The sequence below is a fragment of the Pseudomonas sp. HR96 genome (assembly GCF_034059295.1).
Taxonomy (GTDB): Bacteria; Pseudomonadota; Gammaproteobacteria; order Pseudomonadales; family Pseudomonadaceae; genus Aquipseudomonas.
Genome location: NZ_CP139141.1, coordinates 1631151 through 1745796 on the forward strand (window position 1 = coordinate 1631151; position 114646 = coordinate 1745796).

The following is a 114646-nucleotide window of genomic DNA, read 5'->3' on the forward strand; positions in this document are numbered from 1 at the left end:
CGCACTCACCGCCCTGGCCCCCACCGCCATGGCTGCCGACGCGCTGACCGGCGCGGTGCAGAAGCAACCCCTGAACGTCTCGGCCATCGTCATGTTCGTGGTGTTCGTGGCCTTTACCTTGTGCATCACCTATTGGGCGTCCAAGCGCAACAAGTCGGCCTCCGACTACTACGCGGCAGGCGGGCGCATCACCGGCTTTCAGAACGGCCTGGCGATCGCCGGCGACTACATGTCGGCGGCGTCCTTCCTGGGCATCTCGGCGCTGGTGTACGCCTCCGGCTATGACGGCCTGATCTACTCCATCGGTTTTCTGGTGGGCTGGCCGATCATCCTGTTCCTGATCGCCGAGCGCCTGCGCAACCTGGGCAAGTACACCTTCGCCGACGTGGCGTCCTACCGCCTCAAACAGAAGGAAATCCGCACCTTGTCGGCCTGCGGCTCGCTGGTGGTGGTGGCCTTCTACCTGATTGCGCAGATGGTCGGTGCCGGCAAGTTGATCCAGCTGCTGTTCGGCCTGGACTACTACGTGGCGGTGATCCTGGTCGGCATCCTGATGTGCCTGTACGTGCTGTTCGGCGGCATGCTGGCGACCACCTGGGTGCAGATCATCAAGGCGGTGATGCTGCTGTCCGGTGCCACCTTCATGGCCATCATGGTAATGAAGCACGTCAATTTCGACTTCAACATGCTGTTCTCCGAAGCCATCAAGGTCCACCCCAAGGGCGAGGCCATCATGAGCCCTGGCGGCCTGGTGAAGGATCCGGTGTCGGCGTTCTCCCTGGGCCTGGCGCTGATGTTCGGCACCGCCGGCTTGCCGCACATCCTGATGCGCTTCTTCACCGTTGGCGACGCCAAGGAAGCCCGCAAGTCGGTCCTGTACGCCACCGGCTTCATCGGCTACTTCTACATTCTGACCTTCATCATCGGCTTTGGCGCCATCCTGCTGGTCAGCACCAACCCGGCGTTCAAGGACGCGGCCGGCGCCTTGCTGGGCGGCAACAACATGGCGGCGGTGCACCTGGCCAACGCAGTGGGCGGCAGCATCTTCCTGGGCTTCATTTCGGCCGTGGCCTTCGCCACCATCCTCGCGGTGGTCGCCGGGCTGACCCTGGCCGGCGCCTCGGCGGTGTCCCATGACCTGTACGCCAGCGTGATCAAGAAGGGCAAGGCCAACGAGCGCGACGAAATCCGCGTGTCGAAGATCACCACCATCGCCCTTGGCGTGCTGGCGATCGGCCTGGGCATCCTGTTCGAGAACCAGAACATCGCCTTCATGGTGGGCCTGGCGTTCTCCATCGCGGCCAGCTGCAACTTCCCGGTGCTGCTGCTCTCGATGTACTGGCAGAAACTTACCACCCGCGGCGCGATGATCGGCGGCTGGCTGGGGCTGGTCAGTGCAGTCGGGCTGATGATCCTCGGCCCGACCATCTGGGTCACTATCCTGCATCACGAGAAGGCGATCTTCCCGTATGAATACCCGGCGCTGTTCTCCATGATCATTGCCTTCGTCGGCATCTGGTTCTTCTCGATCACCGACAAGTCGACGGCTGCGGACAACGAGCGGGCGCTGTTCTTCCCCCAGTTCGTGCGCTCGCAGACCGGGTTGGGCGCGAGTGGCGCCGTGGCACACTAAATGAAATGAAACCGCAGTAACGACAAACCCCGCCTAGGCGGGGTTTGTCGTTACTGCGATAGCCGCTACAGCATCGGGTTATATCTTCCCGAGCAGTACCAGGATCAGCAGAATGATCAAGACTGTACCGATGATGCCCGATGGCCCGTAGCCCCAGCTTCTGGAGTGCGGGAACACTGGCAGGCCGCCGACCAGCAGCAGGATCAGAACAATGATAAGTATGGTGCCCATGGCGATTTCCTTATTTGCACTTTTGAAGTTGTTGGCCAGTCAGGAAAGTCTTGACCGCTTACCAACTCCGACTGTGCCGGGGCTGGAAAGATTCCGTTGATCGCAAACTTTGTTGCGCGCCTGTGATGAGCGTCGCTTGTTTGTGCTCTCGGCTCGGCTTGAGCACGGGCGGTGGCTGAGGGCGGGGTATGCCTGGGCCATTCAGCGAGGTTATGAAGCTTTTCGCCAGGCCCTGGCTGGCTAGACTGCGAGCATTCCAAAGAAGGATGTTGCTATGCACAATCGCATGATGATCACTGGCGCAGGCTCAGGCCTGGGCCGCGCCCTGGCCTTGCGCTGGGCCCGCGAAGGCTGGCGCCTGGCGTTGTCCGACATTGCCGAGGAGGGCCTGGCCGAAACCTTGCGCCTGGTACGCGAGGCCGGCGGCGACGGATTCAGCCAACGCTGCGACGTGCGTGACTACAGCCAGCTGACCGCCCTGGCCCAGGCCTGCGAAGAGCGCCTGGGCGGCATCGATATAGTGGTCAACAACGCCGGCGTGGCCTCGGGCGGCTTTTTCGAGGAGTTGTCGCTGGAAGATTGGGACTGGCAGATCGCGATCAACCTGATGGGCGTGGTCAAAGGCTGCAAGGCTTTTCTGCCGCTGCTGCAGCAAGGGGGCGGGCGGCTGATCAACATCGCTTCCATGGCCGCGTTGATGCAGGGCCCGGGCATGAGCAACTACAACGTGGCCAAGGCCGGGGTCGTGGCCTTGTCCGAGAGCCTGCTGGTGGAGCTGGCCGGGTCCGGTGTGACGGTGCACGTGGTGTGTCCTTCGTTCTTCCAGACCAACCTGCTGGACTCGTTCCGCGGCCCGACGCCGGCGATGAAGGCCCAGGTGGGCAAACTGCTGGAGAGTTCACCGATCAGCGCCGACGACATCGCCGGCTACATTTACACTCAGGTCGGCGCTGGCGAGTTCATGATCCTGCCCCACGAGCAGGGGCGTCAGGCCTGGCAGCTCAAGCAGCAGCACCCCCAGGCGCTGTACGACGAAATGGCCGGGATGGCAGCGAAGATGCGCGCCAAGGCCCGACAGACCGGGCATTGATCCCGTATCCTCAGGCTTTGTTCCTGTGGAGGCCGGCATGCTCAATTACCTGTGGTTCCTGCTCGCGGCGGTCTTCGAGATCGCCGGTTGCTACGCCTTCTATCTCTGGCTGCGGCTGGGCAAAAGCGTGCTCTGGCTGTTGCCGGCGCTGCTCAGCCTGAGCCTGTTCGGGATGTTGCTGACCCGTGTCGAGGCGGCCTACGCCGGCCGGGCCTACGCCGCGTACGGCGGCATCTACATCCTCACCTCGCTGGCTTGGCTGGGCCTGGTCGAGCGGGTTCGCCCTGGCGCTTCCGATTGGCTGGGCGCACTGTTCTGCTTGGTCGGGGCGAGCATCATCCTGTGGGGGCCGAAGTTGCACAGCGCCTGAGCCGGACCGCAGTGCAAAAGCGTTCAAACCGGTTCGACAAGGTGCAGAAGCGTCCCAGTGGCCAGGGCTTTGTGGGAAATTTCTGTAGGAAGAGGTGCCAGGGGTTGTAGTCCATCTCGCTTTTTGCGCCCCTGTATTGTGCCGGGGCAACAGCGCCGCGCAGGCTGTGACTTCACACCTTATGGCTTGGAGTTACAGACATGTTGGTACTGACCCGAGAAGTTGGAGAACTCATCTGCATTGGCGATGATATCTGGATCAAGGTCCTGGAGGTGCGCGGCGGCAGCGTGCGCCTGGGCATCCGCGCGCCGGCGCATATCGAGGTGCACCGCAGTGAAGTGATGGAGCGCATTCAGGCCAAGCGCGAATTGCTCAATCAAAAAGCTCAGGTGGGATGTCGTGCTTGAGCATGAGCGTGCATTGCTGGCTTTCTGGATCGAAGACGATGAACGCCTGGCCCTTGTTCAAGGCCTGGCGTACGCGCTGAACCCGGGTTTCGAGCGGTGTTTCATCACCGTTGTCGGTACCGTCGCGGGTCACGAAGTCTTCGATCAGGCCGGTCAGGGTCTCGGGATGTAGCTGGTCTTGGGGGATAAGCATGCTGGGTCTCGGCGCTGGGGGCGCGATGGTAGCACTTCTGAATTCAAGGCTTGTATACAAGCCGCGATATCGCCACAGCGGCCCGGCGGCCCCGCAAGGCCGCCGGGCGGTTTCAACAAGCGTTTATTTGTGCCCGACCAGGGTGTCCACCGGCGGCACCCGGGTGTCGCTCTCCATCTGTGCATCGTGCTCGATCTGATGGCTGAAGCGCTCGAGCGAACTGTTGGTCGGTTTGGCGTCGCTGGCGAAGACCGGCGGGCTGAGGATGTAGGCCACCAGTATGCGGCTCAGGGCGCTCAGGCTGTCGATGTGGGTGCGCTCGTAGCCGTGGGTCGCATCGCAACCGAACGCCAGCAGGGCGATACGGATGTCGTGCCCGGCGGTGATCGCCGAATGGGCGTCGCTGAAATAGTAGCGAAACAGGTCGCGCCGCACCGGCAGCTCATTTTCCTCGCCAAGGCGCAGCAAGTGTCGCGACAAGTGATAGTCATAGGGCCCGCCGGAGTCGAGCATGGCCACGCTCACGGCGTGCTCGCTCGAATGCTGGCCGGGGGCGACCGGCGCAATGTCGATGCCGACGAACTCGCTGACGTCGAAGGGCAGGGCTGCTGCCGCGCCGGACCCGGTTTCCTCGGTGATGGTGAACAGCGGATGGCAATCGATCAGCGGCTCCACACCGCTTTCGACGATGGCCTTGAGTGACGCCAGCAGCGCCGCGACGCCAGCCTTGTCGTCCAGGTGGCGGGCACTGATGTGGCCGCTGTCGGTGAATTCAGGCAGGGGGTCGAAGGCCACGTAGTCACCGATGTTCACGCCAAGCGATTCGCAGTCGGCACGGGTCGCGCAATAGGCGTCCAGGCGCAGCTCGACGTGGTCCCAGCTCACCGGCAGCTGGTCGATGGCCGTATTGAAGGCGTGCCCGGAGGCCATGAGCGGCAGCACACTGCCACGGATCACCCCATTGTCGGTGAACACGCTGACCCGGCTGCCCTCGGCAAAGCGGCTCGACCAGCAGCCGACCGGCGCCAGGGTCAGCCGGCCGTTGTCCTGCACCGCGCGCACGCTGGCGCCGATAGTGTCCAGGTGCGCCGACACGGCGCGGTCTGGCGAGGCCTTCTGGCCCTTGAGGGTGGCGCGAATGGTGCCGCGCCGGGTCAGCTCGAAGGGGATGCCGATTTCTTCAAGGCGCTCGGCGACGTAGCGCACGATGGTGTCGGTAAAACCCGTGGGGCTGGGAATGGCGAGCATTTCCAGGAGGACTTTCTGCAGGTACTGCATATCCGGTTCGGGAATTTTGCGAGTCATGGAAACTCCTGATTGGATAAAGAAGAGGCCAGGCCACCCATGGCGGTGGCCTGGCGCAAGGTCAGCGGGGCGCCTTGCCGTTGGCAAAGGCCTGGCTGTGCGGGAACAGCAGGTCGATGAAGCGCTGCGCGGTCGGGCGCGGCTCATGGTTGGCCAGGCCGGCGCGCTCGTTGGCTTCGATGAACACGTACTCCGGCTGGTCTGCTGCCGGCACCAGCAGATCAAGGCCGACCATGGGGATGTCCAGCGCGCGGGCGGCGCGCACCGCCGCCTCGGCCAAGGTCGGGTGAAGGATGTCGGTGACGTCTTCCAGGTGACCGCCAGTGTGCAGGTTGGCGGTCTTGCGCACGGCCAGGGTCTGGCCCGCCGGCAGGACGGTGTCGTAGTCGACCCCGGCAGCCTGCAAAGTGCGCAGGGTTTCGTGATCCATCGGAATCCGGCTCTCGCCCCCGGTGGCCGCCTGGCGCCGCTTGCTTTGCACCTCGATCAGCGCGCTGACGCTGTTGTGGCCGTCGCCGACGATCTGCGCCGGGCGGCGGATGGCCGCCGCCACCACCTCGAAGCCGATCACCACGATGCGCAAGTCGGCGCCTTCGTGAAAGCTTTCCAGCAGCACCCGGCTGTCGAAGAGCAAGGCCTGCTCGATGGCGGCCTGCACTTCGTCCAGGGTGCCGAGGTCGACGGCCACGCCGTGGCCCTGTTCACCATCCAACGGTTTGACCACGATACGCCCGTGTTCTTCGAGGAACGCTTCGTTGTCATCGGCGCTGCCGGCCAGTTGCTGGGCAGGCAGCTGCAAGCCGGCGGCCTTGAGCACCTTGTGGGTCAGGCTCTTGTCCTGGCACAGGGTCATGGCCACGGCGCTGGTCAGGTCGCTCAGCGACTCGCGGCAACGCACCTTGCGCCCGCCGTGGCTGAGGGTGAACAGGCCGGCCTCGGCGTCGTCGACCTGCACGTCGATGCCGCGGCGGTAGGCTTCGTCGACGATGATACGGGCATAGGGATTGAGATCCGCTTCCGGCCCGGGGCCGAGGAACAATGGCTGGTTGATGCCGTTCTTGCGCTTGATGGCAAAGGTCGGCAGGTTGCGAAAGCCGAGCTTGGCGTAGAGGTTCTTGGCCAGGCGGTTGTCATGCAGCACCGACAGGTCGAGGTAGGCCAGGCCGCGGCTCATGAAATGCTCAACCAGGTGACGCACCAGCACTTCGCCGACGCCGGGTCGAGTACAGCGGGGGTCGACCGCCAGGCACCAGAGACTACTGCCGTGTTCCGGGTCGTCGAACGCCTTGCGGTGGTTGAGGCCCATCACGCTGCCAATCACCTGCCCGCTGTCTTCATCCTCGGCCAGCCAGTACACCGGGCCGCCCTGGTGGCGCGGGGTCAGCAGGCTGGGGTCGATAGGCAGCATGCGGCGCTTGAGGTAGAGCTGGTTGATTGCTTCCCAATCGGCCTCGTTCTGCGCGCGGCGGATGCGAAAGCCGCGAAACACGCGCTGCGCCGGGCGATAGTCGCTGAACCACAGCCGCAGGGTGTCGGAGGGGTCGAGAAACAACTGCTGTGGCGACTGCGCCAGCACTTGTTGCGGCGCAGCCACGTACAGGGCGATGTCGCGCTCGCCGGGCTGCTCCTGGAGCAACTCGGCGGCCAGGCTCTCCGGGGTCGGATAGGTATGGCCGATCAGCAGCCGGCCCCAGCCGCAATGCAGCAGGCGCGGCCGTTGTTCCAGCGCGCTGCCATCCTCGGCCAGGCGCGCCTGCAGGCGTTCGTAGGAGGGCGTCTGGCCGCGCAGCAGGCGCTGGTTGAGGGCTGAAGCATTGGCTTTCATCGGTCAGATTCCTTGTTCGCTGAGCCACAGGTTCAGCGCTGCCAGTTGCCATAGCTTGGAGCCGCGCAGCGGGGTCAATTGCCCCTGCGGATCGGTCAGCAGGCGGTCGAGCATGATCGGGTTGAACAGGCCGCGGTCCTGGCTGGGGTCCAGCAGCAGGTCACGCACCCAGTCAAGGGTGTCGCCCTGCAGGTGCTTGAGGCCGGGGACCGGGAAGTAGCCCTTCTTGCGGTCGATGACCTCGCTGGGGATGACCCGCCGCGCCGCTTCCTTGAGCACCTGCTTGCCGCCGTCGGGCAGCTTGAACTTGCCCGGCACTCGTGCCGACAATTCCACCAGGCGGTAGTCGAGGAACGGCGTACGCGCTTCCAGGCCCCAGGCCATGGTCATGTTGTCGACTCGTTTGACCGGGTCGTCGACCAGCATCACCGTGCTGTCCAGGCGCAGCGCCTTGTCCACGGCAGCATCGGCGCCTGGCATGGCGAAATGCTCGCGAACGAAATCGCCGGCCGCATCATGCTGGGTCAGCCAGCGCGGTTGCACGGTGGCGGCGTAGTCGTCGTAGCTGCGGTCGAAGAACGCCGAGCGATAGGCCGCATAGGGATCGCTGGCGCCGTCCACCTGCGGGTACCAGTGGTAGCCGGCGAACAGTTCGTCGGCGCCCTGGCCGCTCTGCACCACCTTGCAGTGCTTGGCCACTTCGCGTGACAGCAGATAGAAGGCGATACAGTCGTGGCTGACCATCGGCTCGCTCATGGCGCGGAAGGCCGCTGGCAGTTGCTCGATGATTTCGCGCTCATCGATGCGCAGCTGGTGGTGCCGCGTGCCGTAATGTTTGGCGATCAGATCGGAATACTGGAACTCGTCGCCCCGTTCCCCGCCGGCGTCCTGGAAGCCAATGGAGAAGGTCGACAGGTTCTCTACCCCGGTCTCGCGCAGCAGGCCCACGAGCATGCTCGAATCGACGCCGCCCGATAGCAGCACGCCGACGTCCACGGCTGCGCGCTGGCGGATCGAGACCGCATCGCGGGTGCTTTGCAGCACGCGGTCGACCCAGTCTTCGAGCGTCAGGTTGGCCTCATCGGCGTTCGGCCCGTAGGGCAGGGTCCACCAGGTTTTCTGCTCGGTGTGGCCGTTGGCGTCGATGCGCATCCAGCTGGCCGGCGGCAGCTTTTCGATGTTGGCCAGCAACGTGCGCGGGGCCGGCACCACGGCGTGGAAGTTCAGGTAGTGGTTGAGCGCGATCGGGTCGAGCACCGGGTCGATGTCGCCGCCCTTGAGCAGCGCCGGCAACGACGAGGCGAAGCGCAGGCGGCTGGCGTTGCGCGACAGGTACAGCGGTTTGACGCCCAGGCGATCGCGGGCGATGAACAGACGCTGGCTGTCGCGCTCCCAGATGGCAAAGGCGAACATGCCGTTGAGCTTGGGCAGCAGTGCTTCGCCCCAGGCGTGATAACCCTTGAGGAGCACTTCGGTGTCGCCACCCGAATAAAAGCTGTAACCCAGCGCTTCGAGTTCGGCGCGCAGTTCGGGGAAGTTGTAGATGGCGCCGTTGAACGCCAGGGACAGGCCCAGCTGGGCGTCGATCATGGGCTGCGCCGAGCCGTCGGACAGGTCCATGATCTTCAGGCGCCGGTGGCCCAGGGCAATCGGCCCCAGGCTATGGAAACCCCAGGCGTCCGGGCCGCGTGGGGCCAGGTCGTGGGTGATCCGTTCTACCGCGCCAAGGTCGGCCGGGCGGTTGTCGAAACGTAGTTCTCCTGCTAATCCACACATGGTTGGGTCAATCCGTTCTTTGTTGCCTGTTGCGGACCGGATGGAGGGCTCTGACTTTCACCGGTCCCTTCGGGCGCGAATGCTTGATCAGAGTGCGCCGCTGCGAGTGGTCTGGGTATTTCGAGTACCTTGACGAGCGTATCGTTCAACCCGAGCTGCCCGGTGCGGTCGGCGACTGAAAATTTTTTTTCATCGTGCAGTGCCGGGGAAATATTCAGTTACCCGACGCCGCAGGGGTTTAGCTAAGGTGAGTTAGGGTTTGATATTGCCCATTATGAAAACCCATGGGAATTCGCTCGCATGACGGGAAAGGGACTGTGCGATGCATCGCAAGAAGCGCCAGAGGGCACATTGATTCCGTGCGTGCTATCGGAGCGTGAACGTCAAGTGTTGAGCCTGACAGCCAGTGGCAAGACGGCTGCGCAGGTAGGGCAGGTGCTTTACCTGTCCGAACGGACCGTCAACTTTCACGTCGCCAACGCTGTGGCCAAACTGGCGGCAGCGAACAAGACCGAAGCGGTGGCGATCGCGGTGCGTTCGGGCTGGATTTAGCGGCTGCGCCACTGCAGATAGGAATCGGCCCTCCCTCAGTACCCGGTCATCTCCAGATAGCCCTCACCCTCCTGACTGCCGACGAAGCGGATCGGGCCCTCCCAGTAAGGCGTCGCCAGGCCCATCCAGGCGCGCTCGTTGAGGGGCTGGGTGCGGATGTCGAGGCCTTTGCCAGGGATTTTCACCGACCAGGCAGTGGGCACCTGATGGCCATCGATGTTGCTGAACATCAGCGGCTGCAGTTCGATATCGCCGGCCTGCAAGGCCTGGGTGCGGCCGTCGGCCTCGATCCAGTTGCCGCTCAGGTAGGGGCGGCCATCGGCGTGGCGCAGGCGAAACAGCATCAGCTGCCGGCCACCTTGCAGGTGCAGCGAGAACCAGTCCCAGCCCTGCTGGTTGGCGGCCATGTACTGGCTGCTCCACTCGCGGTCCAGCCAGGCGCTGCCTTCGACGTCCAGAGTGCGGCCGTCAATGGTCAATTGGCCGCGGGCTTGCAGGAACGGCTGACTGTAGTACCACGAAGCTTGGCCCTGATCGGACTTGCGGCTGTAGCCTTGCTCGCCCTGCAGTACCAGTGGACGTTCGCTGTGCAGCTGCAGGTCGTAGGCAAAATGCGCGTCACGGGCCTGCACTCGCAGTTGCTGCAGCGGATCGCCCGCGCGGGCGGTGCTGGCCAGGGTCCAGTCGTCGATCCAGGCGTGCCAGGGCTCGCCGGCCACGCCGGCCTGGCCGACGCCGCCACGGCCCAGGCGCTGGGCGGCGTATTGCTGGGTGGCGGTGGTCAAGCCGGCGTGGCCGAGCCAGAGGTTGGCGTTGTTCCAGCCGGGGCCGTCGGCGGCCGGCGCCAAGGCGCTGCGAAACAGCGTCCACTGCACGCCGTAGTGGTTGCCCTGGGCGTCGTGCAGGTTGGCGGTGACGTACCACCATTCGATGCGGTAGTCGGGGTGGGCGTAGTGGTCACGCGGGAACACCAGTGCGGCGCCTGGGCTGACGCTGGCGAACGCCTGTTGCGCGCCGCCCAGCCCGGCAAACCCGCTGGTGGCCCCTTTGGACGGCGCCGGCGCCGGGTCGCAGGCGCTCAATAGCAGGGCTACGGCCATGGCCATTGCGGTCAGCTTATTTCTCATCGATCAAGACCCTCAACAAGTCGGCGGGCCGGCTGCGCAGCAGGCGCCACAGCGGCCAGGCCGACGCCAGAGCGGTGGCCAGCGCGGCCAGCCCGAGCAGCTGCAGCAGTTGCGCCGGGAAGACCTGCAGCGGCAGGCGCCAGCCGAACGCCTGGACGTTGATCACCGCCACCAGGCACCAGGCCAGCAGTATGCCCAGGGGCACCGACAAGGCCAGGGTCAGCAGCGCCAGCAGCCAGGTCTGGCCCAGGTTGATCCACAGCAGATGGCGCCGTCGCACGCCCATGGCCCAGAGCGGCGCCAGTTGGCCCAGGCGTCCCTGGCTCTGGGTCAGCAGGCTGATGAACAAGGCCACGCCGGCCACACCCAGGGTCAGGCTGTCGAGGGCGCCGGTGGCGGCGAAGGTGCGCTCGAATACCTGGCCGGCCCATTGTTTCAGCTGGCTCTGATCGACGATGCGGCCTTCGTCGAGGCTGAATTGGCCGAGCAGACGCTGGCGCAACCCGGGCACGTCGGTGGCAGCCATGCGCACCGCCAGCCGGCTGACGGCGAGGGTCGGCCAGTGGCGCTGCATGGCCGCTGCGGCCACCAGCACGTGCCCGCGCGGGTTGCCATAATCGGCGTAGATAGCGATCACCTGCGGCTGCCAGGGGCCTCGCTCGCTGGGCAGGCTGAGGCGGTCGCCCAGCTTGAGGTGCAGATGACGGGCCAGTTGCTCGCTGAGCATCAGGCTGTCGCCGTCGAACAGGCGGTCCCAGGGCTGACTGTCCAACGCTTGCAGCAGCGGCCAATGCTCGCGATACGTGGGGTCGTCGAGCACTCCGGCGATGTCGGCCGGCCAACCCTGAACCCGGCTGTCGCGCTCCAGGGCGGGCAGCACGCGCTGCACCCCGGGCTGCTGCTGCAACCAGCTCTGCAGCGCCGCGCTCTGGGCGCTGTCGACCGGGCGCAGGTACAGCTCGGCGGTCAGACGCTGTTCCAGCCAATGGCCGAAGGTCTGGCGAAAGCCCTCGATCATGCTGCCGGCACCAATATTGGTGGCCAGAGCCAGCAGCAGCGCCATCAGCGCCAGGCTGATGCCCGGCAACTGCTGACGGCTGTCGGCGATGAACCATTGCGCCAATGGGCCCAAGCGCAGCTTGCCCAGCGCCTGCAACAGCAGCCCCAGCAGCACCGGCAGCCCGGCGGCGGCCGCCAGCAGCAGGCTGCCGAGCAGGACGAAGCCGCTGGCCAGGCTGTCACCGCACAGCCCGGCGCCGGCCGCTGTAAACAATGCCAGCAGCGCCACCATTGCCTGACGCCGCAGGAAGGCCCGATGGGCTCCATGCCAGGCTTCGTTGTCGGCCAGCGCCAGCACCGGCAGGCGCGCGGCGCGCCACAGGCTGCTGGCCCCGGCCAGCAGCGCGCCGAGCAGGCTCAGGCCCAGGCCGCTGAGCCACCAGCCACGGCTCAGGGTCAACGCCCCGGCGACCTGGGCGCCATACAGGCCGCGCAGGCTGGCGGCGACGTCGGGCAACAACCAGCTGGCCAGCAGGTAGCCGCTGGCGACTCCTGCGACACCGCCCAGCAGGGCCAGCGCCAGCAGCTCGAAGGTCAGCACGCCGACCAGCCCGCGCGCACTGACCCCGCAGGCGCGCAGTGTGCGCAGCAGCGGCCGGCGTTGTTCCAGGGCCAGGCCGATGGCGGCGTGGACGATGAACAGGCCGACGACGAAGGCCAGCATGCCGAGGGCCGCCAGGTTCAGGTGGAAGCTTTCGGTCAGGCGCGCCATGTCGGCATTTTCGCCCTGGGCCTGCCACTGCAGTTGGCTGGCCAGCGCTGCGGGCAGCTCGGCGTGATAGCCAGCCGGCAAGGTCAGCCGCGAGATCAGTTGCGGGGCTTGCAGCAGGCGCTGCGCCGCGCCGATGTCCATCAGCAGCAGGCCCGGTGCCATGCCGTCGCGCGGTTGTAGCGGCGGCAGGGGCTGACCATCACGGCTCAACGGTTGCTCGCCGGGATGCCAGCCCCATTCGCGCAGGGTCTGCGCCGCGATCCAGGTGCGCCCTGGCGTGCCGATGAAGGCGGTCAGCTCGTCGAGGTCGGGCACGCTGCCGGCCAGGGACGCGTTGGCCGGCAGGGTCAGCGGCTCGATGCCGAGCACGTCCAGCGAGCGCTGCGGGTCGGCCCCGGCCAGTTGCATGCGGCCTTGCAGGGCCGGTGATACAGGCCAGCCGAGGCGCCGCAGTTGCACGAAGGTGTCCTGGCTCAGCCGCCCGCCCACGCGGGCCACCAAGGTAGGCAGTGGCTGGCCGCCGATCAACTGGCTGGCCTGGGCGTAGCTTTGCCGCGCCTGGCCGTTGAGCGCCAGCACGCCGATGAACAGCGCCGTGGCCAGCCACAGGCCGGTGAACACGCTGATGAACTGCACCGGGTGCTTGCGCCAGTGGCTGAGCAGCGCGCGCAGGCTCCAGTAGAGTACGCTCACTGGACGATGCGCCCGGCATGCAGGCGCACGGTGCGCTGCAGCTGGCTGGCCACCAGGGGGCTGTGGGTGACCATCAGCAGGGTGCTGGCGCTGTCGCGCTGCAGCTCCAGGAGTAACCTGAGCACCGTGGCGCTGCTGCCTTCGTCCAGGTTGCCGGTGGGTTCATCGGCCAGCAGCAGGCGTGGCTTGGCGGCCAGGGCGCGGCCCAGGGCGACCCGTTGCTGCTGCCCGCCCGAGAGCTGTTCGGGATAGCGCTGCAGCAGCTCGCCGAGGCCCAGGCGCTCGACCAGCTGCGCCTGCCACGCAGCATCGAAACGCTGCGCCAGGCGCGCCTGGAAGGCCAGGTTGTCGGCCACGGTGAGGCTGCCCACCAGATGAAACTGCTGGAAGATCAGGCCGACCTCGCGGCGTCGCCAGTCGGCCAATTGTGCCTCGCCCAACTGCTCGAGCCGGCGGCCGGCCACCTGCAGGCTGCCGCTGTCGAAGCGGTCGAGCCCGGCCACCAGATGCAGCAGGGTGCTTTTGCCGCTGCCCGATTCGCCCATCAGCGCCAGGCTGGCGCCGGCTTCCAGGCTCAGGTCCACGCCCTGGAGGATGTTCAACGGCCCTTGGGGCGTTGCGTAGTGCTTGTGCAGATTCTCGATCAACAGCATCGGGCAGCCTTTTGGCGGTGGACGGATCACTGCTGGCGAATCAGCCGGCGCAGCGCGAAGCGGTTGGGATGGCAGGCCAGGGCAACCTCGAGGGGCACCGGCAAGGGTTCGTGGTCGAGCCAGGCGGCAATCAGTTCGCCGGCCAGCGGTGTGGTGATGAGGCCCCGCGAGCCGTGGCCGCTGTTCACGTAGAGGCCGTCGAGCCAGGGGCAGGGCGCCGCAGGCATCTGCCGGGCGTCCTTGGCCAGGGCGGCATAGCGTGTGGCGAAGGCCTCGGCGTCGGCCAGCGGGCCGACGATGGGCAGGTAGTCCGGGCTGGTGCAGCGAAACGCGGCGCGCCCTGGCAGCTCGGCCTGGCGGTCCGGATCCGGATCCGGATCCGGGTCCAGGTCCAGGCGCTGGCACAGGTCGGTCGAGATCTCCGCCAGCAGCGCCAGGTTGCTGGCCTGCTCGGCGGCGGTCGGGGTCAGGTCGGTGCTGTGAAAATCGAAGCTGGCGCCCAGTGTGTGCTCGCCGTTGCGGGCCGGCGCCACATAGCCTTCGGCGCACACCACCGTGCGCAGGGCGCTGCTGGCGGCAGTCTGCGCCAAGCAGGTGATCTGCCCGCGAATGCGTTTGAGCGGCAGCTGCGCGGTCACCGGCAGGCGGGTGACGTCGGCGGCGCCGCACAGCACCACGGTGGCGGCACTGGCCAGCAGTTGCTGTTCATCCCAGGCCTGCCACTGGTCGCCCTCGCGGCGCAGTCGCAAGAGGTGGCGATGGGGCAGCAGGGTGATCAGCGGGTGCGCCGCCAGTTGCTGGCATAGCGCCTTGGGGTGCACCCAGCCGCCCTCGGGGTAGAACAGCCCGCCTTGGGCCAGGCCGACACCGGCCAGGGTCTGGGCCTCGGCGCGGTCGACAGGCCGCAGCAGGTTGCCGGGGAAGGCATCGGCCAGCTTGCGCTGGCGCGCCTGTTCCTTGTCGTCGAAGGCCAGCTGCAACACCCCGCAGGCGTCCCAGGCGCTGCCCCGGGGCAGCTCCTCGAGCAGCCGGCGAGTATGGCCGAAGCCGCTGAGGATCAACCGCGATAGGGTCGTGCCGTGGGCCGAAAGCTTGAGGTAGAGCACCCCTTGGGGGTTGCCCGAGGCCTCTTCGGCCAGTTCGCCGTGGCGCTCCAGGAGGCTCACCCGCCAGCCGCGGGCAGCCAGGCTGGCGGCTGTGGCGCAACCGGCCAGGCCGGCGCCGACCACCAGCGCGTGACGTTCGCCGCAGGGCGCGGGCGGCCGGGCGAACCAGGGAGGTGTCGGTTTTGCGCCGGGGGCGTCGGTGGGCACGCCCAGGAATTCCCCGCGCAGGACCTCCCATTTATGGCCGATGCCGGGCACTCGCTTCATCTTGAACCCCGCCGCCGACAGGCTGCGACGCACCCAGCCGGTGCTGGTGAAGGTGCCCAGGGTCGCGCCGGGCGCCGACAGCCGGGCCAGTTCGGCGAACAGCTCGGGGGTCCACATCTGCGGGTTCTTGGCCGGGGCAAAGCCGTCGAGGAACCAGGCGTCGACCTGACCGTCGAGCTGTGGCAACTGTTCCAGCACATCGCCGATCAGCAGGGTGAGGCTGACGCGCCCGGCGGCCAGCGTGAGGCGCTGGAAGCCCTGGTGAATGGCCACATACTGTTGCAGCAGGCGCTCGGCCTGGGACGCCAGTTGTGGGAACAGCGCCAGCGCCCGGGTCAAATCTTCGCGGCTGAGCGGGTATTTTTCCACGCTGATGAAGTGCAGCCGCGCCGCTGCTGGCGCGTGAGCCTCGAACAGCTGCCAGGCGCAGAGAAAATTCAGCCCCGTGCCAAAGCCGGTCTCGCCGATGACCAAGGTCTGGTTTGCGGCCAGTTCGGCGAAACGCGACACCAGGCGGTTCTGTTCGATGAACACGTGCCGGGTTTCGGCGAGGCTGCCGTCCAGGGCGAAGTACACGTCGTCGAACACGCGTGAGCGTGGGCGACCCTGTTCGTCCCAGTCGAGCTGGGCGTGAAGGGGCGGTTGATTCATGGGGCGCTGATGTCTCGAGCTGGCGTCGCGGGCTGGGCAGGCATTCTAGCGGATCCTGATGGCAGACGGCTCGCGGGGCGATCTGGCGCTTGCGCGAACACAGCAAATGCATCGAAAATGTTACGAAATTGGTGCTGGCATAACAGAAGTATCGCGTAAGATTGTAAGCAATCTATATCGCTGTCCATCCGAAAGCAGGTTTCGAGAGCGCCCATGTTTGACCCTTTGGCCCTTTGCCTGGCCGGCGGCCTGGTCATCGGCCTGGTACATCGCCGTTTCTTCAGCGAGCAGGCTCGCAGCCGCCGCGCCCACAAGTTGATACAAAAACTGCCACGCATCGAGCGGGGTGCGGCGCGGTTCGCCCTGCAGTATCCCGAATATCAATACGGTCGCGGCAGCTATGGCCTACCGGTGGTGCATGACCACAAGCAAGGCGCCACCCTGAAGATCGGCGCCTTCTGCTCCATTGGCGGGCGCGTGCAGATTCTGCTCGGCGGCCACCACCGCACCGACTGGGTCACCACTTATCCGCTGTCCTATTACCTGCCGCAGATCGCCCACACCGGGCGGTACGACTACACCCGTGGCGACGTGGTGATCGGCAACGACGTGTGGCTGTGCGACGGCTGCACCATCCTTTCCGGGGTGACGGTCGGCGATGGCGCCGTCGTGGCGGCCAACGCCCACGTGTTTCGTGATGTGCCGCCCTACGCCATCGTCGGCGGCAACCCGGCCGGCATCATCGGCTACCGCTTCCCCGAGGCCATTCGCGAGGAGCTGCTGGCCATTGCCTGGTGGAGCTGGTCCGACGAGCAGATCATCGCCGCTGGCGACAAGCTGTGCAGCGACAACATCCAGGATTTCATCGACTACGCCCGCGGCAACGGCAGCGCCGCCGGCCGGGCGAGCGGGGCGACCATCCTGGGCTACCCGGAGAAGTCGCCCCGTGCCAGCGAGTCGGCGGCCCGCAGCCGAGCCAAGAACGGTCGGTTCTAGGCGCGCTGCGGGCCACTAGGCAAGGCGACATTCGAGAACTAACCGGGCTGCCGTCGGTCGGTTAGAAGGCGTCACGCTCTCTCATCGCCTGAGGATCCCGCCCTATGTTCGAATCCGCCGAAATCGGTCACGCCGTCGACAAGGACAGCTACCACTCCCAGCTCCCGGCTTTGCGCGAGGCCTTGCTGGAGGCGCAGTACGAACTGCAGCAACAGGCGCGGTTCCCGGTCATCATCCTGATCAACGGCATCGAAGGCGCTGGCAAGGGCGAGACCGTCAAGCTGCTCAACGAATGGATGGACCCGCGTCTGATCGAGGTGCGCACTTTCGACGAGCAGACTGACGAGGAGCTGGCCCGGCCCCCCGCCTGGCGCTACTGGCGCCAGCTGCCGGCCAAGGGCCGCATGGGGGTTTTCTTCGGCAACTGGTACAGCCAGATGATCCAGGACCGGGTGCACGGTCGCTTCAAGGACGAGGTGCTGGATCAGGCCATCAATGAAGCCGAACGCCTGGAACAGATGCTCTGCGACGAAGGCGCGCTGATTTTCAAGTTCTGGTTTCACCTGTCCCGCAAGCAGATGAAAAAACGCCTGGAAGCGCTCAAGGACGATCCATTGCACAGCTGGCGCATCAGCCCGCTGGACTGGCAGCAGTCCAAGACCTACAAGCGTTTCGTGCGCTTCGGCGAGCGGGTGTTGCGCCGCACCAGCCGCGACTACGCACCCTGGCACGTAATCGAAGGCGTCGACCCGCATTACCGCAGCCTGGCCGTCGGCAACATTCTGCTCGAAGGCCTGCAGGCCGCCTTGAAGAAGCCGGTGGTGCCGGTGCATCAAGCCATGGCGCCGCTGGGTGAGAGTATCGACCAGCGCAGTCTGCTCGGCAGCCTGGACCTGAGCAAATCATTGGAAAAGGACGACTACGAGCAACAGTTGGCGGCCGAGCAGGCGCGGTTTTCACGGTTGATGCGCGACAAGCGCATGCGCCGCCATGCCCTGGTCGCCGCCTTCGAAGGCAACGATGCGGCAGGCAAGGGCGGCGCGATCAAGCGCGTGGCGGCGGCGCTGGACCCGCGTCAGTACCACATTGTGCCGATCGCCGCGCCGACCCAGGACGAGTTGGCCCAGCCTTATCTCTGGCGGTTCTGGCGGCAGATCCCGGCGCGCGGGCAATTCACCGTATTTGACCGCTCCTGGTACGGGCGGGTGCTGGTGGAACGGGTGGAGGGCTTTGCCAGCCAGGCCGACTGGATGCGCGCCTATGGCGAGATCAACGACTTCGAGGAGCAGTTGCAGCGCGCCGGCGTCATCGTGGTGAAGTTCTGGCTGTCGATCGACAAGCAGACTCAGCTGGAACGGTTCAAGGCGCGGGAGAAGATCCCATTCAAGCGCTACAAGATCACCGACGACGACTGGCGCAATCGCGACAAGTGGGACCTGTACCGCGACGCAGTGAACGATATGGTCGACCGCACCAGCACTGAAGTGGCGCCCTGGACCCTGGTCGAGGCGAACGACAAGCGCTATGCGCGGATCAAGGTGCTCAAGACTTTGGGGGATGCATTGGAAGAAGCGTTTCGCCGCAGTGACAAGCACAGGTAGGTAGCGGCGAGGCGCGCACCCACAGGATGCTGGCAAATAGGGGGCGGACGGGCGCTGCCGGCCGCCCCCCGCAAATCAATGCTGACGCTGACGCAGATGCTCGGACAGCTTTTCGACGTATTCCATGCTGCCACGCTCAGCTTCCGCACGGCTGGCAAAGGGGCCCTCGAGGGTGTTCTCGCGGGTACTGAAATAGTAGGCGCCGTTGATCAGGCTGAACCGGTTGGCCCGGAAATGGGTAGACGGGACAGGATCTTGCGCACGTTTGCCATACATAGTCTGGGGTCTCCTCAATGAATGCCCTGAGGGGCCGTTCAAGTTTTGGCGATCAAAGTTTAGCCGGTACCGCCAGCCTGGGCCGTGGCTCCAGACCGGCGGTAGTGTGCCATCAATTGACGCGCCGGGGCATGTCTTATAGCCCTCAGCCGTGCCTGCCCGATTCCAGCATGTTCTCCGGGCGCACCCATTCGTCGAACTGCGCGTCGGTCAGATAACCCAGCTGCAGTGCCGATTCGCGCAGCGTCAGGCCCTCGGCATAGGCTTTCTTGGCGATTTCGGCGGCCTTGTCATAGCCGATGTGGGGGTTCAGCGCGGTGACCAGCATCAGACCGCGTTCAAGGTGGGCGGCCATCTGCTCGGCGTCAGGTTCCAGACCTGCCACGCAGTGCTGCTGGAAGTTGCTGCAACCGTCGGCCAGCAGGCGGATGGACTGCAACAGGTTATGGATGATCACCGGCTTGTAGACGTTGAGTTGCAGGTGCCCCTGGCTCGCAGCAAAGCCGATGGTGACGTCGTTGCCCAGTACCTGGCAGGCCAGCATTGACAAGGCCTCGCATTGCGTCGGGTTGACCTTGCCGGGCATGATCGAGCTGCCCGGCTCGTTGGCGGGCAGCTTGACCTCGGCCAGGCCCGCGCGCGGCCCGGAGCCGAGCAGGCGCAGGTCGTTGGCGATCTTCATCAGCGCCACCGCCAAGGTTTTCAAGGCGCCGGACAGCGCGGTCAGCGGCTCATGCCCGGCCAGCGCAGCGAACTTGTTCGGCGCGGTGACGAAAGGCAGGCCCGACAGCGCCGCCAGCTCGGCGGCTACCGCTTCGGAGAAGCCGTGCGGAGCGTTCAGGCCGGTGCCCACGGCTGTGCCACCCTGGGCCAGCTCGCAAACAGCCGGCAGGGTCGCGCGGATGGCGCGCTGGGCGTAGTCGAGCTGGGCCACGTAGGCCGAGAGCTCCTGGCCAAAGGTGATGGGCGTGGCGTCCATCATGTGCGTGCGACCGGTCTTGACCAGGTGCTGATGGCGCGCCGATTGCTCGGCCAGGCCGGCGGACAGCTCGGCGATCGCCGGCAGCAGCTGGTAGGTCACCGCCTGCACGGCAGCGACGTGCATGGCGGTGGGGAAGCAGTCGTTGGAGCTCTGCGAGCGGTTGACGTGGTCGTTGGGGTGCACCGGCAGCTTGCCGCCACGGCCTTTGCCGGCCAGCTCGTTGGCGCGCCCGGCGATCACCTCGTTGACGTTCATGTTGCTCTGGGTGCCGCTGCCGGTCTGCCAGACCACCAGCGGAAACTGGTCGTCGTGAGTGCCGGCGAGCACTTCGTCGGCCGACTGCTCGATGAGCCGGGCGATGTCTGCCGGCAGGTCGCCGTTGCGATCGTTGACCCGCGCTGCTGCCTTCTTGATCAGAGCCAGGGCATGCAATACGGCCAGGGGCATACGCTGGTCGCCGATGGCGAAATTGACCAGCGAACGCTGGGTCTGCGCGCCCCAATAGGCTTCTTCGGGCACGTCGACGGGTCCCAGGCTGTCTGTTTCGATCCGGCTCATCAAGTTGCTCCCTAAAAGTTGGAATCAGCAGTGTAGGCACTTCCCATTAGGGTACGCCGGGGCGCTGCGGTTCCGTCGGCTGGCTGGGCGCTCTGCCAGCTCGGGGTTGAGCGATCCCCCCGCTTGGGCGCAGAATGGGCAATTCCGGGGGATCCACCTCGCCTGACAATGAAGGAAACTCGATGACCCGTTTTCGTGCCATCTGTACTGCGGCCGTTCTGGTATGTGCCAGCAGCCAGGTGCTTGCTGATACTGCCAGCCACAATGCCGCTGCTGAAAACTTCCTGATGATGGCCCACGCCGACAAGGCGGGTACTCCGGTGTACATGCAGGTGCAGCAGATGTTTGCCCAGCGCTTCGAGCAGACCAAGGCGCCCGCTTCCAAGCAGGCTCTGCTGGAAACCTATCAGGCCAAGGCCAACGCTGCCCTGGACCAGGCGATCGGCTGGCCGAAGATCAAGCCGGACATGATCAAGATCTACACCGACAACTTCACCGAGCAGGATCTCAAGGACCTGGTCAAGTTCTACCAGTCGCCGCTGGGCAAGAAAGTCCAGGAAAAAATGCCGACCGTGACCCAGCTGTCTGCCCAGATGACCCAGCAGAAGCTGGAAAGCGCGGTGCCTGTGGTCAACAAGCTGCTGGCCGACATGACCAACGAGTTGGCCCCGGCCGACAGCAAGGCGGCCCCTGCCGCTCCCGCGAAGAAGCCGTAAGCGATGTCCATGCAGCAGCGTATCGAGTCCGCCCTGGGCCTGCTGCAGCCGCAGCATTTGCAGGTGCTTGATGAAAGCCACATGCACAGCCGCGGCGAGCAGACCCACTACAAGGCCGTGGTGGTCAGCGAGCAGTTCGCCGGCCTCGGCAGCGTCAAACGCCACCAGAAGGTCTACGCCTTGCTGGGTGAGCTGATGGGGCAGTTCCATGCCCTGGCGCTGCACACCTACACCCCCGAGGAGTGGCAGGCCACCGGCGCTGCGCCGGCCTCGCCGACCTGTGCCGGTGGCGATCAGCGTCACTGACAAATGGCCGCAAGGGTTTGCTAGAATGCACGCGCGCCGGCAGGGGCTCCCTGCCGGCGCGTCTGTTTTCAGCCCGGTTCCCCTTTGCGAGGGTGACCCCCCGGATAAGGTTTGTTTGTCATGACCCACCCCATCGTCGTCGCGGCGTTGTACAAATTCGTCTCCCTGCCCGACTACCACGACCTGCGCGAGCCGTTGCAGCAGGCCATGCTCGACAACGACATCAAAGGCACACTGCTGATCGCCGAAGAAGGCATCAACGGCACCGTCTCCGGCACCCGCGCCGGCATCGACGGGCTGCTGGCCTGGCTGCGCAACGACCCGCGCATGCTCGACATCGATCACAAGGAATCCTACTGCCAGGAGCAGCCGTTCTATCGCACCAAGGTCAAGCTGAAGAAGGAAATCGTCACCCTGGGCGTGCCCGGCGTGGACCCCAACCGGCAGGTTGGCACCTATGTGGAACCCGCCGACTGGAACGCCTTGATCGATGACCCCGAGGTGCTGCTGATCGACACGCGCAACGACTACGAAGTGGCCATCGGCACCTTCAAGGGCGCCATCGACCCGCAGACTACCTCGTTCCGCGAATTCCCCGAATACATCAAGCGCCATTTCGACCCGGCGGTGCACAAGAAGGTGGCGATGTTCTGCACCGGTGGCATCCGCTGCGAAAAGGCCTCCAGCTACATGCTCGGCGAGGGCTTTGACGAGGTGTACCACCTCAAGGGCGGCATTCTCAAATATCTCGAAGAGGTGCCCGAGCCGCAGAGCCGCTGGCAAGGCGACTGCTTCGTCTTCGACAACCGGGTCACCGTGCGCCACGACCTCACCGAAGGCGACTATGACCAGTGCCACGCCTGCCGCACCCCCATCAGCGTCGAGGATCGGCAGTCGGCGCATTACTCGCCCGGCATCAGCTGCCCGCATTGCTGGGACAGCCTGAGCGACAAGACCCGCAAGAGCGCGACCGACCGCCAGAAGCAGATCGAACTGGCCAAGGCGCGCAATCAGCCGCATCCTATCGGCCACAACTACCGCAAAGCTGCCGAGGGTTAACCGATGGGTGATCGCCGCCTGGTCTATGTCATGGACCCAATGTGCTCGTGGTGCTGGGGCTTCGCCCCGGTGGCCAAGGCCCTGATCGCCCAGGCGGCGCAGGCCGGGGTGGCCACCCACCTGGTGCTTGGCGGCCTGCGCACCGGCGCCGGGGCAGCGCTGGACGAGACCAAGCGCGCCTACATCCTCAAGCACTGGCAAAGCGTGGCCGAGACCACCGGCCAGGCCTTTCGCTTCGACGCTGCGCTGCCCGAAGGCTTCGTCTACGACACCGAGCCGGCCTGCCGCGCCGTGGTCGCCGCGCGCCTGCTCGACCCGGGCTGCGCCATGGTGCTGAGCGAGCTGATCCAGCGTGCGTTCTACGTCGAAGGCCAGGATGTGACCCGCACCCCCTTGCTGGTGGAGCTGGCGGAGGCCGCCGGGGTGCCGCGCATCGAGTTCGCCGAGGCGTTCGATAGCGTCCAGGCGCTGGACGCCACTCGGCGCGACTTCGCCTGGGTCGAAGACCTGGGTATCGCCGGTTTTCCGACCCTGCTCGCCGAGCGTGATGGACAATTGGCGCTGCTGACCAATGGGTATCTGCCTCTCGAGCAGATCGCGCCGCTGCTGGCGCGCTGGTTGGAGCGGGCGGCGCAGGGGTGATGGGGCAGGGGGCGAAGCCCCCGAGTTCTGGGGGCTGAGTCCATCACTCGGGGTCTTTGCTCCTTTCTGCATTTGTCCGCGTTGCTGACCTGTGCCAACCTTTCACTGAACGACAGTGACCTTTACGCCAAACTCTAGGGTCAAATGACACGACCCAAGGCAGGACTGGCTGTGCGCCAAAAAAGCATCGTATAGTCGTGCCGGTTTTTAGCCTAGTCTGTGCAAGCGCGAATCACGATTTGCCTTGCAGTTGTCTCGCTCAGCTGACGCATAGGACCTCATGAACCACAAACGGACGCTTGAAACACCGCGCTTGCTGGGCATCGTCTGGCCTTTTATTGCAGTGGTCATTTTTCTGGCAGTGCTGGGCTGTGTCAGCCTCTACGCACTCTCGGCGGTACGCAGTTATGTGGCCGGCGAGAGCCTGTGGTCCAAGGGCCAGAAAGACGCCATTTATTTCCTCAACCTCTACGCCGACGGCGGCGACGAGGACATCTATCGCAAGTATCAGCAGGCGATTGCCATTCCCCAGGGTGGGCACGCCCTGCGCATCGCCCTGGCGCAGTCCGAGCCCGACCTGCAGGCCGCACGCGCCGGCATCCTGCAGGGCGGCAACCACCCGGACGATGTCGAGAACATCATCTGGCTCTACACCAACTTCCACGGCATCAGCTACATGTCCCGGGCCATCGACCGCTGGACCGTGGGCGACGAATACCTGGTCAAGCTCGATCAGCTGGCGCGCCAGATGCACGAGCGCATGGCTGCCGGCCCCGCCAGCGGCGAGGAGGTCAGTCGCTGGAAACAGCAGATCATGGCCATCAATGACGGCGTGACCCCGGCGGCCATCGAGTTCAGCGATGCCCTGAGCGAAGGCTCGCGCTTTTTGTTGCATGTGCTGGTGTTCAGCAATCTGATCACTGCCCTGGTGCTGATCGCCCTGGCGCTGTGGCGCACCCACAAGCTGCTCGGCCAGCGGCAGGCGTTTGCCCAGGCGCTGCAACTGGAAAAGGAACGCGCCCAGGTCACCCTTGCCGCCATCGGCGACGGGGTCATCGCCACCGACTCCGAGGGCCTGGTGGCCTATATGAACCCGGCCGCCGAGCAGCTCACTCACTGGGTGGCCGGGCAAGCGCTGGGCCTGCCGCTGGCCTCGTTGTTCAGCTTGCAGGATGAAAAGCTCAACCTGCTCGACGACAAGGCCGGCGCCGCGGACGACGCTGCCGAGAAGGGCGACTTCGTGCTGCTCGAACAGATCCTCGAAGGCGACCTGTCGGCGGCCAGCGAGCACTCCAAGCTGCTGCAACGGCTGGACGGCAGCACGGTGCCGGTGACCCTGGTCGGGTCGCCGATTCACAGCCACGGGCACATCAGCGGTGCGGTGCTGGTGCTGCACGACATGACCCAGGAACGCCAATACATAGCCAACCTGTCGTGGCAGGCGACCCACGACGCCCTGACTGGCCTGGCCAACCGCCGCGAATTCGAGCTGCGCCTGGAGCAGTCGCTGGACGCTGTGGCGCGTCAGCAGGGACGTTGCTCGCTGATGTTCCTGGACCTCGACCAGTTCAAGCTGGTCAACGACACCTGCGGTCATGCGGCCGGCGACGAACTGTTGCGACACATCTGCGCGCTACTGCAATCGTGCCTGCGCGAAGGCGACACGCTGGCGCGGCTGGGCGGCGATGAATTCGGCATTCTGCTCGACGACACCCCGGGCGACGTCGCCGAGAAGGTCGCCGAAACCCTGCGCCAGACCGTGCAGAACCTGCATTTCGTCTGGCGCGGGCGACCCTTCGTGACCACCATCAGCGTCGGCCTGGTGCACATTGCCCAGGTGCCGATGACCCTGGAGGCGTCGCTGCGGGCCGCCGACATGGCCTGCTACATGGCCAAGGAAAAAGGCCGCAACCGCGTGCAGGTGTATCACGCCGACGACTCCGAGCTGTCCCTGCGTTTCGGCGAGATGGCCTGGGTGCAGCGCCTGCACATGGCCCTGGAAGAAAACCGTTTTTGCCTGTACGCCCAGGAAATCGCGTCGTTGCGCGAGGCCGACGAGCCGTTGGGCGGGCACATCGAGATTCTCCTGCGCCTGCACGACGAGTCGGGCCGAGTCATCATGCCCGAGGCCTTCATCCCGGCCGCCGAGCGTTACGGGCTGATGACCGCGCTGGACCGCTGGGTGGTGCAGAACGTGTTCAAGGTCATCCAGCAGTGCATGCGCGAGGGCACCCAGGGGCCATTGGCGATGTGCGCGATTAACCTGTCGGGCATCAGCATCGGCGACGACGAATTTCTCGAGTACCTGCACGAGCAGTTCGCCCGTTACGCGATTCCGCCGGAGCTGATCTGCTTCGAGATCACCGAGACCATCGCCATTGCCAACCTCGGTAGCGCGATCCGCTTCATCAACGAGCTCAAGGGCCTGGGCTGCCATTTCTCGCTGGACGACTTCTGCGCGGGCATGTCCTCGTTCGCCTACCTCAAGCACCTGCCGGTGGACTACCTGAAAATCGACGGCAGTTTCGTCAAGGACATGCTCGACGACCCGGTGAACCGCGCCATGGTCGAGGTGATCAATCACATCGGCCATGTGATGGGCAAACGCACCATCGCCGAATTCGTCGAGACCCCGCTGATCGAGCAAGCCTTGCTGGAGATCGGTGTGGATTACGCACAGGGCTATCTGATCGAGCGTCCGCAGCCCTTTACCAGTGACAGCCTGCAGCGGCGACGGGTCCGGCCTGCGCCGCTGCTGTTTCGCACGCCCGGCACGTTTCGTTGAAACGCCCGGGCCCACGTGCTTCTGCATATCAAGGAGATTTGCCTGTGATCGATGCGTTTACCCGGAGCGGCCCGTTGATGGAGGCCACCAGCTACCCAGCCTGGGCTCAGCAGTTGCTCGCCGATTGCCAGCCGAGCAAGCAGGCGGTGGTGCAGCACGAGCTGTATCGCCTGATGCGCGACAACCAGCTGGATACCGCCACCGTGCGCGAGTTTCTCATCGGCGGCTGGCCGGTGGTCGAGCAGTTCGCCCTGTATATGGCGCAGAACCTGACCAAGACCCGTTTCGCTCGCCACCCTGGCGAAGACATGGCCCGACGCTGGCTGATGCGCAACATCCGCGTGGAGCTCAACCATGCCGACTACTGGGTCAACTGGGCGGCGGCCCATGGCGTCACCCTGGCCGACCTGCAGGCCCAGCAAGTGCCCGCCGAGCTGCACGCGCTGAGCCACTGGTGCTGGCAGAGCTGCACGTCGGACCCGTTGATCGTGGCCATGGCGGCCACCAACTACGCCATCGAAGGCGTGACTGGCGAATGGGCGGCCGTGGTCTGTTCATCCCCGGCCTATGCCCAGGCGTTCCCGGAAGAGGGCCGCAAGCGCGCCATGAAATGGCTCAACCTGCACGCCCAGTACGATGATGCCCATCCCTGGGAAGCGCTGGAAATCATCTGCACCCTGGCCGGCAACCAGCCCTCGGCAGCGCTGGTGGACGAGCTGCGTCGGGCCATCTGCAAGAGCTACGACTTCATGTACCTGTTCCTCGAACGCTGCCTGCAGAACCGCCGCGATGCAGCAGGGCACGCGCGCCGCGCCACGGTCTGCTCCTGACGCCGGCTACTGGGCGTCAAGGGCCTGGCCGTTGACGCCCTGGCTGGCGGGCCCCAGCAGGTAGAGATAGACCGGCATGATGTCCGCAGGCAGCGGGTTGCGTGTCGGGTTCTCGTCGGGATAGGCCAAGGCGCGCATGTCGGTGCGCGTTGCGCCCGGGTTGACGCTGTTGGCCCGGGCCCGGCTGCCTTGCAATTCGTCGGCAAGCGTCTGCATCAAGCCTTCGGTGGCGAATTTCGACACGGCATAGGCGCCCCATTCGGCGCGGCCCTTGCGCCCGACGCTGCTGGAGGTGAACACCACCGAGCCATCCGTGGCTTGCTTGACCAGGCCCAGCAGGGCACTGGTGAGCATGAAGGTGGCGTTGACATTGACGTGCATGACCTGGACGAACTGCTCGCCAGCGATCTGCTCCAGCGTGGTTCTTGGGCCGATGATCGAGGCGTTGTGCAGCAGGCCGTCGAGGCGGCCGAACTGCACCTGCAAACGATCGGCAAGCGCCTGGTAATGCGCGGGTTCGGCGCTTTCCAGGTCGAAGGCGATGACCGTGGGCGTTGCGTAGCCGGCGCTCACGATCTGCTGGCTGACGGCGATCAGGTTGGCTTCGGTCTTGCCCAGCAGGATCACTTGCGCGCCGTGGGCAGCGCAGCTCAGCGCCGCAGCAGCGCCGATGCCGCGACCGGCACCGGTAATGAGGATGATGCGGCCCTGGAGCAGGTCGGGTGGGGCGGTATAGTCGTACATGCTCAGCACCCACACAATGCCTGGTCCAGCACCCGGCGCAGGTCCAGGGGATGGTCGACCACCACGTCGGCGCCCCAGTGGCTGGGGTTGTCGTGGGGGTGGATGTAGCCATAGCGCACGGCGGCGGTGCGGGTGCCGGCGTCGCGGCCCGATTCGATATCGCGCAGGTCGTCGCCGACGAACAGCACGCTGGCCGGGTCCAGGTCGAGCATCTTGCACGCCAGAATCAATGGCTCCGGGTGCGGCTTGCTGTGGGTGACGTGGTCCGGGCAGATCAACAGCGCCGAGCGTTCGGCCAGACCCAGCTGCTGCATGATCGGCTCGGCGAAGCGCACCGGCTTGTTGGTGACCACGCCCCACAGCAGGTTGGCCTTCTCGATGTCCACCAGCAGCTCGGCCATGCCTTCGTACAGGTGGCTGTGCACTGCGCAGCCCGCCTGGTAGCGCTCGAGGAACTCCAGGCGCAGGGCTTCGAATTGCGGCGCTTCGGGGGACAGGGCGAAGGTCGCGGCGACCATTGCCCTGGCGCCACCGGAGACCACGTCGCGAATCAGTTGCGGGTCGATGGCCGGCAGGCCACGCTCGGCGAGCATGGCCTGGCAGATGGCGATGAAATCCGGCGCGGTGTCGAGCAGCGTGCCGTCCATGTCGAACAATACTGCGCGCAGTCGCATGGTCATTCCCCGCGTACGGTCTGGATCATGTAGTTGACGTCGACATCGGTGGCCAGCTTGTAGTGCTTGGTCAGCGGGTTGTAGGTCAGGCCGATGATGTCCTTGACCGCAAGCCCGGCGTCGCGGCTCCAGGCGCCGAGCTCGGAGGGACGGATGAATTTCTTGAAATCATGGGTGCCGCGTGGCAGCAGGTTCATGATGTATTCGGCGCCGATGATTGCGAACAGGTAGGCCTTGGGGTTGCGGTTGATGGTCGAGAAGAACACCTGGCCGCCCGGCTTGACCATGCGCTGGCAGGCGCGGATCACCGACGAAGGGTCCGGCACGTGTTCAAGCATTTCCAGGCAGGTGACCACGTCGAACTGCTCGGGCATTTCCTCGGCCAGGGCTTCGGCGGTGATCTGCCGATATTCCACCTGCACCCCGGATTCCAGCTGATGCAGGCGGGCCACCGACAACGGCGCCTCGCCCATGTCGATGCCGGTCACCGTGGCGCCGCGCAAAGCCATGGCCTCGCTGAGAATGCCGCCGCCGCAGCCGACGTCCAGGACTTTCTTGCCGGCCAGCGAAACCCGCTCGTCGATCCAGTTGACCCGCAGCGGGTTGATCTCGTGCAGGGGCTTGAACTCGCTTTCGCGGTCCCACCAGCGGTGCGCCAGGGCTTCGAATTTGGCGATTTCGGCGTGGTCGACGTTACTCATGGACAGATTCCTCGAACTTCAAGATTCTTCAACTAATTGGGTAATCAGGTCGCCTTGTGCGCTGCGGCGGCGATTTTCGCGCCCCACTCGCAGGCGGTGGCGTGCAGCTGCGCAGCATCCATGCGGGTCAGGCGGCGGTCGTCGAGCAGCTGTTTACCAGCAACCCAGACGTGGCGCACGCAGTCGCGGTTGCTGGCATAGATCAATTGCGAGACCGGCTCGTAGACCGGTTGCTGAGCCAGGCCCGAGAGATCGAAGGCGGTCAGGTCGGCGGCCTTGCCCAGCTCCAGCGAGCCGATCTCGTCTTCCAGGCCCAGGGCGCGGGCGCCGTTGAGGGTGGCCATGCGCAGGGCGCGGTGGGCATCCAGGGCGCTGGCCGAACCGGCCACAGCCTTGGCCAGCAGCGCGGCGGTGCGGGTCTCGCCGAGCAGGTCGAGATCGTTGTTGCTGGCCGCGCCGTCGGTGCCGATGGCGACGTTGACCCCGGCCTGCCACAGGCGCTCCACCGGGCAGAAGCCGCTGGCCAGCTTGAGGTTGGACTCGGGGCAGTGCAGCACGCTGGTGTTGGTTTCCACCAGCATGGCGAGGTCGGCGTCGTTGATCTGGGTCATGTGCACGGCCTGGAAACGCGGGCCCAGCAGGCCCAGGCGGTAGAGGCGGGCGAGCGGGCGTTCGCCCAGCTGCTCCAGCGATTGCTGCACCTCGTAGGCGGTCTCGTGGACGTGCATGTGCACGGCCGCGTCGAGTTCGTCGACCAGCACGCGGATCTTCTCCAGGTTCTCGTCGCTGACGGTGTAGGGCGCATGGGGGCCAAAGGCGATGCTGATGCGCGGGTGGTGCTTGAGGTCGCTGTACAGCTCGACGCCCTGGTGCAGGGCCTCGTCGGCATCGCGGGCGCCGGGGATGGCGAAGTCCAGCACCGGGATGGTCAGTTGCGCGCGCATGCCGCTCTCATGCACACGCTCGCTGGCGGTTCGGGGGTAGAAATACATGTCGGAAAAACAGGTGATGCCGCCCAGCAGCTGCTCGGCGATGGCCAGGTCGGTACCGTCGCGCACGAAGTCTTCGCTGACCCAGCGCGCCTCGGCCGGCCAGATGTGCTGCTCCAGCCAGGTCATCAGTGGCAGGTCGTCGGCCAGCCCGCGGAACAGGGTCATGGCGGCGTGGCCGTGGCTGTTCACCAGTCCCGGGGCCAGCAGCATGCCGGGCAGCTCGCGGGTTTCGCCAGCCTCGAGGCGCAGGGCCTGCTCGCGCGGGCCGATGAATACGATGCGCCCGTCGCGCACGCCCAGGGCGTGTTCCTTGAGCACCACGCCCGCGGGCTCCACCGGCACCAGCCAGGTGGGCAGCAGCAACAGGTCGAGCGGGGCGTGGTGCTTGGGCATGAAGGCAATCCAGTGCTTTTTTCGGGCAATCGAGGGATAGTGGCGAAGTATACCCGAGCGTCCATGCCGGGGGATCGCTATAATCGACCGCTTTTGATCTGAGCACGGGGTGTGTCATGCGCGATCGACTATTGGCTGCAGAGAAAGTTAAAGCCATCGATTGGCGGGAAGATGCCTTGTACCTGCTCGACCAGCGCAGCCTGCCGTTCGAGGCCAACTGGGTCGCTTGCCTGAGCGCCGCCAGCGTTGCCCAGGCCATCCGTACCATGGTCGTGCGCGGTGCGCCGGCCATCGGCATCAGCGCCGCCTACGCCCTGGTGCTCGGCGCCCGCGAGCACCTGGCCGCCGGCGTCGACTGGCGCGCGGCGCTGGAAGCCGACTTCACCCTGCTGGCACAGTCGCGGCCGACCGCACCGAACCTGCTCTGGGCCCTGCAACGCATGCGCGAGCGCGCCGCCCGGGTCAAGCGCGGCGACGATCCGCTGCCCGCGCTGGAAGCCGAGGCCCGGGCCATTCACGAAAGCGACCGCGAAGCCAACCTGACCATGGCGCAGCTGGGCGTGGACCTGATCCGCAAGCAGCAGGGCAATGCCCAGACCATCCTCACCCACTGCCACACCGGCGCGCTGGCGACCGGCGGTTTCGGCACGGCGCTGGGGGTGATTCGCGGCGCGTTTCTCGAAGGCATGGTCGAGCGGGTCTACACCGGCGAGACCCGGCCCTGGCTGCAGGGCGCGCGGCTGACCGCCTGGGAGCTGGCCCACGAGGGCATCCCGGTGACCTTGAGCACCGACTCGGCGGCCGCGCACATCCTCAAGACCAAGGGCATCACCTGGGTCATCGTTGGCGCCGACCGCATCTGCGCCAATGGCGATGTGATCAACAAGATCGGCACCTACCAGATGGCCGTGGCCGCCATGCACCATGGCGTGCGCTTCATGGTGGTGGCGGCCAGTTCGGTGATCGACATGAGCGTGCCCACCGGCGACGAGCTGCCGATCGAGGAGCGCGATGCCAGCGAGCTGCTGGAGATCGGCGGGCGGCGCATCGAGGCCGACGTCAGCGCCTACAACCCGGTGTTCGACGTGACCCCTTCGGACCTGATCGATGTGATCGTGACCGAGAAAGGCGCGGTGGAGCGGCCCGATGCGGCCAAGCTGGCCCAGCTGATGTGTCGCAAGCGGTTGCACTGATGCAAAAAGCTCGGGGGCTCTGCCCCCTCCCACGGTCGATGTGGGAGGGGGCAGAGCCCCCGAGAGGCCGTCAGGCCGGTCCGATCATTCAGACCGCCACTTTGTGCGGCTGCTGCAGGCGGCGTAGGGTGCGCACCTTGTGCAGGGTGTCCACGCAGGTTTTCGCCGCTTCTTCGCCCTTGTGTACGAAGTGCTTGAAGAACAGGTCGTGGTGGTATTCGCCGTCATGGAAATGGTGCGGGGTCAGTACCACCGAGAACACCGGTACCAGGGTCTCCAGCTGCACTTGCATCAGCGCGCTGACCACCGACTGGGCGACGAACTCGTGACGGTAGATACCGCCGTCCACCACCAGCGCGGCGCCGACGATGCCGGCATAGCGGCCCGACTGCGCCAGCAGCTTGGCGTGCAGGGGAATTTCAAAGGCGCCGCCAACCTCGAAGAAATCGATGTCGCTTTCCTGATAGCCCAGGCGTGCCATCTCTTCGGTAAAACCTTTGCGGCTCTGATCGACAATATCCTTGTGCCAGCTGGCCTGGATGAAGGCGACGCGCTCGGTGGAGTGGCTTTTGCTATCGATTGCGGTGGGTTGCATCTACGTTGACTCCTGTTTGTGTGAAAAACAGGGCAGTGGATCGAATGGGATTCAAGGGTACGCAGCCGTGCTCGCACGCTGGACGGCCCCTGTGTGCCAATCCCGTTCTCTCTTCATCCGGACTATGACCGTCGGCCCTGGAATCACACCAGGTCTGCTGACCCCGCCAGGCCGGGAAGGCCCTGCAGGCGCTCGCGGGCTAGACGCATTGCGCGCCATTACCGCCGGTGGGGAATTGCGCCCCGCCCTGAGAACGTTTGCCACCCATTGTGGTGGCGCGGTTTTTTTAACACATTTTTTTACAGCGTGCACGGTGTACCGCTCTGAATCTGGCATTCCCAACGCCTCGCGGCTTCATTAAGGTGGAGCATCCAGGGAAAACCATCACTCGCCGGAGGCTGTTTCAGGATGAGCGTCATCGATTTGCGCAGCGACACCGTGACTCAACCCACGCCCGCCATGCTGGAAGTCATGGCACGGGCCCCCACCGGTGACGATGTCTACGGCGAAGACCCGACCGTCAACCGGCTGGAGGCCAGCCTGGCCGAACGCCTGGGGTTCGCCCGGGGCCTGTTCGTGCCCAGCGGCACCATGAGCAACTTGCTGGGCTTGATGGCCCACTGCGCGCGCGGCGAGGAGTACATCGTCGGCCAGCAGGCCCACACCTATAAATATGAAGGCGGTGGCGCTGCGGTGCTTGGCTCGATCCAGCCGCAACCGCTGGAGGTGCAGGCCGACGGGTCGCTGGACCTGGCCCAGGTGGTGGCTGCGATCAAGCCCGACGATTTCCATTTTGCCCGCACCCGCCTGCTGGCCCTGGAAAACACCATGCAAGGCAAGGTGCTGCCGCTGGGCTATCTGGCCCAGGCGCGCCAGGTCACCCGCGAGCATGGCCTGGCCCTGCACCTGGACGGCGCGCGCCTCTACAACGCCGCCGTCAAGCTGGGGGTGGATCCGGGCGAGATCACCCGCCACTTCGACTCGGTCTCGGTGTGCCTCTCCAAAGGCCTCGGCGCCCCGGTCGGCTCGGTGCTGTGTGGCAGCGCCGAGTTGATCGGCCGCGCCCGGCGCCTGCGCAAGATGGTCGGCGGTGGCATGCGCCAGGCCGGGATCCTCGCTGCTGCCGGCTTGCATGCGCTGGATCACCACGTCCAGCGCCTGGCCGACGACCATGCCAATGCCCAGTGGCTGGCGGCGCAGCTGGCCGGGCTCGGTTATGGGGTGGAGCCGGTGCAGACCAACATGGTCTACGTCGACCTCGGGCGGCACTCGGCGGCCTTGCAGGCCTTCGCTGGCGAGCGCGGCCTCAAGCTCACGGCCGCGCCGCGGCTGCGCCTGGTGACCCATCTGGACGTCTCGCGGTCACAGCTTGAACAGGTGGTGGCGATCTTTGCCGGGTTTCGCAGCCAGATTGATTGACCTAACCTCATAAACTCACTGCACCCTTGGCCTTTGGCCTATATAATGCGGCCCTTTGCGAGTTGCTTTTGCACTTGCGTCCGGCCGCAGTTTCCGTGGAAGAACCTATGAAAAGCGCAGAAATCCGTGAAGCGTTCCTTCGCTTCTTCGAAGAGCAGGGCCACACCCGTGTCGCCTCCAGCTCTCTGATCCCGGGCAACGACCCGACCCTGCTGTTCACCAACGCGGGGATGAACCAGTTCAAGGACTGCTTCCTTGGTCAGGAAAAACGCGCCTACACCCGCGCGGTCAGCAGCCAGAAGTGCGTTCGCGCCGGCGGCAAGCACAACGACCTGGAAAACGTCGGCTATACCGCGCGGCACCACACGTTCTTCGAGATGCTCGGCAACTTCAGCTTCGGTGACTACTTCAAGCGCGACGCCATCACCTATGCCTGGACCTTCCTGACCTCGGACCAGTGGCTGAACCTGCCCAAGGAAAAACTCTGGGTCACGGTCTACGCCACTGACGACGAAGCCTATGACATCTGGACCAAGGAGATCGGCGTACCGGCCGAGCGTATGGTGCGCATCGGCGACAACAAGGGTGCGCCGTACGCCTCCGACAACTTCTGGACCATGGGCGACACCGGCCCTTGCGGCCCGTGCACCGAGATCTTCTACGACCACGGCGCCGACATCTGGGGCGGCCCACCCGGCTCGGCGGAAGAGGACGGCGACCGCTATATCGAGATCTGGAACAACGTCTTCATGCAGTTCAACCGCACAGCCGACGGCGTGCTGCACCCCCTGCCAGCGCCGTCGGTGGACACCGGCATGGGCCTGGAGCGGGTCAGCGCGGTGCTGCAGCACGTGCACTCGAACTACGAGATCGACCTGTTCCAGAGCCTGCTGGCCGCCTCGGCCCAAGCCATCGGCTGCGCCAACGAAGAGCAGCCGTCGCTCAAGGTGGTGGCCGACCACATTCGGTCCACCGGTTTCCTGATCGCCGATGGCGTGCTGCCGTCCAACGAAGGCCGTGGCTACGTGCTGCGCCGCATCATTCGTCGCGCCTGCCGCCATGGCAACAAGCTGGGCGCCAAGGGCAGCTTCTTCTACCAGATCGTCGCCGCGCTGGTGGCCGAGATGGGCGAAGCCTTCCCTGAGCTGAAGAATCAGCAGGCGCACATCGAGCGCGTGCTCAAGGCCGAGGAAGAACAATTCGCCAAGACCTTGGAGCAGGGCCTGAAAATCCTCGAGCAGGATCTGGCCGAGCTCAAGGGCTCGGTGGTGCCGGGCGACGTGGTGTTCAAGCTGTACGACACCTACGGCTTCCCCATGGACCTGACCGGCGACATCGCCCGTGAACGCGGCCTGACCCTCGACGAGGCCGGTTTCGAGCGCGAGATGGACGCCCAGCGCGAGCGCGCCCGTTCGGCCAGCTCGTTCGGCCTGGACTACAACAGCCTGATCAAGGTCGACGAACCGACCCTGTTCAGCGGCTACGAAAACACCCACGGCAACGCCAAGGTCATCGCCCTCTATAAAGAAGGCGTGGCCGTGGACGTATTGAAGGAAGGCGAGGAGGGCGTGGTCATCCTCGACCAGACGCCGTTCTACGGCGAGTCCGGCGGCCAGGTTGGCGACCGCGGCTACCTGCTGGCCGGCGGTTCGCGCTTCGACGTGCGCGACACCACCAAGACCTCCGGGGCCTTCCTGCACCACGGCGTGGCCGCGCTCAGCGACCTGCGCGTGGGCAGCGAAGTGACCGCCCACGTCGATGCCAGCAAACAGAAATCCACGGCGCTGAACCACTCGGCCACGCACCTGCTGCACGCCGCCTTGCGCCAGGTGCTGGGCGACCACGTGCAACAGAAAGGCTCGTTGGTGGACAGCCAGCGCCTGCGCTTTGACTTCAGCCATTTCGAGGCGATCAAGCCCGAGCAGATCAAGGCGCTGGAAGACATCGTCAACGACGAGATCCGCAAGAACACCCCGGTGCAGACCGAAGAAATGCCGATTGACGAAGCCCGCAAGAAGGGCGCCATGGCGCTGTTCGGCGAAAAGTACGGCGACCATGTCCGCGTGCTGACCATGGGTGGCGACTTCTCGGTGGAGCTGTGCGGCGGTATCCACGCCAAGCGCACCGGCGACATCGGCCTGCTCAAGATCACCAGCGAAGGCGGCGTGGCCTCCGGCGTGCGGCGCATCGAGGCGGTCACCGGGGCCAACGCGCTGGCTTACCTGAACGCTGGCGAAGATCAGCTCAAGGAAGCCGCGCAACTGGTCAAGGGCAGCCGCGAAAACTTGATCGACAAGCTCTCGGCGGTGCTGGAGCGCAACCGTGCGCTGGAGAAACAGCTCGAGCAGCTGCAGGCCAAGGCTGCCAGTGCGGCGGGCGATGACCTCAGTGCGGCAGCGGTCGAGGTCATGGGTGTCAAGGTGCTGGCTTCGCGCCTGGACGGCGTGGACGGCAAGGGCCTGCTGGCGCTGGTCGACCAGTTGAAGAACAAGCTGGGCAACGGCGTGATCCTGCTGGGCGGCGTGCACGAGGAAAAAGTGGTGCTGGTGGCAGGTGTGACCAAGGAACTGACTGCCCGGCTCAAGGCCGGCGACCTGATGAAACAGGCCGCGGCGGCAGTCGGCGGCAAGGGCGGCGGTCGCCCGGACATGGCTCAGGGTGGCGGCGTCGATGCTGGCGCTCTGGACGCTGCTCTGGCGCTGACCGTGCCTTTCGTCGAGCAGGGCCTCTGATCCAGCCGGGCCTGCCTGGCCGGGCCTGCCTGTCTAGTAGGCAGGCCTTTGTGGTTTAACAGTTAATGGGTGCCCATCGCGGGCTGAGGCTGCTTTGAAATGGCTTTGATCGTACAAAAATTCGGCGGAACCTCCGTCGGCTCTGTCGAGCGTATCGAGCAGGTGGCCGACAAGGTCAAGAAATTCCGCGACGCCGGTGACGACCTGGTGGTTGTGCTGTCGGCAATGAGCGGCGAAACCAACCGCCTGATCGCGTTGGCCAAGCAGATCGACGACCAGCCGGTTCCGCGCGAACTGGATGTGATCGTCTCCACCGGCGAGCAGGTGACCATCGCCTTGCTGGCCATGGCACTGATCAAGCGTGGCGTGCCGGCGGTGTCCTACACCGGCAACCAGGTGCGCATTCTCACCGACAGCGCGCACAACAAGGCGCGCATCCTGCAGATTGACGACCAGAAAATCCGCTCCGACCTCAAGGCCGGGCGCGTGGTAGTGGTCGCAGGTTTCCAGGGTGTCGACGAGGAAGGCAACATCACCACCCTGGGCCGTGGCGGTTCCGACACCACGGGCGTCGCCCTGGCGGCGGCGCTCAAGGCCGACGAGTGCCAGATCTACACCGACGTGGACGGGGTCTACACCACCGACCCGCGCGTGGTGTCACAGGCCCAGCGCCTGGACAAGATCACCTTCGAGGAAATGCTCGAGATGGCCAGCCTGGGTTCCAAGGTGCTGCAGATTCGCGCCGTGGAGTTCGCCGGCAAATACAATGTCCCGCTGCGCGTCCTGCACAGCTTCCAGGAGGGCCCGGGCACCCTCATTACCATTGATGAAGAGGAATCCATGGAACAGCCGATCATTTCCGGCATCGCTTTCAACCGCGATGAAGCCAAGCTGACCATCCGTGGCGTGCCAGACACCCCCGGCGTGGCCTTCAAGATTCTCGGCCCGATCAGCGCGGCGAATATCGAAGTCGACATGATCGTGCAAAATGTTTCGCACGATAACACCACCGATTTCACCTTCACTGTGCACCGCAACGACTACCAGTCGGCCCTGGCCGTGCTGGAGAAGACCGCCAGCGAAATCGGCGCGCGGGAAGTCATCGGCGACACCAAGATCGCCAAGGTGTCGATCGTCGGCGTCGGTATGCGCTCTCACGCTGGCGTGGCCAGCCGCATGTTCGAAGCGCTGGCCAAGGAGGGCATCAACATCCAGATGATCTCCACGTCGGAGATCAAGGTCTCGGTGGTGATCGGCGAGAAATACCTGGAACTGGCGGTGCGCGCGCTGCACACCGCTTTTGAACTGGATGCCCCTCGCCAAGGCGAGTAAGTCGTGTCCTTGCAAGGCCGAGCTCGCTCGGCCCTGCGATTAGCAGGAGAAGAAGTATGCTGATTCTGACCCGCCGCAACGCCGAGAGCCTGGTCATAGGCGATGGTGAAATCACCATTACTGTGCTCGGGGTCAAGGGCAACCAGGTACGTCTGGGGGTAAATGCACCCAAGGATGTGGCCGTTCACCGCGAGGAAATCTACCTGCGGATCAAGAACGATCAGGACAAAGAACCAAGCCTTTAATTTTTATCGATTTTTAGGTTTGCAAACGCGGAAAAAGGTGGTTAATATACGCCCCGTGTTGCGGAGAGCTGGCCGAGTGGCCGAAGGCGCTCCCCTGCTAAGGGAGTACACCTCAAAAGGGTGTCGGGGGTTCGAATCCCCCGTTCTCCGCCATTATTTAGCAGGTCGCCGTAGTCTGGCTTTATCGGTAAGTTGTTGAAATTACTAGAAAAAAGCGCTTTACAAAAGAATACGACGGCCTATAATGCGCGGCAACAAATGCACTCGTAGCTCAGCTGGATAGAGTACTCGGCTACGAACCGAGCGGTCACAGGTTCGAATCCTGTCGAGTGCACCATTTAAGAGTCAACGTTTCAATCTTGCCAATGCTTCTGTAGCGCAGGCAAGAGAAAAGGGTTTTCTCGGTTTCAACCAGTGGTAATCTGGTCTATCAAATGCCACCTGCACTCGTAGCTCAGCTGGATAGAGTACTCGGCTACGAACCGAGCGGTCACAGGTTCGAATCCTGTCGAGTGCACCATACAAGTGAAAAGCCCGCCTAGCGCGGGCTTTTTGCTTTCTGCGATTTGTCACTCGGCGGCGCTGTAGCGCGGATGCCGAGTGTTCTTGCGCTTGGCGCGGCCCGGCGGCTCGCCGCTTCTGAAGCTCGCTGACGGGTTCGTCTGCCCGACTACCACGACCTTGGCGCCGATGGCGCGGTGTGCGGCCACTGGCGGGCGGTGACTGCGCTCGGGCAGCATGCGCCCGGCGTTGCCCAGCGGCGGGCTGTAGGCTGGCTGAAAGCTCAGGCTGTCATGCTCTGCGCACGCCAGGTCGGTGAAGGTCAGGTGGCCGTCCGGCGCTTCGCAGCGCTGCACGGTGTAGGCCTGGGCGCCGGCAGCGACCAGCCAGCCGCACAGCAGGTTCAAGAGCAGGAAAGGGCAGGGCAGCTTGCACATGGGGCGTCCTCCGTGACAGTGCGACAGTGCGATGTCCATCCTGGGCACTATCCTTGTCTGGCGCCAGCGACTTTCCCATGCACGATGTGTCTGCGTGCAGGGCTGCCGGCGCGTGCGGACCCACCGCGCAAGCCGTTGTTCTCTCCGGATTTATTGCGTCAAAAAAAATCTGGCAGTGTATGATTGCGCCCGTCAGCTCCGCCGGGGCTCTGGACCTCTTTCAATGGACTTACCCAGTCGTTACTCAATCGTTTTCATCAGCAATCACGCTTTGTTAAGTCGAAACATCACTGGTTGATCTCCTGGCGCGCTCCACTGCTGGGAGTGGAGTGCGCCCATGTCTGAAGTAGAAACAAAAAAAACGCAGGAAAGCCTGCAGGACCGTCTGGCCCAAGTGGTCGACCTGCTGCAGCGCCAGCGTATCGTCGCCGGCCTCGCCGAGCGCCAGGACGGCCCGCTGCCGCCCCAGGGTGACCCCCAGGCGCAGCAGCAGATCCTCGTGGAGCTGCAACGCAAGCTCGATGACCTGCACTCCGCCGACGTCGCCCACATCCTCGAAGCGCTGCCTTTGGAGGATCGCCTGACGGTCTGGCAGCTGATCAATGTCGAGCGCGACGGTGACGTTCTGCTGGAAGTGTCTGACTCGGTGCGCGAAACCCTGATCGCCGACATGGACGATCACGAGCTGTTGGCGGCAGCCAAAGAGATGGATGCCGACGAGCTGGCGGACCTGGCCCCCGAACTGCCCCGTGACGTGGTCCATGAGCTCATGGAAACCCTCGACGCCCAGCAGCGCGAGCGTGTGCGCTCGGTGCTCAGCTACGACGAGGAGCAGGTTGGCGCGCTGATGGACTTCGAGATGGTCACCATCCGCGAGGACGTCAGCCTGGAAGTGGTGCTGCGCTACCTGCGTCGGCTCAAGGAGCTACCGGGTCACACGGACAAACTCTTTGTGGTTGATTACGACGGTATCCTCCGTGGCGTGCTGCCGATCAAGCGCCTGCTGGTCAACGATCCGGAAAAACAGGTGGCTGAAGTCATGGCCAACGACCCGGTCAGTTTTCATCCGGATCACGACGGCTACGAGGCGGCCCAGGCCTTCCAGCGCTACGACCTGGTATCGGCACCGGTGGTGGACAAGCACGGCAAGCTGATTGGCCGCTTGACCATCGACGAGATGGTCGACCTTATCCGCGAGGAAAGTGAAAGCGAAGTCCTCAACATGGCCGGTCTGCGCGAGGAAGAAGACATCTTCGCCTCGGTCTGGCGCTCGTTGCGCAACCGCTGGTCGTGGTTGGCGATCAACCTGATCACCGCTTTCATCTCTTCACGGGTGATCGGCCTGTTCGAAGGCTCGATCGAGAAGCTGGTGGCCCTGGCGGCGCTGATGCCTATCGTTGCCGGGATCGGCGGCAACTCCGGCAACCAGACCATTACCATGATCGTGCGCGCCATGGCGCTGGACCAGGTCAGCCCGGGCAATACCAAGCGGCTGCTGCGCAAGGAGCTGATCGTTGCCACGGTCAATGGCCTGGTGTGGGGTGGGGTGATTGGCGTGGTGGCTTTCCTGCTTTACCACAGCTGGTCGCTAGGGGTGGTCATGACTGCCGCAATGACCCTCAACCTGCTGCTGGCAGCATTCATGGGAGTGATAATCCCCATGACCCTGACCCGCTTTGGCCGCGACCCGGCCATGGGTTCCAGTGTGATGATCACCGCCATGACCGACAGCGGCGGGTTTTTCATTTTCCTGGGTCTGGCCACATTATTCCTGATGTAACTAGCTGTACTCTTTCTCAAACTTGTACAAATGGAGCGCGCGAAGCGCTTCATGAAACTTTCATCAGGGATTAAGTTAGCTAACTAACGAATACAAAAAAGCCAGCTTTCGCTGGCTTTTTTGGGTGCCCGATAAACACTATGGCAGCGTTCCCGGTCAGGACGACGGCCTGTTTAGATCAAGAAGCGTCCGCAGCCAACTCGGCGTCGTGGGCAATCAGCGACACCAGGGCGTTTTGCTGTCGGTGGGACAGCTGGCGGAAGCGTTGCAGCAGCTCGCGCTCGTGCAGGGACAGCTCCGGGCTGTCGAGGCGCATGCTCAGGTCGTCACCCAGCGCGCCTTCCTGGATCAGGCTTTGTTCAAGACGTGCGATGATTTCGGAGTTCATGCTGCGATGATGATTCCGAGCTACTTCCGCAATACGTTCGCGCATCCCGTCGGGCAGTCGCACGACGAATTTGTCAGCCGTACGGCTGGAGTAAATAGCCTGTTTCATTGGGCGCATAGTTTTGACCGGTTAGTTCAGGGAAGCGGTTTTCGAGATTTGTCCGCACGATTTGTCTTCGACTCGGCATGCGGACAAATGTTCCTGAGTCATTGCAATAGGCACACATGATGCCTGATTTTTGCCAACTCCTTGGCGTCAATTCTGTGACAAATAGTGAACTGAGTAGCGGCATTTTGCCAGTCCAACCATCGGAAATGTGAACTGGTTGGAAAAAAAAGGGCAATCGAAGGCTAGCCTCGGCCCGTTCATTGCTGTATTCCGACCACATGCATGCAGTATGGCGTATTTGTCGGGCGAAGGTGTGCCCGCTTCAATGAGCATAGAGGCAATTAGACACTTTGCTAGTAACCTGACATCTGTGAAGGACGAGAGCTTGGAAATGGCTGGTTTGCTGGTGTACATCATGGGCCCCTCGGGGGCCGGCAAGGACAGCCTTATCGACGCCGCGCGCCCGGCATTGCAGGCGGCTGGCGTGCATGTGGCGCGGCGCGTCATCACCCGCTCGGCGGAATCGGCCGGCGAGCAGGCGGTGGGTGTCAGTTCCGAAGAATTCAGCAAACGCTTACAAAGCGGTGCATTTGCCCTGCACTGGCAGGCCAACGGGCTGGACTACGGTATCACCGCCGACATGAGCGAGAAGCTGGCGCGGGGCGAGTCGGTGCTGGTCAACGGCTCGCGCGCGCACCTGCCGCTGGCGCTGCAGGCGTACGCGCATTGTCTGCCGATATTGGTCGAGGTGGATCCCGGAGTATTGCGCGAGCGCCTGCTGCGCCGTGGTCGGGAGTCGCTGGAGCAGATCGAGCAGCGCCTGGCCCGCAGCGCACAGATGCCGGTGGTCGATCAGGTCAATGGGGTGAGCATCGAGCGTTTGGACAATTCCGCTGATCTGCAGGCCGGGGTCTGCAGGCTGCTGCAGCTGCTGCGCCAATATGGCGTGGCCGCAGCGCAGGATCTCAGCGCAGCAGCGGATCGAACTTGATCCGCCGGCCTACCACCAGGGCGGCGAGAAACAGCACCGTAAATACACCGCCCGCCCCGCCGAGGGTATTGCTGAGCAGAGTGGCCTGAGGAGGGGCGAGCAAGGCTGCGGCGAAGCAGGCCAAGGTGCTGAGCAGTAACAGGATTGCGGATTTCGACATGGCAGGTACCTTAGAACGTGTAGCGTTCGGTGTGCGGCTGGGTTGGGCCCTGCTCGGCACGGGCCTCAAAGGTTGGCGCCGGGCTCTGCGTGTCCAGCACGTCCTCGGCCTGGCTGAAGCTGCCTTGGCCGGCCTGGGCGTGCATCACTGCCAACTGTGCAACAGGGTGATGAACGGATTGTGAAGCCTGCACGTGAATTTCTGCGGGGTCGCGATGGTCGGAAGAGTAATGGAATGAAACCAGTGCCGTGAGAGCTACCGCATTGAGGAGGTACAGGGCGCTGTTCATGGAAATCTCCGAAAGGTTCGCAGCAGGGCGGGCCATCATTCATGGAGATAACTAGAGCAGACCTCGTGCCAATTTGCATGAATAAAATTTTCCATGCAAATCAATGTGTTAGGTAGTTTTCAGAGGGGGTCGTACGTGCATTCTGCAATGCGGGTGGTCCGGCCCATTGCAATTTGCATGATGGCCCTGTCTGGGTCCGGCAAAGCGCCGCCTAAGAGGGTGCCGCCGCCCTGTGTAGAAGAAACTCGAGCGCTTGCGCCACCCTTCATCCGCGCTCGATTCGCAGGAGCCCAGCCTTGAGCTTTTACTGATGAAGATCGAACCGGCCTGGCGGCAGCTCGGGGGCTGCGCCCACTACCACCGGTTCGTGCCATCACTCCTGACAGTTCACTTCAGCATTGCCGTTTGCAAGCCGCGCCGGGTAGTGATAGTTTTGCAGGCGCCGTTTGTCCGTAAACGGCCTTTAACCTTTGTGGATCAAGGTTTTAGCTGCAAACCACGCGTATAGATGTCCTTGTAGTTCAACGGATAGAACGGGGCCCTCCTAAGGCTCAGATGCAGGTTCGATTCCTGCCGGGGACACCATCTCTGCCATCGCTCGCGACTAATTCAAGTCGCCCAGCACCTCTCTGATTCGCTGCGCTATATAGCCCACATGGGTTTCCAGCGCGAAATGCCCTGTTTCCAGCAGTTCCACTACGGCCTGTGGATTGTCACCCGCGTAGGCTTCGGCCCCCGGTGGAATGAAGAAAGGGTCATGTTTGCCCCAGATGACCAGGGTCGGTAGCCGAGTGTCGCGAAAGAACTGCTGAAACGCCGGGTACAGCTTCAGATTGTTTTGGTAATCGAGGAACAGGTCGGCCTGGATCTCCTTGTTGCCGGGACGCTCCATCAGCAGCGCGTCCAGGTAATAGCCCTCGGGTTCCACCGCCCGCGGGTCGCTGACCCCTTCCAGGTATTGCCAGCGAGTGCCTTCCAGGTTCAGCACCGCGTCGTGGATCACCTGCCGGTTGGCCTGGGTCGGTTCGGCCCAGTAGCGGCGGATCGGGTCCCAGGCGTCGCCCAGGCCTTCCAGGTAGGCATTGCCATTCTGCGACACCAGCCCGCTGACCCGCTGCGGCTGGGCCAGGGCCAGGCGCAGGCCGGTCGGCGCGCCATAGTCGAACACATAGAGGGCATAGCGGGTCAGCCCCAGCGCCTCGACGAACGCGCCGAGGGTCAGTGCCAGGTTGTCGAAGCTGTACTGGTAGTTGCGCTCGGCGGGCACTTCGGTAAACCCGAAACCCGGCAGGTCCGGAGCGATGACCCGGTAGTGCTCGGCCAGCAGCGGGATCAAATGGCGATATTGATGCGAAGAACTCGGGTAGCCGTGCAGCAGCAGCATGACGGGCGAATCAGCGGCGCCCGCTTCGCGGTAGAAGACGCGCACGCCGTCGGCTTGGATGTATTTGCAGGCGGTGGCAGCAGGGACTGACTGACTCATGGCGGGTTCACCTGTAACTGTATAAATGGTTAATAGGGGTTACAGGCTTCAGTGTGCGCCTTTTTTGTAACTGGTCAAATCTTTTTTATAGGTTACAATTATGTCGTTGTCCTCTCTTGTGTGAAATCCGGAGCCGCCATGCCCACCCCTCACTCCGCCCAGGTTCTGCCGGCACCCCTGCTGCTGGCCGACCATCCTGTGCTCGACTTGCTCAATACACGGATGATGGTCGAAGGCCAGCGCCGCGATCTGCTGACCGACGTGCACGCCGCTACAGCCTGGTTCGAGCAGGCGGGCCTGGCAGATGGCGCTCTATTGCAGCAGGGCGTGGATGGCGATTGGCTGAGCGAGCTGCACCTGCTGCGCGATTGCCTCGAGACACTGGTCCAGGCACGACTGGACGGAAACTCGGCGGATACCCGCGGGCTCGACCACTTTCTGGCCCGGGCCGTGCCACGGCTGGTTTGGGAGCAGGGCGCCGCGCCGCAGCTGGATCGCTTCGGCGCCCTCGATCCGGCCAGTCGCGCGCTGGTCCAGCTGGCCTATCACGGCGCCGAACTGTTGGCCGAGGGCGATTTCAGCCTCGTGCGCCACTGCGAGAGCGCCGACTGTTCATTGATGTTCTACGACCGCACCAAGTCGCACAAACGCCGCTGGTGCAGCATGGGCCTGTGCGGAAACAGGCATAAGGTGGCGCAATATCGAAAGCGCCAGCTTTCGGGGTAGGTCAAAAAGAGTCGCAAGCGCCAGCTTGCGGGGTAGGTCAAAAAGAGTCGAAAGCGCCAGCTTTCGGGGTAGGTCAAAAAGAGTCGCAAGCGCCAGCTTGCGGGGTAGGTCAAGAAGAGTCGCAAGCGCCAGCTTTCCGGGTAGCCCTAAAGACTGACGCTTCCGCTGATCACGCCCTGCACCTGGCCCCCCACCCACACCTCCTCGCCCGTACGTTCAAGCTGTACCCGTCCGCGGCGACCCAGCAGTGTTCCCTGGCTGGCTGTATACCGCGTCGGCAGCCGCCCGCAAGCGATCAGCCATTGCGCCAGGCTGGCATTCAGGCTGCCGGTGACCGGGTCCTCGCAGCGCTCCTCGCCCATGAGGGCGCGCACCTCGACATCCGCCTCGCCGCCGGGCCAGGGCGCGATCACGCCGACGTTGAGACCGCCGAGGGCCAGATAATCCGGGCGGATGGCCAGCACCTCGTCCCGCGAGCCCAGCAGCACCCCGAGCCAGCCCGGGCCGTTGTCGACCCAGGCGCTGGCCTGAACCTGCGCGGCGCTCAGGCCCAGGCCCTGGCGCACTGTGGCCAAGGTCTGCGGGTCGACCTCACCACTGCGCACCAGGGGCGGCGCGGCAAAGGCCAATCCGCTGCCTTGGCGACGGATGCGGATGGCACCCGCGGCGCATTCCTGGACGATTTCCTCGGCGCTGCACTGGGGGTAATGCTGCAGCCATACCTGGCAACTGCCCAAGGTCGGGTGGCCGGCAAACGGCAGTTCGCGCAGTGGTGTGAAGATGCGCACCCGGTAATGCGCACCGGGCAGCGTCGGCGCCAGCAGGAAGGTGGTTTCGCTGAGCTGCGTCCAGGCCGCGAAAGCCTGCATCTGCGCCGTGCTGAGCCCGTCGGCGGCGAGCACCACCGCCAGGGCATTGCCCTGGCAGGCGCGTTCGGCAAACACATCGACTTGTTCGAAGCGCAAAACCTGGGGCATGGAAAGTCCTTATCAGTGAAGTGGAGGGTCAAGCGAACACCGCGAGCAGGTCTTCTTCGAACGCCCGCTGCGCCTCGCTGGCCGCCTGGCCTCGGCGCCCGGCGAGGTAGAAGGGCACTTCGAACACTGCCGTCTGGCCACCGATGTGGCGCAGCAGGCCTCGGGCCACCCAGGGCTCGGCGATGTGCCGGGGCAGGTAGCCGATGTGCTGGCCGGACAGAATGAACGCCAGGGTGCCATCGACCTGCTCCGAACGCGCCGAGCTCAAGACGATGCCCTGCGCCTCGCGGTTCTGCAGGAAGCGGTAGGGGTGCTCGACACGATCGGCCTGCAGCAGCAACTCACTCAGGTCGCCACGGGCCTCGAACAGCGGATGGCCCGGGGCGCAATACAGCTGCTGGACCTCGGAGAACAGCGCGCGGTAGTCGAACGCGACCTGGTTCAGGGAAAAATAGCCGATGGCCAGGTCCAGCCGCTGCTCCAGCAGCAGACGCTCCATGTCGGCGGGCATGGTGCTCGACAGCTCGATACGCACCGACTGGTCGCGCCGCCGGAAGCGTTCGATGGCCCGGCCCAGGCGCTGCAGCACCGCAGGGTCCAGCGCCTCGGAAAAGCCCAGGCGCACCTCCCCGAGCAGGCGCCCGGCCACGCCGTTGGACTGCTGGCGAAACTGCTCGATGGAGGCGAACAGGGTGCGGGTCGCCAGCAGCAGCTGTTCACCCTTGGCGGTCAGCCCGAATCCGGCCTTGCCGCGGCTGCACACCCGGTAGCCAAGGCGGGTTTCCAGGCGCGCCATCTGCTGGCTGATGGTCGGCTGGCTGAGCCCGAGCACACCCTGGGCGGCGCTGAAGCCGCCGGCTTCGACCACGCTGACGAACAGCCGCAGCTGTTGCAGATCGACATCGTGCAATTGACCCAGCATCAAACATTGCTCCGGATGAATGTCAGCTTGGCGAACTTGATATTTTTCCAATTTAAACGGCGCGTCATGCTCCTTGCACGTTCTTTTCGCGAGATCATCGTCATGCGCTCATGGTTGCTACCGTTGTCATTCGCCATCGCCTTGCCCCTTCACGCCGAAGACAAGGTGGTCAATCTGTACAGCTGGGCCGATTACGTCACCCCGCAGACCTTGCAACGGTTCGAGCAGCAGACCGGCTACAAGGTGCGCTACGACACCTTCGACACCCCCGAGGTGCTGGAAACCAAGCTGCTTACCGCCGCAAGCGGCTACGACGTGGTCGTGCCGTCCGCCAGCCTGCTGACCCGCCTGCTCAAGGCCGGGGCCCTGCAAGCCACCGGCCAGCAGGGCATGCCGGGCTATGCCGAGCTGGATCCTGACCTGCTCGACAAGCTGGCCGCCGTGGACCCCGGCAACCTTCACGCCGTGCCCTACACCTGGGGCACGCTGGGACTGGGGTTGAACGTGGAGGCGGTGCAAAAACGCCTGCCGGGGGTGGCGCTGGACAGCCTCGATCTGTTGTTCAAGCCTGAGTACGCGAGCCAGCTCGCCGACTGTGGAATCTCGTTGATCGATTCGCCCCAGGAGGTGATCGGCCTGGCCCTGCATTACCTCGGCAAGGATCCCTACAGCCATGACAAGGCCGACCTTGACGCCGCAGCCGCCCTGCTGCACAAACTGCAGCCCTCGGTGGCCTACGTGGCCAACGGCCGGCAGATCAGCGACCTGGCCAATGGCGCCACCTGCCTGGCATTGACCTACAACGGCGACGCCGCCACCGCCGCAGACCAGGCGCGCAAGGCCGGCAAGCCGTATCAGGTGGCGTACCGCATCCCCCGCGAAGGCACGCTGATCTGGCAGGACAACCTGGCCATTCCCAAGGATGCGCCGCACCCGCAGGCGGCCAAGGCCTTCATCGCCTTCATGCTGCGCCCCGAGTCGGTGGCCGACCTGACCAACAGCCTGTTCTTCGCCAACGCCAACCCGCAGGCCACGCCCCTGGTGGACGAGGCGGTGCGCAACGACCCGGACATCTACCCCGGCGCCGAAGTGCGCGCGCGGCTGTACGCCGACCAGAGCATGAGCCTGGAGGCCATGCGCCAGCGCACCCGCCTGTGGACCACCTTTCGCAGCCGCCAATAAAGGAGCACGCCTCATGGAACAAGCCATGGACAACGATCAGGCGCTGACCCGCACCAGCCTCTACGGCACGGCGGCGGAAAGTACCTACAGCGGTATCACCAGCTTCATGCGCCGGCGCTACAGCCGCGACCTGACCGGGGTCGACGTAGTGGTCAGCGGCGTGCCCTTCGACACCGCCACCAGCAACCGTCCGGGTGCGCGCTTCGGCCCGCGCGGTATCCGCAACGCTTCGGTGCAGTCGGCCTGGGCGCGGCACTGGCCGTGGCCGTTCGACCCGTTCGACCACCTGGCGGTGATCGACTACGGCGACTGCAGCTTCGATCACGGCCGTCCGGAGTCGGTGCCGGCCAGCATCGAGCGCCACGCCGAGCACATTCTCCGGGCCGGTTGCGCGATGCTCACCTTCGGCGGCGACCACTTCATCACCTACCCACTGCTCAAGGCCCACGCGCGGCGCCACGGACCGCTGTCGCTGATCCATTTCGACGCGCACAGCGACACCTGGCCCGACGAGGACGGCCAGCGTATCGACCATGGCACCATGTTCTACCACGCCGCCCGCGAGGGCCTGGTCGACCCGCAACGCTCGGTGCAGATCGGCCTGCGCACCACCAACGACGACACCCTGGGCTTTGCGGTGCTGGACGCCCGCCAGGTGCACCGCAGCGGCGTCGAGGCCATCGTCGAGGCGATCCGCAGCCGGGTGGGCGAGCACCCGGTTTACCTGACGTTCGACATCGACTGCCTCGACCCGGCCTTCGCCCCTGGCACCGGCACCCCGGTGTGCGGCGGCCTGAGTACCGTGCAGGCCCTGGAAATCCTCGGCGGGCTGCGCGGCATCAATCTGGTGGGCATGGATGTGGTGGAGGTGGCGCCGGCCTATGACCATGCCGAGATCACCTCGCTGGCCGCCGCGAGCCTGGCCATGGAGATGCTGTGCCTGTTGGCCGCGAGGAGGGTGGACGCAAAGGGTTAGGGATCGAACCGGCCTTGCAGCCTCTCGGGGGCTCTGCCCCCTCCCAAGTTAGCGGTCATCCAGGTGGCCCCCGACAGGCCGCATGGCCGTTTTGCCACCTCCACCGAGCAAACCTCTAGAGTATTCATTCGTTGTACGATAACGTATAACAAATGTTTCGGCGGCAAATTGTCGCACGCCAGAGAGAGCTGCCCGTGATCATTCGCAGTATCGAAATCATCCGCATCGGCATTCCCTTCAGCGCCGGTACGGCCGAGCGCAAGAGTGTCGGCGCGGTCCAGGATGACGACGCGTTCAACGCCGCCTCGCCACGCCATCGCCGCATGGAAAGCCTGATGCTCAAGGTCAGCACCGACGACGGTCACGTCGGCTGGGGCGAGGCGTTTGGGCATGGCGCCAACCCGGCGACCTTCAAGGCGCTCACCGACATGGTCGCGCCACTGTTCATCGGCAGCGCGGTCGGCGATCACCTGCGCACCCTGGAAGTGGCCCGCCGTGCCTTGCATGGTTTCGGCAGTACTGGCCCGGTGCTGTATGCGCTGTCGGGGATCGACATCGCCCTCTGGGACCTGGCCGCGCAGGCGGCTGGCAAACCGCTGTACGACTATCTGGGCGCCAGCCCGCGCACGCTGGAGCTGTACGCCAGCCTGGTCAGCTACGGCGGCGATCCTGACGAAGTGTTCCGCCAGGTCAGCCGGGCCAGGGCCCGAGGCTTTCGCAAGATCAAGCTGCACGAAACCCGCTACGAAGCCATTGCCGCTGCGCGCCGGGCCTTGCCCAGCAGCGAAGGCGAGCTGATGGTCGACGTCAACTGCCCCTGGACCGTGGAGCAGGCCGGGCAAATGGCCGACCAGTTGCGCGAGCTGGAGCTGACCTGGCTCGAAGAGCCGGTCTGGCCGCCGGACGATGCCCACGGCCTGGCCAGCGTGCGGCGCCACGGTGTACCGCTGTCCGCCGGGGAAAACGCCGCCGGCGTCAACGGCCTGCGCGCCTTGTTCGAGCAGCACGCCATCGACGTGGCGCAACCCAGCGTGGCCAAGATCGGCGGCATCGGCGCCATGCTCGAGGTATTCCGCCTGGCGCACGAGTACCAGGTCAAGGTGGTGCCGCACTGCTTCTATTTCGGCCCGGGCCTGCTGGCGGTGGCCCACCTGTGCACCTTGCTGCCCGCAAGCGTGGCGGTCGAAGTGCCCTTTATCGAATTCGAGCGTTTGCTCTTTCCGGCCCTGGACTTCCAGCCGCAGCTGCAGCTGGCCGCCGTGCCGGGCCTGGGTTTCACCCCGGATGAAGCGGTCATTGCCCGCTACTGCCTGGACCGCGCCCTGATCGACTGAACCGCCGCACCCGCACACCTTTACCCATCAAAAATAAAGGCCATAAAAAAATGATAGGCAAATACCGTTGGAGGATCGCCGCGCTGCTGTTTTTTGCCGGCATGCTCAATTACCTGGACCGCGCCGCGCTTTCCGTGGTGGCGCCGATGCTCAAGGGTGAGCTGCACATCGACGACGCCCAGATGGGTTTCATTTTCAGCAGCTTCTTCATCGGTTACTGCGCCTTGTGCTTCATCGGCGGCTGGGCGGCCGACAGGTACGGGCCCAAGCGCGTGTTTGCCTGGGCGGCGGGCACGTGGTCGATTTTCTGCGGCCTGACCGCCTTGATCAGCGGCTATGTGCAACTGCTGGTGTTCCGCGTGCTGTTCGGCATGGGCGAGGGGCCCATGGGCACCACCACCAATAAGGCTATCACCAACTGGTTTCCCCGCGAGGAAGCCGGCCGAGCGCTGGGCCTGACCAACTGCGGGCAGCCGCTGGGAGCGGCGCTGGCGGGGCCGATCGTCGGGCTGGTGGCGTTGAATTTCGGCTGGCGCATCTCCTTCGTGGTGATCGCCCTGCTCGGGGCAACCTGGCTGTGCGCCTGGTTGCTGATGTTCAAGGACACCCCGGCGCAACACCCCAAGGTCGGCGCCGCCGAACGCGAGATGATCGAGCGCAGCCGCGCGGAACCAGTGATCGAGGGTGTCGAGCAACAGCGCAGCCTGGCCAGCTGCATCTTCTCGGTGCCGGTGCTGGCCGTGGCCACGGCGTTCTTCTGCTTCAACTATGCGCTGTATTTCTTCCTGACCTGGTTGCCCAGCTACCTGATGGACTTCCAGCATCTGGACGTGAAGAGCATGAGCATCGTCGGCGTGATCCCTTGGCTGGGTGCCGCCGTAGGCTTTCTCGGCGGCGGTATTGCCACCGACGCGCTGGGCAAGAAGCTGGGCAGCGTGATTGCGGCGCGCAAGATCATGCTGGTGATCGGCCTGGGTGTGGCTGCCAGCTGCGTGCTGCTGACCACCAAGGTCTCGACCCTGAGCCTGGCCGTGACCTGCATCACCGTGTCCAGCGTGTTCCTGTTCGTCACCCCGCAGATCTGCTGGTCGCTGATCCAGGATATCGTGCCGCGCAATCGCGTCGGTGGCACCGGCGGCTTCGTGCATTTGCTGGCCAACCTGGCCGGCATCCTCGCGCCGTCGCTGACCGGCCTGCTGGTGCAGTTCGGGGGCGGCTACAACGTGGCCTTCATGGTTACCGCCGGGGTCTGCGCGCTGGGCATGGTGGTGGTGATCCTTGCGGTGCGCGGCCAGCAACCGCGCGTTGCGGCCGCTGCGGTCTGAGTGGCCTTGCAAGGTAGATGTGGTTGGGTTCTCATTGACGCCCTCTGCCATGCAACGGAGCACTCCCATGACCTGGTCTGCCCAGCAATACAGCACCTTCGAAAACGAACGCACTCGCCCGGTCCGCGACCTCGTCGCGGCGCTGGGACAGCAGCGCATCAGTAATGCGGTGGACCTGGGCTGCGGCCCGGGCAACTCCACCGAGGTGCTTGCGGCTCGCTATCCCGGGGCCTTGGTGACCGGCCTGGACAGCTCCGACGACATGGTCAAGGCCGCCCGCGAGCGACTGCCCGACATCCCCTTCGCGCTGGCCGATATCGCCCGCTGGGCGCCATCGGAGCCGTACGACGTGATCCTTGCCAACGCCTCGCTGCAATGGGTGCCCGACCACGACCAGCTGTACCCGCGGCTGGTGAGTTTCCTCAAACCCGGCGGCAGCCTCGCCGTGCAGACTCCGGACAACCTCGAAGAGCCGGCCCACAGCAAGGCCCGGGAGATCGCCGCACAAGGCCCCTGGGCCGCGAAGACCGGCAGCGTGCGCCATCCGCCGCGGCATTCGGCCTGGCACTACTATGAGCTGCTGGCCGAGCACTGCAGCCATGTCGACGTCTGGCGTACCACCTATTTCCACCCCTTGAGCGGCGGGCCCCAGGCCGTGGTGGAGTGGTTCAAGGGTTCGGCGCTGCGGCCCTACCTGGCGGTGCTCGACGAACAGGAGCAGGCCGGTTTCCTGCAAGCCTATCTAGAGGCCATGACTCAAGCGTATCCGGCTTCCAGCGACGGCAAGGTGCTGCTGCCGTTTCCCCGGCTGTTCCTCATCGCGACCCGCTGACACCCCAGGCGAGCCGCGTCCGGCGCTTGATCTGCTGTGCGGCGGGTGCGACTGTATCTGGCCTCGCCGCCGCGCGGCCAGATCACCCAAAAGGACAGAGTCATGACGACCGCAAGCCAGCCTTCGCTCCACGAATGGCTGATGGACATTGATGAAATCGAATGCGTCACCCCCGACCTCAACGGCGTGCCGCGCGGCAAGGTGATGACTGCCGAAGGCTTTCTTGAGGGCCGCCGCCTGCAGCTGGCGCGCGGCGTGCTGCTGCAGTGCATCATGGGCGGCTACCCGCCGGCGCGCTTCTACGGCAGCGACGATGGCGACCTGGCCCTGGTGGCCGAGCCGACCCAGATCCACCGCCTGCCCTGGAGCGAGCCGCCGCGGGCGCTGGCCATCTGCGATGCCGACGAGCTGGACGGCCGCCCCTCGCCACTGTCCACCCGCGGCCAGCTCAAGTCGGTCATCGCGCGCTACGCCGCGCGCGGCCTGGCGCCAGTGGTCGCCACCGAGCTCGAGTTCTTCGTCTTTGCCGCCAATGGCGACCCGGCCCTGCCATTCCAGCCGCCGCTGGGCCTGGATGGCCGGCGCGAGGAGGGCCATTCGGCGTTCAGCATCAGCTCGAACAATGGCCTGCGGCCATTTTTCAACGAGGTCTACCGCTGCATGGCGGCGTTGGGCCTGCCACGCGACACCTTCATGCACGAGATGGGCGTCAGCCAGTTCGAGATCAACCTGCTGCATGGCGACCCGCTGCTGCTGGCCGACCAGACGTTCCTGTTCAAGCACCTGCTCAAGGAGGTCGGGCTCAAGCACGGCGTCAACGTGGTGTGCATGGCCAAACCTTTGGCCAGGACCGCCGGCAGCTCCATGCACATCCATCAGAGCGTGGTGGAGCAGGGCAGTGGGCGCAATGTGTTCAGCGACGCCGACGGCGAGCCGACCGCAATGTTTCGCCACTTCATCGGTGGCCAGCAGGCCGGCATGGCCGACTTCACGGCGCTGTTCGCGCCGAACGTCAATTCCTACCACCGCCTTTGCCATCCCTTCGCCTCGCCGAACAATGCCTGCTGGTCCCACGACAACCGCGCCGCTGGCCTGCGCATCCCGGCCAGCGCCCCAGTGGCGCGGCGGGTGGAGAATCGTCTGCCGGGCGCCGACGCCAACCCCTATCTGGCGATTGCTGCCAGCCTGGCGGCCGGTCTGTACGGCATCGAGCAGCAGTTGGAGCCAACCGCGCCGATCCAGGGCGAGTTTGTCGTGCCGGATAATTTGTCGCTGCCCTGTACCCTGCATGCTGCCCTCGAGCGTCTCAAACGCAGCGATCTGGCCAAGGAACTGTTCGGGGCCGAATTCGTCGAAGGCTACATTGCGTCCAAGACCCTGGAACTCACCAGTTTCATGGACGAAATCACCCCTTGGGAACGCCGGGTCCTAGGCTCACAGGCTTAAAGGCAAGGCGTTCCGGTCGCTCTGATGCGTTTGCCACGCTACCCCACACGCCGTACACGACAAGGAGCCGCTCGGAACGCCGATGCGCCAGATCTGGAAAAACTTTCGCGCCCTCTACTTCGCGTCGCTGATGATGCTGATCGGCTCCGGCCTGCTCAGTACCTACCTGGCGCTGCGCCTGGATGCCGACCATGTCGACAGCCTGTGGGTGGGCGCCCTGATGGCGGCCAACTACTTCGGCCTGGCGCTGGGCGGCAAGATCGGCCACCGCCTGATCGCCCGGGTCGGGCACATCCGCGCCTACGCCACCTGCGCCGGCATCGTCGGGGCGGCGGTGCTCGGGCATGGCCTGGTCAACTTCCTGCCGGCCTGGATCATCCTGCGCATGATCGTTGGCCTGGGCATGATGTGCCAGTACATGGTCATCGAAAGCTGGCTCAACGAGCAGGCCGAAGTCAGCCAGCGCGGCAAGGTGTTCAGCGGTTACATGATCGCCTCCTATCTGGGCCTGGTACTGGGCCAGCTGATCCTGGTCATGCACCCGGGCCTGGGTCCGGAGCTGCTGATGCTGGTGGCGCTGTGCTTTGCCCTGTGCCTGGTGCCCGTGGCCCTGACCCGGCGCATTCACCCGGCGCCCATGCGCCCGGCGCCCATGGAACCGCGCTTCTTTCTCAGCCGGGTGCCGCAATCCCTGAGCACGGTGCTCGGTTCGGGCCTGATGCTGGGCTCCTTCTACGGCCTGGCACCTCTGTACGCCGCGCAGCAGGGCCTGAGCACCGAGCAGATCGGCCTGTTCATGGGCTCGTGCATCTTCGGCGGCCTGGTGGTGCAGTGGCCGCTGGGATGGCTCTCGGACCGCTATGACCGGGCCTTGCTGATCCGCTGCGCCGCTATCGGCGTGGCGGTGATGGCCTTGCCCCTGGCGCTGTTGCCGCAGGTGCCGATGCAGCTGTTGTTCGCCGCCGGTTTCGTCGTCTCGGCCCTGCAGTTCAGCCTCTACCCGCTGGCCGTGGCCTTCTCCAACGACCACGTCGAAAGCGAGCGGCGCGTGTCGCTGACCGCCATGCTGCTGGTCACCTACGGTGTCGGCGCTTGCATTGGGCCGTTGGCCGCCGGGGTGCTGATGAAGCTGTTCGGCAGCCAGATGCTCTATGCCTTCGTGGTGTTCTTCGCGGTAGTGCTGGTGTGGCGCATCAGGCCCAAGGCGGTCACCAACCTGCACCAGGTCGAGGATGCGCCGCTGCATCACATCGCCATGCCGGCGGCCAACTCGCCGCTGGCCGCAGCGCTCGACCCGCGGGTCGACGAGCAGGTGGTGCACGAGCAGATGCACACCGGCGAGCCGGCCTTCGAGGAGCCGGGGGAGGGCAAGGCTTCCTGATTCGAAAGCAAAAAAAAGGGGCCCAAGGCCCCTTTTTTGACATCACATGATCAGAAATCGTCTTTATCGAACCGTCGCGCTTCACGTTGCAGCTGATACACGAACCGCTCCACCTGACGCTGCACCAGCCCGCTCATGTTGTGAAAGCGTACGCCGGCAAAGGTGGTGTCGATACGCTCTTCGAAGTGCAGGTAACGCAGCTCCACCGGTGCAACCATGCTGCCGTAGGGCAGGGCGGCCGAGAAGCGTTCGTAGACCTGGCCCAGCTGCAGGCGCTCGGAGATATTGCCGTCAAAGCGCAGCTTGCAGCCAGTGGCGGAAATGTCCAGCAGCTTGCCGCGCACCGGGTACTTGATGATCTTGTCTCCGGCCATTTCCACATCGATCAGCTGCGACAGCTTGAGCGCCGCGCGAAAGGCATTGCGGCGCTGGTGGTACACCACTTCGCTGGGCATCGGGCCGTGGTAGCTGCGCTCACCGTCGCGGTCGACGATGCGCCAGGGTTCGCTGGACTCCCAGGCGATGCGCACACCGTCATGGAAACCCTCGACCTTGAACGGCTCGCCGGCACTCAGAAAGCGCTCGCCGTCGCGCGGGATCATCTCGTCCAGGGCCAAGGCCCCGGTGTCGCGATCGATCTGCACCAGGTAGCTCTGAAAGCGCTGGGTGCGTTCGTGGAAGGTGATGATCAGCGGGTCATGGCTCTCCTGGAGCATGCGCAGATTGGCCGCGATTTCCAGGGGTGTGGTGAGCACCTTGGGAGGCTGAGGTGCTTCTTCCGCAGAGGCATTAAACACGCTGATCAATCTCCAGGCGAAAAGGGGTATGGCTATGCGCCAGCATGTTCTACGGCTTGCCGTTGCCCGTCAAGCCTGGCTCAGCGGGCGGTGCTTGGCCATGCGCGCCGTCGACCCGCGCGCATCGTACAGCGACGGCGTGTCGCCACCGGTGAGGATGCGCACCTGGTTGGCAGTGGCCATCTGCTGCAGCTGGATCGACTTGCCGTTGCTGGCATTGACCGCCTGGCACTCATCGAGCACCTTGGTCAGCATGTCGCCACGCTCGAGCAGGGTGGTGCCCAGCGCCGAATGCTGGGCGAGGGTCTGCAGGCCGGCACGATCGGCGGTCAAGCCGAGGCCGACAAGGATCTCGCTGCGCTTGCGACCATGTTGTTCGAGCTGAACGATGAGCGACTGCTTTTGCGCAAGAATGTTTTCCAGCAGCACCATGTCCCGACCGTGCAGCGCCAGTGACTCGGCACGCAACAGTTCCAGAAGCTGATGCGCGGGAGCAACATCGTCTTCAATCAGCTGCAACAACAATTGATCTTGCATGGCGGCTCTGACTCTCGACGCAATGGAGAACCCCGACGCAGGCCGTGGCCTTAGCGCTGGGCTTCGAAGTTAAGCAGCTTGCTGGCAACCTTGGCACTGTCAACCTGGTAGCTGCCGTCGGCGATCGATTGCTTGATCTGGGCGACGCGGGCGCTGTTGACGGTCGGCTGGTCGGCCAGCTTGTCGGTAATTTTTTGCAATTGCTGTGCCCCATCGCTCAGCGTTACAGGTTCACCGCTGGAGACTGCGGCGGTCTTGGTGACACTGACATCAGTGCTGACCGCGGAGCTTTCCTTGGTGCTGCTGGTGCGAGTGGTGGATGACACCGCTGGGGCGTTGTTCAAACGACTTAAGTCGATGGCCATGATGTGGAACCTCTGGGTATTAGGACGCTTGCCCTTTTTTCGGCGCTGCCACCGAAAACTTTAGGGTTTTTTTTGCGGACGGCAGAAAAATGCCGCCCCACGCCCCCGATTCGAGCCGTCAATAGCGCAGTCTAGGAAAATTCGCGTCCTGACGCTAGCGGCTCTCCACGCCACGGGTCCTCGATACCACCACTACATCGACACTTCGACCTGCCCTGGCCCCGTCACCCGGGCCTTTACCACCCTCTGCGAATTGAGATTCTTGACCCGTATCTGTTCGCTCATGCCGCCGTCGCTCAAGGCTTCGCCGGGCATGCGCACGGCCAGGGTGCCGCTGCGGGCGGTGATCACCACCTGGTCGCCCTTGGCGATCACGGCCACCTGTTCCAGGTGTTGCGGGGTCAGCACCTGGCCATTGACCGTTGGTCGGACCAGCTTTTGCCCCACGGCCTGATCCAGCGCGGTCAGGTAGCCCTGGCTGAGCAGGCCGACGTCTTCTTCGTGCAGCGACACGTCGGCGTCGGCCAGCACCGATTCGCGTTTCAGTGGCCGGGTGGTGATGACCACCTGGCGGAATAATCTCACCTGGGCGCCGATGAATATCGTCCATGGGGCCGCGCCGTCACAGCGAACCTTGACCGTCACACGCCCCAGTGGCGCGCCCGGGCTCTGCTGGGTGGTGGTCAGCGGCTTGTCGCAGACGGGCATGCGCAGACGCGGATCCAGCTGCGCCACCTGGATGTCATAACGGCCTTCCATCTGGCTGGTCGCCAAATAATCTTCTACGGTGAACTCAAGAAACCCCTGGGTCGCACCGATAAGCTGTTCAGGCGTCGTTATTTCGTCGGCAAACGCCGTGGCGCCCGATACCATCAGGAGCAAGGCAGCCAGCAGTTCAAGCACTGAGCTTGCAAATGGCTGGCGGCGGGAAAATGTCGTTTGGTTGTTCATGTAACTTGAATAGCAAGCGCCGTGCCGAGTCTGGCGTCGTGGTTTTTGGCAACGTATCGAAGCGATCAGCGTGCTACAGAGCGAAAGCGTATCAGTGGTACAGAGCGAAAGCGTATTAATAGGAGGCTGGGCATGGCTGGTGTAATGGATTCAGTGAACCAGCGCACTCAACTGGTAGGGCAGAATCGTCTCGAACTGCTGTTGTTCCGCCTCAATGGCAAACAGCTGTACGGGATCAACGTGTTCAAGGTGCGGGAAGTGTTGCAATGTCCCAACCTGACCGTGATGCCAAGGTCCAGCCCGGTAGTGCGCGGTGTCGCGAATATTCGCGGGGCGACGATCCCCATTCTTGACCTGTCGCTGGCCACCGGTTCGCCGTTGCTGCCATCGGTCAAGGACACCTTCGTGATCATCACGGAGTACAACACCAAGATTCAGGGTTTTCTGGTGCACTCGGTCGAGCGCATCGTCAACATGAACTGGGAAGAGATCCATCCACCACCCAAGGGTACCGGTCGCGATCACTACCTGACGGCAGTGACGCGGGTGGACAACAAGCTGGTGGAAATCATCGACGTGGAGAAGATCCTCGCCGAGGTGGCACCGACCTCCGAAGCGATTTCGGCCGGTGTGGTGGAAGAAGAAGTGCAGCAGAAGGCGGTCAACCTGCGGGTGCTGACCGTGGACGACTCTTCGGTGGCGCGCAAGCAGGTGACTCGTTGCCTGCAGACCGTGGGCGTGGAAGTGGTCGCGCTCAACGACGGCCGCCAGGCCCTGGACTACCTGCGCAAGCTGGTGGACGAGGGCAAGAAGCCGGAAGAAGAGTTCCTGATGATGATCTCCGACATCGAGATGCCGGAGATGGACGGCTACACCCTGACGGCGGAGATTCGTTCCGACCCCAGGATGCAGAAGCTGCACATCTGCCTGCATACTTCGCTGTCCGGGGTCTTCAACCAGGCGATGGTCAAGAAGGTCGGCGCTGACGACTTCCTCGCCAAGTTCCGTCCCGACGATCTGGCCGCGCGTGTGGTCAATCGCATCAAGGCGAACTAATCTGCATCTGGCTGCAGGTTGCACGGCTTCATACAAGTGAAAACGGTCGGGGGCAGTCGCCCCTGACGTGACTGATTCAAGAGGCGGCATAGTGTCTACAGGTAATTTGGATTTCGAGCAGTTCCGGGTCTTCCTGGAAAAAGCCTGTGGCATTCTGCTGGGTGAGAACAAGCAGTATCTGGTCTCCAGCCGTCTGAACAAGCTGATGGAGCAGCAGGGCATCAAGTCCCTGGGTGAACTGGTGCAGCGCATCCAGACCCAGCCGCGCAGCGGTTTGCGCGAGCAGGTGGTGGACGCCATGACCACCAACGAAACCCTGTGGTTTCGCGACACCTATCCCTTCGAGGTGCTCAAGAACAAGGTGCTGCCGGAAGCCATCAAGGCCAGCCCGGGCCAGCGCCTGCGCATCTGGTCGGCGGCCTGCTCCTCGGGGCAGGAACCCTATTCGTTGTCGATGTCGATCGACGAGTTCGAGCGCAGCAACCTCGGCCAGCTCAAGGCTGGCGTGCAGATCGTTGCCACCGACCTCTCCGGCTCGATGCTGACCAACTGCAAGACCGGCGAGTACGACAGCCTGGCCATCGCTCGCGGCCTGTCGCCCGACCGCCTGCAACGCTACTTCGACCCCAAGGGCGCCGGCCGCTACGCGATCAAGGCGCCCATCCGCAGCCGCGTGGAGTTCCGCTCGTTCAACCTGCTCGACAGCTACGCCGCGCTGGGCAAGTTCGACGTGGTGTTTTGCCGCAACGTGCTCATCTATTTCTCGGCCCAGGTGAAGAAGGACATCCTTACGCGCATCCACGGCACCCTCAAGCGTGGCGGGTATCTGTTCCTCGGCGCCTCGGAGGCCCTGAACGGTTTGCCGGACCTGTACCAGATGGTGCAGTGCAGCCCTGGGATCATCTACCAGGCCAAATAGATTTTTCAGTTTTCAGGGGCCGCAAGGCCTCTTTTTTTTGTCTGTGGGCTATCGGGCGCTACACTGGGCGCCTGACATTGGTTGGCTGTTTGATATGGAATCCACTCTACGCGCCCCTTCGATCGATCCCGGCGCCTACCTGTCAGCCGATACCTTGGAAGAGGAACTGCACAGGATCTGGCCGTCGGCCTGGCATCTGCTGGCCCTGACGCGCGATCTGCCCAACGACAAGGATTACCTGCGCAAGCGGGTGGCCCGGACCGACCTGGTCCTGCATCGCCTGGGCGAACGCATCATTGCGTACGCCAACGTCTGCCCCCACCGCTTCTCCACCCTTGTCGACCAGCCCAGCGGCAACGCGCCGCTGCAGTGTCCTTATCATCTATGGTCGTTCGACACCGACGGCTATCCCTCGGCAGTGCCCCATCGCCAAGGCATTCCCCTGGCCGAGTTCACCCAAGGTGCCAGGCTTTCCACCTGGCAAGTGGCTTTGGTCGGCGAATTCATTTTCGTCAGCAAGCAACCGATCCAGTCCTGTGAGGACTACCTGGGAGCGCTGGGAGCGGACCTGGCCAGAATGTCGCGAGCCCTGGGCAACGAGTTGCCGCCGGTCACGCTGGATGTTGCCGCCAACTGGAAAATCATCGCGCAGAACACCGTGGAGTTGCAGCACGCCTACTCGGTGCACCCTGGGACCTTTGCCGCGTTGTCGAGCAAACCCATGCGAATCGACAGCGACCTGCCATTGGCGAACAGCATCTCCTACGTCATGCGCCTCAAGCCCGAACGTTTCGAGGGGCGCTTGAACGCCAGGCTGAAGTCGTTGCTCAGTCGCGTCGAGCAACCGTTTCCCGATGGCTATCGCCACCATTTGATATTTCCCGCGACCACCCTTGGCTATGTCGACAACCGCATGCTGACCATCATCGACTATCAGCCGCTGACGGCCGGGGCATGCCGCATGAGCGCGCGGATGTTCGAGTTCGTCGTGCCTGACCTCAGCCCGCTGGAAGCGTCGATTCTGGCGAGCATCCGCCCGCTGGATCATCAGTTCTCCTTGCAGGTGTTCGAGGAGGACGGCGGCATCTGCGAGGCGGTCCAGCGTGGGCTGCACAATCGCCCGGCGGATATGCCGGGCGTGTTGATGCCGGTCGAGCATATGGTGGCGCGGTTTCAGGATATGTATCAGCAGTGGATGGACTATAAATAACCGTGCCGCAGAAAAAACCACTGTGAACGGAGTCTGATCCCTATGTATCCATTTTTGTCCGAGCAGCAGTTGGTCAGGGAAGTGTTCGAGCTGCGAGATGCTTTCGCGCAGCCCGACGCGCTGTTCCCTGCCTGGCTCGACCAGGCGCCGCTGGATGTGCTGCGTAGCAAGCAATTCGTGGTATGCGGCTCGGTATGCCGCTCGGAGATCCGCGTGTTGGCCAAGGCGGCCAACGTGATCGCCATCGTCGATGACTTCCTGTGCCAGAAACAGAGCCATCTCTACGGCATCCCGGTGATCGACTCCGATGCCTGGATCGCCCTGGCAGGGGGGCAGGGTGACGTGCTCTCCTGCCTGCTGACCCCGGGTGGCAATGCTTATCAGCATTTCACCAAGCTGGCGACGCAGTGGAGCTTGCCGGTGCTGTTGCCGTTGCAGTTCCTGTATTTGATCAAGACGTGCGGCATCGATGTCACCGGCGAAACCGGTCGGTTTTTCTGGTACGGCTACGAGTTCTTCACGGCGGTGCGGGATAACGTGGATCAGTTGGTCAAGTTGGCCGATGGCTTTGCCGATCCGTTCTCCCGCATCTCCTGGCTGTGCGTGCTGCTCTACCGATTGACCCTCAACCCTTTCTACCTTGAAGCCTGTGCCGTGGGTCGCCATCCAGAGGGCTTTAAATTGAACTCCTACTCGACCAATCGCGAGTTTTTCAAGTTCAGCGACGAGGAGGTCTATGTCGACGGCGGTGCCTTCGATGGGGACACCTTGCAAGGCTTTCTGCAAGCCTGTAACGGCCGCTTCAAACACATTCATACCTTCGAGCCGTCGGCTGCGAATAATCAGTTGATCCGCGCACGGCTGGCGGGCTTGCGTGATGAGTACCTCCTGCCCCTGGAGCCACGCATCACTCAGCATGAGGCAGGCCTATGGAGTCGGACCACCACGTTGGCTTTCAACTCCGGCCTTACCGTCAGCGAATATGCAGGCAATGGCGGTGGCTATGCCCAGGTGCAGACGGCGCATCTGCTCGACACCGGGCTGCTCACGCACATTTACGATCCGGCCCATGAACAAAGTGTCGCCTCGACCATCCCAGTGACCACGGTTGATGAGGCAACCGACTTGCAAGCGACGTTCATCAAGCTGGAAATCGAAGGTGCAGAACTTGGTGCGTTGCATGGCGCGCGGCAAACCATTGCCCGCAACCGGCCACAGATGGCCATCTCCATGTACCACAAGCCCGAAGACTTTCTGACCCTGACTCAGTTCGTACATGAGACCGACCAAGGTTATAAATTGGGCTTTCGTCAGCATCCTCGTCTGTATCCGGATACCATGGTCATGTACTGCTCCTGACCGGTAGTTCCGCCCAAGAGGCCGCAAGGCCTCTTTTTTTCGACCTCTTTCCTCGGTTTTTCCATACCCGCCGCGACAGCGCCTTCAGCCCCCGCCCATTCCCTTGGCACACCTCCTGCAACCGGCAATACACCCTCGGCCGCCATTGCCGCTTTGCTGGCGCCAACCGGTCAACGCTTGCCGCTTTTCTGGCATTGCCGCTTGCCGGCAGGCGGCAACAGGGCCCCAAGCCCAGCAAAACCGGGGATTTTCCAACTTGGCACGCCGGTTGCTATACCCAAGATAAGAAACTTTTCATCACGTCAGTTCCGCCACGCAGGATCCACGACATGAGCATCAACTTCGACAGCGCCCTTGGCGTCAGTGAACAAGCCCTGAACTTCCGTGCCAAGCGCGCCGAGGTGTTGGCCAACAACATTGCCAACGCTGACACCCCGAACTACAAGGCTCGCGACATGGACTTTTCCGAAGTGCTGGCGGCCCAGGCCGAGAAAGGCAGCAAGGGCGCTTTCGGCCTGGAAACCACCAACTCCAAGCACATCGAAGCTTCGGGTTTCGATGACGTGGCGGATGCAACCCTGAAGTACCGCACCTCCACTCAGCCGTCGCTGGACCAGAACACCGTCGACGCGCAGATCGAGCAATCGAACTACGCGCAGAACGCGGTCGGCTTCAACGCCAGCTTCACCTTGCTTAACGCCAAATTCAAAGGGCTGGTTTCAGCCATTCGCGGAGAGTAATCCATGTCTTTAGCCAGTGTTTTCAATATCGCCGGTACTGGCATGAGTGCTCAGACCACTCGGCTCAACACCGTCGCCAGTAACATCGCCAACGCCGAGACCGTGTCCTCGAGCCTGGACAAGACCTACCGCGCCCGGCACCCGGTGTTCTCCACCGTGTTCCAGGACCAGGCCGGCGGCGCGCAGGAAAGCCAGTCGCTGTTTCAGGACTCCGACTCGTCCGGTGCTGGCGTGCAAGTGGCCGGTATCGTCGAAGACCAGAGCAACCTGGAGCCGCGCTACGAGCCCAACTCGCCGGCCGCGAACAAGGACGGCTACGTGTATTACCCCAACGTCAACGTGGTGGAAGAAATGGCGGACATGATCTCCGCGAGCCGTTCCTTCCAGACCAACGCTGATCTGATGAACACCGCAAAAACCATGATGCAGAAGGTCCTGACCCTGGGTCAGTAACTTGGGTCAGCCATTCGAGAGGCGTAGCTAAACCATGAGCACCACTAATAGCACCAGCAGCGTCGGATCTTCCGTACTCGCACAACTTCAGGCGTCGTCTACGGCCGCCAGCACTCCGGCCAGCACCACGGGCACTACCGCCCTGGGCAAGGATGCGTTCCTGCAGCTGCTGGTCACCCAGATGAAGAACCAGAACCCGCTGGACCCACAGGACAACACCACGTTCGTGAGCCAGCTGGCGCAATTCAGCAGCGTTGAAAGTTTGCAGAACCTGAATACCTCGGTCGGTTCGATCACCAGTTCCGTGGCATCGTCCCAGGCTTTGCAAGCCTCGTCGCTGGTCGGTCGCTCGGTCATCGCCCAAACCAGCACCGCCGTGGTCGACCCGGCCAAAGGCTTGTCCGGCTCGGTTGCGGTCACCGCCGCCAGCACCGACAACACGGTGAAGATCTACAACTCCGAAGGCACCCTGGTGCGGACCATGGACCTGGGCGCATCGTCGGCCGGTACCCAGAGCTTTACCTGGAACGGCCTGGACGACACCGGCGCCGCTGTCACTGCTGGCACTTACACCTTCAAAGCGTCGTCGGCCATCAACGGCACCGCGACCGACATGCTCACCTACCTGCCGGCAACGGTTAACAGCGTGACCATGGCCACCGCCTCGGGTGGCGAGATGACCCTCAATCTCAACGGCCAAGGCAGTGTTGCCCTGTCCAAAGTCCAATCCATCGGTATCTAAGAGCCGGCTTACGGCACAGGAGTCGAAACATGTCTTTCAACATCGGCCTCAGCGGGCTCTCGGCATCGCAAAAAGCACTGGACGTTACCGGCAACAACATCGCCAACGTCTCCACCACCGGCTTCAAGGCGTCGCGCACTGAATTCGCCGACCAGTACGCGGCGTCTCTCGCCGCTACCGCCGGCAAGACCACCAACGGCACCGGTGTGACCACCGCAGCGGTCAGCCAGGAATTTACCCAGGGCACTATCAGCTCCACCGGCCAGGCCCTGGATATGGCCATCAACGGCAGCGGTTTCTTTGTCCTGAGCGCCAACGGCACCAAGGAATACACCCGTAACGGTACGTTCAACACCGACAAGGACGGCTATATCGTCACTGCCAGCGGTGCCAACGTGCAGGGTTACAACGCGGTCAACGGTACCGTGCAGACCGGCTCGCTGACCAACCTGAAAATCGACGCCTCGAACCTGTCGCCCAAAGCGACTTCGAGCATCGACGAAACCATCAACCTGAATTCCAGCGCCGCCGACCCGACCGTTTCGGTGTTCGACGCCACCAACGTCAACAGCTACAACTACACCTTCAACACCGACACTTACGACAGCCAGGGCAACGCGCACCAGCTGAACCAGTACTTCGTCAAGAACTCGACGAACAACACCTGGACCATGTACACCACCGTCGACGGCCGCAACCCAGCCGACCCGACCTCGACCACGCCATTGGCCAACAGCGTTTCGTTCAACTCCGATGGCACGCTGAATACTGCTGCAATGACCGCTGGTGCGGTGACTGGCGGGCTGACCGTCAACGCTGACAAGACCTTCTCACTGACCAACTGGACCCCGGCGGTCAAGTCTTCGAGCGGCACCTGGGCGGCCAACGGCGCCAACGCCAGCACCACCGGCGTCAACATCGACCTGCTCAACGCCACACAGTACAACGCGTCGTCGGCCACCTCGGCCAAGACCCAGGACGGCTACGCGACCGGTGAGCTGTCCGGCCTGTCGGTCGACAGCACCGGCGTACTGTTCGCCAACTTCACCAACGGTCAGAGCAAGACCATCGGCCAGGTGGCCATGGCCAACTTCGCCAACGTGCAAGGCCTCGCACCTGCCGGCGGTACCGACTGGAAAGAGACCTACGCTTCGGGCGTTCCGGTGATCGGCACGCCATCGACCGGCACCATGGGCAGCCTGACGTCCGAGTCGCTGGAAGACTCCAACGTCGACCTGACCTCCGAGCTGGTGAACCTGATCAAGGAGCAGAGCAACTATCAGGCGAACGCCAAGACCATCTCGACCCAGAGCACCATCATGCAGACTCTGATTCAGATGACCTGATGATGAGGGGATGACAGGAGGGGCCGGCTTGCCGGCCCTTTTTGTTTGCAGAAGAATCGCTATGCAGCCATCTCGGCTCCAGGGAGCCCAATCGTGTACCGCTCGTTAGTCACCTTGCTGGGCGTGCTGACCCTCACCAGCCTCGCCATCGCCGCCCCGGCCCCCTGGTACCGCTACCAGAGCCTGGCCACCGGCCGCTTCATCTGCAGCCAGGTCGACCCCGGCCCGCACTACATGAAATTCTCCGGTCCCTGGACCAATGCAGGCTGTCGGCCCTGATTTTGACACCGGCGATTTCCCGTCAAATTATTTCTTCCAATTCAATCAACGGGTTACAGATCGCAAAGGTTTGTGGCCGACTTCTTGCAGCGTTATACGCAACAGGTTGAAACGTTATTTTCCTGACACAAAGACGCGTCAGGAACGACCCATCAGCCAGGCCCATGGTGGTCCTGTTGAGTATCGAATCCGGAAGGATGTGCTTGATTGAATAAGAAACCGATCACCGTGACGAGCCCGCTGCTGCCGCCTCTGGAGCAGTTCATTCCCTATCTGGAACAGATCTGGGCCAGCAAGCAGCTGACCAACAACGGTCAGTTCCACCAACAGCTGGAAGTGGCCCTGGCCGCTTACCTTGGTGTCGAGCATTTGTCGCTGTTCGCCAACGGCACCACGGCCTTGATCACCGCGCTGCAGGCCCTGCACGTGCAAGGCGAGGTCATCACCACGCCGTATTCCTTCGTCGCTACGGCCCATGCGCTGCTGTGGAACCGCCTGACGCCGGTGTTCGTCGACGTCGACGAAGACACCTTCAACCTCGACCCCGCTGCGGTTGAGGCGGCGATCACCGAGCACACCACGGCCATCATGCCGGTGCATTGCTATGGCCGGCCTTGCGACGTCGATGCGCTGCAGGCGGTGGCCGACCGCCACGGCCTCAAGCTGATCTACGACGCCGCCCATGCGTTCGGCGTCAAGGACGACAGCGGCGCGAGCATCCTGCGCCATGGCGACTTGAGTGTGCTCAGCCTGCACGCCACCAAGGTGTTCAACACCTTCGAGGGCGGGGCAATCATCAGCCCCGACGCAGCGACCAAACAGCACATCGATCATTTGCGCAACTTCGGCTTCGTCGACGAGGTGACCGTGGTCACTCCGGGCATCAACGGCAAGATGAGCGAGATCCACGCCGCCTTCGGCATGCTGCAGTTGCAGCACATCGACGGCGCGCTGCAGCGCCGCCAGCAAGTCGATCAGCTGTACCGGCATTTGCTCGCTGACGTGCCGGGCCTGACCCTCAAGGTCCGCGAACAAGGCTCCAACTATTCCTATTTCCCGGTGCTGGTGGGCGAGGCTTTTCCCCTCAGCCGCGACGAGCTCTATCAGCAGCTGCGCGACCAGCAGGTGCACGCACGGCGCTATTTCTACCCGCTCATCACCGAGATGGGCCCGTACCGGGAGATGCCCGAGCTGCGCGAACGGCCCTGGCCGCGGGCGCAGAAGATCGCCAGCCAGGTGATCTGCCTGCCGATCTATCCGGACTTGAGTGACGAGGATGTGGCGAGGATCGTGGGCATCGTGCGCAGCTCGGTGCAGGCGCCCTGCGTCAAGAAAGTCAGTTGAACGGCGGCTGCCCGCGCGCAGCCGCAGCATGCAATCAGAACACCTGAATCAGCCGGTCCATTTGGAGCAGTCGAATAATGAGTCAAGAACAATTCATCGAGAACTTTCTCACCGCTACCGACTTTCAGGAACCTGTAGAAGTGACCCCTGAAACCAAGTTCAGTGAGCTCCCCGAGTGGGACTCGCTGGCCGCGCTCGGCGTCATCGTCATGTTCGACATGGAGTACAGCAAGGCGATCACCGGCGACGACCTGCACAGCGTTGAAACCATTGCCCAGCTGTACGCGCTCAGCCAAGCGGAGTAAGCCATGCAAACCACCCTGAACAACGTACGTTTCGCCGGCATGGCGACCTGCGTGCCCAAGCGCGTGGTGTCCAACCTGACCGATTGCCGTCCGGAGATTCGCGCCGACCGTGAGCGCCTGGTGCGCAACATCGGCATCGAGTTGCGCCGGCTGTCCCATGACTGGCAATGCTTTTCCGACCTGGCCTTCGACGCCACGGAAAAACTGCTGGAAACCCTGGAGTGGAAGCGCGAGGAAATCGACGCGTTGATCGTCGTGACCCAGTCGCCGGATTACCTGGCGCCGTCGACGGCGATCATTCTGCAGGACCGCCTGGGCCTGTCGACGGGCGTCATCGCGTTCGACGTCAACCTGGGGTGCTCGGCCTATCCGTTCGGCCTGCACCTGCTGGGTTCGATGATCGCGTCGGGCGGGGTGAAGAAGGGCCTGGTGCTGGTGGGCGACAAGGCCGGCACTTTCAACGATCCGCTGTTCTCCGATGCCGGCACGGCCACCGCGCTGGAGTTCGACAGCAGCGCGCCACCCATGTACTTCGACCTGAACAGCGACGGCAGCGGCCACAAGGCGATCATTTTGCCGGTGGGCGGCAGCCGCGAGCCGGTGGGCCCGCAGCATCTGGTGCCCTTCAAGCATGGCGAGTTCGATCACTGGCGCCGCCAGGTCGATCTGGTGCTGGATGGCCCTGCGGTGTTGAGCTTTTCCACGCAACGCGTGCCGCCGGCAGTGAAGACCCTGCTGGAGTATGCCAACGCGCCCATCGACAGCGTCGACTATTTCATCTTTCACCAGGCCAACCGGATGATCAACGAGACCATCCGCAAGAAGCTCGGCCTGGAGCCCGAGCGGGTGCCGAGCACCTTGCGCGATTTCGGCAACACCAGTGGTGCCTCGCTGCCGGTGACCATGACTGCGCGAATCCACGAGCAGCTCGGCGCCGGCCTCAACCGCTTGATCCTGTGCGGCTTCGGTATCGGGCTGTCGTGGGGCACCTGCCTGGTCGACATCGAAAACGCCAAATTCCCGGCCCTCATCGAGTCCTGAGAACAGACCATGCCTGCGGTGCTTGAAAATTTCAGTTTGAGTGGCAAGACCATTCTGGTGACCGGTGCCTCGTCCGGCATCGGTCGGCAGATCGCCCTGAGTTGTGCCGAGGCGGGCGCCAGCCTGGTCATCAGCGGCCGCGACAGTGCACGCCTGCATCAGGTGCTCGAAGAGCTGGTGCCCGGTGAGCATCGCGCGCTGCTGGCCGACCTGAATCAGGACGCCGAGCTCGAGGCGCTGGTTCAGGAAGCGGGCAAGATCGACGGCATCGTGCACTGCGCCGGCTTCGCCGCGCTGGCGCCGGTGCGCCTGATTTCCCGCGCGCACATCGAGAGTCAACTGGGCACCAACCTGGTGGGGCCGCTGCTGCTGACCCGTCAGTTGCTGCTGCGCAACTTGATTCGCGAAGGCGGTTCCATCCTCTTCATTTCGTCCATCTCCGCGCACATCGGCGTGCACGGCGTGGCGGCCTATTCGGCGAGCAAAGGCGCGGTGGAAGCCATGACCCGGGTGCTGGCGATGGAAGTGGCGAAGAAAAAGATTCGCGCCAACTGCCTGGCCCCAGGCCTGGTGCAGACGCCGCTGCTGGAGGCGGCCAAGTCCACTGCCGGCGGGCTGGACCATACCTTGGCGCAATACCCATTGGGCGTTGGCCAGCCGGAAGATGTCGCCAATGCGGCGGTGTTCTTTCTCTCGCCGGCCAGCCGCTGGATCACCGGCACCACGCTGGTGATGGACGGGGGACATACCGTTGGCTGATTCCTCGCGCAAGAAACTCATCATCGTCGGCGCCGGCGGCCTGGGCCGTATCGTCTACAGCGTGCTGCTGGAGGACCCGACCCTGATGGCCGAATACCGTGTGGTCGGCTTTCTCGACACGCGGCCCGAGCTGACCCTGCCGGACGATATAGACGCGCCGGTGTTGGGCAACCCCCTGGATTATCAGGTGGGTGCCGACGAGTTCTTCATTCCCGCCGTCGGCTTGCCGGACTGGCGGGAAAAACTGGTGGCGCCCCTGCTTGCCCAAGGCGCGCGCTTCATCAGCCAGACTCGCCATTCGTCCATCGGCGCGCGGACCACCATTGGCCAGGGCAGCTTCATCACGCCTGGCGCCGTGGTCTCGGTGGACTGCCAGATCGGCGAGTTCGCCTACCTCGACACCTACGTGATTCTCGGCCACGACGTGGTGCTCGGGCCCCACTGCCAGATCGGCGCCATGAGCTTTCTCGCCGGCGGCGTCAGGGTCGGTCGTGGGGTCTCCATCCACCCACGCTCCACGATCGCCAAGGATGTCGTGATTGGTGACGGCGCCACTATCGGCATCGGCTCGGTGGTGGTCAACAACGTACCGCCAGGGGTGACCGTATTCGGCAACCCGGCGCGTGTCATTCAATCTGCCAAACGAGATCCTGCATGAGTGTGTCAAGGTCGCCAGGCCGTGCAGCCTGCCGGGCGAGGGCTGCCCATGGCTAAGCCGGTGCTTTTCCCCGAGTGTTATACCGAGCAGAAATGGTTCGATCTGGAGCAGGAAAAGCTGTTCGGCGAGTTATGGCTGTTCGTTGGCCTCAAGTATCAGCTGGAGCAACCCGACAGCTTCATTACCCGTGACTTCAGCGGCGTGCCGGTGCTGGTGCAGAACACTGGCGGCGAGCTCTACGCCTTCCGCAATGCCTGCGCTCACCGTGGCATGCCGATTCAGACAGAGGTCAGCGGCGTGCGGCGCATGACCTGTCCCTATCACGGTTGGAGCTACCGCGGTAACGGCGAATTGCGTGGCATCCCCAACCCGAAAATCTATGATTTATGCGACGCCGACAAGGCCGGTCTGCGCCTGCATGCCTACGCGTTGCAGACCGTTGGCAGCTTCATTTTCGTCAACCTGTCGGCCAACCCGATGCCGATCACCGAGCAGTACAAGCCCGAACTGCTCAAGGTGCTGGAGGTGCTGTCCGAGCATTTCTCGCCCTATGCGTCGTACACCCACTTCACCACCGACTACAACTGGAAGCTGAACTTCGAGAACGTGGTCGACTGGAACCACGTCAAGTTTGTCCATGAGCAGTCCTTTGGTCCGTCCATGGAGTACGTCGGCCCGGGTTGGATTGCGCCGGCTCCCCGTGAAGGCACCTATCTATTCGGTGAGGGCGGACCGCTGGAACATGTGCCATTCACTGTCGACCCGCCGGACAGCGAGGAGCTGCGCCTGACCGATCTCTCGCGCTTCGGCCGCGCGTATTTCCAGCACAGCCCGCGCTGGTTCCTGCCGATGCTGGAGCAAGCCTTCGACGTCGGCGGGTCGCTGACCTGCAGCCTCTACCCGAACGTCAATTTCGGCTGCATCCACGGCGAGCAGTTCTACCTGCAGCAGTTCGTGCCGCTGTCGCCTGGCCACACCGAATATCACTCATGGATGTTCACGGCGCGCTTCAAGGACGGTGTGCCGCCCCAGCCGCAGTTGTTGTGGGCCTTGCATCACGGTGAGAAGAACGTGCTCGAAGAGGACATCCAGTTGCTCAATGCGCTGCAGCGCTCGCTCCTGGCGGCGCCATCGTTGGGGATCATGGGTGCCCACGAAGGGCCATTGAACCGTATTGGCCGCTGGTACATGAAGCAGCTCACAGGAGAATCAGTGTGATGAAACCACTCTTGGTCCTGGGGCCCGACAGCACCCTGCGCAATGTCTTCGCCCTGGCGCAGCAGGCTTACCCGCAGCGCCGCATCGAAATGCTGGCCATCCCGTCGCGGCAATATTACCTGTTCGACCTGAGCGGGCTCGAGGCCTATTCGGCCGAGGAGTGGGACGTCTGCCTGGCGGTCAACGAGTTCTATATCAATGACGTGCGCCGGGCGTTGCACGACGCCGTGGCCGCGTTGGGTTATCGCAACGAATCGGTCATTTCGCCGCGGGCGGAAATCGACCCCAGCGCCACTCTCGGCGACAACGCGGTCGTCTACGCTGGCTGCGTCATAGGCCCCAATGCGGTGTTGGGCAAGCACTGCGTGCTGCGAGCCAACGTGGTGCTGGCCGAGGATGTGACCCTGGGCGACTACGTGACCCTGGAGGCCAATGTCGCACTGCGCGAGCTGGCCAACGTCGGCAGTTTTACCACGGTGTGCGCCAATTCCAGCCTGATGCGCCAGACCCAGGTCGGCAAACACTGCTACTTGAACATCCAGCGTCAATACAGCGGCGTGATCGCCGACATGACCTGGTTCTCGCCGGCCTTCCAGAACCCGGTGCGAGTGATCGGGCAGGTGTGACCGGCGGGCGTCGACCCTTTTGCGCCCTTTTGCAGTTCTTCGGAGGCAGTATGCAATTCAATCACAACAGCGCTACCGAGACCGTGGTCTCGGCGGACTACCGCAAGCTGCAGGCCTTGCTTGAGCAGGTTGTAGCTGCCTACAGCGTCAACCCGCGCTTTTGTGTGCCACCACTCGCCTGCGAGCGGCTGGCAGCTGCTGGCGGCAAGGTCAAGGTAGTGGTCTTGGGTGCGGCGATGTTCGCGCATATTTTTGTCATCCAGGCGAGCGCGCATGTCGAGATCGTCGGTGTGGTGGATGACTTCAAGGCCGGCACCGATCAGCGTTTCTATGATTATCCATTCATCACCAGCCAGGCCTTCGAGGAGCTTGCGCGCAGTGAGCCGATCGTCGCGGTGTATGGCTGTCGCACGGATTTCGCCCGGCGTCATTTCAAGCGTCTGTGCCTGCGTACGGGTGTGCCTGCGCTGACCTATGAGCAATCCCTGCGCTGGCTGGCCATTGACCCGACCAGCGACCATCGTGTCGCTGACTGGGGTGGTTACATCGCGGCGCACCTCGGCGAGTTCATCGGGTTGGCTGAGCGCATGGCGGATGACTACTCACGCTATACCCTTTATAGCGTGCTGCTGTCACACCTGACCGGTGACCTGGAGTGGATCCTGAACGCGGGCAAGCCGTATTCGTCGCTGTATTTTCGCTCCGGCCTGTGGACCTTGGGCCAAAACGAACGCTTCGCCGACTGCGGCGCGTCGATCGCCGAGTCCACCAGTGCCTTCATCGACGTCACTGACGGGGTGTTCGAGAAGATCTGGATGATCGAGCCGGACGAGGTCAACCAGAAGGTGCTGACCAGCTTTATCGACAAGTACCGCAGCGAATATTCAGTGGTGCCCAAGGGTGAAATCGAACTGCTCAAATATGCCATCAGCGATGAAGACGGCGAAATGCCCTTCCTCCATGAAGGCGGCCACAACGGCCATCTGCTGAGCAGCGCCACCGGCCTGGAAAACTGCCGCCCCGTGGCGATCCGACGGCTCGACGACATCCTCGACCAGGCGCCGACCCTGATCAAGATGGACATCGAAGGCGCCGAGCTGGGCGCCTTGAAAGGTGCCAGCCGCTACATTGCCGAGGCAAAGCCCAAGCTGGCGATTTCCGCCTACCACCGCAATTGCGATCTGCTGGAGATCACCCGCTATATCGACAGCCTGCGCAGCGACTACAAGGTCGGCCTGCGCCACCACACCGAAGAGCGCTGGGACACCTGCCTGTACTTCTATTGATTGCTGGGGAGCCGCATGCTCAAGACCGTATTGCCGCCGGCCTGCTATACCGAGCAGTCCTGGTTCGACCTGGAGCGCGAGAAGTTGTTTGGGCAGCTATGGTTGTTCGCCGGCTTCACTTATCAACTGTCGGTAGACAATAGCTTTATTACCCGGCGCTTGAATGGCATGCCAGTGCTTGTCCAGAACTGCAAGGGTCAGATCAGGGCGTTTCGCAATGCTTGCGCCCATCGCGGCATGCCGATTCAGACCGAGCCCTGTGGTACACGCAAGATGATCTGCCCGTACCACGGCTGGGGTTATGACGGCGAGGGCGCCTTGCGCGGCGTGCCCAACGGCACTTTGTACGGCATGTGCCAGGCCGAGAAGGATGAGTTACGGCTGCAGGGATTTGCAGTGGTCAAAATCGGCATCTTTGTGTTCGTCAACCTCAGCGCCGAGCCGATCAATATCGACGATCAGTATGACGAGGCAGTTCAGCGCGCGCTGCTAGCGATATCCGCCAATGCCGCCCCGCAAGCCTCCTATACCCATTTCGAGAAGCGCTTCAACTGGAAGCTGAATTTCGAAAATATTCTGGACTGGAATCACTTCCAGTTTATTCATCCCAATAGTTTTGCCGCGTTGCTCGAATATGAGCCATCGGGCGCACTCAAGCGGCCGAACTCACAGCGGTCCCATTGGTTCGGCCCTGAGGGCGAGCTTGGTGAAGTGCAGATGCCGTCGGGGCACCAGGATCTGAACCAGCTGAACCTGCGCGACATATCGCGCGTTATCCAAGCCCAGTTGCCGTACGAACCTCGTTGGTTCTCCTCGTTGATCGAGCATACGGCCGATCCGGGGGCTTTTCTCAATCTCCATCTATTCCCTAATTTGAACATTGGCTCGCTCAACGGCGAAACCTTCTACGTACAGCAATTGTGTCCCGCATCGCCCAATACGACCGATGTGCACTCCTGGGTTTTCACTGCACGCCTCAAGCCAGATGCAGCCTTCGCCCCACATTTGCTATGGGGCATGCACCACGCAGAAATGAACGTCATTCAAGAAGACGCCGTGCTATTGGTGCAGTTGCAGGAGGCCTTGGAGTCGGCCGACACCGTTGGGGTCCTGGGCTCGCAGGAAAACCATCTCGCCGCCATGGGCATCTGGTACATGAACCACCTCAAGGGAACCACCGAGCAATGACCGAGACTCTCGAAACCGGCCCGCTGGTCAGCATCGTCATCCCGGCGTACAAGGCCGAGTTTTTTCATCAGGCCCTGGCCAGCGCCTGTGCGCAGACCTACCCGCACATCGAGATCGTGGTCCGCGACGACTGCCCGACTTTGGACGTCGGCCTGGCCGTCGAAGCCTTGCAGCCGCAGTCACCCTTCGAGATCCGCTACTACCGCAACCCGATCCAGCGCGGTGAAACGCCCAACGCGGTGGACTGCATCCACGAGGCGCGCGGCAAGTACCTGAAGTTTCTGCATGACGACGACCTGCTCGAGCCGGACTGCATCGCCGAGCTGGTGCGGGCCATGGAGGCCAACCCGCAGGTGGCCCTGGCCTCGTCGCGGCGCCTGCGTATCGATGAGCAGGGCGACGTGCTGCCGGACATCTTCCAGACAGCCTTTGCGTTCCCGACCGATGTCATCCTCAACGGCGCCGAGCTGACCTCCTTTCTGGTCGACAACACCCTGAACTTCATCGGCGAACCGAGCTGCTACATGTGTCGCCGTGAAGACCTGCTGGTGTACAACGAGCACGACCTGACTGCGCTCAACGGCTGCGTGATCTACTGGGTGGGCGACCTGGCGCTGGCGGTGAAGATCCTGCAGGGCGGCGACCTGGCGTTTCTGCAGCGACCGCTTTGCCGCTTCCGGGTCTCCGCGCTGCAATTCAGCCAGAGCGGCCGGGAAATGGTCGGCATCGGCGATCGCGGTCACGAGGATTTCCGTCGCTCGATCCACGAGCTCGGCTGGTACGTGCCGGCCGAGCTGCCCCGCCTGATCACGGTGGCGCCCCTGAGTCAACCGCAGGCGGTGGAGCGGGTCGACTTGCTGGCCTTGATGGGCCAGGCTTTCGCGGCGCGCCAGGCGACCGAGGTCACCGAGCGCTGGATCGCCCACCGCACCCCCAGCCCGGTCCAGCAGCGCTTCATCACCCAGCACCTCGCCGACGCCGGCCCCGCGCCCTTGATCGAGATCATCGTCCTCGACCCCAGCGGTGACCGCGCCCGGCTCAAACGCACGCTGCACAGCATCGACCGGCTGAAGACTCACTATCCGGCAATCCAGGCGCTGGTGCTCAACGACATCCACTTCATCAACCCGATGATCGAGCAGAGCGACGCCGCCTGGGTGATGCTGGCTGAGGCCGGCGACGAGTTCACCGAAGGTGGCCTGACCGTCACCGGCCTGGAATTGCTGGGTGGCCCGGACATCCGTGCGGTGTATGGCGATGCCTTGTTGCGCAAGCCGGATGGCAGCCTGACCACTGGCATGCGTCCGGACTTCAATCTCGATTACCTGCTCAGCTTTCCGCTGGCCATGGAGCGCCATTGGCTGTTTCGCCGGGACGTCCTGCTGGCCGCAGGTGGCTTCGATCCGGCCTTCGCTCAGGCGCTGGAGTTCGAGCTGATCCTGCGCCTGATCAGCCAGGGTGGCATGGTCGGCTTCGGTCACGTCCACGAGCCCTGGGTGATTGCCGAGGCGCCTGCGCTGCGCGACAACCCTGCCCAGCGCGCGGCCATCGAGGAGCACTTGCGTCTACGCGGCTACGAGCACCCGGTGATCAAGAGCGCCGTGCCGGGTCAGTATCAGATCGATTATGGGCATGTCTGGCAGCCACTGGTGTCGGTGGTAGTGGTCATGCACGACGACGTCGCCAGCGTGCAGCGCTGCGTCATGAGCCTGTTCGAGCACACCACCTATGCGCGCTACGAACTGCTGATCGTCGACAACGGCAGTCGTTTGCCGGCCAGCCGCAGCTGGCTGCAGGCGATGGAAAAAATGGCGCCCGGGCGTATTCGCGTGGTCAGCGCCGCCAAGCGTCTGGCGGACAGCGCGGCGATGAACCTCGGTGCTGCCCAGGCCGAGGGTGAGTACCTGCTGTTCGTGCGCGCGGGCGTGGCTTTCGTGCAGCCGCAGTGGCTGGATGAACTGCTCAACCACGCGCTGCGTCAGGAGGTGGCGGTCGTCGGCGCCAAGACCGTCACCGGCGAAGGCCGGGTGACCCATGCCGGGTTGATCCTCGGGCTCAACGGCGTCGCCGCGAGCGCCTTCGACGGCGAACCGCTGGACGCGGCCGGCTACCTGGGGCGCCTGCAGGTGGAGCAGAACTACAGCGCCGTGGCGGACCTGTGCCTGATGGTGCGCAAGTCGGTGTTCGATGAGGTCGGCGGGTTCGATGCACTGACGTTCATCGAGCAGGGTGCCGACGTCGACCTCTGCCTGCGCATCGCCGCCCTGGGTTATCTCACGGTGTGGACGCCGCGTGCGGTGTTGCTCGACGGCGAGCCGCCGCTGCACTACAGCGCTTCGGCGCAGCGGGCCATGTTCGAGCGCTGGCTGCCGTTGCTGGCGCGCGACCCGGCCTACAACCTCAACTTCGCCTTGCACGAGCGCAGCAGCTTCGACCTGGTGGACGCCCGCATCAACTGGCGGCCATTGGGCTGGCGGCCGCTGCCGGTGGTCATGGCCATCCCGGCCGACCCCTACGGGGCAGGGCACTACCGCATCATCCAGCCGTTCAATGCCTTGAAGGCCGCTGGCAAGGTCGAGGGCATGCTCTGTGGCGCCTTGATGCAGCCAGCGGACCTGGCCCGGTATACGCCCGACTCGATCATCCTGCAGCGCCCGGTCACCGAGGGGCAGTTGCCGTTGCTGCAGGACATGAAGGCCTGGTCCAAGGCGTTCAAAGTCTTCGAGCTGGACGACTACCTGCCGAACCTGCCGCTCAAGAGCGTGCACCGCGGCAACTTCGGCAAGGACGTACTGCGCACGATTCGCCGCGGGCTGGACTGCGTCGACCGCTTCGTGGTCTCCACCGAGCCGCTGGCGCAGGCGTTCAAGGGCATGCACCCGGACATCCGCGTGGTGCCCAATCGGCTGGATCCGGCCGCCTGGGGCAACCTGCCGGCGAGCCGTCGCAGGGCAGGGGGCAAGCCTCGGGTTGGCTGGGTCGGAGGCACCGGCCATGACGGCGACCTGGCGCTGATCTTCGATCTGGTCAAGGGCTTGGCGGGGGAGGTGGAGTGGGTTTTCCTCGGCGGCATACCGGCGGCCCTGCAGCCTTATGCGACCTTCTTTCATCCCGGCGTGGACCTCAGCCTGTATCCGCAGAAGATGGCCTCGCTGGAACTGGATCTGGCCTTGGCGCCGCTGGAGCAGAACCTGTTCAATGAATGCAAGAGCAACCTGCGGGTACTGGAATACGGCATCTGCGGCTACCCGGTGATCTGCAGCGACATCGCCCCCTATCGCGGCGGCCTGCCCGTGGCGCTGGTGCGCAACCGCTACAAGGACTGGTTGGACGCGATCCGCGCGCACCTGGCCGACCTCGACGCCAGCGCGCGGCGCGGGGACGAGTTGCGTGAGGTGGTGCGTCGCGACTGGATGCTCGATGAACGCGGGTTGGCGCAATGGCGCGAGGCGTGGTTGGGCTGACGACAGGAGGCAAATCAAACCGGCCTGGCGGCCTCTCGGGGGCTGCGCCCCCTCCCACATGGGGAATGTGCTGAAGCTTGCATGTGGGAGGGGGCATAGCCCCCGAGAGGCCGCCAGGCCGGTTTGATCTTATCCCCGGTCATACCGGCAAACCGCCGCTTGCCGCTTGCCGCCTGCCTTGCCACCGACCGGCCATCTCGCGCCACATTAACGGCGCTCCTGTTTTGACGTCTGCTCTGTAGTTCTCTGTAACCCCCGAGATACAAGGGCTGCAGCGGACTTTTCAAGATTGGCCCACTAATTGCTCTATGTCCTGTCAGTACAGATCAGACGGCAGTCGCCCGTCAGCGGAGGATCACTGTGGACAAGATGCTTTATGTGGCAATGAGCGGTGCAAGCCAGAATGCCCTGGCCCAGAAGGCTCACGCCAACAACATGGCCAACGTCAGCACCACCGGCTTTCAGGCTGACCTGGAGCAGGCGCGCTCGCAATCGGTGTTCGGCGATACCTTCGCCTCGCGTGCCTATGCCATGACCGAGCGGCCTGCGACCGACTTCTCCGCCGGTGCGATGCAAGCAACGGGCCGGGACCTGGACGTCGCCGTCGGCGGCGACGGTTTCATCGCCGTGCAGACCCCGGACGGCAAAGAAGCCTACGTGCGTACCGCCAGCATGAACGTCGATGCCCAGGGCATCCTGCGCGCCGGCAACGGCTTGCCGATCATGGGCAATTCCGGGCCGATCGCGATTCCGCCAGACGAGAAGATCGAAGTCGGCTCCGACGGCACCATCAGTATTCGCGGCATGGGCGAAACGCCGAACGCGGTGGCCCAGGTCGACCGCATCAAGCTGGTCAACCCGCCGGTCAGCAGCCTGACCAAAGGCACTGACGGCCTGATTCACACCACCAGCGGCCAGCCCGCCACCGCAGACGCCAACGTCAAGGTGGACTCTGGTTTCCTGGAAGCCAGCAACGTCAACGCAGTAGCAGAAATGACCTCGGTGCTGTCCTTGTCCAAGCAATTCGAGCTGCACATCAAAATGATGACGACTGCCAAGGAAGACGACGAGTCCATGGCCCGCGTCTTGCAAAACAGCTAATAACCCGTTCAGTCGCGCCGTAAAGCAGGCGCCCGAGGAGATACTCAGATGATTCCAGCACTCTACGTTGCCAAGACCGGTATGCAGGCTCAGGACATGAACCTGACCACCATTTCCAACAACCTGGCCAACGCCTCGACCACCGGTTTCAAGAGCGACCGTGCCGAGTTCCAGGACCTGCTGTACCAGATCAAGCGTCAGCCTGGCGCCCAGTCCACTCAGGACAGCGCATTGCCATCCGGCCTGCAACTGGGTACCGGTGTGCGCATCGTCGGCACCCAGAAGAACTTCACCGCCGGCAGCCTGCAGACCACCGACCAGCCGCTGGACCTGGCGGTCAACGGCCACGGTTTCTTCCAGGTTCTGCAACCGGACGGCACCACCGCCTACACCCGTGACGGTACCTTCCACCTGGACTCCAACGGCCAGATCGTGACCGCCAACGGCGCTGCCCTGCAGCCGGCGATCGTGGTACCGACCGATGCCCAGACCTTCACCGTCGGCACCGACGGCACCGTCTCGGTGACCACCGCCGCCAGCGCCGCCGCGCAGGTGATCGGCAACATCCAGACCGCCGACTTCATCAACCCGGGCGGCCTGCAGGCTACCGGTGGCAACCTGTTCCTGGAAACCGCTTCGTCGGGCGCTCCGCAGGTCGGCACCCCTGGCCTGACCGGCCTGGGCACCATCCAGCAGAACACCCTGGAGAACTCCAACGTCAGCACGGTGAACGAGCTGGTGAACATGATCACCACCCAGCGTGCCTACGAGATGAACTCCAAGGTCATCTCCACCGCCGACCAGATGCTGCAGAACCTGACGCAGAACCTGTAAGCGTGATCGTCAAAGCTTGACCGTTCTTTTCAATCTACTGTCCGCTGCCCTGTTACACCGAGAGGTTTGTGTCATGAGTCGTGTCTTGAATGTACTCGCCTTGAGTGGGATCGCCTTGCTGGCCGGCTGCGTTGCCCCGCCGCCCAAGCCCAATGACGCCTACTTCTCGCCGGTGTTGCCACGCACGCCGCTGCCGGCCGCCTCGAACAACGGTTCGATCTACCAGGCCGGCTTCGAACAGGGCCTGTACAGCGACCGCAAGGCGTTCCGCGTCGGTGACATCATCACCGTGACCCTCGCCGAGAAGACCTCGGCGAGCAAGAGCGCCGACTCCAAGGTGGGCAAGGCCAGCACCAACTCCATCGGCCTGACCTCGCTGTTCGGTACCACGCCCTCCACCAACAACCCGCTGGGTGGCGGTGACCTGAGCCTGAACGCCGGCTACAGCGGCACTCGTACCACCAACGGCACCGCCAAGGCCGACCAGGGCAACAGCCTGACCGGTTCGATCACCGTGACCGTGGCCGACGTGCTGCCCAACGGCATCGTCTCGGTACGCGGCGAGAAATGGCTGACCCTCAATACCGGTCAGGAAGTTGTGCGCATTGCTGGCCTGATTCGTGCAGATGACATTGCAACTGACAATACTGTGTCGTCGACCCGCGTAGCTGATGCCCGGATCACGTACTCGGGCACCGGTTCGTTCGCCGAGGCCAGTCAGCCAGGTTGGCTTGATCGCTTCTTCTCAAGCCCATACTTCCCCTTCTGAGTGCGCGCCAACATGCTCAAGTTCAAACACCTGATTGCTGCTGTGTTCCTGTTGACCACTGCGCTGGGAGCGCAGGCTGAACGGCTCAAGGACATCGCCAGCATTTCAGGCGTGCGCACCAACCAGCTGATCGGCTACGGCCTGGTGGTGGGCTTGAGCGGCACCGGTGACCAGACCACCCAGACCCCGTTCACCCTGCAGACCTTCAACAACATGTTGGCGCAGTTCGGCATAAAGGTGCCGGTAGGCGGCAACGTGCAGCTGAAAAACGTTGCCGCTGTGTCGGTGCATGCCGACCTGCCAGCGTTCGCCAAGCCCGGTCAGCAGATCGACATTACCGTGTCGTCCATCGGCAACTCCAAGAGCCTGCGCGGCGGCAGCCTGCTGATGACCCCGCTCAAGGGTATCGACGGCAACGTCTACGCCATCGCCCAGGGCAACCTGGTCGTCGGTGGTTTTGACGCCGAAGGCCGCGACGGCTCGAAGATTACCGTCAACGTTCCGTCGGCCGGCCGCATTCCCGGTGGCGCCAGCGTCGAGCGTACGGTACCGAGCGGTTTCAACCAGGGCGACAGCCTGACCCTGAACCTCAACCGTTCGGACTTCACCACCGCCAAACACATCGTCGACAAGATCAACGAGCTGCTTGGCCCAGGAGTTGCACAAGCTATTGACGGCGGCTCGGTACGAGTGACCGCGCCGATCGATCCGAACCAGCGGGTAGATTACCTGTCGGTGCTTGAAAACCTTGAGATAGACCCGGGCCAAGCCGTTGCCAAGGTCATTATCAACTCGCGGACAGGCACCATCGTGATCGGCCAGAACGTCAAGGTTTCGCCAGCGGCAGTGACCCACGGCAGTCTCACGGTGACCATCACCGAAGACCCGATCGTCAGCCAGCCGGGTGCCTTGTCCGGTGGCCAGACCGCGGTGGTCCCTCGTTCCAAGATCAGTGCCCAGCAGGAAGCCAAACCGATGTTCAAGTTTGGCCCGGGCACGACGCTTGACGAGATCGTCCGTGCAGTCAACCAGGTTGGCGCAGCACCGGGAGACCTGATGGCCATTCTCGAAGCGTTGAAACAGGCCGGCGCCCTGCAGGCCGACCTGATCGTGATTTGAGGTAGCTGACCATGGAAATGAAGAGTGGAGTTTCGACCCAGAGCGACTCGGGTGCCTATACCGACCTGAACCGCCTGGCGGCCCTGAAAACCGGTAACACGACCAGCGATGCCAACCTGCGCAAGGTGGCTTCGGAGTTTGAATCGCTGTTCATGGGCGAGATGCTCAAGTCGATGCGTTCGGCCAACGATGTGCTGGCCAAGGACGATCCACTCAACACCGAAGAGGCCAAGCAGTATCAGTCGATGTACGACCAGCAGATGGCGGTGAACCTGTCGCGCAGCGGCGGCATCGGCCTGCAGGACGTGCTGATGCGCCAACTGTCCAAGAGCAAGTCGACTTCGCGCCCGGGCGGCAATCCGTTCGCCCAGGTCAATACCGCCCTGGGCACCAGCAGCGGCACTGCCGCAGCGGGCACCGATGCCTCCGGCAAACTGGTCAACAGCCTGGCGAGCACCGCCAACAAGAAGCTGACCTTTGCCGGCGACGCGGCCAAGACCGGCATCGTGCGCAACGACATGGCGCTGCTCAACCAGCGCCGCCTGTCGCTGCCGAGCAAGCTGTCCGACCGTCTGTTGGCCGGCATCGTGCCGGGCAGCGGCACCAGCGCAGCCACTACCGCTGCCGCGACCACCAAGGCCGTCACGGCGGACACCGCAGCGGTCTCGGCGATCGTCGCTTCCGTGGACAGCTCGAACGCCAGCGATGCCAGCCAGGACAGCGGCTTCCAGACCCACGCCATGAGCGCGGCCGACCGCACCCGCCTGGAAGACGACGGCAGCGTCGCGACCACCCAGAGCGTGGCGCAGATTCCGTTCGCGCCGAGCAAGACCAGCTTCGCCAGCCACGACGAGTTCGTCGCCACCATGATGCCGATGGCCCAGGAAGCCGCCGCGCGCATTGGCGTCGATCCGAAGATTCTGGTGGCCCAGGCCGCTCTGGAAACCGGTTGGGGCAAGTCGGTGATGCGTTCGAACGCGGGCGGCAGCAGCCACAACCTGTTCGGCATCAAGGCCGGCAACAGCTGGCAGGGCGACCAGGCACGGGCCATCACCAGCGAGTTCCGCGGTGGCCAGATGGTCAAGGAAACGGCGAGCTTCCGTTCGTACGACTCGTACGCCGACAGCTTCCACGACCTGGTCAGCACCTTGCAGAACAACGACCGCTATCAAGATGTGGTGAAAGCGGCCGATAACCCGGAACAGTTCGTAAAAGAGTTGCAGAAGGCCGGTTATGCCACCGACCCGAATTACGCCACCAAGATTGCGTCGATCGCCAAGCAAATGCAGGCGTATCAGAACTACGCCAGCACCAGCGGCTCAACCACCAGTTTATAAGGCTTGAAGCATGTCGAATCTGATCTCGATCGGTCTCTCCGGCCTCGCCGCCAGCCAGGCGGCGTTGTCCACTACCGGTAACAACATCACCAACGTGTCCACTGCGGGCTATTCGCGCGAGTCGGTTTCCACCACTTCCAGCGCCCTGCAGAACATTGGTGTGGGTTACCTGGGCACCGGCACGACCATCTCCGACGTGCGCCGCATCTACAACTCGTTCATGGACACGCAGCTGCAGACCAGCACCGCGCTGGCCTCGGATGCGACCGCCTACGGCACCCAGGCGAGCTCCGTGGACACATTGCTGTCGGACAGCAGCACCGGCATCGGCTCGGTGCTGAGCAGCTTCTTCGCCGCTGTGCAGACCGCATCGGCCAGCCCCAACGACGTGTCGGCCCGGCAGGCGCTGCTGACCCAGACCTCGACCTTGAGCAATCGCTTCAACCAGATCTCCAGCCAGTTGAGCCAGCAGAACGACGGGATCAATTCGTCGCTGAGCACCCTCTCGACCCAGGTCAACAAGTTGACCTCGTCAATCGCCGATCTGAACAAGCAGATCAGCGCGATGAGCACCAGCAGCAGCACCCCCAATTCACTGCTCGATGCGCGCAATGAGGCGGTTCGCTCGCTCAACGAGCTGGTCGGCGTGACCGTGCAGCAGCGCGACGGAAACTACGACATCTACTTGGGCTCCGGTCAGTCGCTGGTCAATGGCACCACCGCCAATACGCTTACGGCAGCGCCGAGCACCGCCGACAAATCGCAGTACTCGCTGACGGTCAACTATCAGGGCTTCAGCTCCGATGTCACCTCGGTCACCACCGGTGGTGAAATCGGCGGCCTGCTGCGGTTTCGCACCGACGTATTGAACCCGGCCATGAACGAGCTGGGCCGTACCGCTATCGTTGCCTCGGATACGATCAACACACAGCTGGCCCAGGGCGTCGACCTCAACGGCCAGTTCGGCGGCTCGGTGTTCGCCAGCGTCAACAGTGCCACGGCTCAAGCCAACCGCAGCATCGCCGCCAGCGGCAACAGTGCCGGCTCCGGTTCGCTGAACGTCGCTATCAGCGACTCGAGCGAGCTGACCACCTCGGATTACACCGTCAAGTTCACCAGCGCCACCGCCTACAGCGTGACGCGGTCGGACGGCACGGCAATGGGCAGCTATGACCTGAGTACCACGCCGGCACCGGTGATCGATGGCTTCACCCTGGCGCTCAATGGCGGCTCGCCGAGCGCTGGCGACAGCTTCAAGGTCATGCCGACCCGCAGCGGCGCTGCAGACATCAGCACCACCATGACCGATGCCAACAAGCTGGCATTCGCCGCGCCGCTGACCGGTACCGCCGCCAGCGGCAACACCGGCACCAGCAGCATCACCCAGCCGACCCTGACCAACACCGTCGACATCTACGATGCCTCGGGCCAGTCCGACCTGCAGACCGGGATCGCCAACTCCACGCCGGTCAAGCTGGTGTTCGGTTCGGTGAGCGGCGGCAGCCAGGGCTACACCGTGTTCAACTCCAAGGGCGTGAGTATTGGTACCGGCACCGTGGTGCCCGGCCAGGCCAACACCTTGAGCATCAGTGTGCCGATGGTCGATGCCAGCGGCGCGGCAATCAACGATTCGACCGGTACCCAGAAGACGTTCAGCTTTCAGGCCACCGTCAGCGGTACCGCTGCCAGTGGCGACAGCTACAGCGTGGCGTTCAACAGTGCCGGCAAGTCCGACAACCGCAATGCCACCTCGTTGCTGGCGCTGCAGACCAAGGCGACGGTCGGGATCAATTCCGGCAATGCCGGGATGAGTATGTCGACTGCCTATTCATCGCTGGTGTCCAACGTCGGCGCCAAAGCCAGCCAGGCTACCGTCGACACGACGGCGACTGCCGCCGTGCTGACCCAGGCCAAGGCCAACCGCGACTCGGTATCGGGCGTCAACCTCGATGACGAAGCCGCCAACCTGGTCAAATTCCAGCAGTACTACACGGCGTCTTCGCAGATCATCAAGACCGCCCAAGACATTTTCACCACCTTGCTCAACGCACTCTAAGGAGTACTGAATCATGCGTATTTCAACTTCTCAGTATTTCGAGACCAGCGCGGCCAACTACTCGAAGAGTTTTTCCGATACCGCCAAGACCCAGGAGCAGATCAGCTCCGGCTCGCGCATCCAGACGGCTGCCGATGACCCGGTGGGCGCGGCCAAGTTGCTGCAGTTGCAGCAGCAGAGTTCGATGCTCGATCAATACAACGGCAACATCACCACGGTGACTAATTCGCTGAATCAGTCCGAGAGCGTGCTGGACAGCATCAACACCGCGCTGCAGAGCGCTCAGGAACTCGCGGTGCAGGCAGGTAACGGCGGCCTGAGCGATGACGACCGTACTTCGATTGCCAATCAGCTGGGTGAAATCGAGAAAAACGTGTTCGCCTTGATGAACTCCAAGGACACCAGTGGCAATTACATGTTCTCCGGTTCGCAGACCAACACGCCGCCTTATGTGCAGAACTCCGACGGCAGTTACGCTTATCAGGGCGACCAGACTCAATTGAGCCTGCAGGTTTCCGACACCCTCAGTATCGCCACCAACGACACAGGTTTCAGCACGTTCGAGCAGGCGGTCAACACCAGCCGCACCTACTCGAGCATGACCGCGCCTGCCACCGATGACGGCCGCGTCAACGTCTCGGCGGGCAACATGAGCTCGCAGGCCAGCTACACCAATGCCTTCGTCAGTGGCCAGCCCTACACGCTGTCCTTCGTCAGCAGTACCCAGTACAAGCTGACCGATGCCTCGGGTAACGATGTGACCGCGGAAACGGCTGCCAACGGCACCCTGGACCCGAACAACACCGATGGCGCCACGGTCACCCTGCGCGGCGTCGACTTCAATATCAACGTCAATTTCAAGAGCAGCGATTCCTCCGTGACCGCCGACTCGGTGATTGCCGGCCATACGTTCACGCTGGGTAGCACCCCGGACACCATTTCCGCCAATCGCAATCCGAACAACACCTCCACTGCGCAGATATCTTCGGCCTCGGTGACCAGTGCGGCGAGCTACAACAGTACCTTTCCGGCCAATGGTGCGGTGGTCAAGTTCAGCGGTACCAGCCCCTCCAGCACCTATGCTGTCTACGCCCAGCCTTATGGCCCCGACAGCAAAGCCATTGCCACGGGAGCGGTGAGCGGCAGCAGCGTGACGGCGGCAGGCGTGACCTTCAACTTGAGCGGCACCCCGGCCAACGGTGATTCCTTCACCATTTCTGCCGACAGCCACAAGACGCAGAACGTGCTGGACACCATCCATCAGCTCAAGGCCGCGCTATCGACGCCGGTCACGGCTGACGCCGGCTCCAAGCTGGCCTTGAAGAATGCCGTCAGTTCGGCGATCAACAACCTCAAGAGTGCCAGCGTGACCATCGACACCACCCGTGGCGCCATTGGCGCCCGGGGCAACTCGCTGGACATCCAGAGCGCCGAAAATTCGAGCATTTCGCTGGCCAACAAAAGCACCCAGCAAGCCATTGGCGACACCGATATGGCCACTGCATCGGTCACCTTGAGCCTGCAACAGACCATGCTCCAAGCCTCGCAACTGGCGTTCGCGAAGATCTCCCAGCTGAGCCTGTTCAGCAAGCTGGGGTGATCGGCTCCACCAATGTCGAGCTTGATGGGGGAGGGGGCAGAGCCCCCGAGAGGCCAGAGGCCGGTGTGATCTTCAGCAAGATCACACCGGCCTCTGGCCTCTCGGGGAGCGCTGCCCGCTCCAGTGTTATTCCGCAAAATCCTTCCCTCCGCGCATGACATTGTCACAAAATGCTGTGACCCCACGGTCAAAACGCGCATCTTCACTGTATTGTGTTAGCCGCCAAACCGCTCACAGGGCTTTTCAGCCCGGTGTTCTGCGGCGCAAAATCCCGTATTTGTATACTTCTGTCTTGGGAAGCCACCAATGATTGGCATAAAAAGCATCGCGAGCTATGTGCCCGCCGCCGGCGTGGACAACTACGCGCAGGGTGCGAAATTCGCCAAGGACGAGGACTTCATTCTCGGCAAGATCGGCTCGGCGTTCCTGCCGCGCAAGGATGCCGAGCAGGAAACCTCCGACCTGTGCGTCGAGGCCGTCAACGCGTTGTTCGCCAGCAACCCGCAGCTGGCCCGCGATTCCATCGATGCCCTGATCGTCGTCACCCAGAACGGCGACGAAGAAGGCCTGCCGCACACCGCTGCCATTGTCCAGGACAAGCTCGGCCTGCCGACCCACGTGGCCGCGTTCGACATCTCCCTGGGCTGCTCGGGCTACGTCTACGGCATCTACGCGATGAAAGGCTTCATGGAAGCCGCCGGCCTGAAGAACGGCCTGCTGATCACCGCCGACCCCTATTCGAAGATCGTCGACCCTGAAGACCGCAACACCACCATGCTGTTCGGCGACGCTGCCACGGTGACCTGGATGGGCGAGGGCGCTGCCTGGCAGCTGGGCAAGGCCAAGTTCGGCACCGACGGGTCCGGCGCGCCGCACCTGAAGGTCACCAATGGCGTGTTCTTCATGAATGGCCGCCAGGTCTTCAACTTCGCCTCGCTGAAAGTGCCGGCGCACCTGCACGAGCTGCTCGACGAGTCCGGCCTGACCAGCGACGACATCGACGCCTACTGCATTCACCAGGGCAGTGCCGCCATCGTCGACGCCGTGGCGCGGCGCTTCGAGGAGCACCCGGAAAAGTTCGTCAAGGACATGGTCGAGACCGGCAACACGGTGTCGTCGAGCATTCCACTGCTGCTGGAAAAACACCTGCTCGACGCCAGCTGGAAGCGTGTAGCCATCAGCGGCTTCGGCGTGGGGCTGTCGTGGGGCTCGGCGATATTGCAGCGCGACTGACACAAATCTTGCAGTGAATGAACCCGGCCACCCTGCCGGGTTTTTTATTGGCGCCACATTTACATCTTTTTTGATACCCCACCCTAAAGAAAAATCCGGCAGGGCGGATAACTAGGGTGTGAGAGAAATGAGCAAGTGCTGCACAGCTCGTCGGTCAACGGTTTGATGGCAACCTTCAGAAAAAAGTCTGAAAAAAAGCCCTCAAGCAAATGAGCAAACCGACGATAACTACTACGAAGGTTCTCTAGGCCACACCCGGCGCTTGCCAGGGCCGGAAGCCACAGTAAACAACCCCTGAGGAATTTGTCATGTCGTTATCCGTAAACACCAACATTGCCTCGTTGACTGTTCAAAAGAACCTGAACAAGGCTGCTGACTCCCTGTCCACCGCAATGACCCGTCTGTCTTCCGGCCTGAAAATCAACAGCGCCAAAGACGACGCCGCCGGCCTGCAGATCTCCAACCGTCTGACCAGCCAGATCAACGGCCTGGGCGTAGCGGTAAAGAACGCAAACGACGGTACCTCGATCGCGCAGACCGCTGAAGGCGCAATGCAAGAATCGACCAACATCCTGCAATCGATGCGTGAACTGGCTCTGCAATCGGCCAACGGCTCGAACAGCGACGAAGACCGCGCTTCCCTGCAGTCCGAATACTCGCAGCTGACTTCGGAACTGACCCGTATCGCCACCACCACCACCTTCGGTGGCAAGAACCTGATCGACGGTTCGTTCGGCACCACCGCTTTCCAGGTTGGTTCGAACGCCAACGAAACCATCAACATCACCCTGGGTGACGTTTCTGCCGACAAGATCGGTACCGCTCAGGTCAACAGCGTTGCCATCACCCCAAGCACCGCCGGCATCGCCAGCGGCTCGATCACCGTGACCGGTGGCGGCGTGACCAAAGCTGTAGACATCGCCGCCGGCGCCTCGGCCAAGGACGCTGCTGCTGCCCTGAGTGGCGCAGTACCTGGCTTGACCGCCACCGCCAGCACCAACGCTCAGTTCACCGTCGCTTCGGGTTCGACCGCCAGCTTCAACATCTCCGTTGGCGACACCAACGTTGATATCGTCGGCGCCACCTCGGCTTCGGACCTGGCTGACCAACTGCAATCGAACGCCTCTAAGCTGGGTATCAGCGTCAACTACGATTCGAAAGCCAACACCGTGACCGTGACCTCGTCCACCGGCGAGAACATCAAGTTCGGCGATCCGACCACTACCGGTGTGACCGCTAACTACACTGGCGTGACTGTCAACGCCGCTGCTGGTGATGGTACCTACGCGGCTTCCGGTACTGCCATCGGTAACGGCGTGATCGCCACCGGTGCTGTGCAGCTCAACGATGCCAAGAGCTACTCGCTGGCTGGCGCAGGTGTGACCGGTCTGTTCGCAACTTCGGGCACCACTGCAAGCTCGACTCTGGTTTCTGTCAGCGACACCGACATCACCAGCGCTGCCCATGCTCAGAACGCTATCGCTGCACTGGACAAGGCGATCTCCAACATCGACTCCCAGCGTGCCGACCTCGGTGCTGTGCAAAACCGCTTCGACAGCACCGTGGCCAACCTGCAGTCGATCTCGCAGAACTCCACCGCTGCTCGTAGCCGCGTACAGGACACTGACTTCGCTGCCGAGACTGCCGAGCTGACCAAGCAACAAACTCTGCAACAGGCTTCCACCGCGATCCTGTCGCAAGCCAACCAGCTGCCAGCTTCGGTACTGAAACTGCTTCAGTAATTCCGGCGCCGGGTAACTGATAACGGAAGGGCGCTCACGTGCCCTTCCGTTTTTTTGGTTTTTGGCTCCTCATTGCCAAGAGGTAATTGGTTATGGACATGAGTGTCAGTACAACGACGCAGGCCCCTGCGAATGCCGTGCAGTCCACCCTTCCCGCAGGCGGCCAGGATGCTGCCAGCGTCGGCAAGGTGGCCGGTAGCGAACCTGCGGCAAAGGCCAAGCCCGAGCGTGCCGAGCTGGAAAAGGCGGTCAAGTCCATCCAGGACTTTGCCGACTCTTCACAGCGCAATCTGAAGTTCTCGATCGACGAAAAGTCGCACCAGGTCGTGGTCAAGGTCATCGCGACCCAGACTGGTATGGTGGTTCGCCAGATCCCCGATGAGGCTGCGGTGAAGTTGGCGCAAAGCCTGAGTGAAACGGGCAGCCTGCTTTTCGACGAGAAAGTATGAGGTTGGCATGCAATGTGATGGCTGACGGTAAACGGGCTGAATCAGTCAAAATATCGCCAGCCATCGAACCAGGAGTTAATCGATGACTACTATTTCAACGGGCACTACGTCCACCGGGACGACGTCGACCTCCTCGACGGCGTCCACGACGAGTTCCACCTCCAGCGGTACTACAACGGCCAGCACCACCGGGATCACCTCCACCGGTATCGGTTCAGGCATCGACACTGCGTCGATCGTGACCGCTCTGGTCAATTCCGAAAAAGCGCCCAAGCAGGCGCAGATCGACAAGCAGACGCTGGTCGCCAACACTTCGCTGACGGCCATCGGCCAGTTGACCAGCGCGTTGGACACCTATCGTACGGCAGTGGCAGGGCTGAACAATGCCACCACTTTCAACGGTATGTCGGCAACCATCGGCAATACCAGCGTCGCCACGGCAACCGTGGACAGCACGGCATCGGCCGGTAGCTACAAGCTGGTCATCAACAATCTGGCGACCTCTTCGAAGATCAGCTCCGGCGTGTTCACCGGCAAGGCCACCACGGTGGTCAACAGCGGCACTTCGGCGCAGGACCTGACCATCAGTCAGTCGGGCAACAGCACCAAGGTCAGCATTGCCGCAGGCGCGACCCTGAGCCAGGCGCGGGATGCAATCAACTCGGCCATGTCCTCCCAGGGTATCTCGGCGAACATCCTGACCGACGCCAATGGCTCGCGCCTGGTGCTCAGCTCGACGACCACCGGTGACAACACGGCGATTACCGTCAGCGCGGCGAGCGGTTCAACACTCGACAGCAATCTGACCACCTATACCACTCAGGTAGCGCCCGTCAACGCCAGCTATTCGCTGGACGGCATTGCCATGAGTTCGTCCACCAATACGGTGGCGGCTGCCGTCAGTGGCGTCAGCATCAAGCTGGTCGCACCCACCGATTCCAACGGCACCACGGTCACCGTGGGGGCTGACACCTCGACGTTGAAAACCAACGTCACGACCTTCATGGACGCCTACAACGCGCTCATGACCACGATGAATACCCTCACCAAGGTCACCGTCAACTCGGACGGTACTACCAGTGGCGGCGGCCTGACAGGCGATGCCACGGTGCGGCATATGGTGTCGGCCATTCGCAACCAACTGGTGTCGAGTTCCAACACCAGCGGCATCACCCTGGCGCAGGTGGGCGTGTCGACTGACCCGAACACCGGCCTGTTGACCATGACCGACGCCACCTGGAACAGCGCGGTGCAGACCCCGAGCCAGGTTGCGCAGGTGCAGGCGCTGTTTACTGGCAAGACCGGCCTGCTGACCAGCATGACCACGGCAACCGACTCGTTCGCAGGTTCTTCGGGTATTCTCGCGGTTCGCACCACCAACCTGAACAGCACGCTGGCCGACCTGACCAACCAGCAAACCAAGCTGGACACTCGGATCGCCTCGCTGCAGACGACGTTGTCGGCCAAGTACAACGCCATGGATACCCTGGTGGCGCAGTTGACGGCCACCAGCTCCAGCGTAATGACCACGTTGAACGCGCTGAACAAGGCTTCTTCGACGTAAGAGGGTGGGGCTTGGGCCCGCCTTCGGATTCAAGGGCGGCCAGCACCGGCCGCTCGCGCGGCCTGTCGCCAGCTACGCCGGCTCCCACATCTGTTTCGATCCATGTGCGTCCAGTGGCATCACCTATGACCGCTCTGGATGTTCGGCGGTACATTGCCAAGCGCCAAAGCGGTCATAGGCGATGCCACTGAAACGGCACGTTCGAAGCAAATGTAGGAGCCGGCGCAGCTGGCGACAGGCCGCGCGGGCGGCCGATCCCAGGCAAATTGAACATCAAGCCAGACCCTAAAGTTTGCCTCCCCCAAGCCGAAACAATTAACAAGCAGCAGAACATCTCCAATTTTCGTGTGACGAGGTCTATTCAAATGCATCCCATGAAAGCCATGCGCCAATATCAGAAGGTCAACGCCCACGCTCAGACCTCGGAAGCCAGCCCTCATCGTCTGGTGCAGATGCTCATGGAGGGCGGCCTCGATCGCATGGCCCAGGCCAAGGGCTTCATGGCTCGCGGTGAAATTGGCCGCAAGGGCGAAATGCTCTGCAAGGCCATCGACATCATCCACGGCCTGCGCCTGGGCCTGGACCCGGAAAAGGCCGAGCCTGGCTACACCGACGACCTCGAAGCGCTGTACGGCTACATGATCGAGCGCCTGACCGAAGCCAACCGTCACAATGACTCAGCGGCCATCGACGAAGTCGCCCGCCTGCTGATCACGCTCAAGTCCGGCTGGGACGCCATCGCCGATGTCCAATAGCCCGTTTGCCCTCGACGCAGATAGCCCCCGGAGTCCGCCCATGAGCGCACTGCAACGTATCGAAGAGACCCGCGACGCGCTGGTCGACGCCCTGGCTGCCGAAGACTGGCAAGCCATCGGCACCCTGGACATCGAGTGCCGTGCCTGCGTGGAAAGCGTGCTGGACAGCGGTGCCGCCGTGGATGAAGCACTGCTGCGCAGCAACCTGGAAGACCTGCTCGGCGTGTACCGCAAACTGCTGGAAGTGACCACGGGCGCACGCCAGGCCATCGTCGACGAAATGAAGCAGGTCAGCCACTCGCACAATGCGGCCAAGGTTTACCATCTGTTCCGATAAATGGTTAACGCCATAAATTTGACTATTGCTACTTTTTTGACTTTACTAGTGCCTGTTTACTGCGTTCTGGCGTCTTCACTCAGAATGTGGCAAAAAGTGTGTCGAGCTTGCCCGAATTCGGGTACCGAGTGGACTAGGGAAGTTGCTATTGCATGTGGCGTGAAACCAAAATTCTGCTGATCGATGACGATAGCGTCCGCCGCCGCGATTTGGCGGTGATCCTTAATTTCCTCGGCGAAGACAACCTGCCCTGCGCCAGCGATGGCTGGCAGCAGGTGTGCGAGAAATTGTCCTCCAACCGCGAGGCGCTCTGTGTGCTGATCGGTACGGTCAGCGCGCCGGGCGGCTTGAGCGCACTGCTCAAGACCCTGGGCGCCTGGGACGAATTCCTGCCGGTCCTGCTGATCGGCGACGTCGGCACCCCCGACCTGCCCGAAGACCAGCGCCGTCGCGTGCTGTCCAGCCTGGAAATGCCGCCCAGCTACAGCAAGCTGCTCGACTCGCTGCACCGCGCCCAGGTCTACCGCGAAATGTACGACCAGGCCCGCGAGCGGGGTCGCCACCGCGAACCCAACCTGTTCCGCAGCCTGGTCGGCACCAGCCGGGCCATCCAGCACGTGCGCCAGATGATGCAGCAGGTCGCCGACACCGACGCCAGCGTGCTGATCCTCGGCGAGTCGGGCACCGGCAAGGAAGTGGTGGCGCGCAACCTGCACTACCATTCCAAGCGCCGCGACGCGCCCTTCGTGCCGGTCAATTGCGGGGCGATCCCCGCCGAGCTGCTGGAAAGCGAACTGTTCGGCCACGAGAAGGGCGCTTTCACCGGCGCCATCACCAGCCGTGCAGGGCGCTTCGAACTGGCCAACGGCGGCACGCTGTTTCTCGACGAAATCGGCGACATGCCGCTGAACATGCAGGTCAAGCTGCTGCGTGTGCTGCAGGAGCGCACCTTCGAGCGCGTGGGCAGCAACAAGACCCAGAGCATCGATGTGCGCATCATCGCGGCCACCCACAAGAACCTCGAGAGCATGATCGAGACCGGGACCTTCCGCGAAGACCTGTACTACCGCCTCAACGTATTCCCCATCGAGATGGCCCCGCTGCGCGAACGCGTCGAGGACATCCCGCTGCTGATGAACGAGCTGATTTCGCGCATGGAGCACGAGAAGCGCGGCTCCATCCGCTTCAACTCGGCGGCGATCATGTCGCTGTGCCGACATGCCTGGCCGGGCAACGTCCGTGAGCTGGCCAACCTGGTCGAACGCATGGCCATCATGCATCCCTATGGCGTGATCGGCGTTGCCGAGCTGCCGAAGAAGTTTCGCTATGTCGATGACGAAGACGAGCAGATGGTCGACACACTGCGCACCGACCTGGAGGAGCGCGTGGCCATCAACGGCCATGCCCCGGACTTCACCAGCGGCGCGATGCTGCCGCCCGAAGGCCTGGACCTCAAGGACTACCTGGGCGGCCTGGAGCAGGGCCTGATCCAGCAGGCACTGGACGACGCCAACGGCATCGTCGCCCGCGCCGCCGAGCGCCTGCGCATTCGCCGCACTACCCTGGTGGAGAAGATGCGCAAGTACGGCATGAGCCGGCGTGAGGGTGAAGGCGAGGAACAGGCGGAGGATTGACGCCTGTAAACCCGCTTTACCGCAAACGGCGCCCGATGGCGCCGTTTGCCTGTCTGCGACAACGCTTGCGCTTGCGCGCTTAAGCCCTTGTCAGTCCTGCGCTTTGTCCTGCGCCGTGGGCGCCGTCACCAACCCGACAAAATCTTCCGGCACGGCTATTGCTAAGTCTCTGCTACGACACCGTTTTATGACGGTGAGCCACACGAGAGAGCATCATGCCGCAGGCCGCCCCCATGTCATCCGCCCAAGGGTTCGACAACTCCAGTGCATCTTCCTCGGTTGAAGAAGCCAGCCGGCTGGGGCTTGAACAGGCGTTCTCGCTGTTCAGCCAGATGTCCACGCAGCTGACCGACTCCTACAGCATGCTCGAAGCCCGTGTGGCCGAACTCAAGGGCGAGCTGGCCGTGGTCAGCGCCCAGCGCATGGCCGAGCTGGCGGAAAAAGAGCGCCTGGCCAACCGCCTGCAGCACCTGGTGGACCTGCTGCCCGGTGGCGTTATCGTCATCGACGGCCATGGCCGGGTCACCGAGGCCAACCCCACCGCCTGCGACCTGCTCGGCCGGCCGCTGGAAGGCGAGCTGTGGCGCCAGGTAATCATCCGCTGCTTCGCCCCCCGGGAAGACGACGGCCACGAGATTTCCCTGAAGGACGGACGCCGGCTGTCCATCGCCACCCGCTCATTGGGCTCCGAGCCCGGCCAGTTGGTGCTGCTCACCGACCTCACCGGCACCCGTCAGCTGCAGGAACAACTGGCGCGCCATGAGCGCCTGTCCTCGCTGGGACGCATGGTCGCCTCGCTGGCTCATCAGATTCGCACGCCGCTGTCGGCGGCCTTGCTCTATGCCAGCCACCTGGTCGAGCAGCCGCTGCCGGTGGAAACCCAGCAACGCTTCGCCGGGCGCTTGAAGGAGCGCCTGCACGAGCTGGAGCATCAGGTGCGCGACATGCTGGTGTTCGCCCGCGGCGAGTTACCGCTGACCGACCGGCTGACCCCACAGGCGCTGTTCAAGGCGTTGCAGGCCGCCGCCGAAGTCAAGACCCAGGACCTGGCGATCCGCTGGCAGTGCGACGTACGCCAGGGCGAGTTGCTGTGCAACCGCGACACCCTGGTCGGCGCCATGCTCAACCTGATCGAGAACGCCATCCAGGCCAGCGCCGGGCAGGCGCGGCTCAAGGTGCACATGTATCGCCGTGGCCACGAGCTGCGGGTGACGATCAGCGACAGCGGCGCCGGTATCGAGCCGCAGATTCTGGCGCGCCTGGGCGAGCCGTTCTTCACCACCAAGACCACCGGCACGGGCTTGGGCCTGACGGTGGTGCAGGCGGTGGCCCGCGCCCATCAAGGCGAGCTGCTGTTGCATTCGCGAGTCGGCCGCGGCACCTGCGCCATTGTCCGCCTGCCCTTGATCGCCGAGCAGGTGGTCAGTGTCCCGCCGCTCGAGGACTCGCTTGCAGAGGAAGGCATCTGATGAACATCAAAGTGCTGCTGGTGGAAGACGATCGCGCCCTGCGTGAAGCACTGGGCGATACCCTGGAAATCGGCGGCTACGAATACAAGGCCGTGGCCTGCGCCGAGGACGCCCTGGCGGCGGCCAGCGTGGAGGCCTTCGGCATGGTCGTCACCGACGTCAACATGCCCGGCATGGACGGCCACCAGCTGCTCGCTGCGTTGCGCCGCAAACAGCCGCAACTGCCGGTGCTGCTCATGACCGCCCATGGCGCCGTGGAGCGCGCGGTCGACGCCATGCGCCAGGGCGCTGCCGACTACCTGGTCAAGCCGTTCGAGCCGCGAGCATTGCTCGAGCTGGTCGCCCGCCACGGCCAGGGCACGATGCGCGCCAGCGACACCGAAGGGCCGGTGGCCATGGAGCCGGCCAGTGTGCAGTTGTTGCACCTGGCCGCGCGGGTCGCGCGCAGCGATTCCAATGTGTTGATTTCCGGCGAATCCGGCACCGGCAAAGAGGTGCTGGCGCGCTACATCCATACCCAGTCGAGCCGTGCCGACAAGCCGTTCGTGGCGATCAACTGCGCGGCCATCCCCGACAACATGCTCGAAGCCACACTGTTTGGCCACGAGAAGGGCTCGTTCACCGGCGCCATCGCCGCCCAGGCCGGCAAGTTCGAACAGGCCGACGGCGGTACCATCCTGCTCGACGAGATTTCCGAGATGCCTCTGGGCCTGCAGGCCAAGTTGTTGCGCGTGCTGCAGGAACGCGAAGTGGAGCGGGTCGGTGGGCGCAAGCCGATCAGCCTGGACATCCGCGTGGTCGCCACTACCAACCGTGAGCTGGCCGGTGAAGTGGCGGCCGGGCGGTTTCGCGAAGACCTGTACTACCGGCTGTCGGTGTTCCCGCTGGCCTGGAAGCCACTGCGCGAACGACGCGCCGACATTCTGCCGCTGGTCCAGCGTCTGCTGGCCAAACACGTCAATAAAATGAAGTTGGGTACCGTACGTCTATCGCCCCAGGCGCAGGCCTGCCTCACCGGCTATAACTGGCCAGGCAATGTGCGCGAACTGGACAACGCCGTACAGCGTGCGCTGATCCTGCAGCAGGGTGGGCTGATACAGGCCGAGGACTTCTGCCTGGCCGGCCCCATCAGCGGCCCGCTGACCCCGGCGCTCAAGGTGGTGGTGGACAATATCCACCCGCCGCTGGTCGACCACCACCACCCGCATCCACCCATGGCCGAGGCCGCTGGCGGGCTGGAAGACGACCTGCGCCGGCGCGAATTCGAAATGATCATCGAGACCCTGCGCAGCGAGCGCGGCCGGCGCAAGGAGGCCGCCGAGAAGCTGGGTATCAGCCCGCGTACATTGCGCTACAAGCTGGCGCAGATGCGCGACGCGGGGATGGATGTGGAGGCCAGCCTTTACGCTTCCTGAGCCTGGGACCTGTCCGGACGGGGTCGTGATCGATTGGCAGCCGCTAATGTATCTGTTTGCTGAACCACTCCACACAACTGGCACCGTCCTTGCTAACTCCACTGTACCGACCGCTTCACCGTCAAAAATTTGCGCGCCGCCACAGAGAGAGATTTCATGAGCCAGGGTATTGAATTCAATCGGTTGATGTTGGACATGCGCAGCATGCAGGCTGACGCCATGGCCATGCCCAAGGTCGCCAGCACCGACAGCGTGCAGGCCACCGGCCAGAGCAGCTTTGCCGACCTGCTCGGCAGTGCCGTGAGCAAGGTCAACGATACCCAGCAGGCGTCCAACCAGCTGTCCACCGCCTTCGAGATCGGCAAGAGCGGCGTCGACCTGACCGATGTGATGATCGCTTCGCAGAAAGCCAGCGTCTCGTTCCAGGCCATGACCCAGGTGCGCAACAAGCTGGTCCAGGCCTACCAAGACATCATGCAGATGCCGGTTTGAGGATTAATTGAGTCATGGCTGATGCAGTCCCGGATACAGTGCCAGCAAAGAAGCCAGGCGGGAAATCTTCCCTCCTGAGCATGTCCATGCTGGAGAAAATCTCGCAGATGACGATGCTGCGTCAGGTCGGCCTGTTGGTTGGCCTGGCGGCCAGCGTCGCGATCGGCTTCGCCGTGGTTCTGTGGTCGCAGCAGCCTGACTATCGTCCGCTCTATGGCAGCCTGGCGGGCCTGGACACCAAGCAGGTCATGGACACCCTGGCCCAGGCCGACATTCCCTACACTGTGGAGCCCAATTCCGGGGTGCTGCTGGTCAAGGCCGACGACATCGGTCGTGCGCGACTGAAACTGGCCGGCGCCGGCGTGGCCCCGAGCGACGGCAACGTCGGCTTCGAATCGCTGGACAAGGACCAGGGCCTGGGCACCAGCCAGTTCATGGAAAACGCCCGCTACACCCGCAGCCTGGAAGGCGAGCTGGCGCGGACCATTTCCAGCCTCAACAACATCAAGGGTGCCCGCGTGCACCTGGCGATCCCCAAGAGCTCGGTGTTCGTGCGCGATGAGCGCAAGCCGACCGCGTCGGTGCTGGTCGAGCTCTATCCCGGCCGCAGCCTCGATCCGGGCCAGGTGCTGTCTATCGTCAATCTGGTGGCGACCAGCGTGCCCAGCCTGGACAAGTCCAATGTGACCGTGGTCGACCAGAAGGGCACCTTGCTCTCCGACACCGGCGAGAACTCCGAGCTGAGCATGGCCGGCAAGCAGTTCGACTACAGCCGCCGCCTGGAGAGCATGCTCACCCAGCGCGTGCAGAACATCCTGCAACCGGTACTGGGCAGCGACCGCTACAAGGCCGAAGTCTCGGCCGTGGTCGACTTCAGCGCCGTCGAGTCGACCTCCGAGCAGTTCAACCCGGACCAACCGGCGTTGCGCAGCGAGCAGTCGACCAGCGAACAACGCTCCAGTGGCTCCAGCGGCCCGACCGGCGTGCCCGGCGCCTTGAGCAACCAGCCACCGAGCCCAGCCAGCGCGCCGCAGACTACCGGCGGCCAGGCCGGCGCCGCCGCTGCCGGGCCGATCGCCCCGGGTCAGCCGCTGCTCGATGCCAACGGCCAGCAGATCATGGACCCGGCCACCGGCCAGCCGATGCTCGCGCCATACCCGGCCGACAAGCGTCAGCAGTCCACCAAGAACTTCGAGCTGGACCGCTCCATCAGCCACACCAAGCAGCAGCAGGGTCGCCTGCAGCGTCTGTCGGTGGCTGTAGTGGTCGACGATCAGGTAGCCGTCGGCGCCGACGGCAAGCCGGTCAGCACGCCGTGGAACGCCGAAGCCCTGGCGCGCTTTACCCGCCTGGTGCAAGACGCGGTGGGCTTCGATGCCAGCCGTGGCGACAGCGTGACCGTGATCAACGTGCCGTTCTCCACCGCTCAGGGCGAGCCGATCGCCGAGACGCCGTTCTACAAGGAGCCGTGGTTCTGGGACATCGTCAAGCAAGGCCTGGGCGTGCTGTTCATCCTGGTGCTGGTGTTCGGTGTGCTGCGTCCGGTGCTCAACAACATTACCGGCGGCGGCAAGGGCGGCAAGGGTGGCGGCATGCTCGGCGCCGACGGCAGTGACGTCGAACTGGGCGGCCTGCCGGGCCTGGGTGGCGAGCTGGCCAATGACCGAGTCAGCCTGGGCGGGCCGCAGAGTATCCTGCTGCCCAGCCCGACCGAGGGCTATGATGCCCAACTGAACGCAATCAAGAGTCTGGTGGCCGAAGACCCGGGCCGTGTCGCCCAGGTCGTGAAAGAGTGGATCAACGCCGATGAGTAACAATCCCGCGCTTACCGCAAAACTGACCCGCGTCGACAAGGCGGCGATCCTTCTGCTCTCCCTCGGCGAAACCGATGCCGCGCAGGTACTGCGCCACATGGGGCCCAAAGAAGTGCAACGGGTGGGCGTGGCCATGGCGCAGATGCGCAATGTGCACCGCGAGCAGGTCGAACAGGTGATGAGCGAGTTCGTCGAAGTGGTCGGCGACCAGACCAGCCTGGGCGTCGGCTCCGACGGCTACATCCGCAAGATGCTCACCCAGGCGCTGGGCGAAGACAAGGCCAACGGCCTGATCGACCGCATCCTGCTGGGTGGCAACACCAGCGGCCTGGACAGCCTCAAGTGGATGGAACCACGGGCCGTGGCCGACGTGATCCGCTACGAGCACCCGCAGATCCAGGCGATCGTGGTGGCGTATCTGGACGCCGACCAGGCTGGTGAAGTGCTTGGGCATTTCGACCACAAGGCGCGCCTGGACATCATCCTGCGGGTCTCGTCGTTGAATACCGTGCAACCGGCGGCGCTGAAAGAATTGAACACCATCCTCGAGAAGCAGTTCTCGGGCAACTCGCAGGCGGCGCGGACCACTTTGGGCGGCGTCAAGCGGGCGGCGGATATCATGAACTTCCTCGACAGCTCGGTGGAAGGCCAGCTGATGGACTCGATCCGCGAGATCGACGAAGACCTGTCCGGGCAGATCGAAGACCTCATGTTCGTCTTCAACAACCTGCGCGACGTCGACGACCGCGGCATCCAGGCGCTGCTGCGCGAGGTGTCCTCGGACGTGCTGGTGGTGGCCCTCAAGGGCGCCGACGAAGGGGTGCGCGAGAAGATCTTCAAGAACATGTCCAAGCGCGCCGCCGAGCTGCTGCGCGACGACCTGGAGGCCAAGGGGCCTGTGCGGGTCAGCGACGTGGAGGCGGCGCAGAAGGAAATCCTCACCATCGCCCGGCGCATGGCCGAAGCCGGCGAGATCGTGCTGGGTGGCAAGGGCGGCGAAGAGATGATTTGATGGTGGGCAAGGGCTGACCCCGTTGCGATGGGGCCGGCCCTGGCTGGCATCCGCACTCTCTCAATCTCGCATCAGGAACCCGCTCAATGTCTCGCCCCAACGAACCGCTCAGCGACCTGATCCGCGCCAAGGATCTGGAAGGCCTGGATGTCTGGGCCTTGCCCAGCTTCGACCCGGAAAAACCCGAGCCTGAGCCCGAACCCGAACCTGCCGTGCAGGAGCTGATGGAGGAGGTGCCCCTCGACGAGGTGCAGCCGATGACCCTCGAGGAATTCGAAGCGATTCGCCAGGAGGCCTACAACGAAGGCTTCGCCGCCGGTGAACGCGACGGCTTTCACAGCACCCAGCTCAAGGTCCGCCAGGAAGCCGACGCGGCCCTGGCCGGGCGCCTGCAGGTGCTCGACGAACTGATGTCGCACCTGTTCGAACCCATCGCCGAGCAGGACAGTCAAATAGAGAAATCCCTGGTGACCCTGGTCGGCCATATCGCCCGCCAGGTCATCCAGCGCGAACTGAGCAACGACTCGAGCCAGATCGAACGGGTGCTGCGCGAGGCCTTGAAGCTGCTGCCGATGGGCGCCAACAACATCCGCATCTTCGTCAACCCGCAGGATTTCGAGCAGATCAAGGCCCTGCGCGAGAAGCACGAGGAGAACTGGAAGATCCTCGAGGACGACGTGCTGATGCCAGGCGGCTGCCGGGTCGAAACCGAACACAGCCGCATCGATGCCAGCATGGAAACCCGCATCAGCCTGGCCGTGGCGCAGTTGTTCGACCAGATGCACGAGCAGGCGATGCACCCCGAGCAGTCGGACATGGTGGTGGAATTGACCACCGCTGCCGCCGACCTGCCGGCAACCCAGGTTTAAGGTGACCAGCGCAGGGCGAGCCCGATGAAACTTGAACGCACCAGCTTCGGCAAACGCCTGAGCACCTACGAAGCCAATATCAACCTGCCGCGCCAGCCGGTGCTCGAAGGCCGCCTGCTGCGCATGGTCGGCCTCACCCTGGAGGCCGAGGGCCTGCGCGCGGCCATGGGCAGCCGCTGCGTGGTGATCAACGACGACGGCTACGACGCCGGCTCCGTGGAAGCGGAGGTGATGGGCTTCGCCGGCAGCAAGGTGTACCTGATGCCGGTCGGCAGCGTGGCTGGCATCGCCCCGGGCGCCCGCGTGGTGCCGGTGCCGGACACCGGCCGCCTGCCCATGGGCATGACCATGCTCGGCCGTGTGCTCGACGGCGCCGGCCGCGCGCTGGATGGCAAGGGCGGCATGAAGGCCGAAGACTGGGTGCCGATGGACGGCCCGACCATCAACCCGCTCAAGCGCGACCCTATCAGTGTGCCGCTGGACGTGGGCATTCGCTGCATCAACGGTCTGTTGACCGTCGGCCGCGGCCAGCGCCTGGGCCTGTTCGCCGGTACCGGCGTGGGTAAATCGGTGTTGCTGGGCATGATGACCCGCTTCACCGAAGCCGACATCATCGTCGTCGGGCTGATCGGCGAGCGGGGTCGCGAGGTGAAGGAGTTCATCGAGCACAGCCTCGGCAGCGAGGGCCTCAAGCGCTCGGTGGTGGTGGCCTCGCCGGCGGACGACGCGCCCTTGATGCGCCTGCGCGCGGCCATGTACTGCACGCGCATCGCCGAATATTTTCGCGACAAGGGCAAGAATGTCCTGTTGCTGATGGACTCCCTGACCCGCTTCGCCCAGGCCCAGCGCGAAATCGCCCTGGCCATCGGCGAGCCGCCGGCCACCAAGGGCTACCCGCCGTCCGTGTTCGCCAAGCTGCCCAAGCTGGTGGAACGGGCCGGCAATGCCGAGGCCGGCGGCGGTTCGATCACAGCCTTCTATACCGTGCTGTCCGAAGGCGACGACCAGCAGGACCCGATCGCCGACTCGGCACGGGGTGTGCTCGACGGCCACATCGTGCTGTCGCGGCGCCTGGCGGAGGAGGGCCACTACCCGGCCATCGACATCGAGGCGTCCATCAGCCGGGTCATGCCGTCGGTGGTCACCCCCCAGCACCTGGGCCAGGCCCAGCAGTTCAAGCAGATGTGGTCACGCTACCAGCAGAGTCGCGACTTGATCAGCGTCGGCGCCTATGTCGCCGGCGGCGACCGCGACACCGATCAGGCGATCGCCTTGCAACCGGCCATGGTGCGTTACCTGCGCCAGGGCCTGAACGACAATGAAAGCATGCAGGACAGCCGCGAGCGGCTGGCCGCCGTGTTCACCCCCGTCGCCCCGAGGTAAGCCATGGCAACCAGCCGCGCCGCCCGCCTGGCCCCAGTGGTGGAAATGGCCGAAAAGGTCGAACGCAGCGCTGTGCAGCGCCTGGGTCACTTCCAGGGTCAGGTGCGCCTGGCCGAGACCAAGCTGGCAGAACTCGAACGCTTTCGCAGCGACTACCAGCAGCAGTGGATTGCCAACGGCAGCAAGGGCGTGTCCGGGCAGTGGCTGATGAACTACCAGCGCTTTCTCAACCAGCTGGAAACCGCCGTGGCCCAGCAGCGCAAGAGCCTGGCCTGGCACGAGAACAACCTCTACACCGCGCGCACCGCCTGGCAGCAGGCCTACGCGCGGGTGGAAGGCCTGCGCAAGCTGGTGCAGCGCTACATCGACGAGGCACGGGCACTGGAAGACAAACGCGAGCAACGGCTGCTCGACGAGCTGTCCCAGCGCCTGCCGCGCCATGAGCAGCTGTAGCGTCAGGCTAAATTTTTCAAGGGCATTTGCTGGCACTGCCAGTCGGTGCTAAACCTCTGTCAGGACTGCCTTTCTCCCAAGGAGCTTCGTCAATGAGCGTCACATCAGAACTGTCCGCGGACGGCAAGACCCTTACCATTACGGTCACCGGACGCTTCGATTTCAGTGCGCACCAGGAATTTCGCCTGGCCTATGAAAAGGTCAACGAGCACCCGAGACATTTCATCGTCGACCTCAAGGGCACCACCTACCTGGACAGCTCGGCGCTGGGCATGCTGCTGCTCCTGCGCGACCACGCCGGGGGCGATCATTCCGACGTGCACCTGGTCAACGTGACCCCGGATGTGCAGAAGATCCTGGCCATCTCCAACTTCGACAAGCTGTTCAAGTTCGAGCCGTCCAAGGGCGAGGGCACGCGGTAAGTGATCGAGCCCTTCGAGCCCTTGACCATCCTGATCGCCGACGACAACGTCACCGACCGCCTGCTGCTGTCGAGCATCGTACGGCGCCAGGGCCATGCGGTGGTGACCGCCGGCGACGGCCAGGAGGCGGTCGACGTGTTTCGCCACGTGCGCCCGCACCTGGTCCTGCTCGACGCCATGATGCCGGTGATGGACGGCTTCCAGGCCGCCCGCGAGATCAAGCAGCTGGCCGGCGAAGCGCTGGTGCCGATCATCTTCCTGACCTCGCTGACCGAGGAGCAGGCGCTGGTGCGCTGCCTGGAAGCCGGCGGCGACGACTTCCTCGCCAAGCCCTACAACCAGGTGATCCTGGCGGCCAAGATCAAGGCCATGGACCGCATGCGCCGCCTGCAGGCGACGGTGATGGAACAACGCGACCAGATCGCCCGCCACCACGGCTACCTGCTCAACGAGCAGCGCGTGGCCAAGGCAGTGTTCGACCAGGTGGCGCACTCCGGGTGCCTCAGCTCGCCGAATATCCGCTACCTGCAATCGCCCTACGCGCTGTTCAACGGCGACCTGCTGCTGGCCGCCTTCACCCCGGCCGGCGACATGCACATCCTGCTCGGCGACTTCACCGGCCACGGCCTGCCGGCGGCAGTCGGTGCCATGCCGCTGGCCGAGGTGTTCTACGGCATGACCGCCAAGGGCTACGGCCTGGCCGAGACCCTGCGCGAGATGAACGCCAAGCTCAAGCGCATCCTGCCGGTGGACATGTTCTGCTGTGCGACCATGCTCGGTGTCAGCTTCCAGCGGCGCACGGTGGAGGTGTGGAACGGCGGCATGCCCGACGGCTACCTGCTGCGCCAGGACAGCGGCGAGCAGGTGCCGCTGGTGTCGCGCCATCTGCCCCTGGGCGTCCTGCCGCCCGGCCGGTTCGAGGGTGGCACCGAGGTGTACCCGATGAGTGAAGGCGATCGGCTGTTCCTGCTGTCGGACGGAGTCATCGAGACCAGCGACGGCGATGACCAGCAGTTCGGCGTCGAGCGCCTGTGCCAGGTGTTCAGTGCCAACCGCGCGCAACAGCGCGACCCCGACCGGCTGTTCGAGGACATTCTTCAAGCTCTCGAGGATTTTCGCGGCCAGGCTCGCGACGACGTCAGCATGGTGCAGATCACCATGGTCCCCGCCAACAGCCTGACGCCGCCGGCGTTGACCTACTCCGACAGTGGCGAGTCCAGCCCGCTGGATTGGTCGCTGAGCTTCGAGTTGCGCGCCGACACCCTCAAGCGCTTCAACCCCTTGCCCTACCTGTTGCAATTGCTGCAGGAAATTCACGGCCTGCGCAGCCGCGGCGGGGCGCTCTACAGCGTACTCGCCGAGCTTTACTCCAATGCCCTGGAGCACGGGGTGCTGGGCCTGGACTCGCAGCTCAAGCGCGATGCCACAGGCTTTGCCCAGTACTACGAGCAGCGCAACGAGCGCCTCACGCAACTGCGAGAAGGCTATGTGCGCCTGCATCTGGAGGTCATTCCGCAGCCGCGCGGCGGCGGCAAGTTGCTGATCAAGGTCGAGGACAGCGGTCCGGGTTTCGACGTCGGCGCGGTACTCGCGCGGGCCGCCGCCGAGCGCGGGCTGTCCGGGCGTGGCCTGAATCTTGTAAGGCAGTTGAGCAACAGTGCCAGCTGGGCCGACGATGGCCGCAGCGTCCACGTGGAGTTTTGCTGGGAGGCTCTGGCATAATCCGCGCTTGATCAAGGAGCGAACAAGTGTCTGTCATTCATCTGGATGAAGCCGTACTCGGCGCATTGCAGGAAGTCATGGAGCAGGAGTATCCGCTGTTGCTGGATACCTTCCTCAGCGACTCCAGTGCGCGCCTCAAACAGCTGCAGCGCGCCGCCGACGCCGAGGCCTTGAGCCAGGCTGCGCACAGCCTCAAGGGCAGCAGCAGCAACATGGGTGCTGTGCAGCTGGCCGAGCTGTGCCGCCAGCTCGAGCAGCAGGCGCACCAGCTGTCGCCGGCCGAGACCGCGCAACTGCTGCAGGCCATCACCGACGAGATGGTCGTGGTGCAGCGCCTCTATACCGAGGAGCGTCAGCGCTTTCTGTCTTGAAGTCCTTCCTTCGTATCCCGCTTGAAATAAAGTTGGCCCGTCTCTTGCTATAGCTCTGGTAACCGTATTCCACGATCCCAGCTTTGCGGAGATCCGTCATGTCCCTTGCGTCAAATCCATTGCTTCAGTTGACCAGCGTCACGACGACGCCGGTCACCAGTACCAGTCCTGCCAGCAAAGTGCTGGACGCCAACAGCGACGCGGCTTCCAGCTTTGCCGAGCTGTACGCCAAGCACAGCCAGCAGGCCCAGGCCCAGGCCGACAGCAGCGCGGCGCGCAACGCCGACAAGGCGGCGGCAGTGCGTCACGACGTGCCCGCTGCCAAGGACAAGACGGTCGCCGACAAGCCGGCGGTTGCCGACAGCGGCAAGAACTTGCCAGCCAAGGCATCCACCGTGGCCAGGGCCGACAGGAACGGCACTGCCGGCAAGAGCGACAAGGTGGCCAAGGCCGACAAACCCGACGCCTCGGACCCGGCCGACAAGACCAGCGCCGCCAGCGGCAGCGACGCCAGCGATGCGACTGACAAGGTGGCGCAGGCCGGCGATCAGGACGACGATCAGGCCAGCGCCGCCAGCGATGCCGCGCCGACCGACCCGTCCCTGCTGGCCGCCGCCACGCCCCCTGAGGTCAAGCCCGAGCCCGCCCCGGCGGCGGTCGACGCCAGCGCCCAGGCTCCGCAGGCCCCGCAGATGCTGGACCCTGCCGTGGTGGCGAGCATGATGCCGGCGGCGGCGACCACGCCACCGCCCGCCAGCGCCACCGACAGCAAGGCCAGCAGCGAAGACCCGGCGCCCGATGCACTGGCCGATCTGCCGGCCGTGCGCCTGGCGCTCGAGCAGAATGCCAAGGCCCAGGGCACCACCTCGGCCCATGCCAAGACAGACGACGCGGCGCCAGGCAATGCCAACGCCAGCACCGACGCCAGCCTCGTCAATGGACTGGCGGCGCAGGTCGTCACGCAACAAGGTTCTGACGCTGATGCCGGCAAAGGCGGCGACAAAGACTTCAAGTCGCTGCTCGACGACGGCCTCAAGGACGTCAAGGGCGCCTCGGCCGACACGCGCATGGACAACTTTGCCAACCGCCTGCAGAACCTAACCGACGCGACCACAGCCAAGACTGCCAACGCCGCCCCGCTGTCCACCGCCCTGGCGATGAACCAGGGTGGCTGGAGTGAAGGGCTGGTCAACCGGGTCATGTACCTGTCGAGCCAGAACCTCAAGTCGGCGGACATCCAGCTGTCGCCGGCCGAGTTGGGCACCTTGAACATCCGCGTCGACATGGCGCCGGACCAGCAGACCCAGGTGACTTTCGTCAGCGCCCACATCGGCGTGCGCGATGCCCTGGAAAGCCAGCAGGGTCGCCTCAAGGAAATGTTCGCCCAGCAAGGCCTGGGGCAGATGGACGTCAACGTCTCCGACCAGTCGCGCAACCAGCAGGGCCAGCAGCAACAGGCCGACCAGGCCAGCCGCGCGGCGAACAGCTCGCGCGGTGGCAGCAGCAGCGACAGCGGCGGCGTGGAAGGCATCGACAGCTCGGCTGGCGCGGCCGCCGCAGTGGCGCAGAGCGTGGTGATCGGCTCCAGTGCGGTGGATTATTACGCCTGACCGTGAATGCCGTGGCGGCTGACACCGGCCGCCATCGCGGCCTATCGCGGCCTATCGCGGTTTTCGCGCACTCCCACATTTGTTTCGGGCGCATGCATCCAGATGCATCACCTATGACCGCTTGGTGCCTGGCGGTCTATCGTCGGACGGCAAAGGCGGTCGCGGTGATGCCACGGAATGCAACAGATGGGGTGCTGCGCCTTCGACGTGGGAGGGGCATGGCCCCGAGAGGCCGCAGGCCGGTTTGATCTTCGATCAGATTAGGGCCTGACCTGGAATGCAATCACGGCTACCACCGGCCGCCCGCGCGGCCTGATCGCGGGCTTCGCGCGCTCTCACATTTGTTTCGGGCGCATGCATCCAGATGCATCACCTATGACCGCTTGGTGCCTGGCGGTCTATCGTCGGACGGCAAAGGCGGTCGCGGTGATGCCACGGAATGCAACAGATGTAGGAGCGCGCGAAGCCCGCGATCAGGCCGCGTGGGCGGCGGGTGGTGGCCATATTGGACATTTCGCCGGTCGCCAGGAAGATCAAACCGGCCTGCCGGCCTCTCGGGGCCATGCCCCTCCCACTTCGTGGGGTGTTGCGCCTTCGACGTGGGAAGGGCATGGCCACGATAGGCCGCAGGCCGGATTGATCTTCGATCAGATCCAGGGCCTGACCTGGAATGCAATCACGGCTACCACCGGCCGCCCGCGCGGCCTATCGCGGGCTTCGCGCGCTCCCACATTTGTTTCGGGCGCATGCATCCAGATGCATCACCTAGGACCGCTTGGTGCCTGGCGGTCTATCGTCGGACGGCAAAGGCGGTCGCGGTGATGCCACTGAATGCAACAGATGTAGGAGCGCGCGAAGCCCGCGATCAGGCCGCGCGGGCGGCCGGTGGTGGCCATATTGGACATTTCGCCGGTCGCCAGGAAGATCAAACCGGCCTGCCGGCCTCTCGGGGCCATGCCCCTCCCACTTCGTGGGGTGCTGCGCCTTCGACGTGGGAGGGGCATGGCCCCGAGAGGCCGCAGGCCGGATTGATCTTCGATCAGATCCAGGGCTAGGCCTTGAATTCAATCACGGCCACCACCGGCCGCCCGCGCGGCCTATCGCGGGCTTCGCGCGCTCCCACATTTGTTTCGGGCGCATGCATCCAGATGCATCACCTATGACCGCTTGGTGCCTGGCGGTCTATCGTCGGACGGCAAAGGCGGTCGCGGTGATGCCACTGAATGCAACAGATGTAGGAGCGCGCGAAGCCCGCGATCAGGTCGCGCGCGCGGCCGCTAGTAGCCATGTTGAACTCAAGGCCGAACCTCCCCGGAACAATCTGGCATAACCCTTGCTCAACTATCCCCAGCACTCGTAAATTCCTCGACTGGTGACGGATTATTGGCATGGCGACGACCGAAGCGGCAAAAGACACCACCGAAGCAAAGCCCAAAGGCAAACTCAAGCTGATCATCATCATCGTCGTGGCGCTGCTGGTGGCCATTGGCGGGTCAGTGGGCGGTACCTGGTTCTTCCTGCACAAGCCTGCCGAAGTGAAGCCGGCTGCCGACGCGGCCAAGACCAGCGGCAAGCAGCCGGCACTCTACGAGCCACTTTCCCCAGCTTTCGTGGTCAACTACAAACAGAACGGTCGCGACCGCTACATGCAGGTCAGCATTACCCTGCAAGCGCGCAACCAGGCTGATCTCGATGCGCTGAAAGTGCATATGCCGGTGATTCGCAATAACCTGGTGATGATGTTCTCCGGCCAGAGTTTCGACACCCTGAACACCCCGATCGGCCAGGAAATGCTTCGGCAGAAAGCCACGGCCAGTGTCCAGGAAGTCGCGCAGAAAGAAGTGGGCAAGCCGGTCATCGACCAGCTGCTCTTCACCAACTTCGTATTGCAGTAGGAACACGACATGGCCGTGCAGGACCTGCTGTCCCAGGACGAGATCGACGCGCTGCTGCATGGCGTCGACGATGGGCTCGTCACCACAGAAAGTTCCGGCGAGATCGGTAGCGTCAAGGCCTATGACCTGACCAGCCAGGACCGCATCGTCCGGGGGCGCATGCCGACCCTGGAAATGATCAACGAGCGGTTTGCCCGCTACACCCGCATCAGCATGTTCAACCTGCTGCGCCGTTCGGCGGACGTGGCGGTGGGCGGCGTGCAGGTGATGAAGTTTGGCGAGTACGTGCATTCGCTGTACGTGCCGACCAGCCTCAACCTGGTCAAGGTCAAGCCATTGCGCGGCACCGGGCTGTTCATCCTCGACGCCAAGCTGGTGTTCAAGCTGGTGGACAACTTCTTCGGGGGCGACGGCCGCCACGCCAAGATCGAGGGGCGTGAATTCACTCCCACCGAACTGCGCGTGGTGCGCATCGTGCTCGACCAGTGCTTCATCGACTTGAAGGAAGCCTGGCACGCGATCATGGACGTCAATTTCGAGTACATCAGCTCGGAAGTGAACCCGGCCATGGCCAATATCGTCGGCCCCAGCGAGGCCGTGGTGGTGTCCACCTTCCACATCGAGCTGGACGGCGGCGGCGGCGACCTGCACGTGACCATGCCGTACTCGATGATCGAGCCGGTGCGCGAGATGCTCGACGCCGGTTTCCAGTCCGACCTCGACGACCAGGACGAACGCTGGAGCAAGGCGCTGCGCGAAGACGTGCTGGATGTCAGCGTGCCGGTGGGTGCCACGGTTGCCCGGCGCCAGCTCAAGCTGCGCGACATCCTGCATATGCAGCCTGGTGACGTGATTCCGGTCGAGCTGCCCGACCACCTGGTGTTGCGCGCCAACGGCGTGCCGTCGTTCAAGGCCAAGCTGGGCTCGCACAAGGGCCACCTGGCCTTGCAAGTCATCGAGCCGATCGAGCGCCGCTAAGTCCCGGCACTCTCGGTTCACCCCAACTATTTTGACCGTCGAGGAAAACTGATGGCTGACAAGAACGATACTCCCCAGGACGATCAGGCCCTGGCTGACGAGTGGGCTGCGGCCCTGAGTGAATCCGGCGACGCCGGGCAGGACGACATCGACGCCTTGCTCGCCGCCGACGCAGCCAAATCCAGCGGCTCGCGCCTGGCCATGGAAGAGTTCGGCGCCTCGCCGCGCGGCAACGATCACGTGAGCCTGGAAGGGCCCAACCTGGACGTGATTCTCGACATCCCGGTGACCATCTCCATGGAAGTCGGCAGTACCGACATCAACATTCGCAACCTGCTGCAACTCAACCAGGGCTCGGTGATCGAGCTCGATCGCCTGGCCGGCGAGCCGCTCGACGTGCTGGTCAACGGCACGCTGATCGCTCATGGCGAGGTGGTGGTGGTCAACGAGAAGTTCGGTATTCGCCTGACTGACGTGATCAGCCCCAGCGAACGTATCAAGAAGCTGCGTTGATGAGCGGCCTGAGCCGGGTCGTCGCCAGCGTCGCGCTGTGGCTGCCGCTCGCGGCGCTGGCGGCCGAGCCCATGGTCAACCCGGCCGCCGGCCCGGCCACGGCGCCCGCGGCCGTCGCACCTATGACCACCGTTGCGACCACCGTGCCCATGGCCAACGCTGCCCTGAGCGGCGTCGGCGCCGGTCTGGGTGGCGAAGTGTTGCAGTTGATTCTCGGCCTGGCCCTGGTGCTGGGCCTGATCTTTGCCATGGCCTGGGTGTTGCGCCGGGTGCAGCTCAACGGCGGCCGCGGCGCCGGCCAGTTGATCGAGCTGGTCGGCTCGCGAGCCCTGGGCCCGCGCGACCGGCTGGTGCTGGTGCAAGTTGGCAGCGAGCAGATCCTGCTCGGCATCTCGCCCGGCCAGATCACCGCGCTGCACGTGCTCAAGGAACCCGTGATCAGCCCCGCCAAGACCGAGCAGGCCACGCCTGAATTCGCCCAGCGCCTGATGGAACTGCTGGGCAAGGATCAGAAGGATAAGAAGTGATGCGCGCGTTCCGCCTGTGCCTGACGCTGTTGCTGTTGATTGCGGCGCCCATGGCGATGGCTGCCGACCCCCTGCAGATCCCGGCCATCTCCATGACCAGTGGCGCCAACGGCCAGCAGGAGTATTCGGTCAACCTGCAGATCCTGCTGATCATGACCGCGCTGAGCTTCATTCCAGCGTTCGTCATGCTCATGACCAGCTTTACCCGCATCATCATCGTCTTCTCCATCCTGCGCCAGGCCCTGGGCCTGCAGCAGACGCCGTCCAACCAGCTGCTCACCGGCATGGCGCTGTTTCTGACCATGTTCATCATGGCGCCGGTCTTCGACAAGGTGAACAACGAGGCGCTGCAACCCTACCTGGCGCAGAAGCTCAGCGCCCAGGATGCGGTGGTCAAGGCGTCCGGCCCGGTCAAGGACTTCATGCTGGCGCAGACCCGGCAGAGCGACCTGGACCTGTTCATGCGCCTGTCCAAGCGCACCGACATCGCCTCGCCGGACCAGGCGCCGCTGAACATCATCGTGCCGGCCTTCGTCACCTCGGAGCTCAAGACCGCCTTTCAGATCGGCTTCATGATCTTCATCCCGTTCCTGATCATCGACCTGGTGATTTCCAGCGTGCTGATGGCCATGGGCATGATGATGCTGTCGCCGCTGATCATCTCCCTGCCGTTCAAGATCATGCTGTTCGTGCTCGTGGACGGCTGGGCCCTCATCATCGGCACGCTGGCCGGAAGTTTCGGTGGCGTCTGACGCCGCCGTGCCGCCTAGGAGAATCTCGCCATGACCCCTGAAGTCGCCGTCGATCTGTTCCGCCAGGCCCTGTGGCTGACCACCGTGATGGTGGCGATCCTGGTCTTGCCCAGCCTGCTGGTGGGCCTGGTAGTGGCCGTGTTCCAGGCGGCCACGCAGATCAACGAACAGACCCTGAGCTTCCTGCCGCGCATGCTGATCATGCTGGTGACCCTGATCGTGATCGGGCCGTGGATGGTGCGTACCTTCATGGAGTACATCACCAACCTGTACACCAGCATCCCGCAAGTCATCGGCTGAGCATGAACTCGCTGCTGCAGCTGACCGACACGCAGATCCAGAGCTGGGTCGCCAGCTTCATGCTGCCGCTGTTCCGGGTGGCGGCGATGCTCATGGCCATGCCGATCATCGGCACCACCCTGGTGTCGACGCGCATCCGCCTGTACCTGGCGGTGGCCATCACCGTGTGCATCGCCCCAGGCCTGCCGGCGATGCCGCCGGTGCATGCCCTGGACCTCAGCGGCCTGTTGCTGGTGGCCGAAGAGATCATCATCGGCACCATGCTCGGCTTCTCCCTGCAGTTTCTCTTCCAGGCCTTCGTGGTGGCCGGGCAGATCATCGCCACGCAGATGGGCATGACCTTCGCCGCCATGGTCGATCCCACCAACGGCACCCAGTCACCGGTGGTGGGGCAGTTCTTCACCATGCTGGTGACCTTGCTGTTCCTGTCCATGAACGGCCACCACGTGGTCTTCGAGGTGCTCACCGAAAGCTTCACCACGCTGCCGGTCGGCGCCACCTTGCTGACCAGCAAATTGTGGGACATCGTGCTGCGCATGGGCTGGGTGCTGGGGGCCGGTATCCTGCTGGTATTGCCGGCGATCACCGCGCTGCTGGTGATCAACGTGGCGTTCGGCGTGATGACCCGCGCCGCGCCGCAGCTGAATATCTTCTCCATTGGCGTGCCGCTGACCCTGGTGATCGGCATGGTCATTCTCTGGCTGAGCATGGGCGACATTCTCAACCAGTACGAGCCGCTGGCGACCCAGTCGCTGCAGTGGTTGCGAAGCCTGGCGGGAGGCGGCTGACATGGCGGAAAGCGAAAGCGGCGCGGACAAGACAGAAGACCCCACCGACAAGCGCAAGAAGGACGCCCGCGAGAAGGGCGAGATCGCCCGCTCCCGGGAACTCAATACCCTGGTGGTGATGCTGGCCGGGACCGGCGGCTTGTTGGCGTTTGGCGGCGGCATGGCGCAGATGATGCTCGACCTCATGCGCAGGAATTTCACCCTCAGCCGTGAGGTCATCGTCGACCAGCGCTACATGGGCATCTTTCTGCTGCAGTCGGGCAAGGCGGCGATCCTTGCCACCCAGCCGTTCATGATCCTGATGGTGCTGGCCGCCATCATCGGCCCGCTGTCGCTGGGCGGCTGGCTGTTCTCCATGGGCGCCATGGCGCCCAAGTTCAGCCGCATGAACCCGGCAGCCGGGCTCAAGCGGATGTTCTCGGCGCGCTCGGTCACCGAGCTGCTCAAGGCCGTGGGCAAGTTCTCGCTGACCTTGTTCATCGGTTTGATGGTGCTGCGCAAGGACCGTCCGGAGATCCTCGCCATCGCCCACCAACCGCTGGAGAGCGCCATCCTGCACAGTGTGCAGCTGGTCGGCTGGAGCGCGCTGTGGATGTCCTGCGGGCTGATCATCATCGCCGCGCTGGACGCGCCGTTCCAGCTGTACAGCTTCAACGAAAAGATGAAGATGACCAAGCAGGAGGTCAAGGACGAGCACAAGGATTCCGAGGGCCGTCCGGAGGTCAAGGGCCGCATCCGCCAGATGCAGCGCGAGATGTCGCAGCGGCGCATGATGGCCGCCGTGCCCCAGGCCGACGTGGTCATCACCAACCCGACTCACTACGCCGTGGCCCTTAAATACGACCCGGAGAAAGGCAACGCGCCGATGCTGGTGGCCAAGGGCAGCGACTTCGTGGCCCTGAAGATCCGCGAAATCGCCACGCAGAACCAGATCCAGCTGCTGGAATCGCCCGCGCTGGCGCGCTCGATCTACTACTCCACCGAGCTTGACCAGCCGATCCCCGCCGGCCTGTACCTGGCCGTCGCCCAGGTGCTGGCCTACGTCTACCAGATCCGCCAATACCGCGCCGGCCAGGGCAAACCCCGGCCCAAGCCGCCGGGCGATGACCTGCCGATTCCCGAGGATCTGCGGCGCGACGAGTAGGCGTGGGCATGCGCCCGGCGGGATGTCCAATATGGCCACCACCGGCCGCCCGCGCGGCCTATCGCGGGCTTCGCGCGCTCCCACGTTTGTTTTGCCCGCATTGCGCCAGTGGCATTACCTATGACCGCCTTCGCGTGGCGAGCTGAACACGTAGGAGCGCGCGAAGCCCGCGATCAATCTCCAATCCAGCACGCGTCCCACAGTGGATAATCTCCAATGCGTGCGACCAGGCCGGCCTCCAGCGGATTGCGCAGAATGTAACGCGCCACCTGCCGAAGATCCTCGTCACGCCGGAGCGCATGATCATGGAATCCCCGCTGCCAGATGGGGCCGCTTCGCCCAATGGCCTTGTTGACTGCCAGAGCGGAGCGGCCTTTGACCTGGCGCACGACTGTCTCGATGCTGCCCGACTGAAGCTCCACAAGCCAATGTAGATGGTCGGGCATGACCACCCACGCGATGCTTCGGGCACGGCCCTGGTCCTGCTGCGCTTTGAGCTCATTGACCACCCGTCTGCCAAGCCGCCAGTCTTGAAAGACCGGGAGGCGGCCCATTGTGACGGTTGTAATGATGTAGCAGCGCCCGATCTCGGATACTCGCGCGATTCTGAGTGTGTTCCCTTTCCATGGCATTCCGTTGCCCTCCTTATGTGTGGAGGGTAACCGTAGAGGGTTTACTGGTGGGTTGGTCCGGAAATGTGCTGGCGGATGTTTCATCGCGCCCGGCAGGATGTTCAATATGGCCACCACCGGCCGCCCGCGCGGCCTATCGCGGGCTTCGCGCGCTCCCACGTTCGTTTAGCCCGCGTTCCGCCAGCGGCCATCACCTATGACCGCCTTGGCGCCCGGCGATATGACGTCGAACATCAAAAGCGGTCATAGGAGA

Annotated in this window: 108 protein-coding genes, 4 tRNA genes, 2 pseudogenes and 1 riboswitch (1 of these 115 running past the window's edge); of the genes and pseudogenes, 86 read left to right on the forward strand and 28 right to left on the reverse strand. The window is 63.8% G+C overall.

What is annotated here, in order from left to right; all coding sequences use genetic code 11:
- Positions 1–1633 carry the 3' portion of a cation acetate symporter gene (locus SFA35_RS07650; RefSeq protein WP_320576844.1) on the forward strand. 26 nt of this gene lie to the left of the window's left edge, so 1633 of the gene's 1659 nt are visible here — the last part of the coding sequence; its start codon lies off the left edge, out of view; the stop codon is at positions 1631–1633.
- A 78-nt stretch (positions 1634–1711) separates the two neighbouring features.
- On the opposite strand, the gene SFA35_RS07655 is transcribed toward SFA35_RS07650, so the two are convergent.
- Entirely contained in the window at positions 1712–1870 is a 159-nt protein-coding gene (locus SFA35_RS07655) for a DUF3309 family protein (RefSeq protein ID WP_414058530.1), read from the reverse strand.
- 268 nt (positions 1871–2138) lie between these two features.
- On the opposite strand from SFA35_RS07655, the gene SFA35_RS07660 reads away from it, so the two are divergent.
- From SFA35_RS07660 to csrA (SFA35_RS07670), 3 genes are all read left to right on the forward strand, one after another.
- Complete coding sequence (locus SFA35_RS07660; protein WP_320576848.1) at positions 2139–2954, forward strand: SDR family oxidoreductase; 816 nt, start codon at positions 2139–2141, stop codon at positions 2952–2954.
- Positions 2955–2991: 37 nt separating this feature from the next.
- Positions 2992–3324 (forward strand): YnfA family protein, encoded by a 333-nt coding sequence (locus SFA35_RS07665; protein ID WP_320576850.1) that lies wholly within the window; start codon positions 2992–2994, stop codon positions 3322–3324.
- A gap of 200 nt (positions 3325–3524) precedes the next feature.
- Positions 3525–3731, forward strand: a complete 207-nt coding sequence (gene csrA, locus SFA35_RS07670) for a carbon storage regulator CsrA (protein WP_320576853.1) — start codon at positions 3525–3527, stop codon at positions 3729–3731.
- On the opposite strand, the gene SFA35_RS07675 is transcribed toward csrA (SFA35_RS07670), so the two are convergent.
- From SFA35_RS07675 to SFA35_RS07690, 4 genes are all read right to left on the reverse strand, one after another.
- The gene (locus SFA35_RS07675) at positions 3697–3924 is read right to left on the reverse strand and encodes a YheU family protein (protein WP_320576856.1); all 228 of its coding nucleotides are present in this window, start codon (positions 3922–3924) and stop codon (positions 3697–3699) included. The genes csrA (SFA35_RS07670) and SFA35_RS07675 overlap by 35 nt on opposite strands.
- Before the next feature lie 123 nt (positions 3925–4047).
- Complete coding sequence (locus SFA35_RS07680; protein ID WP_320576858.1) at positions 4048–5229, reverse strand: osmoprotectant NAGGN system M42 family peptidase; 1182 nt, start codon at positions 5227–5229, stop codon at positions 4048–4050.
- Between the two features lie 61 nt (positions 5230–5290).
- Positions 5291–7054: an N-acetylglutaminylglutamine synthetase gene (ngg, locus tag SFA35_RS07685; RefSeq protein WP_320576859.1), complete on the reverse strand. Its 1764-nt coding sequence runs from the start codon at positions 7052–7054 to the stop codon at positions 5291–5293.
- 3 nt (positions 7055–7057) lie between these two features.
- Entirely contained in the window at positions 7058–8830 is a 1773-nt protein-coding gene (locus SFA35_RS07690) for an N-acetylglutaminylglutamine amidotransferase (protein WP_320576861.1), read from the reverse strand.
- A gap of 387 nt (positions 8831–9217) precedes the next feature.
- On the opposite strand from SFA35_RS07690, the gene SFA35_RS07695 reads away from it, so the two are divergent.
- Positions 9218–9382, forward strand: a complete 165-nt coding sequence (locus SFA35_RS07695; RefSeq protein WP_320576863.1) for a LuxR C-terminal-related transcriptional regulator — start codon at positions 9218–9220, stop codon at positions 9380–9382.
- Positions 9383–9417: 35 nt separating this feature from the next.
- On the opposite strand, the gene SFA35_RS07700 is transcribed toward SFA35_RS07695, so the two are convergent.
- From SFA35_RS07700 to mnmC, 4 genes are read right to left on the reverse strand one after another with little or no spacing between them, the layout of a single operon-like run.
- Positions 9418–10509, reverse strand: a complete 1092-nt coding sequence (locus SFA35_RS07700; protein ID WP_320576865.1) for a lipocalin-like domain-containing protein — start codon at positions 10507–10509, stop codon at positions 9418–9420.
- Complete coding sequence (locus SFA35_RS07705; protein WP_320576868.1) at positions 10499–12973, reverse strand: ABC transporter permease; 2475 nt, start codon at positions 12971–12973, stop codon at positions 10499–10501. The genes SFA35_RS07700 and SFA35_RS07705 overlap by 11 nt, the downstream gene beginning before the upstream one ends.
- The gene (locus SFA35_RS07710; protein ID WP_320576870.1) at positions 12970–13626 is read right to left on the reverse strand and encodes an ABC transporter ATP-binding protein; all 657 of its coding nucleotides are present in this window, start codon (positions 13624–13626) and stop codon (positions 12970–12972) included. Before SFA35_RS07710 ends, SFA35_RS07705 begins: the two co-directional genes overlap by 4 nt.
- A 26-nt stretch (positions 13627–13652) precedes the next feature.
- Positions 13653–15650, reverse strand: coding sequence for a bifunctional tRNA (5-methylaminomethyl-2-thiouridine)(34)-methyltransferase MnmD/FAD-dependent 5-carboxymethylaminomethyl-2-thiouridine(34) oxidoreductase MnmC (mnmC, locus tag SFA35_RS07715; protein ID WP_320576872.1), 1998 nt, complete (start codon positions 15648–15650; stop codon positions 13653–13655).
- 213 nt (positions 15651–15863) lie between these two features.
- Here mnmC and SFA35_RS07720 point away from each other — a divergent pair, with 213 nt between their 5' ends.
- Both SFA35_RS07720 and pap read left to right on the forward strand, forming a co-directional pair.
- Entirely contained in the window at positions 15864–16646 is a 783-nt protein-coding gene (locus tag SFA35_RS07720) for a CatB-related O-acetyltransferase (RefSeq protein ID WP_320576875.1), read from the forward strand.
- A 104-nt stretch (positions 16647–16750) separates the two neighbouring features.
- On the forward strand, positions 16751–18247 hold the full coding sequence (pap, locus tag SFA35_RS07725; protein ID WP_320576878.1) for a polyphosphate:AMP phosphotransferase: 1497 nt from the start codon (positions 16751–16753) through the stop codon (positions 18245–18247).
- Positions 18248–18322: 75 nt separating this feature from the next.
- Here the strand turns inward: pap and SFA35_RS07730 are convergent, their stop codons facing one another.
- Entirely contained in the window at positions 18323–18523 is a 201-nt protein-coding gene (locus SFA35_RS07730; RefSeq protein ID WP_320576879.1) for a DUF6316 family protein, read from the reverse strand.
- 145 nt (positions 18524–18668) lie between these two features.
- Positions 18669–20063: a class II fumarate hydratase gene (locus SFA35_RS07735; RefSeq protein WP_320576881.1), complete on the reverse strand. Its 1395-nt coding sequence runs from the start codon at positions 20061–20063 to the stop codon at positions 18669–18671.
- 182 nt (positions 20064–20245) lie between these two features.
- On the opposite strand from SFA35_RS07735, the gene SFA35_RS07740 reads away from it, so the two are divergent.
- From SFA35_RS07740 to SFA35_RS07765, 6 genes are all read left to right on the forward strand, one after another.
- Complete coding sequence (locus tag SFA35_RS07740) at positions 20246–20779, forward strand: DUF2059 domain-containing protein (protein ID WP_320576885.1); 534 nt, start codon at positions 20246–20248, stop codon at positions 20777–20779.
- A gap of 3 nt (positions 20780–20782) precedes the next feature.
- Positions 20783–21085 (forward strand): BolA family protein, encoded by a 303-nt coding sequence (locus tag SFA35_RS07745; protein ID WP_320576888.1) that lies wholly within the window; start codon positions 20783–20785, stop codon positions 21083–21085.
- A gap of 120 nt (positions 21086–21205) precedes the next feature.
- A complete protein-coding gene (locus SFA35_RS07750; RefSeq protein WP_320576890.1) occupies positions 21206–22144 on the forward strand; it encodes a rhodanese-related sulfurtransferase in 939 nt (312 codons plus the stop codon).
- 3 nt (positions 22145–22147) lie between these two features.
- Entirely contained in the window at positions 22148–22786 is a 639-nt protein-coding gene (locus tag SFA35_RS07755; protein ID WP_320576892.1) for a DsbA family protein, read from the forward strand.
- 280 nt (positions 22787–23066) lie between these two features.
- The gene (locus SFA35_RS07760; RefSeq protein WP_320576895.1) at positions 23067–25571 is read left to right on the forward strand and encodes an EAL domain-containing protein; all 2505 of its coding nucleotides are present in this window, start codon (positions 23067–23069) and stop codon (positions 25569–25571) included.
- A 44-nt stretch (positions 25572–25615) separates the two neighbouring features.
- Positions 25616–26401: a TenA family transcriptional regulator gene (locus SFA35_RS07765; protein ID WP_320576896.1), complete on the forward strand. Its 786-nt coding sequence runs from the start codon at positions 25616–25618 to the stop codon at positions 26399–26401.
- 6 nt (positions 26402–26407) lie between these two features.
- Here the strand turns inward: SFA35_RS07765 and SFA35_RS07770 are convergent, their stop codons facing one another.
- Genes SFA35_RS07770 through SFA35_RS07785 form a run of 4 tightly spaced genes read right to left on the reverse strand, consistent with a single transcriptional unit; the run spans position 26408 to position 29905 of the window.
- Entirely contained in the window at positions 26408–27145 is a 738-nt protein-coding gene (locus SFA35_RS07770) for a YciK family oxidoreductase (protein ID WP_320576898.1), read from the reverse strand.
- A 2-nt stretch (positions 27146–27147) separates the two neighbouring features.
- Positions 27148–27819 carry an N-acetylmuramic acid 6-phosphate phosphatase MupP gene (gene mupP / locus SFA35_RS07775; protein WP_320576905.1) on the reverse strand — a complete coding sequence of 224 codons (672 nt, stop codon included), beginning with the start codon at positions 27817–27819 and terminating at the stop codon, positions 27148–27150.
- Between the two features lie 2 nt (positions 27820–27821).
- Positions 27822–28520, reverse strand: a complete 699-nt coding sequence (ubiG, locus tag SFA35_RS07780; protein WP_320576907.1) for a bifunctional 2-polyprenyl-6-hydroxyphenol methylase/3-demethylubiquinol 3-O-methyltransferase UbiG — start codon at positions 28518–28520, stop codon at positions 27822–27824.
- Positions 28521–28564: 44 nt separating this feature from the next.
- Positions 28565–29905, reverse strand: coding sequence for a TRZ/ATZ family hydrolase (locus SFA35_RS07785; RefSeq protein WP_320576909.1), 1341 nt, complete (start codon positions 29903–29905; stop codon positions 28565–28567).
- Positions 29906–30021: 116 nt separating this feature from the next.
- Between SFA35_RS07785 and mtnA the strand changes: the two genes are divergently transcribed.
- Entirely contained in the window at positions 30022–31098 is a 1077-nt protein-coding gene (mtnA, locus tag SFA35_RS07790) for an S-methyl-5-thioribose-1-phosphate isomerase (RefSeq protein ID WP_320576911.1), read from the forward strand.
- 88 nt (positions 31099–31186) lie between these two features.
- Here the strand turns inward: mtnA and SFA35_RS07795 are convergent, their stop codons facing one another.
- Positions 31187–31693 (reverse strand): 6,7-dimethyl-8-ribityllumazine synthase, encoded by a 507-nt coding sequence (locus tag SFA35_RS07795; RefSeq protein ID WP_320576914.1) that lies wholly within the window; start codon positions 31691–31693, stop codon positions 31187–31189.
- Positions 31694–31793: 100 nt separating this feature from the next.
- Positions 31794–31952, reverse strand: a riboswitch (FMN riboswitch).
- A gap of 149 nt (positions 31953–32101) precedes the next feature.
- On the opposite strand from SFA35_RS07795, the gene ltaE reads away from it, so the two are divergent.
- The 7 genes from ltaE to SFA35_RS07830 all read left to right on the forward strand — a co-directional run bounded on the left by ltaE (position 32102) and on the right by SFA35_RS07830 (position 37941).
- Complete coding sequence (gene ltaE, locus SFA35_RS07800) at positions 32102–33112, forward strand: low-specificity L-threonine aldolase (RefSeq protein ID WP_320576916.1); 1011 nt, start codon at positions 32102–32104, stop codon at positions 33110–33112.
- 107 nt (positions 33113–33219) lie between these two features.
- Positions 33220–35844 (forward strand): alanine--tRNA ligase, encoded by a 2625-nt coding sequence (gene alaS, locus SFA35_RS07805; protein WP_320576919.1) that lies wholly within the window; start codon positions 33220–33222, stop codon positions 35842–35844.
- Between the two features lie 99 nt (positions 35845–35943).
- Positions 35944–37176, forward strand: a complete 1233-nt coding sequence (locus SFA35_RS07810) for an aspartate kinase (protein ID WP_320576921.1) — start codon at positions 35944–35946, stop codon at positions 37174–37176.
- A gap of 56 nt (positions 37177–37232) precedes the next feature.
- Complete coding sequence (gene csrA, locus SFA35_RS07815; protein ID WP_320576922.1) at positions 37233–37421, forward strand: carbon storage regulator CsrA; 189 nt, start codon at positions 37233–37235, stop codon at positions 37419–37421.
- A 62-nt stretch (positions 37422–37483) separates the two neighbouring features.
- Positions 37484–37574 (forward strand) — tRNA-Ser (locus SFA35_RS07820).
- A 107-nt stretch (positions 37575–37681) separates the two neighbouring features.
- Positions 37682–37758, forward strand: a tRNA-Arg gene (locus SFA35_RS07825).
- A 106-nt stretch (positions 37759–37864) separates the two neighbouring features.
- Positions 37865–37941, forward strand: a tRNA-Arg gene (locus SFA35_RS07830).
- Positions 37942–37990: 49 nt separating this feature from the next.
- Here the strand turns inward: SFA35_RS07830 and SFA35_RS07835 are convergent.
- Positions 37991–38359 (reverse strand): hypothetical protein, encoded by a 369-nt coding sequence (locus SFA35_RS07835; protein WP_320576923.1) that lies wholly within the window; start codon positions 38357–38359, stop codon positions 37991–37993.
- A gap of 337 nt (positions 38360–38696) precedes the next feature.
- Between SFA35_RS07835 and mgtE the strand changes: the two genes are divergently transcribed.
- Complete coding sequence (gene mgtE, locus SFA35_RS07840; protein ID WP_320576926.1) at positions 38697–40139, forward strand: magnesium transporter; 1443 nt, start codon at positions 38697–38699, stop codon at positions 40137–40139.
- Between the two features lie 178 nt (positions 40140–40317).
- Here mgtE and SFA35_RS07845 read toward each other — a convergent pair whose 3' ends face one another.
- On the reverse strand, positions 40318–40644 hold the full coding sequence (locus tag SFA35_RS07845; protein WP_320576929.1) for an Arc family DNA-binding protein: 327 nt from the start codon (positions 40642–40644) through the stop codon (positions 40318–40320).
- Positions 40645–41026: 382 nt separating this feature from the next.
- Here SFA35_RS07845 and phnN point away from each other — a divergent pair, with 382 nt between their 5' ends.
- Positions 41027–41626: a phosphonate metabolism protein/1,5-bisphosphokinase (PRPP-forming) PhnN gene (gene phnN, locus SFA35_RS07850; protein ID WP_320576932.1), complete on the forward strand. Its 600-nt coding sequence runs from the start codon at positions 41027–41029 to the stop codon at positions 41624–41626.
- On the opposite strand, the gene SFA35_RS07855 is transcribed toward phnN, so the two are convergent.
- Entirely contained in the window at positions 41601–41786 is a 186-nt protein-coding gene (locus SFA35_RS07855; protein ID WP_320576934.1) for a PA3371 family protein, read from the reverse strand. The two genes, phnN and SFA35_RS07855, sit on opposite strands and share 26 nt — an antisense overlap.
- Positions 41787–41796: 10 nt before the next feature.
- Complete coding sequence (locus SFA35_RS07860) at positions 41797–42075, reverse strand: hypothetical protein (RefSeq protein ID WP_320576936.1); 279 nt, start codon at positions 42073–42075, stop codon at positions 41797–41799.
- Between the two features lie 510 nt (positions 42076–42585).
- On the opposite strand from SFA35_RS07860, the gene SFA35_RS07865 reads away from it, so the two are divergent.
- Positions 42586–42660: transfer RNA gene (locus tag SFA35_RS07865), tRNA-Arg, on the forward strand.
- A 19-nt stretch (positions 42661–42679) separates the two neighbouring features.
- Here the strand turns inward: SFA35_RS07865 and SFA35_RS07870 are convergent.
- A complete protein-coding gene (locus SFA35_RS07870) occupies positions 42680–43558 on the reverse strand; it encodes an alpha/beta hydrolase (RefSeq protein ID WP_320576939.1) in 879 nt (292 codons plus the stop codon).
- Positions 43559–43696: 138 nt separating this feature from the next.
- On the opposite strand from SFA35_RS07870, the gene SFA35_RS07875 reads away from it, so the two are divergent.
- On the forward strand, positions 43697–44284 hold the full coding sequence (locus SFA35_RS07875; protein WP_320576941.1) for a CGNR zinc finger domain-containing protein: 588 nt from the start codon (positions 43697–43699) through the stop codon (positions 44282–44284).
- A gap of 146 nt (positions 44285–44430) precedes the next feature.
- Here the strand turns inward: SFA35_RS07875 and SFA35_RS07880 are convergent, their stop codons facing one another.
- Both SFA35_RS07880 and SFA35_RS07885 read right to left on the reverse strand, forming a co-directional pair.
- Positions 44431–45261: a PhzF family phenazine biosynthesis protein gene (locus tag SFA35_RS07880; RefSeq protein ID WP_320576943.1), complete on the reverse strand. Its 831-nt coding sequence runs from the start codon at positions 45259–45261 to the stop codon at positions 44431–44433.
- A 28-nt stretch (positions 45262–45289) separates the two neighbouring features.
- Positions 45290–46183 carry a LysR family transcriptional regulator gene (locus tag SFA35_RS07885; protein WP_320576944.1) on the reverse strand — a complete coding sequence of 298 codons (894 nt, stop codon included), beginning with the start codon at positions 46181–46183 and terminating at the stop codon, positions 45290–45292.
- Between the two features lie 102 nt (positions 46184–46285).
- Here SFA35_RS07885 and SFA35_RS07890 point away from each other — a divergent pair, with 102 nt between their 5' ends.
- From SFA35_RS07890 to SFA35_RS07920, 7 genes are all read left to right on the forward strand, one after another.
- Positions 46286–47365, forward strand: coding sequence for an extracellular solute-binding protein (locus tag SFA35_RS07890; protein ID WP_320578902.1), 1080 nt, complete (start codon positions 46286–46288; stop codon positions 47363–47365).
- Between the two features lie 13 nt (positions 47366–47378).
- A complete protein-coding gene (speB, locus tag SFA35_RS07895; protein ID WP_320576945.1) occupies positions 47379–48341 on the forward strand; it encodes an agmatinase in 963 nt (320 codons plus the stop codon).
- A gap of 194 nt (positions 48342–48535) precedes the next feature.
- Positions 48536–49675, forward strand: coding sequence for a mandelate racemase/muconate lactonizing enzyme family protein (locus SFA35_RS07900; RefSeq protein WP_320576947.1), 1140 nt, complete (start codon positions 48536–48538; stop codon positions 49673–49675).
- 50 nt (positions 49676–49725) lie between these two features.
- Positions 49726–51000, forward strand: a complete 1275-nt coding sequence (locus SFA35_RS07905; RefSeq protein ID WP_320576949.1) for an MFS transporter — start codon at positions 49726–49728, stop codon at positions 50998–51000.
- Between the two features lie 67 nt (positions 51001–51067).
- Positions 51068–51832 carry a trans-aconitate 2-methyltransferase gene (gene tam, locus SFA35_RS07910; RefSeq protein ID WP_320576950.1) on the forward strand — a complete coding sequence of 255 codons (765 nt, stop codon included), beginning with the start codon at positions 51068–51070 and terminating at the stop codon, positions 51830–51832.
- A gap of 204 nt (positions 51833–52036) precedes the next feature.
- Positions 52037–53278 (forward strand): glutamine synthetase family protein, encoded by a 1242-nt coding sequence (locus tag SFA35_RS07915; protein WP_320578905.1) that lies wholly within the window; start codon positions 52037–52039, stop codon positions 53276–53278.
- Positions 53279–53360: 82 nt separating this feature from the next.
- Positions 53361–54659, forward strand: a complete 1299-nt coding sequence (locus SFA35_RS07920) for an MFS transporter (RefSeq protein WP_320576952.1) — start codon at positions 53361–53363, stop codon at positions 54657–54659.
- A 50-nt stretch (positions 54660–54709) separates the two neighbouring features.
- Here the strand turns inward: SFA35_RS07920 and SFA35_RS07925 are convergent, their stop codons facing one another.
- The 4 genes from SFA35_RS07925 to flgA form a co-directional block, all read right to left on the reverse strand.
- Positions 54710–55456 (reverse strand): flagellar brake protein, encoded by a 747-nt coding sequence (locus SFA35_RS07925; protein WP_320576954.1) that lies wholly within the window; start codon positions 55454–55456, stop codon positions 54710–54712.
- Positions 55457–55525: 69 nt separating this feature from the next.
- Positions 55526–55993, reverse strand: a complete 468-nt coding sequence (locus tag SFA35_RS07930; protein ID WP_320576956.1) for a flagellar protein FlgN — start codon at positions 55991–55993, stop codon at positions 55526–55528.
- Between the two features lie 50 nt (positions 55994–56043).
- Complete coding sequence (flgM, locus tag SFA35_RS07935; RefSeq protein WP_320576958.1) at positions 56044–56358, reverse strand: flagellar biosynthesis anti-sigma factor FlgM; 315 nt, start codon at positions 56356–56358, stop codon at positions 56044–56046.
- Between the two features lie 192 nt (positions 56359–56550).
- Positions 56551–57309 carry a flagellar basal body P-ring formation chaperone FlgA gene (gene flgA, locus SFA35_RS07940; protein ID WP_320576960.1) on the reverse strand — a complete coding sequence of 253 codons (759 nt, stop codon included), beginning with the start codon at positions 57307–57309 and terminating at the stop codon, positions 56551–56553.
- A gap of 132 nt (positions 57310–57441) precedes the next feature.
- Between flgA and SFA35_RS07945 the strand changes: the two genes are divergently transcribed.
- From SFA35_RS07945 to flhB, 54 genes and pseudogenes are all read left to right on the forward strand, one after another.
- Positions 57442–58365, forward strand: a complete 924-nt coding sequence (locus tag SFA35_RS07945; RefSeq protein ID WP_320576962.1) for a chemotaxis protein CheV — start codon at positions 57442–57444, stop codon at positions 58363–58365.
- Positions 58366–58456: 91 nt separating this feature from the next.
- A complete protein-coding gene (gene cheR / locus SFA35_RS07950; RefSeq protein WP_320576964.1) occupies positions 58457–59284 on the forward strand; it encodes a protein-glutamate O-methyltransferase CheR in 828 nt (275 codons plus the stop codon).
- Positions 59285–59378: 94 nt separating this feature from the next.
- The gene (locus SFA35_RS07955; RefSeq protein ID WP_320576967.1) at positions 59379–60494 is read left to right on the forward strand and encodes an aromatic ring-hydroxylating oxygenase subunit alpha; all 1116 of its coding nucleotides are present in this window, start codon (positions 59379–59381) and stop codon (positions 60492–60494) included.
- A 42-nt stretch (positions 60495–60536) separates the two neighbouring features.
- Positions 60537–61853 (forward strand): FkbM family methyltransferase, encoded by a 1317-nt coding sequence (locus tag SFA35_RS07960; protein WP_320576976.1) that lies wholly within the window; start codon positions 60537–60539, stop codon positions 61851–61853.
- Positions 61854–62182: 329 nt separating this feature from the next.
- On the forward strand, positions 62183–62593 hold the full coding sequence (gene flgB / locus SFA35_RS07965) for a flagellar basal body rod protein FlgB (RefSeq protein WP_320576985.1): 411 nt from the start codon (positions 62183–62185) through the stop codon (positions 62591–62593).
- A 3-nt stretch (positions 62594–62596) separates the two neighbouring features.
- Positions 62597–63046, forward strand: coding sequence for a flagellar basal body rod protein FlgC (flgC, locus tag SFA35_RS07970; protein WP_320576987.1), 450 nt, complete (start codon positions 62597–62599; stop codon positions 63044–63046).
- A 34-nt stretch (positions 63047–63080) separates the two neighbouring features.
- Positions 63081–63788 (forward strand): flagellar hook assembly protein FlgD, encoded by a 708-nt coding sequence (locus SFA35_RS07975; RefSeq protein ID WP_320576989.1) that lies wholly within the window; start codon positions 63081–63083, stop codon positions 63786–63788.
- Positions 63789–63817: 29 nt separating this feature from the next.
- A complete protein-coding gene (gene flgE, locus SFA35_RS07980; RefSeq protein WP_320576993.1) occupies positions 63818–65134 on the forward strand; it encodes a flagellar hook protein FlgE in 1317 nt (438 codons plus the stop codon).
- Between the two features lie 93 nt (positions 65135–65227).
- Positions 65228–65413, forward strand: a complete 186-nt coding sequence (locus SFA35_RS07985; protein ID WP_320576995.1) for a hypothetical protein — start codon at positions 65228–65230, stop codon at positions 65411–65413.
- A 207-nt stretch (positions 65414–65620) separates the two neighbouring features.
- Positions 65621–66757, forward strand: a complete 1137-nt coding sequence (locus SFA35_RS07990; protein WP_320576998.1) for a DegT/DnrJ/EryC1/StrS family aminotransferase — start codon at positions 65621–65623, stop codon at positions 66755–66757.
- Positions 66758–66834: 77 nt separating this feature from the next.
- On the forward strand, positions 66835–67062 hold the full coding sequence (locus SFA35_RS07995; protein WP_320577001.1) for an acyl carrier protein: 228 nt from the start codon (positions 66835–66837) through the stop codon (positions 67060–67062).
- 3 nt (positions 67063–67065) lie between these two features.
- Positions 67066–68103: a ketoacyl-ACP synthase III gene (locus SFA35_RS08000; protein ID WP_320577004.1), complete on the forward strand. Its 1038-nt coding sequence runs from the start codon at positions 67066–67068 to the stop codon at positions 68101–68103.
- A gap of 9 nt (positions 68104–68112) precedes the next feature.
- Positions 68113–68862, forward strand: a complete 750-nt coding sequence (locus tag SFA35_RS08005) for an SDR family oxidoreductase (protein WP_320577007.1) — start codon at positions 68113–68115, stop codon at positions 68860–68862.
- Positions 68855–69520: an acetyltransferase gene (locus SFA35_RS08010; protein ID WP_320577010.1), complete on the forward strand. Its 666-nt coding sequence runs from the start codon at positions 68855–68857 to the stop codon at positions 69518–69520. The genes SFA35_RS08005 and SFA35_RS08010 overlap by 8 nt, the downstream gene beginning before the upstream one ends.
- A gap of 48 nt (positions 69521–69568) precedes the next feature.
- A complete protein-coding gene (locus SFA35_RS08015; RefSeq protein WP_320577012.1) occupies positions 69569–70738 on the forward strand; it encodes an aromatic ring-hydroxylating dioxygenase subunit alpha in 1170 nt (389 codons plus the stop codon).
- Positions 70738–71364 (forward strand): DapH/DapD/GlmU-related protein, encoded by a 627-nt coding sequence (locus SFA35_RS08020; protein WP_320577016.1) that lies wholly within the window; start codon positions 70738–70740, stop codon positions 71362–71364. Before SFA35_RS08015 ends, SFA35_RS08020 begins: the two co-directional genes overlap by 1 nt.
- Positions 71365–71414: 50 nt before the next feature.
- Positions 71415–72650 carry an FkbM family methyltransferase gene (locus SFA35_RS08025; RefSeq protein WP_320577018.1) on the forward strand — a complete coding sequence of 412 codons (1236 nt, stop codon included), beginning with the start codon at positions 71415–71417 and terminating at the stop codon, positions 72648–72650.
- Positions 72651–72665: 15 nt separating this feature from the next.
- Positions 72666–73838 (forward strand): aromatic ring-hydroxylating oxygenase subunit alpha, encoded by a 1173-nt coding sequence (locus SFA35_RS08030; RefSeq protein WP_320577020.1) that lies wholly within the window; start codon positions 72666–72668, stop codon positions 73836–73838.
- Entirely contained in the window at positions 73835–77302 is a 3468-nt protein-coding gene (locus SFA35_RS08035) for a glycosyltransferase (RefSeq protein ID WP_320577021.1), read from the forward strand. The genes SFA35_RS08030 and SFA35_RS08035 overlap by 4 nt, the downstream gene beginning before the upstream one ends.
- Positions 77303–77662: 360 nt before the next feature.
- A complete protein-coding gene (locus tag SFA35_RS08040; protein WP_320577024.1) occupies positions 77663–78403 on the forward strand; it encodes a flagellar basal body rod protein FlgF in 741 nt (246 codons plus the stop codon).
- Positions 78404–78451: 48 nt separating this feature from the next.
- Entirely contained in the window at positions 78452–79237 is a 786-nt protein-coding gene (gene flgG, locus SFA35_RS08045; RefSeq protein ID WP_320577026.1) for a flagellar basal-body rod protein FlgG, read from the forward strand.
- A 73-nt stretch (positions 79238–79310) separates the two neighbouring features.
- Complete coding sequence (flgH, locus tag SFA35_RS08050; RefSeq protein WP_320577029.1) at positions 79311–80006, forward strand: flagellar basal body L-ring protein FlgH; 696 nt, start codon at positions 79311–79313, stop codon at positions 80004–80006.
- Between the two features lie 12 nt (positions 80007–80018).
- Positions 80019–81125 carry a flagellar basal body P-ring protein FlgI gene (locus tag SFA35_RS08055; RefSeq protein WP_320577031.1) on the forward strand — a complete coding sequence of 369 codons (1107 nt, stop codon included), beginning with the start codon at positions 80019–80021 and terminating at the stop codon, positions 81123–81125.
- A 173-nt stretch (positions 81126–81298) separates the two neighbouring features.
- Positions 81299–81385: pseudogene (locus tag SFA35_RS26670) on the forward strand (rod-binding protein); the annotation flags it as partial.
- Positions 81386–81634: 249 nt separating this feature from the next.
- Positions 81635–82462: pseudogene (flgJ, locus tag SFA35_RS26675) on the forward strand (flagellar assembly peptidoglycan hydrolase FlgJ); the annotation flags it as partial.
- Positions 82463–82472: 10 nt separating this feature from the next.
- Positions 82473–84518 (forward strand): flagellar hook-associated protein FlgK, encoded by a 2046-nt coding sequence (gene flgK, locus SFA35_RS08065; protein WP_320577035.1) that lies wholly within the window; start codon positions 82473–82475, stop codon positions 84516–84518.
- 13 nt (positions 84519–84531) lie between these two features.
- Entirely contained in the window at positions 84532–86118 is a 1587-nt protein-coding gene (locus SFA35_RS08070; RefSeq protein ID WP_320577037.1) for a flagellar hook-associated protein 3, read from the forward strand.
- Positions 86119–86424: 306 nt separating this feature from the next.
- A complete protein-coding gene (locus SFA35_RS08075; protein WP_320577039.1) occupies positions 86425–87351 on the forward strand; it encodes a ketoacyl-ACP synthase III in 927 nt (308 codons plus the stop codon).
- A 308-nt stretch (positions 87352–87659) separates the two neighbouring features.
- Positions 87660–89093, forward strand: coding sequence for a flagellin (locus SFA35_RS08080; protein WP_320577041.1), 1434 nt, complete (start codon positions 87660–87662; stop codon positions 89091–89093).
- Positions 89094–89185: 92 nt separating this feature from the next.
- Positions 89186–89542, forward strand: a complete 357-nt coding sequence (locus tag SFA35_RS08085; protein WP_320577043.1) for a flagellar protein FlaG — start codon at positions 89186–89188, stop codon at positions 89540–89542.
- A gap of 82 nt (positions 89543–89624) precedes the next feature.
- Positions 89625–91106: a flagellar filament capping protein FliD gene (fliD, locus tag SFA35_RS08090; protein ID WP_320577045.1), complete on the forward strand. Its 1482-nt coding sequence runs from the start codon at positions 89625–89627 to the stop codon at positions 91104–91106.
- A 365-nt stretch (positions 91107–91471) separates the two neighbouring features.
- Positions 91472–91861 (forward strand): flagellar export chaperone FliS, encoded by a 390-nt coding sequence (fliS, locus tag SFA35_RS08095; protein WP_320577048.1) that lies wholly within the window; start codon positions 91472–91474, stop codon positions 91859–91861.
- 40 nt (positions 91862–91901) lie between these two features.
- Positions 91902–92198 carry a flagellar protein FliT gene (gene fliT / locus SFA35_RS08100; protein ID WP_320577050.1) on the forward strand — a complete coding sequence of 99 codons (297 nt, stop codon included), beginning with the start codon at positions 91902–91904 and terminating at the stop codon, positions 92196–92198.
- Positions 92199–92350: 152 nt separating this feature from the next.
- Positions 92351–93832 (forward strand): sigma-54 dependent transcriptional regulator, encoded by a 1482-nt coding sequence (locus tag SFA35_RS08105; RefSeq protein WP_320577052.1) that lies wholly within the window; start codon positions 92351–92353, stop codon positions 93830–93832.
- 233 nt (positions 93833–94065) lie between these two features.
- Positions 94066–95301, forward strand: a complete 1236-nt coding sequence (locus tag SFA35_RS08110) for a sensor histidine kinase (RefSeq protein WP_320577054.1) — start codon at positions 94066–94068, stop codon at positions 95299–95301.
- Positions 95301–96716 (forward strand): sigma-54 dependent transcriptional regulator, encoded by a 1416-nt coding sequence (locus SFA35_RS08115; protein ID WP_320577056.1) that lies wholly within the window; start codon positions 95301–95303, stop codon positions 96714–96716. The genes SFA35_RS08110 and SFA35_RS08115 overlap by 1 nt, the downstream gene beginning before the upstream one ends.
- A gap of 156 nt (positions 96717–96872) precedes the next feature.
- Positions 96873–97208 carry a flagellar hook-basal body complex protein FliE gene (fliE, locus tag SFA35_RS08120; protein ID WP_320577059.1) on the forward strand — a complete coding sequence of 112 codons (336 nt, stop codon included), beginning with the start codon at positions 96873–96875 and terminating at the stop codon, positions 97206–97208.
- 14 nt (positions 97209–97222) lie between these two features.
- Positions 97223–99022: a flagellar basal-body MS-ring/collar protein FliF gene (gene fliF / locus SFA35_RS08125; RefSeq protein ID WP_320577065.1), complete on the forward strand. Its 1800-nt coding sequence runs from the start codon at positions 97223–97225 to the stop codon at positions 99020–99022.
- Positions 99015–100034: a flagellar motor switch protein FliG gene (gene fliG, locus SFA35_RS08130; protein WP_320577071.1), complete on the forward strand. Its 1020-nt coding sequence runs from the start codon at positions 99015–99017 to the stop codon at positions 100032–100034. Before fliF ends, fliG begins: the two co-directional genes overlap by 8 nt.
- Positions 100035–100120: 86 nt before the next feature.
- Complete coding sequence (fliH, locus tag SFA35_RS08135; protein ID WP_320577073.1) at positions 100121–100903, forward strand: flagellar assembly protein FliH; 783 nt, start codon at positions 100121–100123, stop codon at positions 100901–100903.
- A 24-nt stretch (positions 100904–100927) separates the two neighbouring features.
- Positions 100928–102286: a flagellar protein export ATPase FliI gene (gene fliI / locus SFA35_RS08140; RefSeq protein WP_320577075.1), complete on the forward strand. Its 1359-nt coding sequence runs from the start codon at positions 100928–100930 to the stop codon at positions 102284–102286.
- Between the two features lie 3 nt (positions 102287–102289).
- The gene (fliJ, locus tag SFA35_RS08145) at positions 102290–102739 is read left to right on the forward strand and encodes a flagellar export protein FliJ (RefSeq protein ID WP_320577077.1); all 450 of its coding nucleotides are present in this window, start codon (positions 102290–102292) and stop codon (positions 102737–102739) included.
- A gap of 92 nt (positions 102740–102831) precedes the next feature.
- Positions 102832–103161 carry an STAS domain-containing protein gene (locus tag SFA35_RS08150; RefSeq protein WP_320577079.1) on the forward strand — a complete coding sequence of 110 codons (330 nt, stop codon included), beginning with the start codon at positions 102832–102834 and terminating at the stop codon, positions 103159–103161.
- Positions 103162–103164: 3 nt separating this feature from the next.
- Positions 103165–104883, forward strand: a complete 1719-nt coding sequence (locus SFA35_RS08155; protein WP_320578906.1) for a fused response regulator/phosphatase — start codon at positions 103165–103167, stop codon at positions 104881–104883.
- Between the two features lie 26 nt (positions 104884–104909).
- Complete coding sequence (locus tag SFA35_RS08160; RefSeq protein ID WP_320577081.1) at positions 104910–105254, forward strand: Hpt domain-containing protein; 345 nt, start codon at positions 104910–104912, stop codon at positions 105252–105254.
- A gap of 98 nt (positions 105255–105352) precedes the next feature.
- Positions 105353–106864, forward strand: coding sequence for a flagellar hook-length control protein FliK (locus SFA35_RS08165; RefSeq protein WP_320577083.1), 1512 nt, complete (start codon positions 105353–105355; stop codon positions 106862–106864).
- A gap of 1388 nt (positions 106865–108252) precedes the next feature.
- Entirely contained in the window at positions 108253–108759 is a 507-nt protein-coding gene (fliL, locus tag SFA35_RS08170; protein WP_320577085.1) for a flagellar basal body-associated protein FliL, read from the forward strand.
- Positions 108760–108768: 9 nt separating this feature from the next.
- Complete coding sequence (gene fliM / locus SFA35_RS08175) at positions 108769–109737, forward strand: flagellar motor switch protein FliM (RefSeq protein WP_320577087.1); 969 nt, start codon at positions 108769–108771, stop codon at positions 109735–109737.
- Positions 109738–109788: 51 nt separating this feature from the next.
- On the forward strand, positions 109789–110250 hold the full coding sequence (gene fliN, locus SFA35_RS08180; RefSeq protein ID WP_320577089.1) for a flagellar motor switch protein FliN: 462 nt from the start codon (positions 109789–109791) through the stop codon (positions 110248–110250).
- The gene (gene fliO, locus SFA35_RS08185) at positions 110250–110777 is read left to right on the forward strand and encodes a flagellar biosynthetic protein FliO (protein ID WP_320577091.1); all 528 of its coding nucleotides are present in this window, start codon (positions 110250–110252) and stop codon (positions 110775–110777) included. The genes fliN and fliO overlap by 1 nt, the downstream gene beginning before the upstream one ends.
- A complete protein-coding gene (gene fliP / locus SFA35_RS08190; protein ID WP_320577093.1) occupies positions 110777–111529 on the forward strand; it encodes a flagellar type III secretion system pore protein FliP in 753 nt (250 codons plus the stop codon). The genes fliO and fliP overlap by 1 nt, the downstream gene beginning before the upstream one ends.
- Positions 111530–111559: 30 nt before the next feature.
- Complete coding sequence (gene fliQ / locus SFA35_RS08195) at positions 111560–111829, forward strand: flagellar biosynthesis protein FliQ (protein WP_320577095.1); 270 nt, start codon at positions 111560–111562, stop codon at positions 111827–111829.
- 2 nt (positions 111830–111831) lie between these two features.
- Positions 111832–112617 carry a flagellar biosynthetic protein FliR gene (fliR, locus tag SFA35_RS08200; protein WP_320577098.1) on the forward strand — a complete coding sequence of 262 codons (786 nt, stop codon included), beginning with the start codon at positions 111832–111834 and terminating at the stop codon, positions 112615–112617.
- A gap of 1 nt (position 112618) precedes the next feature.
- A complete protein-coding gene (gene flhB, locus SFA35_RS08205) occupies positions 112619–113761 on the forward strand; it encodes a flagellar biosynthesis protein FlhB (protein ID WP_320577100.1) in 1143 nt (380 codons plus the stop codon).
- A 173-nt stretch (positions 113762–113934) separates the two neighbouring features.
- On the opposite strand, the gene SFA35_RS08210 is transcribed toward flhB, so the two are convergent.
- Positions 113935–114393 carry an REP-associated tyrosine transposase gene (locus tag SFA35_RS08210; RefSeq protein ID WP_320577101.1) on the reverse strand — a complete coding sequence of 153 codons (459 nt, stop codon included), beginning with the start codon at positions 114391–114393 and terminating at the stop codon, positions 113935–113937.
- Positions 114394–114646 lie beyond the last annotated feature (253 nt).

Bases quoted from the DNA above. Each gene is read 5' to 3' on its own strand.
- SFA35_RS07660 (WP_320576848.1), top strand. From the start codon at position 2,139: ATGCACAATCGCATGATGATCACTGGCGCAGGCTCAGGCCTGGGCCGC.
- SFA35_RS07665 (WP_320576850.1), top strand. From the start codon at position 2,992: ATGCTCAATTACCTGTGGTTCCTGCTCGCGGCGGTCTTCGAGATCGCC.
- csrA (WP_320576853.1), top strand. From the start codon at position 3,525: ATGTTGGTACTGACCCGAGAAGTTGGAGAACTCATCTGCATTGGCGAT.
- SFA35_RS07675 (WP_320576856.1), bottom strand. From the start codon at position 3,924: ATGCTTATCCCCCAAGACCAGCTACATCCCGAGACCCTGACCGGCCTG.
- SFA35_RS07680 (WP_320576858.1), bottom strand. From the start codon at position 5,229: ATGACTCGCAAAATTCCCGAACCGGATATGCAGTACCTGCAGAAAGTC.
- ngg (WP_320576859.1), bottom strand. From the start codon at position 7,054: ATGAAAGCCAATGCTTCAGCCCTCAACCAGCGCCTGCTGCGCGGCCAG.
- SFA35_RS07690 (WP_320576861.1), bottom strand. From the start codon at position 8,830: ATGTGTGGATTAGCAGGAGAACTACGTTTCGACAACCGCCCGGCCGAC.
- SFA35_RS07700 (WP_320576865.1), bottom strand. From the start codon at position 10,509: ATGAGAAATAAGCTGACCGCAATGGCCATGGCCGTAGCCCTGCTATTG.
- SFA35_RS07710 (WP_320576870.1), bottom strand. From the start codon at position 13,626: ATGCTGTTGATCGAGAATCTGCACAAGCACTACGCAACGCCCCAAGGG.
- mnmC (WP_320576872.1), bottom strand. From the start codon at position 15,650: ATGAATCAACCGCCCCTTCACGCCCAGCTCGACTGGGACGAACAGGGT.
- SFA35_RS07720 (WP_320576875.1), top strand. From the start codon at position 15,864: ATGTTTGACCCTTTGGCCCTTTGCCTGGCCGGCGGCCTGGTCATCGGC.
- pap (WP_320576878.1), top strand. From the start codon at position 16,751: ATGTTCGAATCCGCCGAAATCGGTCACGCCGTCGACAAGGACAGCTAC.
- SFA35_RS07730 (WP_320576879.1), bottom strand. From the start codon at position 18,523: ATGTATGGCAAACGTGCGCAAGATCCTGTCCCGTCTACCCATTTCCGG.
- SFA35_RS07735 (WP_320576881.1), bottom strand. From the start codon at position 20,063: ATGAGCCGGATCGAAACAGACAGCCTGGGACCCGTCGACGTGCCCGAA.
- SFA35_RS07740 (WP_320576885.1), top strand. From the start codon at position 20,246: ATGACCCGTTTTCGTGCCATCTGTACTGCGGCCGTTCTGGTATGTGCC.
- SFA35_RS07745 (WP_320576888.1), top strand. From the start codon at position 20,783: ATGTCCATGCAGCAGCGTATCGAGTCCGCCCTGGGCCTGCTGCAGCCG.
- SFA35_RS07750 (WP_320576890.1), top strand. From the start codon at position 21,206: ATGACCCACCCCATCGTCGTCGCGGCGTTGTACAAATTCGTCTCCCTG.
- SFA35_RS07755 (WP_320576892.1), top strand. From the start codon at position 22,148: ATGGGTGATCGCCGCCTGGTCTATGTCATGGACCCAATGTGCTCGTGG.
- SFA35_RS07760 (WP_320576895.1), top strand. From the start codon at position 23,067: ATGAACCACAAACGGACGCTTGAAACACCGCGCTTGCTGGGCATCGTC.
- SFA35_RS07770 (WP_320576898.1), bottom strand. From the start codon at position 27,145: ATGTACGACTATACCGCCCCACCCGACCTGCTCCAGGGCCGCATCATC.
- mupP (WP_320576905.1), bottom strand. From the start codon at position 27,819: ATGCGACTGCGCGCAGTATTGTTCGACATGGACGGCACGCTGCTCGAC.
- ubiG (WP_320576907.1), bottom strand. From the start codon at position 28,520: ATGAGTAACGTCGACCACGCCGAAATCGCCAAATTCGAAGCCCTGGCG.
- SFA35_RS07785 (WP_320576909.1), bottom strand. From the start codon at position 29,905: ATGCCCAAGCACCACGCCCCGCTCGACCTGTTGCTGCTGCCCACCTGG.
- mtnA (WP_320576911.1), top strand. From the start codon at position 30,022: ATGCGCGATCGACTATTGGCTGCAGAGAAAGTTAAAGCCATCGATTGG.
- SFA35_RS07795 (WP_320576914.1), bottom strand. From the start codon at position 31,693: ATGCAACCCACCGCAATCGATAGCAAAAGCCACTCCACCGAGCGCGTC.
- ltaE (WP_320576916.1), top strand. From the start codon at position 32,102: ATGAGCGTCATCGATTTGCGCAGCGACACCGTGACTCAACCCACGCCC.
- alaS (WP_320576919.1), top strand. From the start codon at position 33,220: ATGAAAAGCGCAGAAATCCGTGAAGCGTTCCTTCGCTTCTTCGAAGAG.
- SFA35_RS07810 (WP_320576921.1), top strand. From the start codon at position 35,944: ATGGCTTTGATCGTACAAAAATTCGGCGGAACCTCCGTCGGCTCTGTC.
- csrA (WP_320576922.1), top strand. From the start codon at position 37,233: ATGCTGATTCTGACCCGCCGCAACGCCGAGAGCCTGGTCATAGGCGAT.
- SFA35_RS07835 (WP_320576923.1), bottom strand. From the start codon at position 38,359: ATGTGCAAGCTGCCCTGCCCTTTCCTGCTCTTGAACCTGCTGTGCGGC.
- mgtE (WP_320576926.1), top strand. From the start codon at position 38,697: ATGTCTGAAGTAGAAACAAAAAAAACGCAGGAAAGCCTGCAGGACCGT.
- SFA35_RS07845 (WP_320576929.1), bottom strand. From the start codon at position 40,644: ATGCGCCCAATGAAACAGGCTATTTACTCCAGCCGTACGGCTGACAAA.
- phnN (WP_320576932.1), top strand. From the start codon at position 41,027: ATGGCTGGTTTGCTGGTGTACATCATGGGCCCCTCGGGGGCCGGCAAG.
- SFA35_RS07855 (WP_320576934.1), bottom strand. From the start codon at position 41,786: ATGTCGAAATCCGCAATCCTGTTACTGCTCAGCACCTTGGCCTGCTTC.
- SFA35_RS07860 (WP_320576936.1), bottom strand. From the start codon at position 42,075: ATGAACAGCGCCCTGTACCTCCTCAATGCGGTAGCTCTCACGGCACTG.
- SFA35_RS07870 (WP_320576939.1), bottom strand. From the start codon at position 43,558: ATGAGTCAGTCAGTCCCTGCTGCCACCGCCTGCAAATACATCCAAGCC.
- SFA35_RS07875 (WP_320576941.1), top strand. From the start codon at position 43,697: ATGCCCACCCCTCACTCCGCCCAGGTTCTGCCGGCACCCCTGCTGCTG.
- SFA35_RS07880 (WP_320576943.1), bottom strand. From the start codon at position 45,261: ATGCCCCAGGTTTTGCGCTTCGAACAAGTCGATGTGTTTGCCGAACGC.
- SFA35_RS07885 (WP_320576944.1), bottom strand. From the start codon at position 46,183: ATGCTGGGTCAATTGCACGATGTCGATCTGCAACAGCTGCGGCTGTTC.
- SFA35_RS07890 (WP_320578902.1), top strand. From the start codon at position 46,286: ATGCGCTCATGGTTGCTACCGTTGTCATTCGCCATCGCCTTGCCCCTT.
- speB (WP_320576945.1), top strand. From the start codon at position 47,379: ATGGAACAAGCCATGGACAACGATCAGGCGCTGACCCGCACCAGCCTC.
- SFA35_RS07905 (WP_320576949.1), top strand. From the start codon at position 49,726: ATGATAGGCAAATACCGTTGGAGGATCGCCGCGCTGCTGTTTTTTGCC.
- tam (WP_320576950.1), top strand. From the start codon at position 51,068: ATGACCTGGTCTGCCCAGCAATACAGCACCTTCGAAAACGAACGCACT.
- SFA35_RS07915 (WP_320578905.1), top strand. From the start codon at position 52,037: ATGACTGCCGAAGGCTTTCTTGAGGGCCGCCGCCTGCAGCTGGCGCGC.
- SFA35_RS07920 (WP_320576952.1), top strand. From the start codon at position 53,361: ATGCGCCAGATCTGGAAAAACTTTCGCGCCCTCTACTTCGCGTCGCTG.
- SFA35_RS07930 (WP_320576956.1), bottom strand. From the start codon at position 55,993: ATGCAAGATCAATTGTTGTTGCAGCTGATTGAAGACGATGTTGCTCCC.
- flgM (WP_320576958.1), bottom strand. From the start codon at position 56,358: ATGGCCATCGACTTAAGTCGTTTGAACAACGCCCCAGCGGTGTCATCC.
- flgA (WP_320576960.1), bottom strand. From the start codon at position 57,309: ATGAACAACCAAACGACATTTTCCCGCCGCCAGCCATTTGCAAGCTCA.
- SFA35_RS07945 (WP_320576962.1), top strand. From the start codon at position 57,442: ATGGCTGGTGTAATGGATTCAGTGAACCAGCGCACTCAACTGGTAGGG.
- SFA35_RS07955 (WP_320576967.1), top strand. From the start codon at position 59,379: ATGGAATCCACTCTACGCGCCCCTTCGATCGATCCCGGCGCCTACCTG.
- SFA35_RS07960 (WP_320576976.1), top strand. From the start codon at position 60,537: ATGTATCCATTTTTGTCCGAGCAGCAGTTGGTCAGGGAAGTGTTCGAG.
- flgB (WP_320576985.1), top strand. From the start codon at position 62,183: ATGAGCATCAACTTCGACAGCGCCCTTGGCGTCAGTGAACAAGCCCTG.
- flgC (WP_320576987.1), top strand. From the start codon at position 62,597: ATGTCTTTAGCCAGTGTTTTCAATATCGCCGGTACTGGCATGAGTGCT.
- SFA35_RS07975 (WP_320576989.1), top strand. From the start codon at position 63,081: ATGAGCACCACTAATAGCACCAGCAGCGTCGGATCTTCCGTACTCGCA.
- flgE (WP_320576993.1), top strand. From the start codon at position 63,818: ATGTCTTTCAACATCGGCCTCAGCGGGCTCTCGGCATCGCAAAAAGCA.
- SFA35_RS07995 (WP_320577001.1), top strand. From the start codon at position 66,835: ATGAGTCAAGAACAATTCATCGAGAACTTTCTCACCGCTACCGACTTT.
- SFA35_RS08000 (WP_320577004.1), top strand. From the start codon at position 67,066: ATGCAAACCACCCTGAACAACGTACGTTTCGCCGGCATGGCGACCTGC.
- SFA35_RS08005 (WP_320577007.1), top strand. From the start codon at position 68,113: ATGCCTGCGGTGCTTGAAAATTTCAGTTTGAGTGGCAAGACCATTCTG.
- SFA35_RS08015 (WP_320577012.1), top strand. From the start codon at position 69,569: ATGGCTAAGCCGGTGCTTTTCCCCGAGTGTTATACCGAGCAGAAATGG.
- SFA35_RS08020 (WP_320577016.1), top strand. From the start codon at position 70,738: ATGAAACCACTCTTGGTCCTGGGGCCCGACAGCACCCTGCGCAATGTC.
- SFA35_RS08025 (WP_320577018.1), top strand. From the start codon at position 71,415: ATGCAATTCAATCACAACAGCGCTACCGAGACCGTGGTCTCGGCGGAC.
- SFA35_RS08030 (WP_320577020.1), top strand. From the start codon at position 72,666: ATGCTCAAGACCGTATTGCCGCCGGCCTGCTATACCGAGCAGTCCTGG.
- SFA35_RS08035 (WP_320577021.1), top strand. From the start codon at position 73,835: ATGACCGAGACTCTCGAAACCGGCCCGCTGGTCAGCATCGTCATCCCG.
- flgG (WP_320577026.1), top strand. From the start codon at position 78,452: ATGATTCCAGCACTCTACGTTGCCAAGACCGGTATGCAGGCTCAGGAC.
- flgH (WP_320577029.1), top strand. From the start codon at position 79,311: ATGAGTCGTGTCTTGAATGTACTCGCCTTGAGTGGGATCGCCTTGCTG.
- SFA35_RS08055 (WP_320577031.1), top strand. From the start codon at position 80,019: ATGCTCAAGTTCAAACACCTGATTGCTGCTGTGTTCCTGTTGACCACT.
- flgK (WP_320577035.1), top strand. From the start codon at position 82,473: ATGTCGAATCTGATCTCGATCGGTCTCTCCGGCCTCGCCGCCAGCCAG.
- SFA35_RS08070 (WP_320577037.1), top strand. From the start codon at position 84,532: ATGCGTATTTCAACTTCTCAGTATTTCGAGACCAGCGCGGCCAACTAC.
- SFA35_RS08075 (WP_320577039.1), top strand. From the start codon at position 86,425: ATGATTGGCATAAAAAGCATCGCGAGCTATGTGCCCGCCGCCGGCGTG.
- SFA35_RS08080 (WP_320577041.1), top strand. From the start codon at position 87,660: ATGTCGTTATCCGTAAACACCAACATTGCCTCGTTGACTGTTCAAAAG.
- SFA35_RS08085 (WP_320577043.1), top strand. From the start codon at position 89,186: ATGGACATGAGTGTCAGTACAACGACGCAGGCCCCTGCGAATGCCGTG.
- fliD (WP_320577045.1), top strand. From the start codon at position 89,625: ATGACTACTATTTCAACGGGCACTACGTCCACCGGGACGACGTCGACC.
- fliS (WP_320577048.1), top strand. From the start codon at position 91,472: ATGCATCCCATGAAAGCCATGCGCCAATATCAGAAGGTCAACGCCCAC.
- fliT (WP_320577050.1), top strand. From the start codon at position 91,902: ATGAGCGCACTGCAACGTATCGAAGAGACCCGCGACGCGCTGGTCGAC.
- SFA35_RS08105 (WP_320577052.1), top strand. From the start codon at position 92,351: ATGTGGCGTGAAACCAAAATTCTGCTGATCGATGACGATAGCGTCCGC.
- SFA35_RS08110 (WP_320577054.1), top strand. From the start codon at position 94,066: ATGTCATCCGCCCAAGGGTTCGACAACTCCAGTGCATCTTCCTCGGTT.
- SFA35_RS08115 (WP_320577056.1), top strand. From the start codon at position 95,301: ATGAACATCAAAGTGCTGCTGGTGGAAGACGATCGCGCCCTGCGTGAA.
- fliE (WP_320577059.1), top strand. From the start codon at position 96,873: ATGAGCCAGGGTATTGAATTCAATCGGTTGATGTTGGACATGCGCAGC.
- fliF (WP_320577065.1), top strand. From the start codon at position 97,223: ATGGCTGATGCAGTCCCGGATACAGTGCCAGCAAAGAAGCCAGGCGGG.
- fliG (WP_320577071.1), top strand. From the start codon at position 99,015: ATGAGTAACAATCCCGCGCTTACCGCAAAACTGACCCGCGTCGACAAG.
- fliH (WP_320577073.1), top strand. From the start codon at position 100,121: ATGTCTCGCCCCAACGAACCGCTCAGCGACCTGATCCGCGCCAAGGAT.
- fliI (WP_320577075.1), top strand. From the start codon at position 100,928: ATGAAACTTGAACGCACCAGCTTCGGCAAACGCCTGAGCACCTACGAA.
- fliJ (WP_320577077.1), top strand. From the start codon at position 102,290: ATGGCAACCAGCCGCGCCGCCCGCCTGGCCCCAGTGGTGGAAATGGCC.
- SFA35_RS08150 (WP_320577079.1), top strand. From the start codon at position 102,832: ATGAGCGTCACATCAGAACTGTCCGCGGACGGCAAGACCCTTACCATT.
- SFA35_RS08165 (WP_320577083.1), top strand. From the start codon at position 105,353: ATGTCCCTTGCGTCAAATCCATTGCTTCAGTTGACCAGCGTCACGACG.
- fliL (WP_320577085.1), top strand. From the start codon at position 108,253: ATGGCGACGACCGAAGCGGCAAAAGACACCACCGAAGCAAAGCCCAAA.
- fliM (WP_320577087.1), top strand. From the start codon at position 108,769: ATGGCCGTGCAGGACCTGCTGTCCCAGGACGAGATCGACGCGCTGCTG.
- fliN (WP_320577089.1), top strand. From the start codon at position 109,789: ATGGCTGACAAGAACGATACTCCCCAGGACGATCAGGCCCTGGCTGAC.
- fliO (WP_320577091.1), top strand. From the start codon at position 110,250: ATGAGCGGCCTGAGCCGGGTCGTCGCCAGCGTCGCGCTGTGGCTGCCG.
- fliP (WP_320577093.1), top strand. From the start codon at position 110,777: ATGCGCGCGTTCCGCCTGTGCCTGACGCTGTTGCTGTTGATTGCGGCG.
- fliQ (WP_320577095.1), top strand. From the start codon at position 111,560: ATGACCCCTGAAGTCGCCGTCGATCTGTTCCGCCAGGCCCTGTGGCTG.
- fliR (WP_320577098.1), top strand. From the start codon at position 111,832: ATGAACTCGCTGCTGCAGCTGACCGACACGCAGATCCAGAGCTGGGTC.
- flhB (WP_320577100.1), top strand. From the start codon at position 112,619: ATGGCGGAAAGCGAAAGCGGCGCGGACAAGACAGAAGACCCCACCGAC.
- SFA35_RS08210 (WP_320577101.1), bottom strand. From the start codon at position 114,393: ATGCCATGGAAAGGGAACACACTCAGAATCGCGCGAGTATCCGAGATC.